95 protein-coding genes, 1 tRNA gene, 4 pseudogenes and 1 riboswitch (2 of these 101 cut by a window edge) are annotated in these 115343 nt (G+C 63.4%); of the genes and pseudogenes, 46 read left to right on the top strand and 54 right to left on the bottom strand.

Features of this window, described 5'->3' with window-relative positions:
• From NGJ21_RS18305 to hmpA, 9 genes are all read right to left on the bottom strand, one after another.
• On the bottom strand, positions 1-48 hold the beginning of the coding sequence (locus tag NGJ21_RS18305; protein WP_012316177.1) for a YkgJ family cysteine cluster protein. Its footprint begins 336 nt before the window's first position; 48 of the gene's 384 nt are visible here — the first part of the coding sequence; its start codon is at positions 46-48; the stop codon falls past the left edge of the window.
• Between the two features lie 153 nt (positions 49-201).
• Complete coding sequence (alaC, locus tag NGJ21_RS18300; RefSeq protein WP_046784500.1) at positions 202-1410, bottom strand: alanine transaminase; 1209 nt, start codon at positions 1408-1410, stop codon at positions 202-204.
• A 241-nt stretch (positions 1411-1651) separates the two neighbouring features.
• Complete coding sequence (gene cyoE, locus NGJ21_RS18295) at positions 1652-2539, bottom strand: heme o synthase (RefSeq protein ID WP_012316179.1); 888 nt, start codon at positions 2537-2539, stop codon at positions 1652-1654.
• Positions 2540-2550: 11 nt separating this feature from the next.
• Positions 2551-2883 carry a cytochrome o ubiquinol oxidase subunit IV gene (gene cyoD, locus NGJ21_RS18290; RefSeq protein ID WP_012316180.1) on the bottom strand — a complete coding sequence of 111 codons (333 nt, stop codon included), beginning with the start codon at positions 2881-2883 and terminating at the stop codon, positions 2551-2553.
• Positions 2883-3506, bottom strand: coding sequence for a cytochrome o ubiquinol oxidase subunit III (gene cyoC / locus NGJ21_RS18285; RefSeq protein WP_012316181.1), 624 nt, complete (start codon positions 3504-3506; stop codon positions 2883-2885). The genes cyoD and cyoC overlap by 1 nt, the downstream gene beginning before the upstream one ends.
• 3 nt (positions 3507-3509) lie before the next feature.
• The gene (gene cyoB, locus NGJ21_RS18280; protein WP_115273905.1) at positions 3510-5528 is read right to left on the bottom strand and encodes a cytochrome o ubiquinol oxidase subunit I; all 2019 of its coding nucleotides are present in this window, start codon (positions 5526-5528) and stop codon (positions 3510-3512) included.
• Between the two features lie 3 nt (positions 5529-5531).
• Positions 5532-6476 carry a ubiquinol oxidase subunit II gene (cyoA, locus tag NGJ21_RS18275; RefSeq protein WP_012316183.1) on the bottom strand — a complete coding sequence of 315 codons (945 nt, stop codon included), beginning with the start codon at positions 6474-6476 and terminating at the stop codon, positions 5532-5534.
• Positions 6477-7034: 558 nt separating this feature from the next.
• Positions 7035-7541: a disulfide bond formation protein B gene (locus NGJ21_RS18270; RefSeq protein ID WP_039601973.1), complete on the bottom strand. Its 507-nt coding sequence runs from the start codon at positions 7539-7541 to the stop codon at positions 7035-7037.
• A gap of 374 nt (positions 7542-7915) precedes the next feature.
• The gene (gene hmpA, locus NGJ21_RS18265; RefSeq protein WP_251962473.1) at positions 7916-9094 is read right to left on the bottom strand and encodes an NO-inducible flavohemoprotein; all 1179 of its coding nucleotides are present in this window, start codon (positions 9092-9094) and stop codon (positions 7916-7918) included.
• Positions 9095-9248: 154 nt separating this feature from the next.
• Between hmpA and norR the strand changes: the two genes are divergently transcribed.
• From norR to NGJ21_RS18225, 8 genes are all read left to right on the top strand, one after another.
• Positions 9249-10799, top strand: coding sequence for a nitric oxide reductase transcriptional regulator NorR (gene norR, locus NGJ21_RS18260; protein WP_012316186.1), 1551 nt, complete (start codon positions 9249-9251; stop codon positions 10797-10799).
• A 184-nt stretch (positions 10800-10983) separates the two neighbouring features.
• Positions 10984-22755 (top strand): BapA/Bap/LapF family large adhesin, encoded by an 11772-nt coding sequence (locus NGJ21_RS18255; protein WP_502943569.1) that lies wholly within the window; start codon positions 10984-10986, stop codon positions 22753-22755.
• A gap of 63 nt (positions 22756-22818) precedes the next feature.
• Complete coding sequence (locus tag NGJ21_RS18250; RefSeq protein ID WP_174141575.1) at positions 22819-24252, top strand: TolC family outer membrane protein; 1434 nt, start codon at positions 22819-22821, stop codon at positions 24250-24252.
• The gene (locus NGJ21_RS18245) at positions 24249-26417 is read left to right on the top strand and encodes a type I secretion system permease/ATPase (protein WP_115273900.1); all 2169 of its coding nucleotides are present in this window, start codon (positions 24249-24251) and stop codon (positions 26415-26417) included. Before NGJ21_RS18250 ends, NGJ21_RS18245 begins: the two co-directional genes overlap by 4 nt.
• Entirely contained in the window at positions 26414-27598 is a 1185-nt protein-coding gene (locus NGJ21_RS18240; protein WP_046784507.1) for an HlyD family type I secretion periplasmic adaptor subunit, read from the top strand. Before NGJ21_RS18245 ends, NGJ21_RS18240 begins: the two co-directional genes overlap by 4 nt.
• Positions 27599-27781: 183 nt before the next feature.
• Entirely contained in the window at positions 27782-28681 is a 900-nt protein-coding gene (locus tag NGJ21_RS18235) for a chemotaxis protein (RefSeq protein WP_046784508.1), read from the top strand.
• A 97-nt stretch (positions 28682-28778) separates the two neighbouring features.
• Positions 28779-29090, top strand: a complete 312-nt coding sequence (locus tag NGJ21_RS18230; protein ID WP_046784509.1) for a hypothetical protein — start codon at positions 28779-28781, stop codon at positions 29088-29090.
• Positions 29087-29821: a YkgJ family cysteine cluster protein gene (locus tag NGJ21_RS18225; protein ID WP_115273898.1), complete on the top strand. Its 735-nt coding sequence runs from the start codon at positions 29087-29089 to the stop codon at positions 29819-29821. The genes NGJ21_RS18230 and NGJ21_RS18225 overlap by 4 nt, the downstream gene beginning before the upstream one ends.
• Before the next feature lie 82 nt (positions 29822-29903).
• Here NGJ21_RS18225 and NGJ21_RS18220 read toward each other — a convergent pair whose 3' ends face one another.
• Positions 29904-30176, bottom strand: a complete 273-nt coding sequence (locus tag NGJ21_RS18220; RefSeq protein ID WP_237859876.1) for a hypothetical protein — start codon at positions 30174-30176, stop codon at positions 29904-29906.
• Between the two features lie 479 nt (positions 30177-30655).
• Here NGJ21_RS18220 and NGJ21_RS18215 point away from each other — a divergent pair, with 479 nt between their 5' ends.
• The 7 genes from NGJ21_RS18215 (at position 30656) to NGJ21_RS18185 (ending at position 40543) form a co-directional block, all read left to right on the top strand.
• Complete coding sequence (locus NGJ21_RS18215) at positions 30656-31819, top strand: efflux RND transporter periplasmic adaptor subunit (RefSeq protein WP_046784511.1); 1164 nt, start codon at positions 30656-30658, stop codon at positions 31817-31819.
• Positions 31816-34908, top strand: coding sequence for a multidrug efflux RND transporter permease subunit (locus NGJ21_RS18210; RefSeq protein ID WP_251962472.1), 3093 nt, complete (start codon positions 31816-31818; stop codon positions 34906-34908). Before NGJ21_RS18215 ends, NGJ21_RS18210 begins: the two co-directional genes overlap by 4 nt.
• 9 nt (positions 34909-34917) lie before the next feature.
• Positions 34918-35592, top strand: a complete 675-nt coding sequence (locus tag NGJ21_RS18205) for a heavy metal response regulator transcription factor (protein ID WP_012316198.1) — start codon at positions 34918-34920, stop codon at positions 35590-35592.
• On the top strand, positions 35567-36979 hold the full coding sequence (locus NGJ21_RS18200; RefSeq protein ID WP_251962471.1) for a heavy metal sensor histidine kinase: 1413 nt from the start codon (positions 35567-35569) through the stop codon (positions 36977-36979). The genes NGJ21_RS18205 and NGJ21_RS18200 overlap by 26 nt, the downstream gene beginning before the upstream one ends.
• A gap of 131 nt (positions 36980-37110) precedes the next feature.
• Positions 37111-37332 (top strand): hypothetical protein, encoded by a 222-nt coding sequence (locus NGJ21_RS18195; RefSeq protein ID WP_115273894.1) that lies wholly within the window; start codon positions 37111-37113, stop codon positions 37330-37332.
• A 204-nt stretch (positions 37333-37536) separates the two neighbouring features.
• Entirely contained in the window at positions 37537-38871 is a 1335-nt protein-coding gene (locus NGJ21_RS18190; RefSeq protein WP_115273893.1) for an OprD family porin, read from the top strand.
• A 175-nt stretch (positions 38872-39046) separates the two neighbouring features.
• On the top strand, positions 39047-40543 hold the full coding sequence (locus tag NGJ21_RS18185; RefSeq protein WP_115273892.1) for a GGDEF domain-containing protein: 1497 nt from the start codon (positions 39047-39049) through the stop codon (positions 40541-40543).
• Here the strand turns inward: NGJ21_RS18185 and NGJ21_RS18180 are convergent.
• Complete coding sequence (locus NGJ21_RS18180) at positions 40540-41016, bottom strand: ferritin-like domain-containing protein (RefSeq protein ID WP_046784517.1); 477 nt, start codon at positions 41014-41016, stop codon at positions 40540-40542. The two genes, NGJ21_RS18185 and NGJ21_RS18180, sit on opposite strands and share 4 nt — an antisense overlap.
• A 200-nt stretch (positions 41017-41216) precedes the next feature.
• Between NGJ21_RS18180 and NGJ21_RS18175 the strand changes: the two genes are divergently transcribed.
• Positions 41217-41438 (top strand): DUF3820 family protein, encoded by a 222-nt coding sequence (locus tag NGJ21_RS18175; protein ID WP_012316204.1) that lies wholly within the window; start codon positions 41217-41219, stop codon positions 41436-41438.
• 119 nt (positions 41439-41557) lie between these two features.
• On the opposite strand, the gene NGJ21_RS18170 is transcribed toward NGJ21_RS18175, so the two are convergent.
• The 3 genes from NGJ21_RS18170 to ptsP are packed head-to-tail and all read right to left on the bottom strand — an operon-like array spanning position 41558 to position 47094.
• On the bottom strand, positions 41558-43297 hold the full coding sequence (locus NGJ21_RS18170; protein ID WP_115273890.1) for a PTS fructose-like transporter subunit IIB: 1740 nt from the start codon (positions 43295-43297) through the stop codon (positions 41558-41560).
• Positions 43294-44241, bottom strand: coding sequence for a 1-phosphofructokinase (gene pfkB / locus NGJ21_RS18165; RefSeq protein ID WP_125923409.1), 948 nt, complete (start codon positions 44239-44241; stop codon positions 43294-43296). Before pfkB ends, NGJ21_RS18170 begins: the two co-directional genes overlap by 4 nt.
• A complete protein-coding gene (gene ptsP / locus NGJ21_RS18160) occupies positions 44242-47094 on the bottom strand; it encodes a phosphoenolpyruvate--protein phosphotransferase (protein WP_251962470.1) in 2853 nt (950 codons plus the stop codon). It abuts the gene before it with no gap.
• A gap of 296 nt (positions 47095-47390) precedes the next feature.
• On the opposite strand from ptsP, the gene cra reads away from it, so the two are divergent.
• Complete coding sequence (cra, locus tag NGJ21_RS18155; protein ID WP_012316208.1) at positions 47391-48386, top strand: catabolite repressor/activator; 996 nt, start codon at positions 47391-47393, stop codon at positions 48384-48386.
• 2 nt (positions 48387-48388) lie between these two features.
• Positions 48389-49165, top strand: a complete 777-nt coding sequence (locus NGJ21_RS18150) for a TatD family hydrolase (RefSeq protein ID WP_115273886.1) — start codon at positions 48389-48391, stop codon at positions 49163-49165.
• Between the two features lie 6 nt (positions 49166-49171).
• Here the strand turns inward: NGJ21_RS18150 and NGJ21_RS26140 are convergent.
• From NGJ21_RS26140 to NGJ21_RS18130, 5 genes and pseudogenes are all read right to left on the bottom strand, one after another.
• Positions 49172-49687: pseudogene (locus NGJ21_RS26140) on the bottom strand (methyl-accepting chemotaxis protein); the annotation flags it as partial.
• 342 nt (positions 49688-50029) lie between these two features.
• Positions 50030-50233, bottom strand: a pseudogene (locus NGJ21_RS26135) (HAMP domain-containing protein); the annotation flags it as partial.
• Positions 50234-51286: 1053 nt separating this feature from the next.
• Positions 51287-52117, bottom strand: coding sequence for a regulatory signaling modulator protein AmpE (gene ampE, locus NGJ21_RS18140; protein WP_046784523.1), 831 nt, complete (start codon positions 52115-52117; stop codon positions 51287-51289).
• Positions 52114-52686 carry a 1,6-anhydro-N-acetylmuramyl-L-alanine amidase AmpD gene (gene ampD / locus NGJ21_RS18135; protein WP_046784524.1) on the bottom strand — a complete coding sequence of 191 codons (573 nt, stop codon included), beginning with the start codon at positions 52684-52686 and terminating at the stop codon, positions 52114-52116. Before ampD ends, ampE begins: the two co-directional genes overlap by 4 nt.
• A gap of 85 nt (positions 52687-52771) precedes the next feature.
• Complete coding sequence (locus NGJ21_RS18130) at positions 52772-54937, bottom strand: DUF1631 domain-containing protein (RefSeq protein ID WP_251962468.1); 2166 nt, start codon at positions 54935-54937, stop codon at positions 52772-52774.
• A gap of 243 nt (positions 54938-55180) precedes the next feature.
• On the opposite strand from NGJ21_RS18130, the gene nadC reads away from it, so the two are divergent.
• On the top strand, positions 55181-56029 hold the full coding sequence (gene nadC / locus NGJ21_RS18125) for a carboxylating nicotinate-nucleotide diphosphorylase (RefSeq protein WP_046784526.1): 849 nt from the start codon (positions 55181-55183) through the stop codon (positions 56027-56029).
• 74 nt (positions 56030-56103) lie between these two features.
• Here nadC and trxB read toward each other — a convergent pair whose 3' ends face one another.
• Positions 56104-57066, bottom strand: coding sequence for a thioredoxin-disulfide reductase (gene trxB, locus NGJ21_RS18120; RefSeq protein WP_003247318.1), 963 nt, complete (start codon positions 57064-57066; stop codon positions 56104-56106).
• A 329-nt stretch (positions 57067-57395) separates the two neighbouring features.
• Here trxB and cysZ point away from each other — a divergent pair, with 329 nt between their 5' ends.
• A complete protein-coding gene (gene cysZ, locus NGJ21_RS18115) occupies positions 57396-58124 on the top strand; it encodes a sulfate transporter CysZ (protein ID WP_012316215.1) in 729 nt (242 codons plus the stop codon).
• 102 nt (positions 58125-58226) lie between these two features.
• On the opposite strand, the pseudogene NGJ21_RS26130 reads toward cysZ, so the two are convergent.
• Both NGJ21_RS26130 and NGJ21_RS26125 read right to left on the bottom strand, forming a co-directional pair.
• Positions 58227-58649: pseudogene (locus tag NGJ21_RS26130) on the bottom strand (methyl-accepting chemotaxis protein); the annotation flags it as partial.
• Between the two features lie 165 nt (positions 58650-58814).
• A pseudogene (locus NGJ21_RS26125) lies at positions 58815-59453 on the bottom strand (PAS domain-containing protein); the annotation flags it as partial.
• Positions 59454-59717: 264 nt separating this feature from the next.
• Here NGJ21_RS26125 and NGJ21_RS18105 point away from each other — a divergent pair.
• Positions 59718-60932, top strand: coding sequence for a glycosyltransferase family 4 protein (locus tag NGJ21_RS18105; protein WP_119687763.1), 1215 nt, complete (start codon positions 59718-59720; stop codon positions 60930-60932).
• Here the strand turns inward: NGJ21_RS18105 and NGJ21_RS18100 are convergent.
• From NGJ21_RS18100 to NGJ21_RS18090, 3 genes are all read right to left on the bottom strand, one after another.
• Positions 60901-62004: an NADH:flavin oxidoreductase gene (locus NGJ21_RS18100; RefSeq protein ID WP_119687764.1), complete on the bottom strand. Its 1104-nt coding sequence runs from the start codon at positions 62002-62004 to the stop codon at positions 60901-60903. The genes NGJ21_RS18105 and NGJ21_RS18100 overlap by 32 nt on opposite strands.
• Positions 62005-62128: 124 nt before the next feature.
• Complete coding sequence (locus tag NGJ21_RS18095) at positions 62129-62611, bottom strand: glutathione peroxidase (protein ID WP_046784531.1); 483 nt, start codon at positions 62609-62611, stop codon at positions 62129-62131.
• A 141-nt stretch (positions 62612-62752) separates the two neighbouring features.
• Positions 62753-63238: an FKBP-type peptidyl-prolyl cis-trans isomerase gene (locus tag NGJ21_RS18090; protein WP_012316220.1), complete on the bottom strand. Its 486-nt coding sequence runs from the start codon at positions 63236-63238 to the stop codon at positions 62753-62755.
• Between NGJ21_RS18090 and NGJ21_RS18085 the strand changes: the two genes are divergently transcribed.
• Together NGJ21_RS18085 and pta are read left to right on the top strand one after the other, a co-directional pair.
• The gene (locus NGJ21_RS18085) at positions 63237-63539 is read left to right on the top strand and encodes a DUF3565 domain-containing protein (RefSeq protein WP_080952066.1); all 303 of its coding nucleotides are present in this window, start codon (positions 63237-63239) and stop codon (positions 63537-63539) included. The genes NGJ21_RS18090 and NGJ21_RS18085 overlap by 2 nt on opposite strands.
• Before the next feature lie 31 nt (positions 63540-63570).
• Positions 63571-65658, top strand: a complete 2088-nt coding sequence (gene pta, locus NGJ21_RS18080; RefSeq protein WP_251962467.1) for a phosphate acetyltransferase — start codon at positions 63571-63573, stop codon at positions 65656-65658.
• Between the two features lie 121 nt (positions 65659-65779).
• On the opposite strand, the gene NGJ21_RS18075 is transcribed toward pta, so the two are convergent.
• The 10 genes from NGJ21_RS18075 to NGJ21_RS18030 form a co-directional block, all read right to left on the bottom strand.
• A complete protein-coding gene (locus tag NGJ21_RS18075; RefSeq protein ID WP_012316222.1) occupies positions 65780-66502 on the bottom strand; it encodes a YiaD family glycine zipper/OmpA-like lipoprotein in 723 nt (240 codons plus the stop codon).
• A 109-nt stretch (positions 66503-66611) separates the two neighbouring features.
• A complete protein-coding gene (locus NGJ21_RS18070) occupies positions 66612-67256 on the bottom strand; it encodes an MBL fold metallo-hydrolase (RefSeq protein WP_251962466.1) in 645 nt (214 codons plus the stop codon).
• 15 nt (positions 67257-67271) lie between these two features.
• Entirely contained in the window at positions 67272-67619 is a 348-nt protein-coding gene (locus NGJ21_RS18065) for a type II toxin-antitoxin system ChpB family toxin (RefSeq protein WP_204918874.1), read from the bottom strand.
• Complete coding sequence (locus NGJ21_RS18060; protein WP_012316225.1) at positions 67616-67894, bottom strand: AbrB/MazE/SpoVT family DNA-binding domain-containing protein; 279 nt, start codon at positions 67892-67894, stop codon at positions 67616-67618. The genes NGJ21_RS18065 and NGJ21_RS18060 overlap by 4 nt, the downstream gene beginning before the upstream one ends.
• A gap of 178 nt (positions 67895-68072) precedes the next feature.
• A complete protein-coding gene (locus NGJ21_RS18055; RefSeq protein ID WP_251962465.1) occupies positions 68073-68765 on the bottom strand; it encodes a sensor histidine kinase in 693 nt (230 codons plus the stop codon).
• Positions 68762-70369, bottom strand: a complete 1608-nt coding sequence (locus NGJ21_RS18050; RefSeq protein ID WP_046784536.1) for a tetratricopeptide repeat-containing response regulator — start codon at positions 70367-70369, stop codon at positions 68762-68764. Before NGJ21_RS18050 ends, NGJ21_RS18055 begins: the two co-directional genes overlap by 4 nt.
• A gap of 159 nt (positions 70370-70528) precedes the next feature.
• Positions 70529-73246: a winged helix-turn-helix domain-containing protein gene (locus tag NGJ21_RS18045; RefSeq protein ID WP_119687766.1), complete on the bottom strand. Its 2718-nt coding sequence runs from the start codon at positions 73244-73246 to the stop codon at positions 70529-70531.
• Between the two features lie 273 nt (positions 73247-73519).
• On the bottom strand, positions 73520-74884 hold the full coding sequence (locus tag NGJ21_RS18040) for a DUF1329 domain-containing protein (RefSeq protein ID WP_115273877.1): 1365 nt from the start codon (positions 74882-74884) through the stop codon (positions 73520-73522).
• 25 nt (positions 74885-74909) lie between these two features.
• Entirely contained in the window at positions 74910-76829 is a 1920-nt protein-coding gene (locus tag NGJ21_RS18035; RefSeq protein WP_115273876.1) for a DUF1302 domain-containing protein, read from the bottom strand.
• 331 nt (positions 76830-77160) lie between these two features.
• Entirely contained in the window at positions 77161-78843 is a 1683-nt protein-coding gene (locus NGJ21_RS18030; RefSeq protein WP_046784540.1) for a fatty acid--CoA ligase, read from the bottom strand.
• Between the two features lie 160 nt (positions 78844-79003).
• Between NGJ21_RS18030 and NGJ21_RS18025 the strand changes: the two genes are divergently transcribed.
• The 3 genes from NGJ21_RS18025 (at position 79004) to NGJ21_RS18015 (ending at position 81853) form a co-directional block, all read left to right on the top strand.
• Positions 79004-79969 (top strand): 2-hydroxyacid dehydrogenase, encoded by a 966-nt coding sequence (locus NGJ21_RS18025; RefSeq protein WP_046784541.1) that lies wholly within the window; start codon positions 79004-79006, stop codon positions 79967-79969.
• Between the two features lie 53 nt (positions 79970-80022).
• Positions 80023-81018: a methyltransferase gene (locus NGJ21_RS18020; protein ID WP_125923400.1), complete on the top strand. Its 996-nt coding sequence runs from the start codon at positions 80023-80025 to the stop codon at positions 81016-81018.
• Between the two features lie 42 nt (positions 81019-81060).
• A riboswitch (yybP-ykoY riboswitch) is annotated at positions 81061-81181 on the top strand.
• A gap of 90 nt (positions 81182-81271) precedes the next feature.
• Positions 81272-81853, top strand: a complete 582-nt coding sequence (locus tag NGJ21_RS18015; protein ID WP_174141606.1) for a TMEM165/GDT1 family protein — start codon at positions 81272-81274, stop codon at positions 81851-81853.
• Between the two features lie 65 nt (positions 81854-81918).
• Here NGJ21_RS18015 and NGJ21_RS18010 read toward each other — a convergent pair whose 3' ends face one another.
• The 4 genes from NGJ21_RS18010 to NGJ21_RS17995 all read right to left on the bottom strand — a co-directional run bounded on the left by NGJ21_RS18010 (position 81919) and on the right by NGJ21_RS17995 (position 83913).
• Complete coding sequence (locus NGJ21_RS18010; protein WP_012316235.1) at positions 81919-82734, bottom strand: M48 family metallopeptidase; 816 nt, start codon at positions 82732-82734, stop codon at positions 81919-81921.
• A 97-nt stretch (positions 82735-82831) separates the two neighbouring features.
• Positions 82832-83452 (bottom strand): SOS response-associated peptidase, encoded by a 621-nt coding sequence (locus NGJ21_RS18005; RefSeq protein WP_115273873.1) that lies wholly within the window; start codon positions 83450-83452, stop codon positions 82832-82834.
• Positions 83453-83467: 15 nt separating this feature from the next.
• Positions 83468-83728, bottom strand: coding sequence for a putative signal transducing protein (locus NGJ21_RS18000; protein ID WP_115273872.1), 261 nt, complete (start codon positions 83726-83728; stop codon positions 83468-83470).
• The gene (locus NGJ21_RS17995; RefSeq protein WP_012316238.1) at positions 83728-83913 is read right to left on the bottom strand and encodes a CPXCG motif-containing cysteine-rich protein; all 186 of its coding nucleotides are present in this window, start codon (positions 83911-83913) and stop codon (positions 83728-83730) included. The genes NGJ21_RS18000 and NGJ21_RS17995 overlap by 1 nt, the downstream gene beginning before the upstream one ends.
• Before the next feature lie 122 nt (positions 83914-84035).
• On the opposite strand from NGJ21_RS17995, the gene NGJ21_RS17990 reads away from it, so the two are divergent.
• Entirely contained in the window at positions 84036-85205 is a 1170-nt protein-coding gene (locus NGJ21_RS17990) for a 1-acyl-sn-glycerol-3-phosphate acyltransferase (RefSeq protein WP_251962464.1), read from the top strand.
• Between the two features lie 31 nt (positions 85206-85236).
• Here the strand turns inward: NGJ21_RS17990 and NGJ21_RS17985 are convergent, their stop codons facing one another.
• On the bottom strand, positions 85237-85497 hold the full coding sequence (locus NGJ21_RS17985) for a hypothetical protein (RefSeq protein WP_237859860.1): 261 nt from the start codon (positions 85495-85497) through the stop codon (positions 85237-85239).
• Positions 85498-85657: 160 nt separating this feature from the next.
• On the opposite strand from NGJ21_RS17985, the gene NGJ21_RS17980 reads away from it, so the two are divergent.
• Positions 85658-85864: a hypothetical protein gene (locus NGJ21_RS17980; protein ID WP_046784546.1), complete on the top strand. Its 207-nt coding sequence runs from the start codon at positions 85658-85660 to the stop codon at positions 85862-85864.
• 74 nt (positions 85865-85938) lie between these two features.
• On the opposite strand, the gene NGJ21_RS17975 is transcribed toward NGJ21_RS17980, so the two are convergent.
• The gene (locus NGJ21_RS17975; protein WP_039603065.1) at positions 85939-86523 is read right to left on the bottom strand and encodes a YajG family lipoprotein; all 585 of its coding nucleotides are present in this window, start codon (positions 86521-86523) and stop codon (positions 85939-85941) included.
• A gap of 204 nt (positions 86524-86727) precedes the next feature.
• Between NGJ21_RS17975 and NGJ21_RS17970 the strand changes: the two genes are divergently transcribed.
• Both NGJ21_RS17970 and mqo read left to right on the top strand, forming a co-directional pair.
• Positions 86728-86961, top strand: a complete 234-nt coding sequence (locus NGJ21_RS17970) for a hypothetical protein (protein WP_046784547.1) — start codon at positions 86728-86730, stop codon at positions 86959-86961.
• A gap of 604 nt (positions 86962-87565) precedes the next feature.
• Positions 87566-89071 (top strand): malate dehydrogenase (quinone), encoded by a 1506-nt coding sequence (gene mqo, locus NGJ21_RS17965; RefSeq protein WP_251962463.1) that lies wholly within the window; start codon positions 87566-87568, stop codon positions 89069-89071.
• A gap of 110 nt (positions 89072-89181) precedes the next feature.
• Here mqo and NGJ21_RS17960 read toward each other — a convergent pair whose 3' ends face one another.
• The 4 genes from NGJ21_RS17960 to NGJ21_RS17945 all read right to left on the bottom strand — a co-directional run bounded on the left by NGJ21_RS17960 (position 89182) and on the right by NGJ21_RS17945 (position 91098).
• Positions 89182-89472, bottom strand: coding sequence for a PA4642 family protein (locus tag NGJ21_RS17960; protein ID WP_046784549.1), 291 nt, complete (start codon positions 89470-89472; stop codon positions 89182-89184).
• A gap of 67 nt (positions 89473-89539) precedes the next feature.
• Entirely contained in the window at positions 89540-90010 is a 471-nt protein-coding gene (locus tag NGJ21_RS17955) for a hypothetical protein (RefSeq protein ID WP_046784550.1), read from the bottom strand.
• A 54-nt stretch (positions 90011-90064) separates the two neighbouring features.
• Positions 90065-90538: a WbuC family cupin fold metalloprotein gene (locus NGJ21_RS17950; RefSeq protein ID WP_115273870.1), complete on the bottom strand. Its 474-nt coding sequence runs from the start codon at positions 90536-90538 to the stop codon at positions 90065-90067.
• 2 nt (positions 90539-90540) lie between these two features.
• On the bottom strand, positions 90541-91098 hold the full coding sequence (locus NGJ21_RS17945; RefSeq protein WP_012316248.1) for a hypoxanthine-guanine phosphoribosyltransferase: 558 nt from the start codon (positions 91096-91098) through the stop codon (positions 90541-90543).
• Positions 91099-91258: 160 nt separating this feature from the next.
• Here NGJ21_RS17945 and upp point away from each other — a divergent pair, with 160 nt between their 5' ends.
• Positions 91259-91897, top strand: coding sequence for a uracil phosphoribosyltransferase (gene upp, locus NGJ21_RS17940; protein WP_011532223.1), 639 nt, complete (start codon positions 91259-91261; stop codon positions 91895-91897).
• Between the two features lie 2 nt (positions 91898-91899).
• Positions 91900-93165 carry a uracil-xanthine permease family protein gene (locus NGJ21_RS17935; RefSeq protein WP_115273869.1) on the top strand — a complete coding sequence of 422 codons (1266 nt, stop codon included), beginning with the start codon at positions 91900-91902 and terminating at the stop codon, positions 93163-93165.
• Positions 93166-93210: 45 nt separating this feature from the next.
• Here NGJ21_RS17935 and hemH read toward each other — a convergent pair whose 3' ends face one another.
• Positions 93211-94224: a ferrochelatase gene (hemH, locus tag NGJ21_RS17930; RefSeq protein WP_251962462.1), complete on the bottom strand. Its 1014-nt coding sequence runs from the start codon at positions 94222-94224 to the stop codon at positions 93211-93213.
• Between the two features lie 13 nt (positions 94225-94237).
• Positions 94238-95143 (bottom strand): TIGR01777 family oxidoreductase, encoded by a 906-nt coding sequence (locus NGJ21_RS17925; RefSeq protein WP_251962461.1) that lies wholly within the window; start codon positions 95141-95143, stop codon positions 94238-94240.
• A 186-nt stretch (positions 95144-95329) separates the two neighbouring features.
• Between NGJ21_RS17925 and NGJ21_RS17920 the strand changes: the two genes are divergently transcribed.
• From NGJ21_RS17920 to NGJ21_RS17900, 5 genes are all read left to right on the top strand, one after another.
• A complete protein-coding gene (locus NGJ21_RS17920) occupies positions 95330-96316 on the top strand; it encodes an NAD(P)/FAD-dependent oxidoreductase (RefSeq protein ID WP_115273868.1) in 987 nt (328 codons plus the stop codon).
• Between the two features lie 106 nt (positions 96317-96422).
• Complete coding sequence (locus NGJ21_RS17915; protein ID WP_115275490.1) at positions 96423-97391, top strand: YbgA family protein; 969 nt, start codon at positions 96423-96425, stop codon at positions 97389-97391.
• Positions 97381-98262 carry a MerR family transcriptional regulator gene (locus NGJ21_RS17910; protein WP_251962460.1) on the top strand — a complete coding sequence of 294 codons (882 nt, stop codon included), beginning with the start codon at positions 97381-97383 and terminating at the stop codon, positions 98260-98262. The genes NGJ21_RS17915 and NGJ21_RS17910 overlap by 11 nt, the downstream gene beginning before the upstream one ends.
• A gap of 6 nt (positions 98263-98268) precedes the next feature.
• The gene (gene phrB / locus NGJ21_RS17905; RefSeq protein WP_251962459.1) at positions 98269-99690 is read left to right on the top strand and encodes a deoxyribodipyrimidine photo-lyase; all 1422 of its coding nucleotides are present in this window, start codon (positions 98269-98271) and stop codon (positions 99688-99690) included.
• 17 nt (positions 99691-99707) lie between these two features.
• Positions 99708-100406, top strand: coding sequence for an SDR family oxidoreductase (locus NGJ21_RS17900; RefSeq protein ID WP_251962458.1), 699 nt, complete (start codon positions 99708-99710; stop codon positions 100404-100406).
• A gap of 60 nt (positions 100407-100466) precedes the next feature.
• Here the strand turns inward: NGJ21_RS17900 and NGJ21_RS17895 are convergent, their stop codons facing one another.
• The 6 genes from NGJ21_RS17895 to hemA form a co-directional block, all read right to left on the bottom strand.
• Entirely contained in the window at positions 100467-100985 is a 519-nt protein-coding gene (locus tag NGJ21_RS17895) for an acyloxyacyl hydrolase (protein ID WP_012316258.1), read from the bottom strand.
• Positions 100986-101090: 105 nt separating this feature from the next.
• Positions 101091-101888: a glutamate racemase gene (gene murI, locus NGJ21_RS17890; protein WP_174141589.1), complete on the bottom strand. Its 798-nt coding sequence runs from the start codon at positions 101886-101888 to the stop codon at positions 101091-101093.
• Positions 101881-102636 carry a molybdopterin-synthase adenylyltransferase MoeB gene (locus NGJ21_RS17885; protein WP_012316260.1) on the bottom strand — a complete coding sequence of 252 codons (756 nt, stop codon included), beginning with the start codon at positions 102634-102636 and terminating at the stop codon, positions 101881-101883. Before NGJ21_RS17885 ends, murI begins: the two co-directional genes overlap by 8 nt.
• A complete protein-coding gene (gene prmC / locus NGJ21_RS17880; RefSeq protein ID WP_174141590.1) occupies positions 102630-103460 on the bottom strand; it encodes a peptide chain release factor N(5)-glutamine methyltransferase in 831 nt (276 codons plus the stop codon). Before prmC ends, NGJ21_RS17885 begins: the two co-directional genes overlap by 7 nt.
• Entirely contained in the window at positions 103460-104542 is a 1083-nt protein-coding gene (prfA, locus tag NGJ21_RS17875) for a peptide chain release factor 1 (protein WP_115273862.1), read from the bottom strand. Before prfA ends, prmC begins: the two co-directional genes overlap by 1 nt.
• Positions 104539-105816, bottom strand: a complete 1278-nt coding sequence (gene hemA, locus NGJ21_RS17870) for a glutamyl-tRNA reductase (protein ID WP_012316263.1) — start codon at positions 105814-105816, stop codon at positions 104539-104541. The genes prfA and hemA overlap by 4 nt, the downstream gene beginning before the upstream one ends.
• A 188-nt stretch (positions 105817-106004) precedes the next feature.
• Here hemA and NGJ21_RS17865 point away from each other — a divergent pair, with 188 nt between their 5' ends.
• The 9 genes from NGJ21_RS17865 (at position 106005) to NGJ21_RS17825 (ending at position 114781) form a co-directional block, all read left to right on the top strand.
• Positions 106005-107717: a tetratricopeptide repeat protein gene (locus NGJ21_RS17865; RefSeq protein WP_115273861.1), complete on the top strand. Its 1713-nt coding sequence runs from the start codon at positions 106005-106007 to the stop codon at positions 107715-107717.
• 4 nt (positions 107718-107721) lie between these two features.
• Positions 107722-108339 carry a lipoprotein insertase outer membrane protein LolB gene (lolB, locus tag NGJ21_RS17860; protein WP_046784565.1) on the top strand — a complete coding sequence of 206 codons (618 nt, stop codon included), beginning with the start codon at positions 107722-107724 and terminating at the stop codon, positions 108337-108339.
• A 3-nt stretch (positions 108340-108342) separates the two neighbouring features.
• Positions 108343-109203, top strand: a complete 861-nt coding sequence (gene ispE / locus NGJ21_RS17855; RefSeq protein ID WP_119687774.1) for a 4-(cytidine 5'-diphospho)-2-C-methyl-D-erythritol kinase — start codon at positions 108343-108345, stop codon at positions 109201-109203.
• A gap of 19 nt (positions 109204-109222) precedes the next feature.
• Positions 109223-109297 (top strand) — tRNA-Gln (locus NGJ21_RS17850).
• 48 nt (positions 109298-109345) lie between these two features.
• Positions 109346-110287 (top strand): ribose-phosphate pyrophosphokinase, encoded by a 942-nt coding sequence (locus NGJ21_RS17845; RefSeq protein WP_003247410.1) that lies wholly within the window; start codon positions 109346-109348, stop codon positions 110285-110287.
• 118 nt (positions 110288-110405) lie between these two features.
• A complete protein-coding gene (locus NGJ21_RS17840) occupies positions 110406-111002 on the top strand; it encodes a 50S ribosomal protein L25/general stress protein Ctc (protein WP_012316267.1) in 597 nt (198 codons plus the stop codon).
• Between the two features lie 76 nt (positions 111003-111078).
• Positions 111079-111663, top strand: coding sequence for an aminoacyl-tRNA hydrolase (gene pth, locus NGJ21_RS17835; protein ID WP_008099045.1), 585 nt, complete (start codon positions 111079-111081; stop codon positions 111661-111663).
• A 22-nt stretch (positions 111664-111685) separates the two neighbouring features.
• Positions 111686-112786: a redox-regulated ATPase YchF gene (gene ychF / locus NGJ21_RS17830; RefSeq protein ID WP_046784567.1), complete on the top strand. Its 1101-nt coding sequence runs from the start codon at positions 111686-111688 to the stop codon at positions 112784-112786.
• Positions 112787-113059: 273 nt separating this feature from the next.
• Positions 113060-114781, top strand: coding sequence for a SulP family inorganic anion transporter (locus NGJ21_RS17825; RefSeq protein ID WP_119687775.1), 1722 nt, complete (start codon positions 113060-113062; stop codon positions 114779-114781).
• 4 nt (positions 114782-114785) lie between these two features.
• Here the strand turns inward: NGJ21_RS17825 and NGJ21_RS17820 are convergent, their stop codons facing one another.
• Positions 114786-115343, bottom strand: partial view of a DUF2955 domain-containing protein gene (locus NGJ21_RS17820; RefSeq protein WP_251962457.1) — the 3' portion only. Its footprint extends 453 nt past the window's final position; the window shows 558 of its 1011 coding nt (coding positions 454-1011); the start codon falls outside the window, past its right edge — the gene reads right to left on this strand; the stop codon is at positions 114786-114788.

Genomic DNA, 115343 nt, shown 5'->3' with positions numbered 1-115343 from the left:
GTACCCGCAGCAGGCGCCGCAGTCAAGGCAAGGGTTGTATTCGGACATGATGGCACGGAAGGGGAAGGTTATTGTTATCGGGGCTGGCCCGCGGCGCCATTTGTAATCGAAGCCAGGTCGGCTGAGAAGAGGGGCAACGAAAAATAGTTTGCCGTCGATCCGGCAAACATCAGGGGCCGCATGGCGGCCCCTGAAACTGCACTATTTGCGGCTCAGGCCATCAGCCCGGAACATCTGCCGGATGCCCCGTATCGCCTGGCGAATCCGGTCCTGGTTTTCGATCAGGGCGAAGCGCACGTGGTCATCACCGTAATCGCCAAAACCGATGCCCGGCGAGACACACACCTTGGCTTCAGCCAGCAGCTTCTTGGCAAATTCCAACGACCCCAGGTGGGCGTACTGCTCGGGTATCTTGGCCCAGACATACATCGACGCCTTGGGGTTCTCGACCATCCAGCCCAGCTCGTGCAGGCCTTTGACCAACAGGTTGCGGCGCTGGCGGTACTGCTCGGCGATGTCGCGCACACACTGCTGGTCACCTTCGAGCGCCGCGATCGCCGCGACCTGCAAGGGGGTGAAAGTGCCGTAGTCGTGGTAGCTCTTGATTCGCGCCAGGGCGCTGACCAGCTCAGGGTTGCCGACCATGAAACCGATCCGCCAGCCGGCCATGTTGTAGCTCTTGGACAGCGTGAAAAACTCCACGGCAATGTCCTTGGCACCCGGTACCTGCATGATCGACGGTGCCTTCCAGCCGTCGTAGACGATATCGGCGTAGGCCAGGTCGTGCACCACCAGCACGTCATACTGCTTGGCCAAGGCCACCACGCGCTCGAAGAAGTCCAGCTCCACGCATTGGGCAGTAGGGTTGGACGGGAAGCCGAGGATCATCATCTTCGGCTTGGGGATGGACTCGCGGATCGCGCGCTCGAGTTCATTGAAGAAGTCGACACCGGGCACCAGCGGCACCGAACGCACCTGGGCACCGGCGATCACTGCGCCGTAGATGTGGATCGGGTAGCTCGGGTTGGGCACCAGCACGGTGTCACCATGGTCGAGGGTACCGAGCATCAGGTGCGCCAGGCCCTCTTTGGAGCCGATGGTGACGATGGCTTCGCTTTCCGGGTCGATGTCGACCTCATAGCGCTCCTTGTACCAGTTGGAAATGGCACGGCGCAGCCGCGGGATGCCGCGAGAGGTTGAGTAGCCATGGGTGTCATCACGCTGGGCGACTTGCACCAGCTTCTCGACGATGTGCGGCGGGGTAGCACCATCGGGGTTGCCCATGCTCAGGTCGATGATGTCCTCGCCACGGCGGCGGGCAGCCATCTTGAGCTCGGCAGTGATGTTGAAGACGTAGGGGGGGAGACGATCGATGCGCGCAAAGCGGCGCGGCGAACCTTGGTCGGCCATGGTTTCCTCTGAGTACGTAAGCGCCCGGAACCGTCCGAGCGACGCTGGCCGATGTGGCGGCCTGGATCAGAAGATAATGCCGAAACAGTATGACTGTAAAGGACATAATCCTGTTTTGTTAGAACTTTTCAGATGTATTTTTTGAAAACCAGAGATTTATGTTTCCAAGCCGATGATAGGGCCAGAATCGAAAAAAAAACCCCGGCACATGGCCAGGGTTTTCGTGTAACAGGCGACTGTATCAGCGTGCGTAGGTCATCAGCACGTCCGCAGCGGTCTGGCTGTCAACACCCATCATCACGCTCAGGGCGGTAACGGTGAGGATGGAGAAGCCGAACACCTTGCGGGCCCACTTGCTGTCGTCCTCGGCCTTGTAACCACCCCAGGCCATGTACAGCCAGTACAGGCCCATGGCAGCTGCCACGGCCAGGTAGCCGAGGCCGGCGTAACCGCCGAGGGTGAGCATCAGGGTAGCGAGCACGAAGGCCAGCACGTACAGCACGATCTGCTTCTTGGCCGCAAGAATACCGCGTGCCACCGGCAGGACCGGAATGTTGGCAGCGCTGTAATCCTTGAAGCGGAAGATTGCGATCGCGAAGCTGTGCGGCATCTGCCACAGGCTGAACATCACCAGCAGGGTCACTGCCGCCAGGTCGAAGCTGTTGCTCACGGCGCAGTAGCCGATCACCGGAGGCATGGCACCGGACAGGCTGCCAACCAAGGTGCCGTGCACCGATTTGCGCTTCAGCCAGAGGCTGTAGAAACCGACGTAGACGATGAACCCGATCAGCGCACAGAACGCCGACAGCGGGTTGGCCTGGACATACAGCAGGCTGAAGCCCGCCACCCCGAGGAGGGTGGCGTAGACCAGCGCGAGGGTCAGCGACATGCCGCCCTGGACCATGACGCGGTTCTTGGTACGTTCCATCTTGATATCGATGTCGCGGTCGATGCAGTTGTTGAACACACAACCGGACGCAACCACCAGGGACGTACCTATAACCACCGCCAGGAACAGGGCGAAGTCTACATGGCCCTTCGAGGCAAGGAAGAAACCGCCTGCCACGGAAAGCACGTTACCGAAAATGATCCCCGGTTTGGTGATTTGGATAAAGTGCTTAACGGACATGCAGTCTTACCTCACTTGGCCATCATTTCGTAGTGGATGCTGAACATGATCCACAGCGACAGGCCGACCAGCAGTGCAATCACCATGGTGGTGAACAGGAACGTCGACACGTTGGAACGCTGCTCTTTCGAGCGGTCCATGTGCAGGAAGTACACGAGGTGCACTACCACCTGGATGACGGCCATGGCCACCACGATCAGGACGGTCAGGTTCTTCGGCAGGCTCGGGTACATCACCAGGCCGAACGGGATCGCGGTCAGGATGATCGACAGTACAAAGCCGATCATGTAGGACTTCACGCTGCCGTGGTTACCTTCGTGATGAGTGTCGTGTGCGTTAGCCATTACAGAACCCCCAGCAGGTAAACGACGGTGAATACGCAGATCCAGACCACGTCCAGGAAGTGCCAGAACAGGCTCAGGCAGCTCATGCGGGTCTTGGCGGTCGGCGTGATGCCGTGCTTGTTGATCTGGTACATCATGATTGCCATCCAGATCAGGCCGGCGGTCACGTGCAGGCCGTGGGTACCTACCAGGGCGAAGAAGCCCGACAGGAAGCCACTGCGCTGCGGGCCGTAGCCCTCAGCGATCAGGTGATGGAACTCGTAGATTTCCATCGCGATGAACGCAGCACCGAACAGGAAGGTCACTGCCAACCAGCCCAGCACGCCTGCTTTCTTGCCGTCGAACATCTTCAGCATGGCGAAGCCGAAGGTGATCGAGGACAGCAGCAGGAACAGCGTTTCTACAGCTACGAAATCGAGCTGGAAGATGTCATGACCCGACGGGCCGCCGGCAAAACTGCCGGACAGCACCGCGTAGGTGGCGAAGAGCGACGCAAACAGGATGCAGTCGGTCATCAGGTACAGCCAGAAACCGAGTACGGTCATCTGGCCCGAGTCGTGGTGGTGATCGTCGTGCCCATGGTCGTGACCATGAGCAGCGCCGTGGATTACTTGACTGGACATTGATTACACCCGCTCAAACGATTCGACACGTGCGCCGGCAGGCAGAGCACCTGCTTTGGCCAGCGCTTTCATGCGCTCGCCTTCGATGCGCGCCACTTCTTCGGCCGGAACCATGTAGCCCTGGTCGTCACGCGCAGCGTGGCGAACGAAGACAGCGATGGTCGCAACCAGGCTCGCGCCCACCAGCCACCAGATGTGCCAGATGAAGGCGAAGCCGAAGACGGTCAGGAACAGGCCCATGAACAAGCCGGTAGCAGTGTTGCTCGGCATGTGGATCGGCTCGTACTTGCCCGGTGCCTTGTAGGCAACACCGGCTTCTTTGGCTTCGTGCCAGCAGTCCAGGCCAACTTTCTCAGGCATGTGGGCGAAGTTGTAGAACGGAGGTGGCGACGAAGTCGACCATTCCAGGGTACGGCCGCCCCATGGGTCGCCGGTCACGTCCAGGTTCTGGTTGCGGTCGCGGACCGAAACGTAGATCTGGATCAGCTGGCAAGCGATACCGAACAGGATCAGCACGGCGCCGACGACGGCAACGTACAGGTAGGGTTCCCACAGCGGGTTGTCGGAGTGGTTCAGACGACGGGTCATGCCCATGAAGCCCAGGGCATACAGCGGCATGAACGCAACGTAGAAGCCCGAGATCCAGAACCAGAAGGCAGCTTTGCCCCACTTCTCGTTCAGGGTGAAGCCGAAGGCTTTCGGGAACCAGAAGGCGAAGCCGGCAATGTAGCCGAATACCGCACCACCGATGATCACGTTGTGGAAGTGAGCGATAACGAACAGGCTGTTGTGCAGCACGAAGTCAGCACCTGGAACAGCCAGCAGAACGCCGGTCATGCCACCAATGGAGAAGGTGATCATGAAGCCCAGGGTCCACATCATCGGTGCGGTGAAGCGCACACGGCCCTGGTACATGGTGAACAGCCAGTTGAACAGCTTCACACCCGTCGGAATGGAGATCAGCATCGTCGCCAGGCCGAAGAAGGTGTTGACGCTGGCGCCGGCACCCATGGTGAAGAAGTGGTGCAGCCATACGGCAAAGCCCAGGATGGCGATCGCGCCCGATGCGTAGATCATCGAGTGGTGGCCGAACAGACGCTTGCCGGAGAAGGTCGAAGTCACTTCCGAGAACACGCCGAAGGCCGGCAGGATCAGGATGTAAACCTCAGGGTGACCCCACGCCCAGAACAGGTTGACGTACATCATCGGGTTCCCACCAAGCTCGTTGGTGAAAATGTGGAAGTCCAGATAACGGTCAACAGTCAGCAGTGCGAGTGCAGCGGTCAGGATCGGGAAGGAAGCGACGATCAGCACGTTGGCCCAGGTGCAGGTCCAGGTGAAGATCGGCATGTCCATCAGTTTCATGCCTGGTGCGCGCATCTTCATCACGGTGACGAGGAAGTTCACACCGGTTAGCGTCGTACCCAATCCGGATAGCTGTAGCGCCCAGATGTAGTAGTCGACACCCACCCCAGGGCTGTACTGAATGCCCGCGAGCGGCGGATAGGCAACCCAGCCGGTCTTGGCGAATTCACCAACGCCCAGCGAGATGTTGACCAGCAGCACGCCTGCCAGCAGCAGGTAGAAGCTCAGGGAGTTCAGGAACGGGAAGGCAACGTCACGTGCACCGATCTGCAGAGGAACCGCAAGGTTCATCAGGCCGGTGAAGAACGGCATCGCCATGAAGATGATCATGATCACACCGTGAGCGGTGAAGATCTGGTCATAGTGTTCAGGCGGCAGGTAGCCTTCGGAGCCGCCGGTAGCAGCAGCCAGCTGGGTACGCATCATGATGGCGTCGGCAAAGCCGCGCAGCAGCATGACCATCGCGACGATGATGTACATCACCCCGATTTTCTTGTGGTCGACCGTGGTCAGCCACTCGGTCCACAAGTAGGTCCACTTGCGGAAATAGGTGATAAGGCCGACGACAGCGATACCGCCGAGCGCGATCATGGCAAGCGTCACCATGACTATCGGCTCGTGATAGGGTATCGCCTCCAGGCTTAATTTACCGAACATCTCTTACTCCTCTGCACCGGCAGCTGGTTGCGTACTCGATTCCACACCCGTGGTGGTGGCCAGATCTTTGCTGCCTGCTTCTTCGTGGACCGGCTTGCCGCGGTTCATGCCTTCGTACTTGTCGACGATGGTCTGGAACAGCTCCGCTGGCGCCTCGCTGTACAGCGCGACTGGGTTGTATTCGCTAGGTTTGGCCAGTGCTTCGTACTCGGCCTTGCCCAGTTTCAGAGGCGACTGCTTCACTTCGGCGACCCACTTGTCGAAGTCTTCCTGGGAAGTGGCAGTAGCCTTGAATTTCATGCCGGTGAAGCCAGCACCGCTGTAGTTGGCGCTGATACCGTCAAACACGCCGTTTTCGTTGGCGATCAGGTGCAACTTGGTGGTCATGCCGGCCATGGCGTAGATCTGGCCGCCCAGGCCCGGGATGAAGAACGAGTTCATCACGGCGTCGGAGGTGACGCGGAAGTTGACCGGGGTGTTAGCCGGGAAGTTGATCTTGTTGACCGTCGCGATGCCCTGCTCCGGGTAGATGAACAGCCACTTCCAGTCCAGTGCGACCACGTCGATCTGGATCGGCTTCACGTCCGAATCCAGCGGACGGTATGGGTCCAGCTTGTGGGTGGACTTGTAGGTGACATAACCCAGGGCAATGATGATCAGGATCGGGATGATCCACACCGCAGCCTCGATCTTGGTCGAGTGCGACCAGTCCGGGGTGTAGGTGGCAGCCTTGTTGGAAGCACGGTACTTCCAGGCGAAGGCCACGGTCATGATGATGACCGGGATCACCACCAGCAACATCAGGCCGGTAGCGATGAGGATGAGGTTCTTTTGCTCAATGCCGACCTGACCTTTCGGGTCGAGCAGGGTCCAGTTGCACCCGCTGAGTAAAAGCATGCCTAAAAAGGGCAATATGCCAAACAGTCTGGGGTAACGCTTTTTACTCATCTCACGACCTCTAGATCAGCTTGCTTCAATGCAATTTGTGTTTTGGTAGCCAACACTTCGTCCTGCCAAGTGAGGCATTTCGCGCCCGAATACGCTCCTGCCTGGGGTCCGACTGCAGGACCTTGGCTCAAGCGTGTTAGCGGTGCTTATGGTTTCGTAGGCAACAGGCCTGTACTTCAGACCAAGTCCATTTGGTGCGGGAAAACGCGGAGGGGTATCCGCCCGGTATCGCCGCTGGGCGAAACTTGACGAAGTCAGCAAAAGAAAGCGCTGGGGCTTCCTTCAATCCTGCGACTCGCAAGCAGTGCCGAACGGAAATTGGGGGCGATTGTAGTGAGGTCGCCAACCCTTGACTATGACTTATTGAGCAACAGTCTTTTACAGAATACGTAACAATACTGGTCAAAAATTCAACTTCGCGACAGTTTGTCGCACCCCGCTTGATAGGCCTCAAACCCGCATTGCGCAAGGCTTTGTGGTTGATCTGGATCAAGCGGTAGGCGACTTTTCCCTCTTCTCTGTGGGTGCAAAAGACCACAGCAAATTCGGGACTTATGTCTAAGGCTGGCGCCGATTGCGGTAGATGCCCAGCGGAACCAGGATGGCGGTCAGCACGAACGCCATCAGTGCCCATTGCGCCAGGGACAAACCGAGGATCGGCGGGTATGGCGTGCTGCAGAAACCGTCGACCTGGAATGCGAGCGGCCAGAGCTTGGCCAGCGGCAGGTCGTCGACGATCGGCTGCAGGGTATCGATACCGCAACTGACCATGGGGTTGGCGAGTATATACACATGGTTGCCGGCCGCAACGATTCCGCCAATTGCGCTCAGCACCACCAGCCCTTCGAACAACGTCAGGCTGCGCCGCCCGGGCATCGCGGCGGCGATGAAGGCAAACACGGCGATGAACAGCAGGGCATAACGTTGCAGGATGCACAGTGGGCAGGGGGCTTCGCCGAGCACCACCTGCATGTACAAAGCGCCACCGATCAGGGCGAGACAGATCACCCCCAGCAGCACCAGAAAGCGCCGTTCCCGATTCAGGCGCGATGTTTGTTCGTTCATTGCCGGTTCCTTCGATGGATAGGGGCAGCGTGGTCCACCTGCCTGGCGCAAGTCTACACGCAGGTCTGACCGTTAGCGTGTCGAGGAAGCGGCAAGACAGCACTGCGAGGGCTATCCGGAGTGGGCTTGAGACCGGCAGGCGTGACATCGGTTCAACGCCGGCCGGTAAAAAAGCGGCTGCCCGGGCGCCGCGCAGGGGCGAGCCCCTCGACACCCGGGAGTGAAGGATACAGTGATTAAAGGACGATTAACGATGAAAGATGGCTGGCGCGGTTCATCTTTCCTTTATATGCAAAGCAGCCCAGAAACCACAGGTACGCCAGCGTACCTGTGGGGGCCGGCTTGCCGGCGATGGGGTCCGAACAGTCAGCACATCACTCCAGAGCTGTCGCCGGCCCGAAGAACTCGTAGCGGCTCTGCTGCTGGGGCACACCCAGCTCTTTAAGGTAACGCTTGATCACCGCCATGAAGCTCTTGGGCCCGAGGAAGTACGCATCCACGTCACGCTCACCCGGCATCCATTCACCCAAAAGCTCCTGGCTCAACAGCCCCACCGCATTGGCGTCGTGCGAACCATCATCCTCGGCATAGCAATAAAAGCGCTTGAGCTGCGGGTGACGCTCGGCCAGCCCATCGACCCAGCCACGGAATGCATGCACCCCTGCATTGCGCGCACAGTGGATGAAATGCACCGGTCGCTTGGTTTCAAGGGCCGCCTCGAGCATGGCCAGGGTCGGTGTGATGCCGACACCACCGCTGATCAGCACCAGCGGCCTGTCACTGGCGGCAAGGGTGAAGTCACCAGACGGCGGGAACAGTTGCACGGTACTGCCGACCATCATTTCATGATGCAGGTAGTTGGACACCTTGCCGCCCGCCTCACGCTTGACGCTGATGCGGTATTGCTTGCCATCGCACAAGGCCGACAGCGAATAGTTGCGACGGTGCTCGGCGCCGTCGATGAACAGCTGCAAGCCGATGTACTGGCCCGGTTCAGCCTTGAGCACCGGTTTGCCGTCGACAGGAGCGAAGTAGAACGAAACGATCTCGCTGCTTTCCTGCTCGCGGCGTACCAGGCGGAATTCGCGGGTACCGCGCCAGCCACCGGCAGCCTCTTCCTTCTGTTTGTAGAGGCCTTCCTCGGCGCCAATGAGGATCTCGGCCAACTGCCCATAGGCCGCGCCCCAGGCAGCGATCACCTCTGCAGTGGCGATCTCCTTGCCGAGCACCTCCTCGATGGCACGCAGCAGGCAGCTGCCGACGATCGGATAATGCTCCGGCAGGATCTGCAAGGCGACATGCTTGTTGATGATCTGGCCGACCAGGCCGCCGAGCTGCTCCAGCTGGTCGATGTGCCGGGCGTACATCAGCACGCCGTTGGCCAGGGCGCGCGGCTGGTCGCCACTGGCCTGATGCGCCTGGTTGAACAGTGGGCGCACTTGCGGATACTCGCTGAGCATCAATTTGTAGAAGTGGGTGGTCAGCGCCTCTCCACCGGTTTCCAGCAGCGGGACAGTGGCTTTGATGATTGCACGTTGTTCGGCATTGAGCATTGCAACAACTCCTGAGCCAGAGGCTTCGAATGGTTGCATGTGCAGTATCAGTATTCGTGCCAAACTTAAATATCAATAAAATCAGTATGTTGGCTAAGTACATGTCAAAACGACCAGGCATGGCGTATAGTCATTTGGACCAATAGGAGTCCTTATGACTGCAAAGCCGCTGCTCACCGCCCTGCTCCCCTTGGTCAGCGACCTGTCCCGTGACCTGCCCGAAGAGGAACGCTACCGCCGTCTGCTACAAGCCATGCGCGGCTTGCTGCCCTGCGATGCCGCTGCACTGCTGCGGCTCGATGGCGAATGGCTGGTGCCACTGGCTGTCGACGGTTTGTCTGCCGATACCCTGGGCCGGCGCTTCAAAGTCAGCGAGCATCCGCGCTTCCAGGTTTTGCTCAGCCGCGCCGAGCCCACCCGCTTTCCCAGCGACTCCCAGTTGCCCGACCCCTATGACGGCCTGGTCAATGCCCACGACGTCGACCTTCACGTGCATGACTGCATGGGCTGCCCGCTGATGGTCGACGAGCGCCCATGGGGCCTGGTAACCCTCGATGCCCTCACCCCGGGCCAGTTCCAAAGCCTGGAGCTCGATGCCCTGCAGGCCTTCGCCAGCCTGGCAGCCGCCACGGTCACGGTGGCCGAACGCATCGAGCACCTGGCACTGCGCGCCGAGGATGAGCACCAGCGCGCCGAAATCTATCGCCAGGCCAGCGGCCAGGACAAAGAGCTGATTGGCCAAAGCCCGGCGCACAAGCGCCTGCTGGATGAAATACGCCTGGTTGGCGGTAGCGACCTGACCGTGCTGATCACCGGCGAAACCGGCGTGGGCAAGGAACTGGTGGCCCAGGCCCTGCACCAGGCCAGCCACCGCGCCAACAAGCCCCTGATCAGCCTCAACTGCGCCGCGCTGCCCGACACGCTGGTGGAAAGCGAACTGTTCGGCCATGTGCGCGGGGCCTTTACCGGCGCCCACGGTGAGCGTCGCGGCAAGTTCGAACTGGCCAACGGCGGCACGCTGTTTCTCGACGAAGTGGGCGAACTGCCGCTGGCGGTGCAAGCAAAGCTGCTGCGGGTATTGCAAAGCGGGCAACTGCAGCGCCTGGGCTCAGACCGCGAACACACGGTAGATGTGCGCCTGATCGCAGCAACCAACCGCGACCTTGCCGCCGAGGTGCGCAACGGCAACTACCGCGCCGACTTCTATCACCGCCTGAGCGTGTACCCGCTGCAGGTTCCGCCGCTACGCGAGCGTGGGCGCGATGTGCTGCTATTGGCGGGCTACTTCCTCGAACAGAATCGATCACGTCTGGGCCTGAACAGCCTGCGCCTGAGCAACGAAGCGCAATCGGCGCTTCTGGCTTACGACTGGCCCGGCAACGTGCGCGAACTGGAACACCTGATCGGTCGCTCAGCCCTCAAGGCGCTGGGCCAGCACCCGGACCGGCCACGCATCCTTACCCTGCAAGCCAGTGACCTGGACCTGCGTACCGTGGCGGGCGGGGTACAGGCACCCTCCCCTGCGCCCCTGCCGGCGCCGTCGCTGGCCGAAGGTGGCTTGCGCGAAGCTGTCGACGGCTACCAACGCCAGATCATCGATGCCTGCCTGCAGCGCCATCAGGACAACTGGGCCGCCGCCGCCCGCGAACTGGGCCTGGATCGCGCCAATTTAAACCGCTTGGCTCGGCGCCTGGGCCTGCGCTAGACGCGTTTCCTACCAAAGGATTAACCCAGAAAGCCTCTGGTTGCTTTCCGTTGGGCTGCTATATCTCCCTTACCACCGGTAACAGGGCCGTTATGCGACCGGGCTGCGTGCTACTGCACAAGCGGTTGCGCCAGCAGGATCGCCAACGGTGTCCCTGTGTGCCGCACACCAGCAGGGAGCATCCATGGACAACATCGTCGTCGCCGACAAGCAAACCACCGTCGCCACCCAGAATGCCTGGGGCAATATCACGCTCAACAGCCCAGGCGTGGTGCAAATGCCCGTTGCGCCTGACCAGGTGGCAACCGTGACCCGTCGGGGTCAGGACCTGATCGTCACACTCAAGTCAGGGGAAAAGGTTACCGTCGGCAACTTCTTTGCCGTGGACCAGGCGGGTGTCGGCAGTGACATGGTCTTCGTCGGCGAAGATGGCACCCTGTGGCACGCCAACTACGATGCCGAAGCCTTCAGCGGTTTCACCTTCGAGGAAGTCGCCTCGCTCGATGAACTGGTCGCAGGCATCGGCGGCGCTGGCAGCGAAACCCCGACCTGGGCGATTGCCGGGCTGAGCCTGCTGGGCGTTGGCGGCGCAGCCGCCGCCGCAGGCAGCGGTGGTGGAGGCGGTAGCAGCGGCGACGGCTCTGCGCCAGGCGACACCACGCCACCCGCCACGCCCATAGACCTGCTGGTTTCGCCCGATGGCCTGCGCCTGACTGGCCGCGGCGAGGTCGGTGCCACGGTGAATGTACGCGACGGCGCCGGCAACCTGATCGGCAGCGGCACTGTGGGCACCGACGGCACCTTCACCGTGACCTTGAACCCACCCCAGGTCAATGGCGAAAGCCTGGATGTCAGTTTGACCGATGCTGCTGGCAACGTCTCGCAGCCGGGCAACGTGGCCGCACCGGATGCAACCGCCCCCCTGGCCCCCAGCGACCTGGCCGTCAACGAGCAAGGAACCACACTAACCGGCCGCGCTGAACCCGGCTCCACCGTGCAAGTGCGTGCCGCCAACGGTACCGTGCTGGGTACCGCCGTGGCAGGTGCCGACGGCCTGTTCAGCATCACCCTGCAACCCCCGCAAACCGAGGGTCAGCCGCTGCAAGTCACAGCCAGTGACGCCGCTGGCAACACCTCACCCGCAACAGCCGTCAACGCACCCGATGACGGGGTCGGCAACCCGCCCGACACCACGCCGCCCGCACAACCGACCGACTTGGCCGTCAGCGCTGACGGCAGAGTAGTCAGCGGGCGTGCCGAACCAGGTAGTACTGTGCGCGTGCTCGCAGCGGACGGCACCACGGTACTGGGTAGCGTGGTCGTGGGCGCCAACGGTGCGTTCAGCATCACCCTCGACCCACCGCTGGTCGACGGCGAGCAGTTACAGGTAACGGCCACCGATGCCGCCGGCAACACCTCCACTGCCGGCACCGTCACCGCGCCGGACATCGATACGGGCGGTGGTGACACCACTGCGCCAGCGCCCGCCAGTGGCCTGATCATCAGCGCCGATGGCCGTACAGTCTCGGGGCGCGGTGAAGCAGGAGCAACGGTAACCGTATCGAACGACCAGGGCCAGGTCGTGGGGACCGGGACGGTGCAGCCTGATGGCACCTTTACCCTGCAACTGACCCCGCCCGTGACCGATGGCTCGTCGCTGCAAGTGACCTTGACCGATGCCGCTGGCAACGTATCAACGACAAGCCCGCTGACGGCACCGGACCTGGTAGCCCCCGGGCAACCGACCGGGCTGACGCTGAGCGATGGTCAAACGCTGACCGGCAATGCCGAACCCGGTGCACGGGTGCAAGTGCGCGACGCCTCCGGAGCCCTGATCGGCAGCGCTATCGTCGGGCCGGACGGCAGCTTCAGCCTCACCCTCGACCCTGCCCAGGCCGACGGTGAAGCCTTGGCCATCACAGTCACCGATGCCGCCGGCAACAGCTCCGCACCACTGGCTTATACCGCCCCGGACATTACTGCCCCGGGCCTCATCACCGGCGTGGTGGTGGGCGCCGGCAGCGTCGTGATATCGGGCCGCGGTGAAGCGGGTGCCACAGTGCAAGTGCTGGATGCCGACGGCAATGTGATCGGCAGTGGCACCGTGGCAGCCAATGGCACCTTCCTGGTCGAACTGGATGCTCCAGTGGCTGCGGGCGAAAGCATCGTGCTGGTACAAACCGATGCTGCCGGCAATCCGTCGCCTGAGCTCAGCATCATCGTGCCACAGACCCCCGTCCCGGAAGGCCCCGCCGGGGTGGTGGTAGCCCCCGATGGCTCGTCCGTCAGCGGCACCGCTCCGGCAGGCAGCCTGGTGGAGGTGCGCGACGCCCAAGGCAATGTGCTGGGCAGCGTGCAAGTGGGCAATGATGGCAACTTCACCGTCGGCCTCGACCCCGCTCAGGCCAATGGTGAGCTGCTCGATGTGGTGGCCCTGGACGCCGACGGCAACAGCTCACTGCCGACCCAGGTCGGTGCACCGGACATCACCCCGCCCAACCCGGCCAGTGACCTGCAACTGAGCGCCGATGGCGTCACCCTCACTGGCCGCGGTGAGCCTGGGGCCAACGTGCAAGTCCGCGATGCCCAGGGCACGCTGCTGGGCACTGCCGTGGTCGGCGCGAACGGCGTCTTCACCCTCACCCTCACACCGGCCCAGACCGACGGCCAGATGCTCGACGTGGTACTTCGTGACGCTGCGGGCAACACCTCGACCGCAACCCTGACCGCGCCCGACCTGGACGGCCCGCTGCAACCTTCCGGGCTGGCCATCGACAGCGCAGGCCTGCACCTCACCGGCCAGGGCCAGAGCGGCTCAATCGTCACGGTACGTGCGGCGGACGGTACCGTGCTGGGCACCGCGACAGTCGGCGCCGACGGGCGCTTCGATGTCACTCTCGACCCGCCACAGCGCAACGGCGAAAGCCTCACCGTGGAGGCCACCGACAATCTCGGCAACAGTGCCGGCCCGGTCGACTTCACCGCCCCCGACAGCACCCCACCGCAAGTTGTCGGCAACCCGAGCATCGACGACAGCGGCACCACCGTTACCGGCACTGGCGAACCGGGTGCCACGGTGATCGTGCGCAGCCCCGACGGCGCTGTGCTGGGCAGCGTCGAGGTGGCCGGCGACGGCACCTTCGAACTCACCCTGGCCCCTCCACAGACCAATGGCCAGGCCTTGACCGTTGAACAACGCGACCCGACCGGTAACGTGTCAGCAGCGGTCGACCTGCCTGCTCCGGACAACGAGGCGCCCGACACCCCCACCGGCCTGGCCCTTGCCGCCGATGGCACCGTGGTTACCGGTAGCGGCGAACCCGGCGCGCAAGTGCGCGTCACCGGCACTGGCGGCGCAGTATTGGGCACCGCCGTGGTGGAGGCCGACGGTAGCTTCCGGGTAACCATCGACCCACCTCAGCTCAACGGTCAGACGCTGTCCGTCAGCCAGGCGGACGCTGCGGGCAACACCTCCGCTGCCGACACCATAACCGCCAACGACCTCGAAGCACCGCAACCTGCACAAGGCCTGGGGCTGAGCGCAGACGGTAGTGCGCTGAGCGGGCAGGGTGAGCCAGGCGCCACCGTAGAAGTGCGCGATGCCGGCGGGCAACTGCTGGGCGATGCCCAAGTGCAGCCCGACGGCAGCTTCACCGTGACCCTCGCCCCACCCCAGACCAACGGCGAAGTACTGTCGGTGGTGCTTGTCGACGGCGAGGGCAATACATCGCCATCTGCCACCTTAACCGCTGACGATACAACCGGCCCCGCCGCCCCCACCGGTCTGCAAGTCAGTGCCGATGGCACAGCGCTGCAAGGCAACGGCGAGGTGGGCTCCACCGTTGAAGTGCGCAATGCCAACGGCGACCTGCTGGGCACGGTCGTGGTCCCGGTGGGTGGCAACTTCAGCGTGCCGCTGTCACCGGCCCAACTGGATGGCCAGAGCCTCGACGTCACCCTCACAGATGCCGCCGGCAACACCTCCACCGCAGCCCAGGCCACTGCGCCGGACCTTACACCCCCTGCACTGCCGACCGATGTCAGCGTCAGCCCGGATGGCACCACTGTGACCGGCAACGCCCCCGGGGCCAGCTCGGTCACGGTGACCGACCCCAATGGCACTGTCGTCACCGTTGCAGTGAACGGCGATGGCAGCTTCAGCGTGCCGCTGGATACCCCGCTCACCAATGGCGAGACCCTGACCGTGGTGGTCAGCGACGCAGCCGGCAACGACTCTGGCGCATCGAGCGTCACCGCGCCGGATACCACCCCGCCCGCTGCGGCGACCGACATCACGGTCAGCCCGGATGGCGGCTTTATCGGTGGTACGGCCGAACCCGGCACCACCATCATCGTTCGCGACGGCACCACTGACCTGGGCACCGCAACCGCCGGGCCGGACGGCACCTTCGTTGTCGAAGTCGACCCACCCCTGGTTTCCGGCGACACCGTGCAGGTAGTGGTCCGAGACGACGGTGGCAACGAGACCACGGTCGACGTGGCCGGGCCAGACGGCACCGAAGTCGCTACACCAACCGCCCTGACCATCAGTGCCGACGGCTTCCTCCTGACGGGAGAAGGCACCGTGGGCTCGCTTATCACCGTGACCTCCGGCGGCACCACACTGGGCACCGCGACGGTCGGCAGCGACGGCATCTTCCGAGTGTTCTTCAGCGACGCCCAGCTCAATGCCCAGACCCTGCAGGTCAGCGCACGCCTTACAGCCGGGGGTAAACCCTCGGTACCAGCCACCATCGTTGCAGAGGACAGCACCGCGCCGGATGCTCCCACCCAGCTTGCCCTCGACCGCAGTGGCAGCACCCTTATCGGCAAGGGCGAGGTGGGCGCGACCGTACGCGTGGTGGATGCCCAAGGTACCGAGCTGGGCACTGCCACCGTTGGCAGTAACGGGTTGTTCAGCGTCAGCCTGACCCCCCCGCAAGCCAATGGCCAGAACCTCACCGTTACCCAGAGCGACGCCGCGGGCAATACCTCGCTCGCCGCAACCTTGCAGGCGCCTGATCTGCAAGCGCCTGATGCTGCCACCGGCCTGAGCCTGAACAGCGCGGCAACCGTAGTCAGCGGCCAAGGTGAGGCGGGCGCGACGGTGACCGTACGCGATGCCAGTGGCGCGGTACTGGCCACAGGTACCGTCAACCAGAGCGGCCAGTTCCAGGTCACCCTGCCAAATGCACAGACCACCGGCAGCGCCTTGCAGGTCACCCTCAGCGATGCCGCTGGCAATGTGTCTGGCCCGGCGAGCCTGGCAACACCGGACCGCACGCCACCGGCTGCGGTCGACAACCCGGTGCTCAGTGCCGATGGCAAACAGCTGTCAGGCAGTGGCGAAGCCGGCGCCACCGTGCAGGTGCGCAACGCCGCCGGCACCGTGGTCGGCACCGCGACCGTGGGCGCCGATGGCCGGTTTACGGTCACCTTCGATACCCCACAGGCAACCGGCCAGGCCCTCGGTGTGAGCCAGGTGGATGCAGCGGGTAACACTTCCCCTGCTGTCACCCTCAGTACAGCCGACCTCACCCCACCAGCCCCACTGACCAATGTGGTGCTCAACAACAATGGCCTGACCCTCACCGGCCTGGGTGAAGCGGGTGCCAGCGTGACCGTGCGCGGCCCCGATGGCACCATCATTGGCACAGGCGTGGTGGCCGCCAACGGCAGCTTCACCCTCACCCTGACCAGTGCGCAACTTAACGCTCAGAACTTGAGCGTGACCCACACCGACGCGGGCAACAACACATCACTTCCTGTTGCAGTAACAGCGCCGGACTTCACCCCACCGGCGGCGCCGGCCGCCCTCGCCCTGGCCAGTACCGGCCTGCAGCTGAGCGGCAGCGCCGAAGCAGGCAGTACCGTGACCGTGCGTGATGCCGCAGGCAATATCCTGGGCACCGCCGTGGCCAGCAGCAATGGCACCTTCCAGGTCACCCTGAGCAGCGCCCAGACCAACGGCCAGACCTTGCAGGTTACCGCCACAGATGCGGCAGGCAACGTGTCGCCTGCGGCACCTTACACCGCTGCCGATACCACACCGCCCACCGCCGTCGCCAACCTGGCCGTCGCTGCCGACGGCGCCAGCCTTACAGGTACTGGCGAAGCCGGCGCCACGGTCACCGTGCGTGCGCCCGACGGCACCTCGCTGGGGACCGCCACGGTCGGCAGCGATGGCCGCTTCACCGTAGCGCTCAGCCCTGCGGCAACCGCCGGCGACAGCCTCAGCGTGACCCAGGCCGATGCCGCGCAGAATGCCTCGCCGGCACAGACCGTGACCGCGCCGGGCAACCTGGCACCGGACATTCCGGACAACCTGACGCTCTCAGCCGATGGCCTGGTGGTTACCGGCAATGCATCCCCTGGTAGCACCGTCAATGTGTATGGCCCTGACGGCGTGCTGTTGGGCACTGCGCCAGTGGGCAATGACGGCAGTTTCACGGTCAACCTCGACAGCGCCCAGGCCAACGGCGAAGTCTTGCAGGTCAATGCCGTGGGCACCGATGGCAGTGCTTCGCTGCCTGCGACCCTGCAGGCACCGGACACCACTGCCCCGCAACCGCTGACCAACCTGGTGCTGAGCAGCGACGGCCTGACGCTCACCGGCCGAGGTGAGCCGGGCGCCACAGTCACCGTGATCGGCGAAGGCGGTGTCGACCTGGGCACCGCCGTGGTCGATGCCAGTGGTAACTTCAGCATTGGCCTGAGCACCGCACAGATCAATGGCGAACAGCTCAGTGCACAGCAGACCGACGCAGCGGGCAACGAGTCCGACAGTGTCAGCCTGACTGCGCCCGACCGTGTGGCACCTGATGCTGCGGGCAACCTGGCATTTGCCGGCGGCGGCGGCTTGCTCAACGGTACTGGCGAGGCCGGCAGCACCGTCAAAGTGCTGGCTGCCGATGGCAGCACACTGGGCAGCGCTGTGGTCCGCGCCGACGGTACCTTCCAGGTCACCCTCAGCGCGCCGCAGGCCAACGGCCAGCAGGTGCAAGTGATACTGACCGATGCCGCCGGCAACCAGTCCGACCCCAGCGCCATCATTGCAGCCGATACCACTCCACCGGCCGCCCCCACTGAGCTTGCGATTTCCAGCGACGGGGTTACCCTGACCGGCCGCGGCGAGCCCGGCGCGCAGGTCAGCGTCAGCAACGCGCAGGGCGACGAAATCGGTACGGCAGTGGTCGATGCCAGCGGTAACTTCACCGTCACCCTCAACCCGGCGCTGGGCAACGCCGAACTGCTCAGCCTCAGCCAGGCCGACGCAGCCGGTAACGTGTCGGCAGTCGCCACGTTGCAAACGCCTGACTTCACGCCGCCGGCCATCCTCACCGAGGTTGACATCAATGCCGATGGCAGTGTGGTCACCGGCCTTGGCGAACCGGGCGCTACCGTCACGGTGACCAATGCCGCAGGCGTACTGCTCGGTACGGCCACTGTGCTCGCCGATGGCAGCTTCTCTGTGGAACTGGCGCCAGCCCAGATCAACCAGCAAGTGCTGTCGGTACAACAGGCCGACCCACCCGGCAACATCAGCGCGCCGGTCACGATCGATGCACCCGACCTCACGCCACCTGCACCGGCAACCGAACTGCGCCTCAATGCTGCCGGCGATCAGCTAAGCGGCGTCGGCGAAGCAGGCACCACGGTACGGGTGTACCTGGGCACCACTGAAATCGGAACCGCCACGGTGGATGCCGACGGTACCTTCGTGGTAGACCTCAGCTCGCCGCAGCTCAATGGCCAATCCCTTCAGGTAACCCTGACAGACGAGAGCGAAAACATATCGCCCATCAGCTCGGTCACCGCGGTCGATACCACGCCCCCAGCCACCGTTGTCGCGTCGCTCAACGACAGCGGCACCCAGCTGATCGGTAGCGGCGAAGCGGGGGCACGCATTACGGTGATGAACGACCGTGGCGACATGGTCGGCCAAGGCGTGATCGACCCTGACGGCACCTTCGTGCTTGACCTGACAACCCCACAGATCGACGGCCAGGTACTGACCGTCGTCGCTCAGGACGTCACCGGCAACCCCTCCGCGCCATTCGAAGTGACCGCACCGGACTTGGTGCCACCAGCGCAACCTGCCGACTTGGAGCTGGACCAGGCGGGCACGCTACTGATCGGTAGTGCCGAACCCGGCAGTACCATCACCGTGCGTGGCCCGGACAACATCATTGTCGGCACCGTCCAGGCCACCGTAGACGGCACCTTCAGCGTGACGTTGAGCCCGGCGCAGAACAACGGCCAATTGCTGACCGTGGTCGCCACCGATGAGGCGGGCAACGCCTCGCTGCCAGCCACCTACCAGGCTGCCGACACGTCACCACCTGCTCTGGTCACCAACCTGGCAATCAATACCGACTACGACGTGCTGACCGGGCGCGGTGAGCCTAACGCCACAGTGACTGTCAGCCTGGCAGGCAATGTGATTGGCACCGGCGTGGTCGATGCCAACGGTAACTTCTCCATCGAACTCGAACCCGCACCTGGCTCGGTCGCGACATTGGCTGTGACCCAAAGCGACGGTACCAATACCTCGGCAGTGCAGACCTACATCACCCCGCTTATCCCACCACCAGCGCCCCCCACCAATGTGGTGCTGAACGCCGATGGCCTGACCCTCACGGGTAACGCCACCAGCGGGGCGTCCATCCGTGTCTATGACAATGAGGGCAATTTGATCGGCACGGGTGCAGCGGACCTCAACGGCGACTTCAGTCTCCAGCTCGACAGCGCCCAGTTGAATGGGCAATCGCTCTCGGTCACTGCCGTGGCTCTGGTGGGCGGTGAATCGCAGCCGGTATTCGTGCAGGCAACCGACACCACGCCGCCGGCCAACCCGGTGGTCACTGCGCTGTCTGCCAATGGCCTGGTGCTTACCGGTACCGGTGAAGCCAATGCCACGGTCACCGTGCGTGATGCCAGTGGCAATGTGCTCGGCACCGGCGTGGTCAACGCTGGCGGCGTGTTCAGCATCAACCTGGCCAGCGCGCAGCTCAACGGCCAGGTACTCGGTGTGACGCAGGTCGACGTTGCACAGAATGCCTCGGGCAGCACCAGCTATACCGCGCCGGACACACAGGCGCCAGCTGCACCGACCAGCCTTGCCGTGACCGGCGCAGGCACCGTACTGACCGGCGTCGGCGAGCCCGGCGCGACAGTCACCGTCACCGGCCCGGGCGGTCCGTTGGGCAGCGCCGTGGTACAACCCGACGGTAGCTTCACCGTCACCCTCACCAGTACGCAGAACGACGGGCAGTTGCTTACCGTGCGTCAGTCCGATGCCGCCGGCAACCAGTCCGGCAGCGCCAGCATCACAGCACCGGACACCACGCCACCCGCCGCGCCAGTGGCCGCCATCAACGCCAACGGCACCACGGTAAGCGGCTCTGGCCAGATCGGCAGCACCGTCACCGTGCGCGACACTGCAGGCACGGTGCTGGGCACCGCCACAGTGGGCAGCAACGGCCTGTTCGTGGTCAGCCTGGCGGCGGCGCAAATCGACAACCAGGCCCTGACAGTCACCTTGACCGATGCCACCGGCAACACCTCGACCGGCACCGCACTGACCGCTCCAGACCTCACCCCGCCAGCGCTGGCCAGCAACCTGGTGATCAGCGCCGACGGCAGCACCCTGACCGGCAGCGGCGAGCCTGGCGCCACGGTCACGGTGCGCAGCTCCACCGGCACGGTCCTGCAAACCGGCACGGTGCAGCCCGACGGCACCTTCTCCGTAACCCTGACCCCTGCCCAGGACAACGGTCAGACACTGTCGGTATCGCTCACCGACCCACGCAACAACGTCTCCGGCAACGTCAACATCACTGCGCCGGACGTCGACGCCAACGCACCGGTGATCGCCAGCGACAACCTGGCCACCGCCACCGTCAACCTGGCACCGGTTGTCGCCACGCAGACCTACACCGACAGTTTCACCACACTGCTGGCGGGCTTCAGCAAGACCTACACCTGGACCGTCGACGCCGGCACCACGGCGGACCCGACCCTGACGCTGACCACCAGCAGTGCCCTGGCCCTGCTCGACAATGCCACCTTCACCCTGCAGGTGAAAGACGCGTCCGGGGCCTGGGTGACTTTGGCTACCGGTAACAGCCTGGGCCTGCTAGACCTGATTCTGCTTCCCCTGGGCCAGGGGGTGCAGGTCGACATCGGCGAACTGCAGGCCGGTGAATACCGCCTGACCGTAGGCAGCGGCGGCATCGGCCTGGTGACCAACGTCACCACCACGCTGGACATCGAAACCTCCAGCCTGACCGAGCTCACCGGCACCGGTACCCCCACTACCGGCAACGTCATCACCGACCCCGGTGTCGACGGCACCACCGATGCCCGTGGCCCGGACAGCAGCGCCGTGCTGCAGGTGCTCAAGAACGGCAGCTACGTCACCGCCGGCAGCGCCACCGAAGTGCAAGGCCTGTATGGCACCCTGGTGATCCGCGCCGATGGCAGCTACACCTACACGCCGAACGGCACCCCATCCAGCGTCGGCAAAGTAGACGTGTTCAGCTATCAACTGGTGCACGGCAACGGCCTGACCGATGTCGCCAACCTCTATGTGCGGATCGACAGCCCGCAAGCCACGGAGGTATGGAGCGACAGCAACCTCAGCGCGCCCGCCACGGTGGTCGATGCCGTCAACGACATCGACAGCACCAACATCAGCCTGGCAAACCGGGTGGACACCGGCAGCGCCACACTGGGGACGCTGTCCCTGCCGCTGATCGGCTCGCGGCAGGCGGTCTATGACACCAGCGTTGCCGCCGATACCACCGCCAACCTGCAAGTGGTGCTCAACTCCGCCAACCTGCTAGGCCTGCTCAACGGCACCACCATCGCCCTTTACAAACTCAACACGGCTACCGGCCAGTACGTGCTTGTGCAGTCTGTGCCCGGCAGTTCGCTGATCAGCCTGCTCGGCGGCGGCTCGGCCTACACCTTCCAGAACCAGGGCCCAGGTGCCTACGAGATCCGTGTCAGCGCAGGCGGCATCGGCCTGCTCAGTTCGATCACTACCAGCCTCAACACCACCACCACGTATACCAACGAGTTCGTGGTCAGCGGCTACACCCCAGTGACCGGCAACCTGTTGACCGACACCGCCGGCGGCGGTGCCGACAACCTCGGTTCGACGCTGACCGTGCTCAGCGTGCTGGTAGCGGCCAACACCTACGCCATCCCCGGTTACAACGGCGTCAGCGTGACCGGCACCTACGGCACGCTTCTGGTGAACGCTGACGGCAGCTACACCTATACCCTCAAGGAGGGCCTGACTTCGGCAGTTGTCGGCCAACAGGACACTTTCACCTACGAACTGACGCACCCCAACGGCACCACCGATACCGCAACGCTGACCATCAACCTGGACAACGCTGCCGGGCTCACCGCGACCACTTCGCTGCTGGCTGACAGTGGCGACGAGGGGGCGGCCCTCGCAAGTGTTGCCGCGGCTGCATCCACCGAGGTGATTGCCGGCACCGATGGCAATGACCAACTCGATGGCAGCCAGGGCGGGCAGATCAGCCTGCAAGGCGGCTCCGGCGACGACACCCTCGTGGTGGTGGATCAGGCCTTTGCCAGCGTCGAGGGCGGCAGTGGTACCGACACCCTGCTGTGGGGCGGCGGCGATGCCAGCATCGACTTGGGCTCCTTGGCCGGGCGTGTCCACGATATCGAAATCATCGACCTCAACGACACCAGCGGGGTGACCCTGACGCTGAACCTGGCGGATGTGGTGGCCGTCACCGAAAGCGGCAGCAGCACGCTGCTGATCAACGGCGACGACAAGGATTCGGTGCACATGACCGATAACTGGAACCTCACCGGCAGCCAGAGCGCCGACGGCATCGACTATAACCAATACACGGCCCAGGAGGACCCGAGCCACCACCTGTGGGTGCAAAACGGCATTCATGTCGTCTGAGGCCGCAGTAACCCGCCGGGCGCCATGCCCGGCGGCAAGGACGATCAGCAGTAAGGGAATCATGTGAAGCGAAGCAGTCCGCTGTCACCGCTGTTGCCGGGAGCCGTCGCGCTCCTGTTACTGATTTCAAACCCGGTTGCCCAGGCAGCCGATGACATAGACCCTTCGCTGCGCACCATCGGGCCGTCACTGCTACGCGATGCCCCCGATGCCATCCCTGCCCGCCCCCCGGCGGGCCAGGCCGCCAATAATGGCGACCGGCTCGGGCTGGCCGAGGCGGTGCTGGCCGCTGCGCAGTGGCACCCCAGCATCGCTGAAGCCGTCGGCAACCTGTACAAGCAAGGCGAAGGTATCAACGTGGCCCGCGCCGGTTACTACCCACAGGTTTCCGGCGGTATCCGCACCGGCTATGACAGCGGGTATGGCGGAGACCGCAGCAGCCAGGCGCTGAACCTGTCACTCAAGCAGATGCTCTACGATTTCGGCAAGGTCGACAGTGCTGTCGACGCGGCCCACGCTGCCGCCGCCCGCGCCCAGGCCAACATCCTGCTGGTGGTCGACGACCTGGCCCGCGATACCGCCTACGCCTGGATCGAAACCCGCCGTTACGAGCAGCTCATGGTGATTGCCCGCGAGCAGATCAAAGGCGTTGGCGATATTGCCGGCATGGCGCGCCAGCGCAGCGACATGGGCGCCAGCACGCGCTCCGACGTGGTCCAGGCCGAGTCCCGGGTGGAAGGCGCCCGTGCCACCCTCGAGGAATATCAGGCCCAGTACGAGCGGTGGCGCTCGACCCTCGCCGCCCTGCTCGGCCGCGTCGCACCGCCGGCCCTGGCCGAAGAAACGCCCCCCGAACTCAACCAGGCCTGCAAGCGCCCACCGCAAGCCGACGACCGCCTGCCTGCAGTGCTCATGGCCCTGGCCCTGCGCGCGCAATCCAAAGCCGAACTGGCACAGGCCAAGGCCGAGGCCTACCCGACACTGTCGCTGCAGCCGCAGGTCAACCACTACCTGGACAACGACTACGACCGCGACAACAACCGCCTCGACCGCACCCAGGCGGGCATTTACCTGAACCTGGAAGTGCCGATCTACCAAGGCGGCGCCATCAGCGCCCGCAGCCGCGCGGCCGGGCATGCCCTGACCGCCGCCGATTCCGCCGAAGACGCTGCACGCCTGCAGGCCCGCCGAGGGCTGGCCGAAGCCATGGCGCAAACCTCGGGGCTGGGCCGCCGGCTGAGTTCGCTCAAGGCCCGCCAGGCCAGCATCAAGGAAGCACGCATGCTCTACGGCCGGCAATACCTGGACCTGGGCACGCGCCCGCTGCTCGACCTGCTCAATGCCGAGCAGGAAATCTACCAGTCGCGCTTCGAACTTGCCGGTACCCGTTCCGACCTGCTGCGCCTGGATGTCGACTGCCTGTACAACACCGGCGCCCTGCGCATGGCCTTGGGCCTTGAAGGGCGCAACCTGCAAGGGGTGGAGATCGAGCCATGAACGATACCGTCAACCTGAGCCAAGCCACGCAGCAGCAAAACCCGGAGCAGGCTATCGTCCATCGCCCGGACCTTGGCCCGTGGCTTGAAGTCATGCTGCAGGTCGCCCACCACTACCGGCTGGATGTATCCCCCCAGCGCATTCGCCTGGCGGCCGTGGAAGATGCCCGGCCGCTGGATGAAATCCTGCGGCACATGGCGCGCCAGGCCGGCCTGTCGCTGCGCTTCGTGCGTTTCGATGCCAAAGCCCTGCGGCAATGGCGTACACCACTGGTGCTGGAGCTCGATGATGGCCAACTGGCTGTGGTCGAAGCCGTGACCGAGGACAACGAGCTGGCCGTGGTGTTCGCCGGCGACCAGAGCCTGACCTCGCGCCTGCCCCGCGAAGCGCTCGAAGGGCGCATCAACCGCGTGGCACTGATGCGCCCGGCACGGCCGTTGCGCGATGTGCGTACCGACGACTACACCGCCCCGTACGACCGCCACTGGTTCGCCCGCATCGTCCTGCGCGACCTGCGCCCGTATGGGCAGGTAATGGTCGCCTCGCTGGTGGCCAACGTGTTGGCCCTGGCTGGCGTGCTGTTCTCGATGCAGGTGTATGACCGGGTGATCCCCGCCGAATCGCTGCCCACGCTGTACGTGCTGTTCGGCGGTGTGGTGCTGGCGCTGGTGTTCGACTTCAGCATGCGCCTGCTGCGCCTTAAGGTTACCGACCTGCTCGGCAAGCGCGCCGACCTGCGCGTGTCGGACCTGGTCTACGGCCATGCCCTGCGCCTGCGCAACTCGGCACGGCCGAAGTCCACCGGCTCGTTCATTTCGCAGTTGCGCGAGCTGGAGTCGATCCGCGACCTGATCACCTCCAGCACCGCCACCGCGCTGGCCGACCTGCCGTTCTTCCTGTTGTTCCTGTTCGTGTTCTGGCTGATCGGCGGCGTGCTGGTGTTTATCCCGCTGGTGGCTCTGCTGGCCATGCTCCTGCCTGGCTTGCTGGCGCAGCGCCGGCTGGCACGCCTGGCCAATGCCTCGATGCGCGAGTCGTCACTGCGCAACGCCATGCTGGTGGAAAGCGTCCAGGGCCTGGACGAAATCAAGGCACTGCAGGCCGAAGCGCGCTTCGAGCGCCAGTGGAACCAGTACAACGCAGCCTGCGCACACACCAACCTGCGTCTACGCACCCTGACCAACGGCCTGGTGACCTGGACCCAGAACGTGCAAGGCGCGGTGTTTGCCGTGGTCATCGTCATAGGCGCGCCAATGGTGATTGCCGGCGACCTCACCACCGGTAGCCTGGTGGCCGCCTCGATGCTGTCCTCGCGGATGATGGCGCCGCTGGCGCAGCTCACCCATGTGCTGACCCGCTGGCAGCAAGCCAAGGTGGCACTACAGGGCCTGGACAAACTGATGCAGTCACCGGTCGACCACCCCGAAGGCGAAGCCCGTGTGCACCTGCCGGCCATCCGCGGCGAGTACCGGCTGCGTCAGGCCAACTTCCGCTACGACCCCGAGGCACCACCGGTGCTGAACATCGGCCAGCTGGACATCCGGCCGGGCGAGCGCATCGCCGTGCTGGGGCGCAACGGCGCCGGCAAGTCGACCCTGCTGCAGGCGCTGGGCGGTGCCATGGACCTGGTGCAAGGCGAGGTCACGCTCGACGGCATTGCCCTGGCCCACCTGGACCCGGCCGACCTGCGCCGTGACGTCGGCTTGCTGGCGCAGTATGCGCGGCTGTTCCACGGCACCCTGCGCGAAAACCTCACCCTCGGTGCCGGCCAGGCCAGTGACCAGGAACTGGTGGCCGCGCTGGCCGCCACGGGCGCACTGGACTTCGTGCGCCGGCTGCCCAAAGGCATGGACCACCTGATTCTGGAAGGTGGCCTGGGCCTGTCCGGCGGGCAACGCCAGGCACTGGTGCTGGCACGCCTGCTGGTGCGCCAGCCGCAGGTACTGCTGCTGGATGAACCTACCGCCTCGCTGGACGACACGACCGAGCGCAAGCTGCTCGATAACCTCGACCGTTTCTGCCAAGGCCGCACCCTGGTGATCGCCACTCACCGTTTGAGCGTACTGCAACGGGTCGAGCGGATCATCGTGCTCGATGGCGGGCGCATCGTCATCGACGACAGCCGTGACGCCGCCCTGGCCAAATTGCAAGGAGCGCAGGCATGAGCAACCATGAACTCCCCGCGTCCTACCTGGATGGCCAGGATGACCAGGCCGTGCTGCGCGCAGGCCGCGTCATCACCGTGTGCGCGCTGATGCTCGCCGCGTTCCTGGCCTGGGCCGCCTGGTTCGAGGTCACCGAAGTCTCCACCGGCACCGGCAAAGTGATCCCCAGCTCCCGCGAGCAAGTGATCCAGTCGTTCGAAGGCGGCATCGTCGCCGAGATGAACGTGGCCGAAGGTGACCTGGTCGAGCGCGGCCAGGTGCTGGCCCAGCTCGACCCGACCAAGACTGCCTCCAGCGTCGGTGAAAGCGAGGCCAAGTACCGTGCTGCCACGGCCAGCGTTGCGCGCTTGCGCGCCGAGGTCACCGGCAAGCCGCTGGCCTTCCCCGACAGCCTGCGCGATTCGCCGGACCTGATCGACGCCGAAACCGCGCTGTACCAGACCCGCCGCCGCGGCCTGGAACAGACCCTGGCGGGCATCGAGGACTCGCTGCGGCTGGTGCGCAGCGAACTGCAGATCACCGAAAACCTGGCCAAGATGGGCGCCTCCAGCCGGGTCGAGGTGATCCGCCTCAACCGCCAGCGCTCGGAGCTCGAGCTCAAGGCCAACGAAGCGCGCTCCGATTACCTGGTACGCGCCCGCGAAGAGCTGGCCAAGGCCAGCGCCGAAGCCGACAGCCTCTCGGAAGTGGTCCGCGGGCGCAGCGATTCGCTGTCACGCCTGACCTTACGCTCGCCGGTGCGCGGCATCGTCAAGGACATCGAGGTCAACACCCTGGGCGGGGTGGTACAGCCCGGTGGGCAGGTGATGAAGATCGTGCCGATGGATGAACGCTTGCTGATCGAGACGCGCATCGCCCCCCGGGACATCGCCTTCATCCACCCCGACCAGGCGGCCAAGGTGAAGATCAGTGCCTATGACTATTCGGTGTATGGCGGGCTGGAGGGCAAGGTGGTGGGCATCTCGCCGGATACCCTGCAGGATGAGGTAAAACCGGAAATCTATTACTACCGGGTGTTCATCCGTACCGAGCAGGACAGCCTGCAGAACAAAGCCGGCAAGCGCTTTGCGATCGTGCCGGGGATGATTGCCACGGTGGATATCCGCACGGGCGAAAAAACCATTCTCGATTACCTGATCAAGCCGCTTAACCGGGCCAAGGAGGCCTTGCGCGAGCGCTAAGGGCCGCTGCGCGGCCATCGCCGGCAAGCCGGCTCCCACAGAAACTGCACAAGCCGTTGGCGCACTGGTGACCCTGTAGGAGCCGGCTTGCCGGCGATAGGGCCAGCAAAGGCTGCCGTCAAGTTAAAGCCCAGCCCGAACAGGCCGATAACCGGTTATCCCCTGTCTTCCATGAAGGTCACCATGGCCACGCAAAATGCCCGCGCGGACGCGTTGTCCCTGCTGCTGTTCACCCTGCGCAGCGGCAAACTGATGGCAATCAACCTGCTCAAGGTCAGCGAGATCATCCCTTGCCCACCGCTGACCAGGTTGCCCGAATCGCACCCCCACGTGAAAGGCGTGGCGACCCTGCGCGGCAACCCGCTGTCGGTGATCGACCTGTCGCGGGCCATCGGTGAACGCCCGCTGGCCGACCCGGACGGTGGCTGCCTGATCGTCACCGAGATCAGCCGCTCGCGCCAGGGCCTGCATGTGCAGGCAGTGAGCCGCATCATCCACTGCCTGAGCACCGACATCAGGCCGCCACCCTATGGCTCGGGCACCCGCTCGTTCATCACCGGCGTGACCCGTGTCGACAATACCTTGGTGCAGGTGCTGGACATCGAAAAGGTGATCCATGCCATCGCCCCGCCGGAGCCGGAGCCCGCGCCGGGCAAGCTGAACGAAGAAGACGCCAGCCTGTTGGCCGCCGCCAACATCCTGGTGGTGGACGATAGCCAGGTGGCGCTGCAACAGTCGGTGCACACCCTGCGTAACCTGGGCATCGACTGCCACACCGCACGCAGCGCCAAGGATGCAATCAACGTGCTGCTGGAGCTGCAGGGCACCGCGCAGGAGATCAACATCATCGTGTCCGACATCGAGATGTCGGAGATGGACGGCTATGCCTTCACCCGCACCCTGCGCGAAACCCCGGACTTCCAGCACCTCTACGTGCTGCTGCACACCTCGCTGGACAGCGCGATGAGTGCCGAGAAGGCCAGGTTGGCGGGGGCCAATGCCATCCTGACCAAGTTCTCCTCACCGGAGCTGACCGATTGCCTGGTGGTGGCGGCGCGTACGGTAGTGTTTGCAGAGCGATGAAGGCCGTGCTGTCATATTCAGCGACAAACTCCCTGGCCTGTTGCCGGGGATGCCTCGGTCATACTTCGCCCCCCTCGAACGTTTCACGGTATTGCGTATGAAGTTTTTCAGCTCTCTTCTGATCGCCTGCGCCCTTTTCAGCGGTGTTGCCCAGGCCTCCAGCAGCCAGGCCTGGAACGAACAACGCCAGCAGATGCTCAAGGCCTGCCTGGCCGCCAGCCAGTTCAAGGACGCCCATGCCCGCGGCAAACCTGCGGAGTTCGATGACCAGGTCGGCTTCAGCGCCCTGGTCATCGAAGGGGTGTATCCACAAAAGCACATGCAGCAACGCACCGGCTCCGAGCTGTGCTTGTACGACCGCCAGCACCAGCGGGCCTTCGTCAGCGAATGGAACCCAGACGCCACGTGAACGACTCCCTGCGTTTTGCCTGTACCGGCTGCGGCAAGTGCTGCACCGGCCACCATGTGCCACTGACCCTGGCCGAGTCGCGCCAGTGGGCGGCATCCGGCGGCCAGGTGGTGGTGCTGATCGAAGCCTTTGTGGAGGATGGCCCGGGGATGCCGGCAGACCAGCGTGAGCATGTGCTGCGCCGCTCGCACCCGGTGCCTTGCGGTGACAGCGAGGTACGGGTTTCGGTGACCTTTGCCGCGTTCAACCCCGGGCGCTGCCGCAACCTGGACGAAAACGACCTGTGCACCATCTACGAGAGCCGGCCGCTGGTCTGCCGCATCTACCCGGTGGAAATCAACCCGCACATTCCACTGAGGCCAGAGAACAAGGACTGCCCGCCCGAGGCTTGGGAGCAAGGGCCTGAGCTGATTCATGGCTCGTTACCGGTGGACCCGGCGCTGCTGGCACTCGTGCAGGCGTCCCGGCAGGCAGATCGTGATGACATCGCGGCCAAGGTTGCTGTGTGTCAGGCCTTGGGCATGACCATCAGCGCGCTCAAGGGCAATGGCTTCACGGCCTACCTTCCAGACATGGGCGCCTTGGCGGCGGCGCTGGCGGATGTACCGGCACCGCACCATGCGCCGTGGGCGCTGCACGTGCAGGACACCACCCTGCTGGCCAGCCTGCAGGCGCAGGGCTTGCAGGCTGGCGACACGCCTTCGCAGTACTACGCCTTCATCGGTTTCTAGCAAAGCCAGCACCAAATCCCGGCGATCTCCCTGTGGGAGCCGGGCTTGCCGGCGATGGGCCGCAAAGCGGCCCCACAACCGCTCAAGCGCTGCGGTTCATGCCCATTTCCATGTCGTTGATCAGTGCTTTGGCCATGGCACTGAGAATGCGTGCCGCACTGCCTGCGATCATGTTGCCCTCCAGCGCGTAGCGATGGTCTTCGGCTTCGGTGTCGAGGTAGAGCTGGCTGGTTTTGCAGAGGCAGTCCATCAGCGCAGCAGCGTGAGACCTGGCGTCTTCGGGGGAGAGGTCGGCGATGATTGTGATGTAAGGGATCGGGAATGAGTCCGGTGGATCGGGAACGATTTTTTTCATGATGACTTTCCTGAAGATGCTATTGGAAAGCGACCACCTTGTTCTTCTCACGGATTGGGTGGCAGCCGTACGCGAGGTGAGAAGACCGCGTCCAGGAACCGCGGCCCGGACCGAAGCCCGCACACGCACGGCTGCCATGAAAAATGGCATCCTGGATACAGCTGCGGCTTCTCACGGCCGCTCGCCGTTGTGGCGAACCGTGAAGTTATCGCTGAAACAGTTCCCCGCCTATCAGACGCCATCCGACAGAGGGCGTAGGATAATTCGTCATGGCTTCGCTCTTGAAGCATCTGGTTTCAGATTCAGAATCTTCTTACGGATCAAGGGGAGCAGAGGTATGAATCGGTCAGGGTCGCGGTAGGGCTGCCAACTGCCCCCAACCTGTCAGCGCTGTCAGCCAGCTGTCACGCTGCCGACCCGGTCACAGCGCTATAAGCTTCAATAACCGCCCCCTCCTCTTGGCCAAGGTGCCCGCGCCGATGCGACGTCCTACCCGCCCTCTCCTGCTGGCCGCCACCGCCCTGCTCGCCCTTGCAGCACTGGGCATCTGGTATGGCCAGCGCCAGGAGGCGCCGGTTGCGCGCGCCCAAAGCGCCGTTCCGGTGCGCGTGGTCAGCGTTGCCCAGCAGGACGTGCCGCGCTACGCCAGCGCCATCGGCTCCGTGCTGTCGCTGCACAGCGTCGAAATAAAACCGCAGGTCGAAGGGGTGCTGACCCGGGTACTGGTCAAAGAGGGCCAGTGGGTCAAGCAAGGCGACCTGCTGGCCACCCTGGACGATCGCAGCATCCGCGCCAGCCTCGACCAGGCCCGCGCCCAGCTCGGCCAGAGCCAGGCTCAAATCCAGGTGGCCGGCGTCGACCTCAAGCGCTACCGCCTGCTCAGCAGCGATGACGGCGTGTCCAAGCAGACCCTCGACCAGCAACAGGCGCTGGTCAATCAGCTGCAAGCCACCGTAAAAGGCAACCAGGCCGCCATCGCCAATGCCGAAGTCCAGCTCTCCTACACGCAGATTCGCTCCCCCGTCACCGGGCGTGTCGGCATCCGCAACATCGACCCCGGCAACCTGGTGCGCGCCAGCGATACCCAGGGCCTGTTCAGCGTGACCCAGATCGACCCCATCGCGGTCGAGTTCTCCCTGCCGCAACAGATGCTGCCAACCCTGCAGGGCCTGCTGAAGGCGCCCACGCCCGCATTGGTGCAGGCCTACATGGACGCCGATGGCGAAAGCAACCTGCTGGGTGAAGGCCACCTGGCCCTGATCGACAACCAGATTTCGGCCAACACCGGCACGGTGCGGGTCAAGGCCGAGTTCGACAACAAGGACGGCCGGCTGTGGCCGGGGCAACTGGTGACCATCCGCTTGCGCACTGCCGTCCAGGAGAATGCCCTGGTGGTGCCGCCGCCAGTGGTGCAGCGCGGCGTCGACGGCCACTTCGTCTATCGCCTGGACGGTGACCAGGTCACCAGTGTGCCGGTCAAGGTGCTGTACCAGGACAGTGGGCTGAACATCATTGCCGGGGTCAAACCGGGCGAGCGTCTGGTGCTCGATGGCCAGTCGCGGCTCAAGCCCGGCTCGCGCGTGGAGGTCACCCCCAACGCACCGCCGCCGTCGGAAATGGCCGGCCGCCGGAGCCAGCCATGAATAGCCGCAACAGCGTGTCGGCCTGGTGCATCGACCACCCCATCGCCACGCTGCTGCTGGCTTTCGCGCTGGTGCTGTTGGGTGTCATCGCCTTTACCCGCTTGCCCGTGGCGCCCTTGCCGGAAGCCGACTTCCCGACCATCCAGGTCTCCGCGCAACTGCCTGGGGCCAGCCCGGAAACCATGGCCTCTTCGGTGGCCACGCCGCTGGAGGTGCAGTTCAGCGCCATCCCCGGCATGGCCCAGATGACCAGCAGCAGCGCACTGGGCTCGACCACCCTGATCCTGCAGTTCACCCTGGACAAGAACATCGACACCGCAGCCCAGGAGGTCCAGGCGGCCATCAACACGGCTACCTCACGCCTGCCCCAGGACCTGCCCAACCCGCCGACCTGGCGCAAGGTCAACCCGGCAGACAGCCCGGTACTGGTGCTCACCGTCAGCTCCGCACAGATGCCCGGCAACGACCTCAGCGACTATGCCGAAACCTTGCTGGCGCGCCAGTTGAGCCAGATCGAAGGGGTCGGCCTGATCAACATCACCGGCCAGTTGCGCCCGGCCATCCGTGTGCAGGCGCAGCCGGAAAAGCTCGCCGCCATGGGCCTTACGCTCGCCGACCTGCGCCAGGCCATCCAGCAGACCAGCCTGAACCTGGCAAAGGGCGCCCTGTATGGCGAGCACAGCGTGTCGACCATCGCCGCCAACGACCAACTGTTCCACCCCGAGGACTACGCCAGGCTGATTGTCTCTTACCGCGACGGCGCCCCCGTGCACCTGCAGGACGTGGCCAAGGTGATCAACGGCGCCGAGAATGCCTACGTCAAAGCCTGGTCCGGCAACCAGCCGGGCCTGAACCTTGTGGTGTTCCGCCAGCCTGGCGCCAACATCGTCGACACCGTGGACCGCGTGCTCGGTGCCCTGCCCAAGCTGCAGGAGATGCTGCCGGCCTCGGTCGAGGTGTCGGTGCTGCAGGACCGTACCCAGACCATCCGCGCGTCGCTGCATGAGGTGGAACTGACCCTGATCATCGCCGTGGCCCTGGTGATCGGGGTGATGGCGCTGTTCCTGCGCCAATGGTCGGCCACCCTGGTGGTGTCCAGTGTGCTGGGCGTATCGCTGATCGCCACCTGCGCGCTGATGTACGTGTTCGGTTTCAGCCTCAATAACCTGACCCTGGTGGCCATCGTCATTGCTGTCGGCTTTGTGGTGGACGACGCGATCGTGGTGGTGGAAAACATCCACCGCCATCTGGAAGCCGGCGAAGACAGCCGCACGGCGGCGCTCAAAGGGGCAGGCGAAATCGGCTTCACCGTGGTGTCGATCAGCTTCTCGCTGGTTGCCGCGTTCATTCCGCTGCTGTTCATGGGCGGCGTGGTGGGCCGGCTGTTCAAGGAGTTCGCCCTGACCGCGACAGCAACCATTCTGATTTCGGTGGTGGTGTCGCTGACCCTGGCGCCGACCCTGTGCGCGCTGTTCATGCGTCGCCCGCCCACGGAACATCACGGCGGCTTCGGGGACCGGCTGCTGAAGTGGTACGAAAAGGGCCTGGACCGGGCGCTGGCCCATCAGCGCCTGACCCTCGGCGTGTTCGGCCTGACCCTGGCCCTGGCGGTGGTCGGCTACGTGGCCATCCCCAAGGGTTTCTTCCCCCTGCAGGACACCGGTTTCATTCTCGGCACCACTGAAGCAGCAGCGGATGTGTCATACCCGTCGATGATCGACAAGCACCTGGCACTGGCGAAAATCATCGAAGCCGACCCCGCCGTGAGGGCCTTCTCCCATTCGGTAGGGGTTACCGGCAGCAACCAGACCATCGCCAACGGCCGTTTCTGGATCGCCCTCAAGCCCCGCGGCGAGCGCGATGTTTCAGCCAGCGAGCTGATCGACCGGCTGCGCCCGCAACTCGCGCAGGTGCCAGGCGTGGTGCTGTACATGCGGGCCGGCCAGGACATCAACCTCAGCTCCGGCCCGTCACGTACCCAGTACCAGTACGTGCTCAAAAGTAACGACGGCGTCGCCCTCAACCTGTGGACCCAACGCCTGACCGAGCGCCTGCGCGAAAACCCGGCGTTGCGCGACCTGTCCAACGACCTGCAACTGGGCGCCAGCGTTACCCGCATCGACATCGACCGCCAGGCTGCGGCCCGTTTCGGCCTGACCACCACCGACGTCGACCAGGCGCTGTACGATGCGTTCGGCCAGCGGCAGATCAGCGAATTCCAGACCGAGACCAACCAGTACAAGGTGATCCTGGAACTGGACGCGCAACAACGCGGCAAGGCCGAAAGCCTGAATTTCTTCTACCTGCGCTCGCCCCTGAGCAACGAAATGGTGCCGCTATCAGTCTTGGCGCATGTCGCCGCGCCCAGCACCGGGCCGCTGTCGATCAGCCATGATGGCCTGTTCCCGGCCGCCAACCTGTCGTTCAACCTGGCCCCCGGCGTGGCCTTGGGCGATGCGGTGGCGATCCTGGAACGCACCCAGCGCGAACTGGGCATGCCCGACTCGATCAGCGGCAACTTCCAGGGCGCGGCGCAGGCCTTCCAGAGTTCGCTGTCGAGCCAGCCGTGGCTGATCCTCGCCGCACTGGTGGCGGTGTACATCATCCTTGGGGTGCTCTACGAGAGCCTGGTGCACCCGCTGACCATCATCTCGACCCTGCCTTCGGCGGGCCTGGGCGCGTTGCTACTGCTGTGGGCCATGGGCAAGGACTTCAGCATCATGGGCCTGATCGGCGTGGTGCTGCTGATCGGCATCGTCAAGAAGAACGGCATCCTGCTCATCGATTTCGCCCTGGAAGCCCAGCGCCGCCATGGCCTGACGCCCGAGCAGGCGATTCACCAGGCCTGCCTGACGCGCTTTCGGCCGATCATCATGACCACCCTGGCCGCCCTGCTCGGCGCGGTGCCGCTGATGTTCGGCTTTGGCGCCGGTGCCGAGTTGCGCCAGCCGCTGGGTATCGCTGTGGTCGGCGGCCTGCTGGTCAGCCAGGCCCTGACGCTGTTCACCACCCCGGTCATATACTTGGCCCTGGAGCGCCTGTTCCATCGCCGCCAGGCCGCCAGTGCGGTCGTGCCGAGTACCCACTGAGACAAGACCATGCGTGTGCTGATCATCGAAGACGAAGAGAAAACCGCTGACTACCTGCATCGCGGCCTGAGCGAGCAAGGCTTTACTGTCGACCTGGCACGGGACGGCATCGACGGCCTGCACCTGGCGCTTGAAGGTGACTATGCGGTGATCGTGCTCGATGTGATGCTGCCGGGCCTGGATGGCTATGGCGTGCTGCGTGCCTTGCGTGCGCGCAAGCAGACGCCGGTGATCATGCTCACCGCCCGCGAGCGTGTCGAGGACCGCATCCACGGCCTGCGCGAAGGTGCCGACGATTACCTTGGCAAGCCGTTCTCCTTCCTTGAACTGGTCGCCCGCCTGCAGGCCCTGACCCGGCGCAGTGGCAGCCACGAGCCGCTGCAGGTGCAGGTCGGCGACCTGTGGATCGACCTGATGGCGCGCAAGGCCAGCCGCGGCGGCCAACGCCTGGACCTGACCGCCAAGGAGTTCTCGCTGCTCAGCGTGCTGGCCAGGCGCCAGGGCGAAATCCTCTCCAAGACCGCCATCGCCGAGCTGGTCTGGGACATCAACTTCGACAGCGATGCCAATGTCGTCGAAGTGGCCATCAAGCGCCTGCGCGCCAAGCTCGACGGGCCATTCGACAACAAGCTGCTGCATACCATCCGAGGCATGGGCTATGTCCTGGAAAACCGTGCCGGTTAACTCCATCGCACTGCGCCTGTCGGCGCTGTTCATCCTGGTGGCGATGGGCGTGTTCCTGTTGATCGGTTCGGCACTGTACCGCCAGGTCGACCACAGCCTGGACATGCTGCCGGCGGCCGAACTGGACGCCCGCTTCAGCGTGCTGGAATCCACCCTCAACCGCTTCGGCACACCGGAGCATTGGGCAAAGATCAGCAACAAGCTCAACCTGCTCACCGAGGAAGACAAACGCATCCGCTTCTGGGTGGTCGGCAGCGACCCGGCGTTCGAATATGGCCACCCCAGCGAAAGGGTACGCGCATTCGCCGAGGGCCCAGAAGGGATGCGCGACCTGCGCCTGCCTGACCGGCCCTACCCTTACAAGGTGCTGGTCAGCGAGTTGCCGGCCCTGGCCGCTCGCCCGCCACTGCGCTTTCTGATCGCCATCGATACCGAGACCTTCTGGCAGGCCCAGCACAGCCTGCTGGTGGCCATCGTCGGGCTGGCGGTGCTCGGAGTGCTGCTGGCCTCGGTGCTCGGCTACTGGGTGGCGCGCATTGGCCTGCGCCCGCTGCTGGCGCTGTCCAACGAGGCGCAGGCCTTGGCCCCCCCGCGCCTGGATGGCCGCCTGCAAACCGTCAACCTGGCCCCGGAACTGGCGCAATTCGCAGGCGCTTTCAACGCGGCGCTCGACCGGGTCAGCCAGGCCTATTCGCAGCTGGAAGCGTTCAACGCCGACGTTGCCCACGAACTGCGCTCGCCGCTGACCAACCTGATCGGCCAGACCCAGGTCGCCCTCACCCGAGGGCGCAGCGCCGAACACTACTTCGAGGTGCTGCAATCGAACCTGGAAGAACTTGAACGCCTGCGCAGCATCATCAACGACATGCTGTTCCTCGCCAGCGCCGACCAGGGCAGCAAGGCCACCGCCCTGACCCAGGTATCGCTGGCCGACGAAGTGGCCACCACCCTCGATTACCTCGACTACATCCTCGAAGACGCCCAGGTCAGCGTCACTGTCAGCGGCGATGCCCAGGCCCCCATCGAAAAAGCCCAGCTGCGCCGCGCGTTGATCAACCTGCTGAACAATGCCGTGCAGCACACCGCGCCGCACCAAGTGATCCGCGTGCATATCGATGCCGGGCCGGAGCAGGTCAGCATTGCCGTGAGCAACCCAGGGCCGGCTATCGACGATGATCACCTGCCTCTGCTGTTCGAGCGGTTCTACCGGGTGGATGCGGCGCGCAGCAACAGTGGCGGGGGCAATCACGGGTTGGGGTTGGCCATCGTCAAGGCGATTGCGCTGATGCATGGGGGCGAGGTTTTTGTGCGCAGCGAGGCGGGTGCCAACACCTTCGGCATTCGCCTGCCAAACGCTCAACTGCAGGGGTTTGCGGCGAAGATCTAGTGTTTTTCGCAGGGATAGTTACCTTTTGCGCAACAGTGCTTATCGCGCCCGGTGCTGTTTCCAAGGCAATGAAGAGACTAACTTTAGCCCTGTCTCCATTAGCACTTGCACCGCAAGAAGGTAGTTTCAACATGTCCAACAGTATGGGTATTGCCAGCGTTTTCGTTCTGTCTTCCCTGTTGTTGTCGCCCCTGGCCATGGCCGAAGAATCCCCGGCTTTCGTCGCCCGTAATGCAGAGCTTGCAGCTGTTCACCAGGAAGCCCGCGAGGCCGTAGCGCACAAGGCCGACGCAGGCAAAGATGCAGAACAGACAGCTTCCAAGGTTTCCCTCGACGCCAATGCCGAGAGCTGATCGCGCAACGATGCCGCTCCCGTTTCCCCCCGGCTACACCATGGGCACCGCCGGTGCCGATATGTTAGCCTTTTAAAGCCGCTGCCGATCAGCGGCTTTTTTTATGTGCTTTGACGATCAGCCCGGCCGTTATTTCTCTAACAAGAAAGTTGCACATTCAAAAATAAAAACTGCCCCACCGTCAGACCAAAGGAGCTAGTACCGGTGCCTTCCGCGTTTCGTGTTACCCCGCTGTTCATTGCATTGACCGCAACGATGCCTTTCGCCGCCCAGGCAGATGAAGACAAGGCTGATGGCTTCATCGAAGGCTCGTCCTTCAACCTGCATTTTCGTAACGCCTACTTCAACCGCGACAACCACAACAGCGGCGTGCGCGACACCCGCGAGTGGGGCCAAGGCGCAGTTGCCCGCTTCGAGTCGGGCTACACGCCAGGCGTAATCGGCTTTGGCCTCGATGCGCACGCCATGCTGGGCTTGAAGCTCGATGGCGGTGGCGGCCATGCCGGCACCAGCATCCTGCCCGAACACGTGAAGGACAACGGCGAACTGGGCGCAGCCCCGCACTCGTTCTCCACCGCAGGCGCGGCGGTCAAGCTCAAGGCCTTCGACACCGAACTCAAGGCCGGTGACCTGTTCCTTACCAACCCGGTAATCGCCGGCGGCGAAACCCGCATGCTGCCGCAGACCTTCCGTGGCGTCAGCCTGACCAACACCAGCATCGACGGCCTACTGCTCGAAGGTGGCCAGGTCAGCTTCACCAAGCCGTACAACCAGAGCGGCCACCGCCGTATCGACACCTACTACGGCTCGCTGGATGAGCACGACAAAAGCAAGCATCTGAACTGGGCTGGTGCGTCGTGGAGCGGCACCGAGAACATCACTGCCAACCTTTACGCCGCCGAGCTCAAGGACATCTGGAACCAGTACTACGCTGATTTCGACTACACCTACGTGGTCAACGACCTGGTCAGCCTCAACCCGGGCGTGCACTTCTATCACACCCAAGACACCGGCCAGGCGCTGCTGGGCAAGATCGACAACAACACCTACAGCGTGCACTTCACCGTCAACGCCGGCTACCACAGCGTTACCGCCGCCTACCAGCGGGTCAATGGCGACACGCCGTTCGACTACATCAACCTGGGCGACAGCGTGTACCTGGACAACTCGCGCATGTACTCGGACTTCAACGCACCCAACGAGCGTTCGTGGAAGCTGCAGTACGGCTATGACTTCGCCGGGCTCGGCATGCCAGGGCTGAGCACCACCGTGTCGTACTCGCGTGGCGAGGCGGACCTGACCAAGGCTGACCAGAACAACACCCACTACGACTACTACCGCGCCGATGGCAAGAACGCCCAGCACTGGGAACGTGACCTGGACGTGAAGTACGTGTTCCAGGAAGGCGACTTCAAGGACCTGTCGGTGCTGGTGCGCTATGCCGTACACCGCGGCAGCCAGGGGTATGCGTCGATCGACAACAACAGCGATAACGACGAATTGCGGGTGATCGTCGATTATCCGTTGAACGTGTTCTGACCTGGGACCGCAAGTCAGCCCCACACGGTGTGTGCAGACCGGTAGGCGCTGGCTTGCCAGCATTGGGCTGCACAGCAGCCCAATGCATGATTCCGTCGGACAAATCTTGTCCGACAATCATCACTTCCCTAGAATGTCGCCCGCCGCAACCGGCCCTGCCTCAGCAGTAGCGCGCATGCCCACTCGATTACCGCGTCTCGCACTCTACAGGTCGCACCCCGAGCTGATCCTCAATCTGGGCAGTTGCATCGCCGTGCTCGCTATCGTGGGCATCGTCAGTTATCTGTTGGGGCGCGAGCGCGAGAGTGTCGAGCAATCGGCCATCCGCTCCTCCAGCAATATCGTCCAGCTGATCGAAAGCGACATCCTGCGCAACGTCGAACTTTACGACCAGTCCCTGCGCGGGCTGATCTGGGCCGTGCAGCATCCCGAACTGCTGCAGGTCGCCCCCAACCTGCGCCAGCAGATCCTTTTCAACCAGACGTTCGCGGCCCCTGTGCGCGGCGATATTCTCTGGCTCGATGCCAATGGCGACGTCGTGGGCGACTCCACCAGCGTCACCCCGCGCCAGGCCAATTTCGCCGACACCTTCGACTTCCGGGCCCATCGCCGCGACCCTGGCCTGGGCTTGTTGATCAGCCCGCCGTTCAAGGCACGGCTCGGCGACCTCGACTGGTGCATCAGTTTCAGCCGGCGCATCTCCGCAGCCGATGGCAGCTTTGCCGGGGTAGCCGCCGGAGCCCTGCGCCTCTCCTATTTCAGTGAACTGTTCCAGCGCCTTGATATCGGCCATGAAAGCAGCATCAACCTGCTCAACGTCGACGGCCAGTTGCTCGCCCGCCAGCCGCGCCGCGATCAGGACCCGTTGGTCGGCACCAGCTTCGCCGACCGCCCCAACTTCAAACGCATCCTGGGCGAGCGCAGCGGCAGCTTTACAGCCCGCTCCAGCATCTATGGCACCCAGCGCATGTACACCTTCGCCCGGGTCGCCGACCTGCCGTTGATCATACTGGTGGTGCATTCTGCCGATGAGGTGTTCCAGTCATGGCGCCGCACGGCGTTGGTGGTCAGTATTGCCACAGGCGTGCTGTGCATCGGCATTCTCTGGCTCACCCTGTTGCTGGGCCGCGAATTGCGCCGCAGGCATGAGGCGGAACAGGGTCTGGCCAGACTGGCAGCCACGGATAGCCTGACGGGCCTGGCCAACCGTCGCCGGCTGGATCAGGTGTTACGCCAGGAGTGGGCGCGCGCCCAGCGCAACCGTAAGCCGTTGGCCGTGCTGATGGTGGATGTGGATCACTTCAAGGCATTCAACCAACGCCATGGTCACGCAGGAGGCGATCACGCCTTACGTGAAGTGGCCAAGACGATCGAACAGTGCATACGACGCCCGGCAGACCTGGCGGCGCGGTATGGGGGGGAGGAGTTTCAGGTGGTTTTGCCGGAAACCGAACTGGCCGGTGCCCGTTTGCTGGCAGAGAGGATCCGGTCGCATGTCGAGGCGTTGGCACCTTTTGCCGATGATGTACACGCGGTGACGGTGAGCATCGGCATCAGCGTACACACCCCCGGCACCCAACAAGACCTCGCGACCATGCTGGGTGCCGCGGATGAGGCGCTCTACCGGGCCAAGGCCAAAGGCCGAAACCGGGTAGAGGGCCCTGCGGATTAGGAGCGGGCGCGTGCGGCGTTGCGCAGTGCCTTCACTTGGTCGTGGTTACGCTGTACGCCCTGCAGTTGCTTTTCCACGAGCATATAGCTCGAATCACTGACGGAGCGGCCCAGCTTGACCAGCTTCTCACGCGCTTCCTTGTAGGCTTTGAGGGCGTGGTCTTCACCGCGCTCTACTTCGTTGAGCACGGCCTCCTCATCCTTACCGGTAACCATCGACTTGAGGTTTACCCAGCCGCGGTGCAGGTCGCCGCTGACGCTGGTGGAGGTTTCCGGGTCGCCACCCAGGCGACGCACTTCACTCTGCAGTTCGCCTGCTGCATTGGCGCATTCGCCAGCGCGCTGGACGAAGAACGCTTTGAGCTCCGGGTTTTTCACATCATCGGCCGACTCCTTGAACCCTTTCTCGCCGTCCTTGCTGTACTCGATCAGGTTGTTGAGCACGTCGATTACGTCTTTGTTGAGGTCGCTCATGGCTGAAACTCCTTGGCAGGTAATAGTCATGTAAACAGGAGCAGCCTTCGTGCCAAGCTTTCCATTGAATAAAATTACTTTAAAAGCAATAGGTTAAAAAAATACCGCCTCGCTGGAAAACGGCGTTATGCATGATTGCCGCTTGGGCGCTCGTGCAGATTGCAGTATGGTCGGCGCACTTCCACTGCCAGGCACTGCCGATGAAACCGGAAACCCTTGAACTGCTGGTAATCCGCACCATGCCCTTCGGCAAATACCAAGGCCGGATCATTGCCGACCTGCCGGGTGACTACCTGGCATGGTTCGCGCGCAAGGGGTTTCCGGCGGGTGAGCTGGGTGGGTTGCTGGCGTTGATGCACGAGGTCGATCACAACGGCCTGGGGGATCTGCTGGTGCCGTTGCGGCAAAAGCATCGGCGCTGAGCCTGTTGCGGACTATCGCCGGCAAGCCGGCTTCCCCAGGTACACCCACGGCCTTGAGAGCCGTGGGGCACCTGGGGAAGCCTACTTGCCCGCGATGAGGCCAGCGATGATCGAACGCCCTAGCCCTTGGCCGGCGCCACGACCATTTCCACCCGCTCGCTCTTCTTGATCAGCGCATACACCACCGCCGTCAGCAGGCTACCCGCGACAATGGCCAGCAGGTACAGCAGCGCATGGTTGATCGCATTGGGAATCAGCAGCACGAACAGCCCGCCATGGGGCGCCATCAGCTTGCAACCGAAATACATCGACAGCGCGCCGGTCAATGCGCCGCCGGCGATACTTGCCGGGATGACCCGCAGCGGGTCTTTGGCGGCGAACGGGATGGCGCCTTCGGAAATGAAGCACAAACCCAGCACCAGAGCGGCCTTGCCGGCCTCGCGCTCGCTCTGGGCGAACTTGCGCCGGGCCAGGAACGTGGCGATACCGAGGCCGATCGGCGGCACCATGCCGGCCGCCATGGTCGCCGCCATCGGCGCGTAGCTCGAGGACGCCAGCAGCCCTACCGAAAAGGCATAGGCCGCCTTGTTGATCGGCCCGCCCAGGTCGATGCACATCATGCCGCCGAGCAGCAGCCCGAGGAGGATGGCGTTGGTGGTGCCCATGCTGTCGAGAAACTGGGTCAGGCCCTCGAGCATGGCGGCCACCGGTTGGCCGACCACGTAGATCATCACCAGGCCTGTGAACAGGCTCGCCAGCAGCGGAATGATCAGGATCGGTTTGAGCGCATCGAGGCTGCTCGGCAGGCGTGCCCAACGCGCAATGGCTTTGGCGCTGTAACCGGCGAGGAAGCCGGCGACGATACCGCCGATGAAACCGGCCCCCAGGGTGCTGGCCAGCAGGCCGCCGATCATGCCGGGCGCCAGGCCCGGGCGGTCGGCAATGGACCAGGCGATATACCCCGCCAGCAACGGCACCATCAGCTTGAATGCGGCCTCGCCGCCGATCTGCATCAATGCAGCCGGCAGCGTGCCCGGTTCCTTGTAGGCTTCGATGCCGAAAACGAACGACAGGGCGATCAGCAAGCCGCCTGCCACCACCATCGGCAGCATGAAAGAAACACCGGTCAGCAAGTGTTTATAAACACCGGTTTTCTCGGCCTTGCCGGCACTTGAAGCGGCTGCAGCGTCACCTGCGCTTTCCACCTTGGCCTCGGCCAGGGCCTTGTCCAGCGTGGCGCGGGCTTGCTTGAGGGCGATGCCGGTACCGCAACGGTAGATCCGTTTGCCGGCAAAACGGGCCGTGGGCACTTCGATATCGGCGGCCAGCAGCACCACGTCGGCTTCGGCGATGGCCTGGGCCGACAGCGGGTTGCGAGCGCCGACCGAGCCTTGGGTTTCTACCGTCAGTTGATAGCCAAGCTGTTGCGCGGCCTGCTGCAACGCTTCGGCTGCCATGAACGTGTGCGCCACGCCAGTCGGGCAGGCGGTTACCGCGACGAGCTTGGCCGCAGCAGTGGCCAGGGGCTGTTCGGCTTGATGAGTATCGGCCTGTACCTGGGCATTTGCGGCCGCCTCGTCGAGGAAACCTTCACGGTCGGCCAGCGCTTGCGCCGGTGTGCTCTGGAACAAACGCTTGCCCGCGAAGCGGGCCAGGTCAACCGGCCCAGTGCTGACAACCAGCACCCAGTCGGCATCAGCGATCTGCGCGGCGCTCAGCTGGCGGTCGGGATGCTCGGCATCCTGCACTTCCACGCAGGTTTTCCAGCCGCGGCGCTGGGCGGCAGCGGCCAGCAGGCGCGCGCTCAGCACGCTGGACACCTGGCCGTTGGGGCAGGCGGTGACAATGGCAATGTTCATCGGCGAGCCTCTTGTTGTTCTGTCAGTTGCACGGCGGCCTCCAGGCGCGCCAGTTGCTCGCGGTCACGGATACCGAAACCGACCTGGGTCACGGCCTGGGCGGCGATGGCCGTGGCGCGGCGCAGGGTCTGCGCAGGCGCTTCAGCCAGCAGCAGGCCGTGCACCATGCCCGCCACCAGCGAGTCGCCCGCGCCCACCGTGCTGGCAACCTGCACCTGCGGCGGCTGGGCGTGCAGCGCGTGGCCAGCTGTAAACCAGCTGACGCCCTGCTCCCCCGCCGACACCACCACGTGCTCGATACCCGTGGCCAGCAGTCGCTGGGCGGCAGCCTGCTGTTCGGCGGCGCTGTGCACGTCAAGGCCAAGCACTTCGCCCAGCTCTTCGGTGTTCGGCTTGACCAGCCAGGGGGCGCTCTGCAGGCCTGCGCGCAGGGCAGCACCGCTGCTGTCCAGGGCAACCTTCAGGCCTTGGCCCTTGAGCTGTTCGAGCAACCGGGCGAACCAGTCAGGGCTGATACCGCGTGGCAGGCTCCCAGCCACCACCACGGCGTCATGCCCGGGGGCGACCTGTTCAAGCAGGCGCATCAGGGCCTCACATGCGGCCTCATCGACCTGGGGGCCTTGGCCATTGATGTCGGTCACCCGGCCATCAGCCTCGACCAGTTTGAGGTTGCTGCGCGTCTCACCCGGTACACGCACGAAGCAATCGGCAAAGCCGCGCCATTCGATCAACGCCTCGAACGGTTGCAGGTTGCCCTGGCCAAGGAAACCACCGACGGTCACGCTGTGCCCCAGGTCGGCCAGTACCTGGGCCACGTTCAGCCCTTTGCCGGCGGCATGGCTGTGCTGGTCCTGGGCACGGTTGACGTGCCCGGGGCGCAGGGCATCGAGGCTGACGGTGATGTCCAGCGCCGGGTTCAGGGTCAGGGTAAGGATCTTGGCCATTCAGTAACGCTCCACCAGCGCGCGAACCGCTGCGGCGCTGTCTTGTTGCAGGGCCTCGCGCGCCAGGGCGCGGGCCGTCTGATGATCGGCCTGGCGAACCAGGGCCTTGACTTCGGCAACGCTGCGGGCGGCCACGCTCAGTTCGTCCACGTCCAGGCCCAGCAGCACCGCCACCGCCTGCGGGTCGGCGGCCAGTTCACCGCACACCCCTACCCACTTGCCCTCGGCATGGGCAGCGCGCACGGTCATGTCGATCAGGCTCAGCACGGCCGGGTGCAGGCCGTCGGCCTGGGCCGAAAGGCTGGGGTGGCCACGGTCGATGGCCAAGGTGTACTGGGTCAGGTCGTTGGTGCCGATACTGAAAAAGTCCACTTCGCGGGCCAATTGTGGCGCCAGCAAAGCGGCGGACGGCACTTCGACCATGATGCCCAGTTGCAGGTCGGCTACCGGAATTTCCTCGCGCAGGCGCTCGACCATCGCCCTCGCCTCCCGCCACTCATGCACCTGGCCGACCATCGGGAACATGATGCGCAACGGGCGCTGATCCGCGGCGCGCAGCAGGGCCCGGAGCTGGTCTTCCATGATCTGCGGGCGCTGCAAGGTCAGGCGCACGCCCCGCACACCGAGGAAGGGGTTTTCCTCGGCAGCGATCGGCCAGTAGGGCAACGGTTTGTCACCGCCCACATCGAGGGTGCGCACTACCAGTGGCCGCCCGCCCAGCCCATCGAGCACACGGCGGTATTCGGCTTCCTGGGTGGCGACATCCGGCACCTGCGAGTGGGCCATGAAGATCAGCTCGGTGCGCAGCAGGCCGATACCTTCGGCGCCCTGCTCCACCACCTTGTCGATGCCGCCGCTCTGGCCGATGTTGGCGAATACTTCGACGGCATGGCCATCGCGGGTTACCGCTGGCTCATGACGGTTGGCCCAGGCTGCTTGCAGGCGCTGCTCGCGCAGGTCACGCTCGGCCAGCGCACGTTGCAACTCATCGGCTGGCGGGGCGACGCTGACTACGCCGCGCTGGCCATCGAGCAACAGCGGCGTACCTGGTTCAAGCAGCAGAATCGCCGCCCCCGCGCCGACCACCGCCGGGATGCCCAAGGCCCGCGCAACGATCGCGCTGTGAGCGGTTGCGCCGCCATGGGCGGTGACGATACCGGCAACCCGCGCCGGGTCCAGGCGGGCCACATCAGAAGGGCCGACTTCGCCCATCACCAGCACGTAAGGTTGCTCAGGCTCGGCCTGCGTCTGCACACCGCACAACTGCGCCAGCACCCGGCGGCCGATATCGCGCAGGTCGGCAGCACGCTCGGCGAGCAGCGCATCATGCAGCGCCTCTTGTTGGCGGGCCGCCGCTTCGATCACGGCCATCCACGCGGCGGCGGCGCTTTCACCCTGGGCCAGACGCAGTTCGACATCGTCGGCCAGTGCAGGGTCGGCGAGCATTTCCTGATGGGTGACGAAGATCTCGCCGACGGCCTTGTCGCTGCGCTGCACCAAGGCCTGCAGCTCGGCGTTCACCGCCTCCATTGCCCGGCGCAGCTTGACCCGCTCCTGCGCTGGCGATTCGCCACGCAGCGGATAATCGATGTCACGCTCGACGCAGACATGGGCGGGCCCACTGGCAATGCCGGGGGCTGCAGCCACGGCCTGTATACGGCTACCGGCAGCCGGCGCCTGCAAGACCTCGACGGGCGCTGGGTTCACCGCAGCCGCAGTTTTCGGCAATGGCTCAACGTCCTCACCCAAGCCCTGCTCGATTGCCGCCAGCAGTACCGGCAAGGCATCACCGGCAATGGACGGCTCGGCCAGCAGCTCCAGTTCCTGACCACGGCGTGCGCCAAGGCTGAGCAGCTTGCTCAGGCTCTTGACCGAAACCGCAGGTTGCGCGCTGTCCAGCACACGCAGGCGGATTTCGCCCTCAAAACCCTTGGCCAACTGCGCCAGGATTTTTGCCGGGCGGGCGTGCAGGCCATGTGGGTTGGCCAGCACGAAACGAGCGCTGGGCCAGTCGGGAGCGGTCTCACCACCCAGCACCTCAAGTACCGCGCGGCTGCTGGTGGCCTGGTAAAGCGTTTGCCCGCGCCCCTCGATCAGTACCTCGCACAGGCGCTCGAGCAGCGCCTGGTGGGCAGCGCCGAGGCTGGCCAGGCAAAACAGGCCATTGAGTGGCTGGTCGCGGTAGCGCAGCGGCTGCTGCGGGGTGACGAAGGCCAAGCCTGGCTGACGTACCTGCCGCTCGCTGTGCAGCCACCAGAGCCCCTCGCCCAGGGGCAAGGGCTCGGCCTGCTGCAGCACCGCGGCAAAACCATTGTCGACACACCCGGCACGCTGCAACAGGCGGGCACCGCGCCAGGCCAACTCGTCGAAGTCTTCGGCGGGCAGGTTCAAGCTGACCAGTTGCGCATCCAGCGCCAGCGCCTGGGGTGCGCCCTGCAGCAGCTTGAGCAGCGCTTCGGCGGAACTGGCACGGCGCAGGGCTTCGGCCAGGTCGGTCTCGCCCAGGGCACGGGTCAGCAACTGCAGCAAACGCAAGTGCTCGTCGGAGCGTGCGGCAATGCCGATGGCCAGGTAGACGATCTGGCCGTCCCCCCAGTCCACGCCTTCAGGAAACTGCAGCAAACGCACGCCAGTGGCATACACCAGGTCGCGGGTCTGCGGCGTGCCGTGGGGGATGGCGATGCCTTGGCCGAGGAATGTAGAACCTTGCGCTTCGCGCGCCTGCAGGCCCTGCAGGTACCCTTCGGCGACCAGGCCGTCAGCGACCAGTCGATCCGCCAGCAGGCGCAGAGCCTGGCCTTTGTCGACGGCCGTCTGGCCCATGGCTATCTGCTCTTTGGCGAGCTCGAGCATGACCTTCTCCTTTTGCAGCCCCTGCGCGCACTTTTGCACCGGGTACTGAGGTATTGTTGTGAAATTCACGTATTCAGCCAGTCAACGGCCTTGCACGAGCGGCAGGGAAGGCAGAAAAATTAGTAGCTGAAACGTTTAATCTGACCAAGCGGCCACGTTACTCGATAATCTTCCGGGGAAAAAGCCCAATCCTGTCGGACAATTGCGACAATGGTCGTCTGCGCGTGGTGGCCGGCCCGGGTCAAACTGCCCGGTCTGGTTGTACAGCCCGCCCCGGTAATAACAAGGAAAATTCGGTGAAACTCAGCGATATCGCCCGTCTGGCTGGTGTGTCCGTGACCACTGCCAGCTACGTCATCAATGGCAAGGCCGAACAGCAGCGCATCAGCAACAGCACCGTCGAGCGGGTGCGTGCGGTGGTCGAGGCCCACGGCTTCACGCCCAACCCCCAGGCTGCGGGCCTGCGCAGCCGGCATACCCGCACCTTGGGCTTCATTCTGCCGGACCTGGAAAACCCCAGCTACGCGCGCATTGCCAAGCAGCTGGAGCAAGGCGCCCGCGCCCGTGGCTATCAACTGCTGATCGCCAGCAGCGATGACAGACCCGACAGTGAGCGCCAACTGCAGCAGCTGTTCCGGGCCCGGCGTTGCGATGCCCTGTTCGTCGCCAGTTGCCTGCCCCCCGAAGATGACAGCTACCGCGAACTGCAGGACAAGGGCCTGCCGGTTATCGCCATCGACCGGCGCCTGAACCCGGCACACTTTTGTTCGGTCATCAGCGATGATCGCGATGCCAGCCGCCAGTTGGCCGATAGCCTGCTGGCCACGGCACCGCGCAGCATCGCACTGATCGGTGCGCGCCCGGAGCTGTCGGTCAGCCAGGCCCGCGCAGGCGGCTTCGACGAAGCCATGCAGGGTTTTGCCGGGGACGTGCGCCGTTATCAAGGCGAGGCATTCAGCCGCGAATGCGGCCAGCGCTTGATGCAGCAGTTGATCGACGAGCTGGGCGGCCTGCCGGATGCCTTGGTCACGACGTCCTACGTGCTGCTGCAAGGCGTGTTCGACACCCTGCAGGCGCGCCCGGCCGATTCGCGCCTGCTGCACCTGGGCACCTTCGGTGACAACCAGTTGCTCGATTTTCTGCCGCTGCCGGTCAACGCAATGGCCCAGCAACATGGCCTGATCGCCGCCACCGCCCTGGAACTTGCCTTGGCGGCCATCGAGGACAAACGCTACGAACCCGGCGTGCATGCCATCGGTCGAACCTTCAAGCAACGTATTACTGTGGCCTGAACATGCGCCTGATCGACACTCACACCCACCTGGACTTCCCCGACTTCGATGCCGACCGCACGCGCCTGCTGGCTGACGCGGCAGGGCGTGGGGTGGAGCGCATGGTAGTGCTGGGGGTTTATCAGGCCAATTTCCAGCGGGTGTGGGAGCTGGCCTGCAGCGATGAGCGCGTGCGCGCAGCGCTTGGGCTGCATCCGATCTACCTGGAGCAGCACCGCCCCGAGCACCTGGTGCAGTTGCGCCAATGGCTTGAACGCCTGCAGGGCGATCCGCGGCTGTGCGCCGTGGGCGAGTTTGGCCTGGACTACTACGTCGAAACCCTGGACAAGGCGCGCCAGCAAGCGCTGTTCGAAGCACAACTGCAGATGGCCTGTGACTTCGAACTGCCCGCCCTGCTCCACGTGCGCCGCAGCCATGCCCAGGTGATTGCCACACTCAAGCGCTACAAGCCGGCGCGGGCCGGGATCATCCACGCGTTCGCGGGCAGTTATGAAGAGGCGCGCGAGTACATCAAGCTCGGTTTCCGGCTCGGGCTGGGTGGTGCCGGGACCTGGCCGCAGGCAGTGCGCTTGCGCAAGACCCTGCCGCGCCTGCCGCTGGAAAGCATCGTGCTGGAAACCGACGCCCCGGACATGGCCCCGGCGATGTTTGCCGGTGAGCGAAACAGCCCGGAGCATCTACCGGAGATTGCCGGGGCATTGGCTGAGGTGATGGGCATTGATGTGCACGTGTTGGCCGAGGCCAGCAGCAAGAATGCCTGTGAGCTGTTTGGCTGGTAGTACTGGCTAAACCCTGAACGCCCCGATCAACCGTTTCAACTCTACCACCTGCTCCGACAATGCCCGGCTGGCATCCTCGGCCTGGCAAGCCCCCACCGAGGTGTCCTGTGCCGCCTGGTTGATCGCCACGATGTTCTGGTCGATGTCATGGGCCACCGCCGTCTGCTGCTCTACCGCCGCCGCTATCTGCTGGTTCTGCTCGACAATGCCGCCAACCGCGCCAAGGATGTTGCCCAGCGCCTCCTGCACCTGGCGTGCCTCCTCGACCGTGCCCGCCGCCATCTGATGGCTATTGCCCATGACGCGAACCGCTGCCCCGACACCGTCCTGCAAACGCTGGATCATCTGCGCTATCTGCGCGGTGGAATCCTGGGTGCGCTTGGCCAAGGTACGCACTTCATCAGCGACCACGGCAAACCCCCGGCCTTGCTCACCGGCCCGAGCTGCCTCGATTGCAGCGTTGAGTGCCAGCAGGTTGGTCTGCTCGGCGATACTGCGGATCACCTCCAGGACCTGGCTGATCGCCTGGCTGTCGTCCGCCAGCTGATTGATCGCCAGCACCGTCTGGTCGATTTCGGCCGCCAGCCGGCCAATGCTGCCCTGCTGCTCTTGCACCAACGTGCGCCCATTGGCACTTTCGTGGTTGACCTGCTGCGCACCATCGGCGGCCAATGCAGCGCTGCGCGCCACTTCCTGCGCAGTGGCGCTCATCTGGTTCATCGCCGTGGCGACCTGCTCGATCTGTTCACGCTGGCCGCTGACTGACTGGCTGCTGCGTGCCGATACCGCCAGTACCTGCCCGGCCTGCGCTTCGACCGCCACAACGGTGTGGCCGACCTGCTCGATCAGGCAACGGATACGGCGCACGGTTTCGCTGAAACCCTGGGCCAGTTCGCCCAGTTCGTCGCGGCTGTTGGCCTTGAAACTGACCGTCATGTCACCGGCCGCCACCTTGTCCATCGCGCCGCCCAGCTTGCGCAGGGTCGTGCGGATCGATACATAGAAGCCCCCGTAGAGGTAAAGGATCAGCGCGAAAACGCCCGCCAGTACGGCCCCCAAGGCGACCATGCGCAGGCGCTGCTGGCCAAGACGCTCCTGCAACTGCAGGTGCAGATGCCCAAGGACTTGTTCGTTCAGTTGGTAGGTGTGAGCCATCAGCTCACTCACCTGTCGATAGAAGGCGGGCCAGGGCGCATCAAGGGTTTCAGCGACCACCACACGCTCCTCGAACAACGCGGCGGCTTGCTTGACGGAAAGCTTGCTGGCCTGTGCCGCGGCGATCATGTCGGCAGGGACGCCGGGGTCACTGGCCAGGGCTTCATCCACCCGCATGCCATAGTCCGCCGCCAAACGCTCCAGGCGTTGCAGCAGGTCTTCGAAGCGGACGCTGCCGGATGAGTCGATGAACCCTCGGCCAAGCGCGATGGCGCCCATCGTCCTGCCCTCGCCCAAGGCCAGGGTCACCTGGGCGGTGGCAGTGCCGAGCAGTTCGCTCAACTGGCGCACCGAAACCTGGCTGTCCTGGCTCAGGCCGGACTGGCTGGCCACCAGTTTGCTCAGCACCTGTGCTTGAGCCAGCAGCTTGTCGAACAGGGCGACCTTGGCCTGCAAGGACGTTTCGGCCTGGGCGCTGGCAAAAGCGCCAGCCAGCTCGTCCAGCTTGGCCTGGGGAACCGACTCATGGCCCTGCAGGGCCTGCACCTGTGCCTGGACCTTGTCCTGCAACGCAGCGATGCGTGACTCCAGGTCGCCGGCCTGGCCCGACTGCCCGAGCACGGCATTGATCTGCATGAGGTTGCCGAGGGCTTCCAGGTCGGTGCGCAATGCCAAGCTGCCGCTAAGCGGGGTAATACCCTGCAATTGGGCACGGGTTGCCTGAAACTGCTGATAGGCGTCGCGCACCAGGTAGCTGCTGGTGGCGAGCATGGGCAGGAAGAACAGGGCGCTGATGAGGCTGAACTTCTGGCCGAAGCTCAGCCGGTTCATCAGTGCGATTGCCGGGTAGAGCAGACGCTTCACGGGGCACCTCCTTGGATTCTTGTTGTTCTGCGAGGGGTAGCACTAGGCCACCTGTATAGCGCAGATCGAACCGGAGGTTTGTAACTTAAGGTTAACCGGCGCTCAGACCAGCACCGTCCACAGCGCAAAGCCCGCATACCACAGCACCGCACAGCGCAACAGCAGCTCCCACAGGCTATCGAGCCGAGCCAGACCGCGCTGGCTGTCCTCTTGTTCGGGAATGTCATCGGCAACCCGACCGACCCTGGCCACCAGGTGCCCGGCGCTGATGTGCCAGTTGAGCAGTTCGTGCAGCATCACGCGGGTCACTGCGACGAAATTGCCGACGAGGGCGAAACTCAGGGCCAACACACGTACCGCAAGCCAGTCCATGATGTGCCGCAGCTGCTCGGCCCGGGCCTTGAGCGCAGGCTGGCAACTGTTATCGCCTGTCAGCGCCAGCAGGCGATAGGCCAGCGCCGCCCCGGGGCCGAGCACGAAGTACCAGAAGATCACGGCGAAGAAACTCTGATAGGCCTGCCACAACAAGTAGCCTTGCACGCGCACCAGCAAAGCCTGGGGTTCATCAGCCACCAGGCCCAGGTCGCGCTCGGCCACATGCAGCGCGGCCTGGTCGTCGCCGCGCCGCCAGGCATCGCGAAACGGCCCAAGGGCGGCCTTGGCATCGCCGCGGCCGAGGCTGTAGATCAGCACCAGCAGGTGCACCGGCAGGGCCAGCAAACCATAGGCCACCGGGTCGAGCACGTGCAGCAGCAACACCAGCACCGCCACGGGTGCAAGCACCAGGATGGCCAGGCTCCACCAGGGGTGCACCTTCCCGCTGCGCTCCAGGCGCACCAGCTCGCCCAGGAAGAAGCCATCGCGCTGTACCTGATGGCGCAGGGCGGAGAACTTCTCGACCCACAACGCCAGTATCAACACCAGAAAACTCATGCCTTGTCCTCGTTGTGCTGCACGGCTGCGCGGTAACGCTGCCAGTCGAATGCCGGGCCAGGGTCGGTCTTGCGCTGCGGGGCAATATCGCTATGGCCCTGGATCCGGCCCAGGTCGATAACCGGCCAGGCCGCCTGAATCTGCCGGGTGAGTTGCTCCAGCACACGGTACTGGGCATCGCTGTACGGCAGGTCGTCGGTACCTTCCAGCTCGATACCGATGGAAAAGTCGTTACAGCCTTCTCGCCCGTCAAAACATGACACGCCGGCATGCCAGGCACGGTCCAGCAACGACACGAACTGGGTCACCGCACCGTCGCGCTCCACGAACAGGTGCGCCGATACGGTCAGGTGGCTGATGCTGGCAAAGTAGGGATGTTCGCTGGGGTCCAGGCGGTTCTGGAAGAACTGTTGGACTTTGCCGCTGCCGAAGCAGGCCGGCGGCAGGCTGATGTTGTGGATCACCAGCAGGGAAATCGATTCGCCCTCGGGTCGCGCGTTGAAGTTCGGCGAAGGGCAGTGGGTGATTCCGTTTCCGTGGAACCAGCCGGTGGCACGGTCCAATTGCATGGGGCAGTTCCTGAAGAACGCTGGGTACAGAGGCGCAGTATGCCCTGCCAGTATCGCGCTTTGCATGTGAATCTGCAGTAGCAGGTCAATGAACCTGCTGCTGGCGCAAGCTTTCCAGCACGGTCTCCAGCGCCCGCTCGAACAGCAGGCCATCGTCCAGCAGCCGCACCTCACCAAGGCGCAGTGCTTGGGCGAGGCCCAGCATGTTCCACTCGCGGACCTTCATCCCGGTGCGGTTGGCGAATACCAGGCGGTCACTGCTGTCGATACGCGCCACCAGTTTGCAGCGCAACGGCTCGTCATCGTCGAGCACTTCTATCCAGGCGCCGATGCGCAGGCGCTGTACCGCACGCAGTTGTGCGGCTTGCTCGTCGTGCGGGTGCAGCGGCGCACAAGCGGGCTCTTCGGCCATGGCCAGCACGATGTCCTCCGCCACCAGCACTTCGGCCAGAGCCTGATCGCCTGGGGTAGGCGGTAGCTCGACCCCTGCGCAGGCACGCAGGTGCAGTTGCTCGAGTTGCTGGAAAAAGTCGCGGGTCGCCTGCGAGTCCAGCGCCACGCCGGCCAAACCCTCACGCAATGCCTTGAGCAGGCCGGGCACTTGCTGCAGCAGGGCCTGCGGATCACGCCGGGGAATGATGCTGGCAAGCAATGTGTCCATGGTCGCTAGGGCGTTGATCCACGCCGCGGAGCCCTCACCCTGTTTGAGCCATGCCAGCAGCAGCACCTGGCTCCAGGCTTGCACCAGCATCTGCACGACCGCTTGAGGCAGCACCCGGCCGCGCAAGCGCTGGTTGAGTACCTGTTGCACCTGCTGGCGAGCCTGCACGGCGCGCGCACGCCCTTCTTCGGCATCGCGGGTGCGTTGCTCGAGCAGTTCGTTGCGCCGCCGTTCATCCTGGCTGAAGGCCATGAAGTCCTCCAGCAGTTCGGCGAACAGGGCCGAGTCCTCGGTGAAGTCATTGAGCAGACGCTGGACGATGCGCCCTACACGCAGGTGCAGGCTGTCACGCAGGCCTTCGCTACCGGTTTCCCAGCCGATCGAGGCTGCAGCGATCTCATTGAGCAAGCGCCGAGCAGGGTGGCTGGCGCGGCTGAACAGCCCTTTGTCGAGCAATGCCACCTTGAGCAACGGGATGTGCAGGCGGGCAATCAGCGCCCGCAGGCTGTGCGGCAGGTTGTCATCGGCCTGGACGTAGTCGAACAGCAGGCCGACCAGGTTGATCATGTCTATGTCGGCCGTGGCAATACGCCGGCGGGTGCCACTGCGCACGCTGACCCGCAACAGCAACTGTTCGAGCTGCTGGCCGAGGTCGAAATCGTCTTCGTCGAAGGTAGCCGGCACATAGTGCTGCAAATGCGTGAGCAGGCGCAGCAGGTCGGCGGTGCTTATCGGCTGGGCTGTGGCAATGGATTGCAAGCGTGGCGCGATCCTGCCGCGGGCCGGTGCCAGCAGCCCTTGCACCGAGGTGAAGAAAGCCTGGCCGGCACTGTCCGCGCCGATGGCCTCGTCAGGCCCCAGGCTGGCCGGCATCCGCCGCGAGCTCAGGCGACAGTCCTCGGCACGCCGGCGCGGCGCAGGCGGTAGCTCTGCCAGCACGCCGGCAGCGGCCAGCAACTGGTTGGCTTCGCCATAGAGCACGTCGGTATCACGCAGCACGTAACGTTCGAACAACTTCAGCAGGACCAGTTTGACCCGCAGGCCAACACCCAGGTTACGCCCGGCATCAAGGAAGTAGCCACACAATGCGCCAGGCGCCAGGGGGCTTTTTTGCAGGTCCAGCGTACATTCGAGCAGGGCCTGCAAACGCAGGGTCAACTGCTCCAGGGCAATTGCGTCGCGCGACAGCACGCGCGCAACCATACCCTCGACGGTCGCTGCCCGCTCCTGTTGCGCCTTGTTTTTCGGGTGATCGGTAATGGCCACGAAGCCCAGTGGCTCGGCCTGGCCTATGCGGGCGAACCTCTCGTAGAACCTGTCGAGAAAGCCGCGCTCGATGCTCTTGCGCTTGAGGCGCAAGTCGCGCATGGCCTCGAAATACAGGTTCTGATCGAAACGGTCAGCAGCCTTCTCGGCCATTTCAAAGAGGGTATCGTCAGCGTTGTCGAACAAGGCCTGCAAGCCCTGGCGCAATTGCAGGGCCGCCTTGTCGCGCACCTGCAGCAACAGCATCGGCAGGCAAGGCAAGGGCGTGCGCGCACCTCGATCGATGGCGGCCGCCAGGGGCACCACCTTGCCTTCTTTATGCATCCCGAACTCCTTGCTGGGCGACGTGTTCGATAAAAGTGAAAAATCGTCAAAGCTATGACGCCAAATACTGGGCGCCATTATCGGTAAAAATGCCGATACCTGCCAGCACCTCTTCACTCGCCGGTAAATGACTGTATTTTTTGCCAAATGCTCACTCGGCCTGACCAAAGGTCAGGTGCAAGGCGGCTGTAAACAGCGGCCCCCTGCCCTATAATCGCCGGCAACTTGCTTGTGGAGCCGACCATGCCGAACCTACGCCTTGCCGACCTGACCGCCGAGATCGAAGCCAACGTGCGCCGCGCCCTGCTGGAGGACATCGGCAGCGGCGACATCACCGCGCAGCTGATTCCGGCCGAGCGCCTGGCCAAGGCCACCATCATCACCCGCGAAGATTGCGTGATTGCAGGCACCGCCTGGGTCGATGCCGTGTTCCGTCAACTCGACCCGCGTGTGGCGGTGCACTGGCAGGTGGCCGATGGTGACCGGGCCACGGCCAACCAGGTGCTGTTCCACCTCGAAGGCCCGGCACGTTCACTGCTCAGCGGCGAGCGCAGTGCGCTTAACTTCCTGCAGATGTTGTCGGGCGTGGCCACACGTGCCCGTGCGCTCGCCGACCTGGTCGAAGGTACCCGGGTGCAACTGCTCGATACCCGCAAGACACTGCCCGGCCTGCGCCTGGCACAAAAATATGCAGTGACCTGCGGCGGCTGCCACAACCATCGCATCGGCCTGTTCGATGCCTTCCTGATCAAGGAAAACCATATTGCCGCCAGCGGCGGTGTGCCCGAAGCAGTAGCGGCAGCCCACCGCATTGCTCCGGGCAAGCCGGTGGAAATCGAGGTGGAAAGCCTGGATGAACTGCGCCAGGCGTTGAGCGCCGGTGCCGACATCATCATGCTCGACGAGCTGAGCCTGGACGAAATGGGCGAAGCGGTACGCATTACCGCTGGCAAAGCCAAGCTGGAGGCCAGTGGCGGGGTGACCGAAAGCACCCTGCGGGTGATAGCCGAGACTGGGGTGGACTACATCTCCATTGGTGCGATGACCAAGGATGTGAAGGCCGTCGACCTGTCGATGCGCCTGAGCCTCTGAAGCGGGCGAAACCTGCACAAAACCCAAGACACAAAAAAACCGGCCAGATGGCCGGTTTTTTTGTGCGCTGCGGATCAGAACGAGGCGTTGGCCAGGCCGTCCAGGTAGCGCTCGACGTCCAGCGCCGCCATGCAGCCGGCACCGGCAGAGGTGATCGCCTGGCGGTAAACGTGGTCAGCCACGTCGCCTGCGGCAAACACGCCTTCGACATTGGTGGCGGTAGCGTTGCCTTCACGGCCGCCGTTGACCACCAGGTAGCCGTCCTTCAGGGTGAGCTGGCCTTCGAACAGCGAGGTGTTCGGCGTGTGGCCGATGGCGATGAACACGCCGTCGACCTTGATTTCGTCGCTGCTGCCATCGTTGTTCTTCAGGCGCGCACCGGTCACACCCATGTTGTCACCCAGCACTTCGTCCAGGGTAGCGTTGAGCTTGAGCTCGATCTTGCCTTCGGCGACACGGGCGTTGAGCTTGTCGACCAGGATCTTTTCGGCGCGGAACGTTTCGCGGCGGTGCACCAGGGTTACCTTGCTGGCGATATTGGCCAGGTACAGCGCCTCTTCAACGGCAGTGTTGCCGCCGCCGACCACAGCCACCGGCTTGTTGCGGTAGAAGAAGCCGTCGCAGGTAGCGCAGGCCGACACACCCTTGCCCATGAAGGTTTCTTCCGAGGGCAGGCCCAGGTATCGCGCGCTGGCACCGGTGGCGATGATCAGTGCATCGCAAGTGTACTTGCCGCTGTCACCCTGCAGGGTGAAGGGCTTGTTGGCCAGGTCGACGGCGTTGATGTGGTCGAAGACGATCTCGGTCTCGAAACGCTCGGCGTGTTCCTGCATGCGCTGCATCAGCGCCGGGCCGGTCAGGCCATGGGGGTCGCCAGGCCAGTTGTCGACTTCGGTGGTGGTGGTCAGTTGACCGCCGGCCTGCATGCCGGTGATCAGCAGCGGCTTGAGGTTGGCGCGGGCGGCGTACACCGCGGCACTGTAACCGGCAGGGCCGGAACCGAGGATGATGACGCGCGAATGACGTACTTCAGACATGTCGAACTCCTGTCGAGCGGGCCTCAGGGGCCGGCATCGGTATACCGGCTGCGCCAGCTGAAATTAAAAAGGACCCACGCAGCACTTGGGGAAGGCTACAACGCGCAGGTCCGAAACCTGAAAGTTGAGCGCACTGTAGCGAGGTGGCAGAGATTAAGGAAATATCCTTCGACAATCCACCTCATAGGCATCCTCTATACGTCAATTTCTCCTATGGAAAAGGCCGTGGTGCTTTTGTTACAGGCAGTTTCCCATCCTCTGCCCGCCTTTCGTCGGCGCGGCAAAGCCGGTAAGGTCAGCGCGTTTTCCCTTCTCTGCGGAGCGTCTCGATGCAAGCCCCTGTCCTCTCTGGCCCCCAGTACCTGCGCGAAGGCCTGAAACTGGTGCTCAGCCCCAATCTGCGGTTGTTCGTACTGCTGCCGTTGGCGATCAACCTGCTGCTGTTCGGCGGCATGATCTACTTCGCCGGTCACCAGTTCGGCCTTTGGCTCGATGCCCTGATGCCAACCCTGCCGGACTGGCTGAGCTTCCTCAGCTACATCCTCTGGCCGCTGTTCGTCGCCTTGCTGGTATTGATGGTGTTTTTCACCTTCACCCTGGTGGCCAACATCATCGCCGCGCCTTTCAATGGTTTTCTGGCCGAAAAAGTCGAGGTGGTGGTACGTGGCGAGGACAACTTCCCGGCGTTCAGCTGGGGCGAGCTGGTGGCGATGGTGCCACGCACCTTCGGCCGCGAAATGCGCAAGCTCGGCTACTTTCTGCCACGGGCCATCGCGCTGTTCATCCTCTCGTTCATCCCGGTGGTGAACGTGATCGCAGCGCCGCTATGGCTGATCTTCGGTGTGTGGATGATGGCCATCCAGTACATCGACTACCCGGCGGACAACAACAAGATGAGCTGGCAGGACATGCTCGCCTGGCTGCGCCAGAAGCGCTGGCAAAGCCTGGGCTTTGGCGGCATCACCTACCTGGCGCTGATGGTGCCGGTGGTGAACGTGCTGATGATGCCGGCTGCGGTGGCAGGGGCCACGCTGTTCTGGGTACGCGAGCGCAACTGATCCCCGGCCCGCATGCGCGGCCCGCCGTAGGCGCGGCCTTGTGTCGCGAAAGGGCCGCAACGCGGCCCCAGCAACATGTGCATCACCGCCGAATCCAGGGCCTTACTGCCCCAACCGGCTGGAAAACTGCCCGACCGCATCCACAACTTTTTTCGCCCCTTCCTGAATCTCGACGATCACCCCACCGGTATCCGCCGCCAGCGCCAGCCCCTGTTCGGCCTGGCGCTTGCTGGTATCAATGATGTCCACCGCCGCCTGGGCCAGCTGCTCGTTCTGCTGCACCACCTTGGCGATCTCTTCGGTGGCGGTACTGGTACGTGAAGCCAGCTGGCGCACTTCGTCGGCCACCACGGCAAAGCCGCGCCCCTGCTCGCCCGCCCGGGCGGCCTCGATGGCCGCGTTGAGCGCCAGCAGGTTGGTCTGGCCGGCAATGTCGCTGATGGTCTTGATGATCGCGCCGATCACCTTGGACTGTTTGTCCAGCGCCTGGATGCCTTCTGCGGCTTCCTGCATCGACCCTTCCAGCCCACGCATCACCTCGACGGTCTGGGTCACCACATCGGTAGCCTTGTGCGCACTGCTGTCGGTTTCCAGCGAGGTGTTGTAGGCGATGTCGGCTGCCTGCGCCACGGCCTGCTCCTGATTGACCTGGTCGGTGATCACGGTGGCGAACTTCACCACCTTGTACAGCACATCATGGGCATCGATGATCGGGTTGTAGGAAGCCTCCAGCCACACCGTACGCCCATGGGCGTCGATCCGTTTGAACCGATCGGCCACGTATTCACCGCGGCGCAGCTTGTCCCAGAACGCCTGATAGCCCGCCGAATTGGCTTCTTCCGGCTCGCAGAACATACGGTGGTGTTTGCCGCGAATCTGCTCCAGGCTGTAGCCCACCGTTTGCAGAAAGCGGTCATTGGCAGTCAGCACCTGACCGTCGAGGTTGAATTCGATCACCGCGGTGGAGCGCATCAGTGCCTTGATCAGGCTTTCATGTTCGCGCGAGGTCTCGATGGTGCGGGTCAGGTCGCTGCAGTGCATGGAAAAATGCCTGATGCGCCCGTCACTGCCCTTGACCGGCTGCAGGATCGAGCGCAACCAGGCTTCTTCGCCGTTGCCACGCAGCAACCGGAAAGCACCGTTGAGGTGTTCGCCGCGGCTGATAGCGCTTTTCATGCGTTGGTAGAAATCGAGCTTCTTCACATGTTCCGGCACGATGTCTTCAATATTGCGCCCGATCAACTGCTCGCTGCGGTAAAGCATCTCTTTCTCGAAATTGCCGTTGATCAGTTCGATACGCCCCTGGGGGTCGAGCTGAAGCACCAGCATTTCGCTGTCCAGGCTGTTCTTGATCTGCTCGATGGAATGAAGCTCCTCTCGCAGTTGCTGGATTTCTTTTTTGAGCTTGCTGTTGAACATCACCGCTCCCGGAGCGAGTCACCTGATCGAATGCATCTTCATCGGCTGCCTGGCAGGGCTCTTGAGTGCTGCACGAGGAAATATTCATCCCGCTGGAGCTGCCGGCAATCAGGCGTCATCGGCACGTCACAAGGCTGTCACATAAGCGCAACGCAGCAAGCGGAAACTTTTTTCATGAACACACCTGCCCTACGCATTACCCTCGTCAGTGAAACCTTCCCACCCGAAATCAACGGCGTGGCAAATACGCTCGGCCGACTTGGCGATGGCTTGCGGCAGCGTGGCCACCAGGTGGAGATCGTGCGGCCACGCCAGGCCGGTGAATTGCCCGCAGGCGACGATCAGGACCTTTTGCTGTGCCGCGGCTGGGGCCTGCCGGGCTACCCGGGGCTGCAATGGGGCGAAGTGTCGATGCACAAGCTGTTGAGGCGCTGGCGCCGGCAGCGCCCGGATGTGCTGTACATTGCCACGGAAGGCCCGCTGGGGCTCAGTGCGTTACGGGCGGCCCGGCGCCTGGGCATCGCCGTGGTCAGTGGTTTCCATACCAATTTCCCGCAGTATTGCGGCCGGTATGGCCTTGGCCTGCTGGCGCGGTTGCTCACCCATTACCTGCGTTGGTTCCATCGACGCACGGCCACCACCTTGGTGCCCAGCGCCAGCCAGAAGCTGGAACTGGAGCGGCGTGGCTTCGAACGCCTTACGTTGATGGCCCGTGGTGTCGATGCCTGCCTGTTCAACCCGGCCAGGCGCAGCCAGGCGTTGCGTGACGCCTGGGGGTTGGGCCCTGAAGACATCGCCGTACTGCACGTCGGGCGCCTGGCGGCGGAAAAGAATCTGGGGCTGCTACGGCCATGCCTGGACGCCCTGAAGAAGACTTATCCACACACGCGGCTGCGCTTGGTCGTGGTTGGCGACGGCCCGCAGCGTGCTGCTCTCGAACAGCAGCTGCCCGATGCGGTGTTCTGTGGCGCCCAGCGGGGTGAAGCACTGGCCGAACACTATGCCAGCGGCGACCTGTTCCTGTTCCCCAGCCTGACCGAAACCTTTGGCAATGTAGTGCTCGAAGCCATGGCCTCGGGGCTGGCGGTAGTTGCCTATGATGAGGCCGCTGCCGCCCAGCATATCCGCCACGGGCACAGCGGAGCCCTGGCCATGCCCGGTGATCAGGTGGCGTTCATCGATGCGGCCTGCTGGCTGCTCGAAGAAAGCGAAACCCTGCGCCGGGTTCGCCTCAATGCCCGCCAGCATGCCAGCCGCCAAGGCTGGCCGGCGATCGTCGAGCAATTCGAGACGCATCTGTACAGCGCGTGCCTGGCAGCGCCTGCGGGTACCGAGCCTGCAGGCACCGCTCTGGCGGTCAAGCCAGGGTCGACAGCGCCTCGCGGCTGAACGGCAGCACCTGCGCTTCGCGGCCTTCGCGAACCTTCTGCGCCCATTCGGCATCCACCAGCAGTGCCCGGCCTACGGCCACCAGGTCAAATTCCTCATCACCCAGGCGACGCAGCAAGCCTTCGAGGCTGGCGGGCTTGGCCACCTTGTCGGTATCGACCATGAACTGCAGGAACTCGCCATCGAGCCCGACGCTGCCCACGGTAATGGTCGGTTTGCCTGTCAGCTTGCGTGTCCACCCGGCGAGGTTCAGCTCGGAACCTTCGAACTCCGGCTCCCAGAACCGTCGCGTCGAGCAGTGAAAGATATCCACACCCGCATCGGACAGGGGCTTGAGGAAAGCGGCCAGCGCCTCAGGTGTTTCAACCAGGCGAGCGTTGTAATCCTGCTGCTTCCATTGCGAAAAGCGCAAGATGATCGGGAAGTCAGGGCCCACAGCTGCCCGCACGGCCTGGATCAGCTCGATGGCAAAGCGCGAGCGGCCCGCCAGGTCGCCGCCGTACTCATCTTCGCGACGGTTGCTGGCGGCCCAGAAGAACTGGTCGATCAGATAGCCGTGGGCGCCATGGATCTCCACGCCGTCCATGCCAATGGCCTGGGCATCGCGTGCTGCAGCGGCGAACGCGGCGATCACCTCACGGATATCGCCCTGTGTCATGCCGTGCACCAGCACCTGCCCATCCTTGACCTTTTCGCTTGGCCCATAGCCCGGCACTCCGGCGTCCGGTTCGGTACCCAGGCGGCGTACCGCGCCCACATGCCACAACTGCGGGACGATACGCCCACCTTCGGCATGGACAGCATCGACTACGCGCTTCCAACCGGCCAAGGCGTCTTCCCCATGAAAACGCGGGACATTGGCATAGCCGTTGGCGGCCTTGTGTTCAACCGTTGTGCCTTCGGTGATGATCAGGCCCACACCTGCGGCGGCGCGGCGGCGGTAGTACTCGACCATGCCATCATGGGGTGCGCCACCGGGGCAGAAGGTACGGGTCATCGGCGCCATGACGACGCGGGTCGGCAACTCGAGCGCGCCGAGGGTGAAAGGCTTGAAAAGAGGGTTGGTGGGCATTGGGCGCTTCCGTCTGGATGAGGAAATACGCCTGAGGTTAGGGCCAGTGGAAGGCGTGGCCCAGCATTATTGATCGGGGTGATTCTGCGGTATCGCTGGGGGCGCGAAGCGGCCCCAGGGATAGTCAGCCCAACGCTTTCTCGATGGCTTGCACCACGGTTGGATCATCCGGCGCTGTACGCGGCGCGAAGCGCGCCAGCACCCGCCCGTCCTTGCCCACCAGAAACTTCTCGAAGTTCCAGCTGATATCGCCGGGAAACTCGGCGCCCTCACCCGCCAGCAGGCGGTACAGCGAATGGCGCTGCGGCCCGTTGACCTCAAGCTTTGCCCCCAGCGGGAAGCTCACGCCATAGTTTAGGCTGCAGAACTCCTGGATTTCCTTCTCGCTGCCGGGCTCCTGGCCCGCGAACTGGTTGCAAGGCAGGCCAAGCACGTTGAAGCCTTTACCCTTGAACTGCTGTTGCAGCTTTTCCAGCGAAGCGTATTGCGGCGTCAGGCCACACTTGGAGGCGACATTGACCACCAGCACTACCTGGCCCTTGAATGGTGCCAAGGGCAGGTCCTGGCCGTTCAGCGCCTTCAACGTCAGGTCGTGAAATGCACTCATGTTGAATCCCCTCTCAGGTTCCCGGTTGCCGCTGGGGCGAACAGCGCCCACTAAAAAGGCGCTCATCCAAGCCGTGCACCTCCCGGGAGGTTTGTCGGCTTGTCCGAGCGCCTGGCGACTTTCTGAGCTTAGCGCAGAAAATCAGTGGTGATGGCCACCTTCGCCGTGGACGTGACGGTGAGCGATTTCTTCTTCGCTGGCATCACGCACGTTGACGACCTTGACCTGGAAGGTCAGACGCTGGCCGGCCAGCGGGTGGTTGCCGTCGACAGTCACGTCGTCGCCGTCCAGATCGCGGATGGTGACGATCTGCATCTGGCCGTCCGGTGCCGAAGCGTGGAACTGCATGCCCACTTCCAGCTCGTCGACACCCTCGAACATGCTGCGGTTCAGGGTGCTGACCAGTTCGGCCAGGTACTCGCCGTAGGCCTCTTCAGGCTCGATGCTGACGTTCAGTTCGTCGCCAGCCTGTTTGCCTTCCAGGGCTTTTTCCAGGCCCGGGATGATGTTGGCGTGACCGTGCAGGTAGACCAGCGGCGCGCCACCGGCGGAGCTGTCGATGGTCTCCCCGGCGTCGTTGGTCAGGGTATAGTCGATGGAGACTGCCTTGTTGGCGGCGATCAGCATGGGGCAAGACCTTTTGCAAAAGAATGTAGAGCGCACAAGTGTAACCAACGCATCGCCCGATTGCGAACGCAGCGCGGCTGCGGGAAGACCCATCAGTCGGATCATGGGCTTTCACCAGGACACCGAAGGCCACTGGGTGGTCGACCTGTCCTGCGGCCACACCCAGCACCTGCGCCACCAGCCACCGTGGCAGGCGCGCCCGTGGGTGCTCGACCCCCGCCAGCGTGCGCTGCGAATTGGCCAGGCTTTCGCCTGTGGCTGGTGTGCACAAGCGGCCGATAGCGATACCCTTGGCCGTTGATTCCTTGCAACGCTTATTCCGAGAAGCACGCATGCAAACATTTTTCATTGCGCCGACCGACTTTGGTGTCGGCCTGACTTCCATCAGCCTCGGCCTGGTGCGTACTTTGGAACGCGCCGGGCTCAAGGTCGGCTTTTTCAAGCCGATCGCCCAGCCCCACCCCGGGGATACCGGCCCGGAACGCTCCAGCGAACTGGTCGCACGCACCCACGGTATCAAACCGCCAATGCCGCTGAGCCTTGCCCAGGTCGAGCGCATGCTCGGCGATGGCCAGCTGGACGAACTGCTCGAAGAAATCATCCGCCTTTACCAGCAGGCTTGCGTGGGCAATGACGTGGTGGTGGTCGAAGGCATGGTGCCGACCCGCCACGCCAGCTACGCAGCGCGGGTCAACCTGCACCTGGCCAAAAGCCTGGATGCCGAAGTGATCCTGGTGTCGGCACCGGAAAACGAAGTGCTCAGCGAACTGTCCGGGCGGGTCGAGCTGCAGGCTCAACTGTTCGGCGGCCCGCGCGACCCGAAAGTGCTCGGGGTGATCCTCAACAAGGTTCGCACCGACGAAAGCATGGCCAAGTTCGCCGCGCGCCTGCGCGAGCACTCGCCGCTGCTGCGCGGCAACGACTTCAAGCTGCTCGGCTGCATCCCCTACCAACCCGAACTCAACGCCCCACGCACCCGCGATGTGGCTGACCTGCTTGGCGCCCAGGTGATCAACGCCGGTGACTACGAGCAACGGCGCATGAACAAGATCATCATCTGTGCGCGCACCGTGGCCAACACCGTGCCGCTGCTCACCCCAGGCACCCTGGTGGTGACCCCGGGCGACCGCGACGACATCATCCTTGCTGTGAGCCTGGCCGCGATCAACGGCGTGCCGCTGGCCGGCCTGTTACTGACCAGCGACAGCAAGCCCGATGCACGCATCCTCGGTTTGTGCCGCGGCGCCCTGCAGGCGGGCCTGCCGATCCTCTCGGTCAGCACCGGTTCGTACGACACGGCCAACCAGCTCAACTCACTCAACCGCGAGATCCCGGTGGACGACCGTGAGCGCGCCGAATTCATCACCGATTTTGTCGCCAGCCACCTCGACGCTGCATGGCTGCACCAGCGCTGCGGTACGCCGCGTGAGTTGCGCCTGTCGCCTGCGGTGTTCCGCTACCAGCTGATACAGCGGGCGCAGCAGGCCAACAAACGCATTGTCCTGCCCGAAGGCGCCGAGCCGTTGCTGGTGCAGGCGGCTGCGATCTGCCAGGCGCGCGGCATCGCACGGTGCGTGCTGCTGGCCAAGCCCGAGGAAGTCGAAGCGGTGGCCCGTGCGCAGGGGATCACCCTGCCGGCGGACCTGGAAATCCTTGACCCTGAGCTGATTCGCGGGCGCTATGTCGAGCCGATGGTCGACCTGCGCAAAAGCAAGAACCTCAATGCGCCGATGGCTGAGCAACAGCTGGAAGACCCGGTGGTGATCGGCACCATGATGCTTGCGCTGGACGAGGTCGACGGCCTGGTCTCCGGCCTGGTGCACTCCACCGCCAACACCATCCGCCCTGCCCTGCAGTTGATCAAGACTGCGCCAGGCGCCAGCCTGGTATCTTCGGTCTTTTTCATGCTGTTCCCCGAGCAGGTGCTGGTGTATGGCGACTGCGTGATGAACCCGCACCCCAGCGCCAGCGAGCTGGCTGAAATCGCGCGGCAGAGCGCCGAATCGGCGCAAGCCTTCGGCATCGCGCCACGGGTGGCGATGATCAGCTATTCAAGTGACTCGGCGAGCGACGAAGAAGTCGAGAAAGTGCGCGAAGCAACGCGCCTGGCGCAGGAAGCCGAGCGGGGCCTTGTGATTGACGGCCCGCTGCAGTACGACGCTGCCGCCAACCCGGCAATCGCCCGCCAGTTGGCGCCCAACAGCCAAGTGGCCGGGCGCGCCACGGTGTTCGTGTTCCCTGACCTGAACACCGGCAACACCACCCACAAGGCGGTGCAGCGCAGTACCGATGGGGTCAGCCTGGGGCCGATGCTGCAAGGGCTGCGCAAACCGGTGAACGACTTGCCGCGCGGCGCCCAGGTGGACGATATCGTGCACACGATCGCGCTTACAGCCATACAGGCCAGCGTGGTGCGTTGAAACCTGGGGCTGCTGTGCAGCCCAATCGCCGGCAAGCCGGCTCCCACCGGGATGTGTGGCGCTTGCGATCCCGGTGGGAGCCGGCTTGCCGGCGATTGGGCCGCACAGCGGCCCTCATGGTTTACGGATACTGCTGCACCTGACCCTGCTGATCATACTGCTGGCCGGGAATAGGCTTGAGGTTGACCTCGACGCGACGGTTCTGCGCCCGGCCATTGGCATCGGCGTTGCTGGCAATCGGCTGGTCCGGCCCCATACCGCGCACCGACACGCGCGAGGCGTCCACGCCTTGCGAGGTCAGGTAGGCGCTCACTGCCTGGGCACGGCGCTGCGACAGGTCCATGTTGTGCTGGCGGCTGCCGGTGCTGTCGGTGAAGCCCACCACTTCGATGGTGTTCTGGTTGAACTGTTTGAACGAGGTCGCCAGGTTGTTCAGCGGCGAGTAGAAGCTCGGGGCGATGTTCGCCGAATCGGTGGCGAACGTGATGTTGCCCGGCATGATCAGCTTGATCTGGTCACCCTGGCGCTGTACTTCGACACCGGTGTTGGCCATCTGGGCACGCAGTTCGGCTTCCTGTTTGTCGGCGTAGTAACCGTAACCGGCAGCGGCAGCACCTACCGCAGCGGCGCCAATCAGCGCGCCCTTGCCACGGTTGTCGTGGTCGATGGCGGCACCGGCGATGGCGCCGGCCAGCGCACCCAGGCCGCCGTACTTGGCGGTCTTGCTCATCCCGGTCGACCCACCCTGCGCCTGACCTTGGCTGTCGTAGGGGTTCTGGCCGGCACAGCCGGTCATCAGGGCTGCAGCGGTTGCGACGATAATCAGGCGACGCATGGTGAACATGGACAAGCTCCTACAAGAATTCGTGTGTGCGGCAAATCATGAATGCATTTATGCCAGCCTTGGATCGCGCTTGGGCGAAAAAATTCCATGACAGGCTGTTTATGCCGGCTCAGGCCCGCACGAAGGGGTTCTCGCGCATTTCGTCACCCAGTCGGGTATCAGGGCCGTGGCCGGTGACCACGATTGCATCCTCATCCAGACGATACAGCCGCTCCTTGATCGAGCGAACGATAGCCCGCTGATCGCCGCCCCACAAATCGGTGCGGCCAATGCCGCGTCGGAACAGGGTGTCACCGGCAACCAACAGCTTGGCGTCAGCGAACCAGAAGCTCATCGAACCCGGCGTATGCCCAGGCGTGTGCAACGCCACGCCACAGCCGCAGGCCAGCGCTTCATCGTCACCCAGCCAGCGGTCTGGTGGGGGCACCGGGGTATAAGGGACGCCGAACATCTGGCACTGCATCTCCAGGTTGTCCCACAGCACCTGGTCGTCCTTGTGCAGGTGCAAGGTCGCACCAGTGAGCTCCTTGAGCTTGCCCGAGGCGAGGAAATGATCGAAGTGCGCATGGGTGTGGATGATGCTCACCAAGGTCAGGCCGTGGGCCTGCAGGCGGGCGAGGATCTTGTCCGGGTCACCACCCGGGTCGACGACGATGGCCTTTTTGGTAAGCGGGTCGCCGATCAGGGTGCAGTTGCACTGCAAAGGCCCGACGGGGAAGGTTTCGCGGATGAGAGCTAGCGACGCTTTTTCCATGAATGACCACAGCAATCAATTGAATAAAGTCTGAACACGAGCCAGCGCATCGAGGATCACGACCTCGGGAACCGACTCGACCCGTTTGGCGCCTCTGGCTTCAAGGTCGACCGTGCGAATCTGGTTGCAGAGCACTACGCCTTGGGTCTGGGTGCCCGCACCACTGAGAGTGACCGCAAAACCCGCATGCCTGGCGAAATCCCCACCTTGGGATATGGGAACGATCACGGCCAGCCCGCAAGCATTGAATGCTGCTGGCGTGACTACCAGGGCTGGGCGCCCGGCCCCTTGCTGCTCGCGACCGGCAGTAGGGTCGAGATTGACCCGAACAATATCGCCTCGGCCGAATTTAGCCCGCTTCACACTTCACGCCCCACTGGACGCATGGCGTTCCAGTCAGCCATGTCCTCGGGCTCCGGCGCATTCAGGTCACATTGTGCCATCAGCTCTTCAAGTGTGTATCTGGGATTGGCCCTGACAGGTTTGAGGACCATGGTCTCGCCTTGCGTGTCCAGGCTCAGTGTGGAGCCGACGCCAAGATGCATCTGTTTGAGCACTGTTGCCGGCAAACGAATCGCCGCACTGTTGCCCCACTGCTGAATCTTTATCTGCATGAGTATCTCCCAAGGTAGATACATAGTAGAAACCCTCCAAGTGAATGCAAGTGAAATGTAGAAACTTCGTATCTACATTGTCACTTGTCAGGCCCCGATAAAAGCCCGCATTCCACGAGTAGGATATGCCTCACAATGCCTTGGGAATCGACTCACAACCGGCCCTGGCGGCACTACGGGCCATGCGACCCGCCACCAGGCCTTACGGCAAATACAACCTGAACAATCCCCCGCCAAGCGCCCCGCCATTGGCGATCTCGATTCGCCCGCGCACGCCATCGCGCTCATGCAGCGCAGCGATGCGTGCCGCGAAATAAAGGCCAAGCCCGGTGCTGCCGCTCTGCGCATCGATGCCCTGTACATAATCCTGCTGCCGCTCCAGCATGCGCGCCGGGTAGCCTGGGCCGTCATCGTTGACGCTGATCACCAAGTGCTCGTTCTCTTCGGCGATGCTGATCAACAACGCATGCCCGGCATAGCGGGTGGCGTTGGTGATCACATTGGCGATCACCGAAGCGACCAGTTCCCGATCGAAGAAACCCAGCGGATTTTCGCTGTCGATGCGCCAGGTGGCGAGGATATCGTTGTGCTCAAGCACTTGCTGATGAGCCGCCAGTTGCGCTTCGATGAAGTCGTCCAGCTCGTGATAGTCCGGGCACACCGGCAACTGGTTGACGCCCAGTTTGTACAGGCCCAGCATTTGCACCAGCATGCCATTGAGGTGGCGGAATTCGTGCTCGATCACGCCCAGCTCGGTGCCCCCGCGCAACTCCTCGGGCAGGCGCGCCAGCCACTGGTCGTGGGACTGGATCAGCGCTGACAACGAGTTTTTCAGGTCGTGCACGGTGGAGGCGATCACCGTGGAAAAATCCAGCCCCTGGTTGTCCTGGCTCATGCGCCGAACACCTTGATGTGCAGTTTGCGGTAGCGGTCATACCGGCTGTCGCTGGCAGGAATACCCGCGACGCTGGTCAGGCAGTTGCGACACTCCTGCAGGATTGCCGGCGGCGTGGCTTCGCCACCGATGCGCAACAGCGCCTGGGCAGTGTTGAGGGCAATGCTGATGTTCTTCGGTTGCAGTGACAGGGCCTTGCGGAACATCTGCAAGGCTTCATTGAGCTGCCCGGCCTGATAGCTGCGCACACCCTGGCGGTTGAGGTCGACAGCTTCGGTGACGGCGCCGAGCACCGTGGGGTCATCCGTCAGCTTGGCGACACTCTGCATGACCTTGGGGTCATCGCCGTAGGTTTCCACACAGCCTTTGAGGATGGTGCCGCCGGCACCTTCCTGGCCCAGCGCCTGCAGCTGTTTGGCCACGGTCAGGGCGGCTTCGACCGAGAAGAACTGATCCATCTTGTCCAGCCGCTGCAGGGCCTGCTCGGTAAGCTTGGCTGCAGTCTCTGCATCACCGGCCTGCTGCAGGCTGGCAGCTTTCATCAAGCGCGCACGCACTTGCAGGCCCTGATCCTCGACATTGTCCTTGGCCACCTCGCTGAGCACGGTATTGATCTCGACCCGGGTACGTGCATCCAGGCCGAAGCCGGCGTTCTTGTTCATCAATGCCTCGACCAGCCCAAGGTTGCTCTCCGCATCCTTGTAGCGCGAGCTCTGGCCCTGGTTCACCGCATGGCGAAACGCCTTCGAGGCGCTTTCGAAGTCTTCGTTGTCCAGCGCCAGTTTGCCCAGCGCGGCCTGGCGCCTCACCGCCAGGGGTGAAAGGCGCACGGCTTCTTCAAGCATGTTTTGCGCGCGCTTGGTCTCACCCTGGGCCACCAGCACGTCGGCCATGCCGTCGTACAGGCTCGGCATGATTGGAAACGCCTTGAGCGCCTGCTCATAAACGCCCTGGGCCTGCGCGTGCTGACCCCGTTTGTGCATCAGGCTGCCCAGCGCCGCATACACCCACGGCTGCGGGCGGCTGGCGAGAATGCCTTTGAGGAACTTTTCCAGCTCATCGAAGCGGTTCAGGTCTCGCAGGGCATCGGCCCGATAACGCAGGCACAGGGGCGCGAAACGCGGGTCCTTCTTGCACAGCTCGGCGCACGCAGCCAGCACTTCGGCCGGGCGGCCACGGTCCAGGGCCTGCAGGATCGGCTTGAGCAAGGTCTTGCGCTGCGTCAGCTTGTCGAGGCGCTGGGCCAGGCCCACCCGGTTGAACGGTTTGGTCAGGTAGGCATCGGGCTCGTGCTCCAGGGCGCTGAGCACGATGGCCTGGCTGCTCTCGGCGGTCACCATGATGAACACGCACTCATGGCTGATCAGCTTGTCGAGGATCATGTCCTCCAGCACTTGCTGGCCGTTCTTCTTGCCATCCCCAAGGTGGAAATCCTGAAGAATGTAGTCATAGCGCTTTTGCCCGCACATGCGCAGGGCCTGCTCACCGCTGTCGGCAGTGTCGACGTCACGCACGCCCAGCTCGCGCAGCATGGAGCGCGTCGACGTGCGAAAGTCGGTGAAGTCATCGACGATCAGAAAGCTCTTTTGCCCGTACTGCAGCATCAACACGACCTGTATTGGATGATGGGAGGATGGCGTGCGGCGATGCATACCGCCGAAACGTGTATCGGCAGCCAGGCGTAAAAGATGAGGGCAGGCAATGCTGCAGCGAGAGGCTGGCCTGGGCCGTTGTTTATCCGGCCAGGCCGCCAACGGCCGGCATCAGGCCAGCAGGCCCAACGACTTGGCCCGTGCCACCGCCTGGGTACGCCGCTCCACCCCGAGCTTGCTGTTGATATGGCTGGCGTGGGTCTTGACGGTGTGCAGCGAGATGAACAGGCGCTCGCTGATCTGCTGGTTCGAGCAGCCTTGGGCGATCAATTCCAGCACTGCCAGCTCACGACCACTGAGCGCCTCGCACGTGCCGCTGCTCGGCGCGGCCTGCTCGGGCAGACGAGCCAGCAGCTCGACCTGGACCTTGCAGGCAGGACGTGCGAGCAACTGCTCGCGAAGCCACAGCGGGTGCAGCTCGATCAACCGCTGAAACGGCTGCATCACCCCGCCCTGGGCCGCTGCCAGAGCCATGGGCAAGCGCTCGGCAGCCTGCGCCTCGCCACCGTGCTCCAAGGACAAGGTGATCCACTGGCACAGCGCGCTCAAGGTCAGCATCATGCCACCGCCGGCCTGCCCGCGCTCGACCAGGCCGCGCAAGCGCGCAGCGGCATCCTCACTGCGGCCCTGGATGCGTTCGAGCAAGGCCTGCTGCAACTCGATGTGCAGCGCTAACAACGGGTGGAACTCCGGCGCCGCCGCAGGCTGCTCGCCACCGTAGGTCTGGCCCAGGCGCAGCAACCAGGACTCGGCCAGGTCGGTACGCCCCTGCGCCAGCCACAATTCGCACTTCACCAGCGTGATCATGGCCAGGTAGAAGATCGGCGGCACGTCCCAGATATGCATCAGCCTCTCGGCTTCGGCCAGCTCGGCGAAGGCGTCGGCGTAGCGCCCTTCACGCCCGTCGAGGGTAGCGATCACACAGTGGCCTATCAGCACGCTGATATCGCGACAGGCGCGCGCCTCGCCCAGCCCCGCACGCAAGCGCGCACGCCCTTGCGCAGGTTGCAGGCGCGTCACCAGCAGGTAGCCCTCGTACAAGGTCAGCCGCGCGCGCACGGCATACAGCCGCTGGGCCGAAAGGCCCTGGAGGCGTTGCAGCCCCTGGCGCACCTCGTCCAGCGCGCGCAGCGCCTCGCCCCTGGCATGCAGCACCCGGGCACGGTCGTAGTGCGCCAAGGCTTCGAACAAGGGGTTGCCAACCCGCTGGGCCAACTCCAGCGCCTCGCGGTTCCAACCACGCGCCCGCCAGAAGTCGCCATCGGCAATGGCCAGGTTGGACAGCGTCGACAGGCACACCAGACGCTGCCCATAACGTTTGCACGGCAGGCTTTGCAGCGCCTCACCACAATAGGCCAGGGTGCGTTCGCGATCACCGCGGCCACGCGCAATTACCCCGCTCAAGGCCAGCCACTGGGCCAGCATGGACCTTTGCGCGGTGGCTGAAGGAGCTGGCAAAAAGCGGCTGAGGTAGCTTGCCAGCTCTTCGGCTGCGTCCAATTGGCAGGCCAGGCCCAGCGCCCAGCTGTACAGCACGATCAGCCGGGGCGTACTGATCAGCAGGCTGTCGGGCAAGTCCATCTTCCAGCGCAGCAGCATGCCGACGTTCTGCTCGGCCAGCAGTTGCTCCTCCGACAGGCTCTGCACCAGGTCGGCGGCAACGTCCAGATGGCCAGCCCGCAGGGCTTGCTCCACCGCTTCGTCAAGCAGCCCCTGAGCCTGGAACCAACGGCAGGCACGCAGGTGCAGGCGCGCCTGCGGTTCATTGGACTGGCGGCTGCGCAACAGGTCGGAGAACAGGTGATGGTAGCGATACCAGTGCCCATGCTCGTCCAGCGGCACCAGAAACACCTGGTGCGCCTGCAGGTAACGAAGGATGGCCGCGCTGTCGTCGCGCTGACGCAGGGCATCGCACAACGCCGCGCAGAAGCGCTCCTGGCACGCAGTGTCGAACAGAAACGCCTGCACGTCCTCAGGCAGGATTTCGATGACTTCTTCCAGCAGGTAATCGCGGATCAACCCTTCCCCGCCATGCAGGGCCTGGGGCAGCGCATGCTCGTCGCCGGACTCGCTCGCCGCCAGTTGCCAGAACCGCAACCCGGCAACCCAGCCGTCGCTGCGCTGGATCAGGTTGTCCAAGGCCTGGCCGCGCAGGCCTGTAGGCTGGCGACCAATAACGGCCAGGGCCTCGTCGGGCGTCAGGCGCAGCTCCTGCTCGTTGATCTCGACCAGTTGCCGTGAGAGCCGCAGCCGCGCCAGGTGCCAGTCTGGCCGCTGGCGGCTGGTGACCAGCAACACCAAGCCGCCCGGCAAGTGGTTGAGAAAAAACTGCAGGCAGCGATCGAGCACCGGCCCCTGGGCCAGGTGATAGTCGTCCAGTACCAGCAGCAAGGGTGTATCGGCTTGCAGGTACAACGCCAACTCGTCGAGCAGGCCGTCGATCCATTCCTCGAACGCGAAGGGTTGGTGGCGCTGGCGCATTTTCAACAGGCCCATGGCTTGGCCGCCCAACGCCGGGCAGTACTGCTGCAGCCCCTCAAGCAAGCGTTCGAGAAAACGGCCCGGGTCAGCATCGCGCTGGCTGAGCCCAAGCCAGAGGCTGCGCCAATGGTCGGGCAGCGCCTCGCAGAATTCGATGGCAAGGGAGCTCTTGCCGAAGCCTGCCGGGGCATTGACCAGCAACAAACGGCCGCTGAGGCCGGCCTGCAAACGCTGGCACAGGCGCGCACGCGGCACGTGGCCGTGCGGCAGCGGCGGCCGGAAGAAGCGCCCGTCCAGCAGGCCCACGGCCTGGCTGGCGACTCCATGCGTACGGGACAAATCAGTCATGGCCGGCTCGTTCTGGTTGGAAGACTACGGCGATACGGATTGTTCCGAGACTAGCGGGTAACGCGGCGCATTTGAAGATGATGGGCGCAAATGGCCTGTAAAAGACTACGACAAAAAACGACAAGCCTGATGGACAGAGGGCTGGCGCGGGGTTTGGCGAGGTATTCACCCGTTTTATGACTGCGCCGGCCAGTACAACAAGGGGCTGGAACAGAAACGCCCCGGCAAGCCGGGGCGTTCTGGGAGTATCACAAGGTGTGCAGCACTAGCGGTTCAACGAATACCCGACTGGCGCAGCGCAGCTGGCTGGAAGTCTGCCTTGCTGGCACTGAAGCCGAAGTCGTAGGCGCGCTTCTCTTCGTTCTTCATGCCCAAGGCCAGATAACGGCCCGATTGCAGGTCGTAGATGGCCTCCAGGGTGTACCACGGTACCTGAACATTGTAGTAGTCCTGGGCATGCGCCTCGGAAACCCGCCATAGCTGGCCGCGGCCGTCATACTGGTCGATCACCGCTGCCTGCCAGGTGTCCTCGTCGATATAGAAGTCGCGCTTGGCATAGATGTGGCGCTGCCCCGGCTTGAGCGTTGCAACCACATGCCAGACCCGGCGCAGCTCATAGCGGGTCAGGTCCTGATTGATGTGACCGGCCTTGAGGATGTCGGCGTACTTGAGCTTCGGATCGTCGAGTTTGTAAGCGTTGGAGGCGATGTACATCTCCTTCTTGCCTTCAAGCTTCCAGTCGTAGCGGTCTGGCGCACCGTTGTACATGTCCAGGTTGTCCGAAGTACGCAGGCCATCCGCTGCGGTACCCGGCCCGTCATACGACACCTGCGGCGCCTGGCGCACGCGACGCTGGCCGGCGTTGTAGATCCACGCCTTGCGCGGTTCTTTCACCTGGTCGAGGGTTTCATGCACCAGCAGCACGGTACCGGCCAGACGCGCTGGCGCGGTCACTTCCTGTTTGAAGTAGAAGAGGACGTTGCCCGGGTTGTTCGGATCGAAGTCCTTCATCTTGTCGCGGAAGACGAACTGATCGGCGAAGTACACCAGGCTGTAGGAGCCGTTCTGCTGCGGCGTGGCCTGGGTTACCAAACGGCTGACGCTGCCACCACGGTAGCGGGTGATGTGGTTCCAGATAACCTCAATGCCACTCTTGGGGATGGGAAATGGCACTGCGGTCTGGAAGTTGTTCAGCCCGTTGCCGCCTTCGACCAGCGTGGTCGCGGTGGCATTCTTCTTGATTGCGGCGAACACCTCGTCAGGCACCGTGGAGCCACGATGGGTCTTGTACACCGGTATCTTGAAGGTTTCTGGGTAGCGTTTGAACATCGCCACCTGGCCTGGCGACAGCTTGTCCTTGTACTGGTCAACGTTCTGCGCGGTGATGGTGAACAGCGGCTTGTCGCTGCCATACGGGTCGGAAAGGAAGCCCTTGGCATCGACGCTGCCTGCGGTCTTTGACAACGGTTGCCACGGGCCGATGGAACCGTCGGCGTTACCGGCCTTTTCCGCGCCCATCGGGGTCAGGGTGCTGCCCAGCTTTGCCGCTTCATCGGCGGAAACCGCAGCCATGACGCCGGTTGCCAGCAGGGACAGGCCCAGTACACCGGCTTGCAGCAGACTTCTGGTCTTGTTCATGTCGTGTCGTCCTGGATCTGTGTGCTTAGAAGTTCACGCCGAAGCTGAGGGCGAGGAAGTCGCGATCATCCACGGTGCTGTACTTGCCGTCGAAGAAGTTGGTGTACGAAAGGCTCGCGGTGTAGGTCTGCTGGTATTCGGCGTCCAGCCCAAGGCTGACTGCCTTGCGGCCTTCCTCGAAGTTGCCGCCAGGGCCCGGCGAGTAACCATCGACGTCATGCGACCAGGCTACGCTGGGGCGCAGGTTCACACCGGCAATGACGTTGTTGTAGTCCCAGATAGCGCGAACGCGATAGCCCCAGGAATCAGACGTTGTATAGCCATCGTTCTCGCAGTAGCGCGATACGTTGTTGGCATCGGCGGTGCCCAGGGTACTGCTGTTGAGCGCCTCGCACTGGCCATTGGGCAGAGGCCCCGGGCCGAACACCGGGTCACGCCCGTAACGCATCTTGGATGTGCTTTCCAGGCCGCCGACGTGGGTCCAGCCGATTTCGCCGACCATGGTCAGCCGCTCTGCCCCCATCACCTGATCGAAGAAGTGGGTGAAGGTTGTCTGCAGCTGGGTGATTTCCTTGCGACGATAACCAGGCTGGTCGGCACCCGGTGTTCCCTGCAACACAGAGACATCCGGATTGAGCGGCGTCAGGCCCGAATAGAGGATATCGGTGGTATTCAACTGCACCGGAGCGTTCGGCCGGTAGCTGATCTCGCCACTCCAGGCGGTACCGGTAGGCAGTGTGGTCGAGAAGCTCAGACCATACAAACGGATGTCTTCCGGATACTCCACGTAGTAGCTGGAGTTGCCTGCGACCTGCAACGGCATAAGGCTTGGCAACAGGCTCGCCAGCGCAGCAGACGGCACACCCGCACTGACCAGCGCGCCCGCCAGGCCGCTTGTGCTGTAGTACTGGGCATCGGCACCGCGACCGCTGAAGATTGGCGCACGGCTGTGGTAGTTCATGAAGTAGCCACCGAATTCGGTATTGAGCGGCTCGTACATGTAGCGCAGGGCAACGCCGAACTGACCACTGTCCCGAGCATCGCGGTCCGCGCCACGACGGACGATCACGCCCTCATCGGGGGAGCCGTAACTCACGCCGCGTGCGGCCAGAGTGGCCGCGACTGGCGCAGCCAGCGGCCCAAGCCGGCTGGCCAAGGTGTTCTGCGTGGCCAGCACGGCCAGGTTGTTGTCGCAGCCGTCGGCGATCACGTCGGGCTGGGAGAAGAATGTGCCGCAGTTGTCGACAACGGTCTGGTCCCACTCGATCTGGTAGAAAGCTTCGGTCGACAGGTTGTCGGTGAGGCTTTGCGAGACGTAGAACATGTTGACGGGGATCAGGCCTTCCTTGATTTCAGCCCCTGGCCGGCGGAACGCAGAAACGTCGATCGGGTTGACTGCGTTGATGCCGCCGCCAATGAAGGTACTCTCCCCCCAGCTCACTACCTGCTTGCCCAGACGCACCGAGCCGGGTTGATCACCGATGGCGTAGTTGTGGTAGACGAACGCGTCGAGCAGTTCGGCGCCAGACGATTTGGCGCCCTCCTTGCGGTTCGAATCGCTGATGTCCTTGAACTCGCGGTTCTCGTCCTTGAGTTCGAAGTCGTACCAGTACTTGCCCCGCACGAAGATGCCGGTGTCGCCATACTTCAGTTCAAGGTCGTGGATACCTTTGAAGATCTTCGAGAAGGTTTCGCCTTTCTTGAAGTTGAGGTGACCATCGTCCGAGGTTTGCGAAAGACCCTTGCCGCCGTTGTTGGCGCCGATCAGGTTGCTGTTGGGGTTGGCGGTCGACCAGCTGGCCCCGACGGAGAGCGACGAGTCGAACTGGCCTTCGATTTCCCCGATGTTGAAACTGACCGCGAAAGCAGGGCTTGCGAGCGTGGAAGCAAGGCTGACGGCCAAAGGTAGCTTGGCCCGACGCCAGAACGGGTTTGCAGATGTCATCGACGCTACTCCATGTACTTTTTTGTTATGGCAGTGAGTCCTTTCAAGAACGGCCCGTGCGACCGGTATGCAGGCTTGCGCCCGTGGCGACACGTGTTGCGCGTGTCGCCCTCCCCCATTCCTGAAAATCCCCTGGCCCCGACTATAGCCAGCAGACCAAGGTGCTTGATCCCTCTAAAGTGTGATTTGCACACCGTTGGCCAATTCGCCCTGGCGTGTTCCCAGGTTACGCACCGGCAGTGCCCAAGCATGGCCGATTTTTACCGATTGGCAAGGTGACGGCCGCTCTGGCCTGCGGGTCGTGCCCCGGGGTACACGACCCGCAACGCGGTTACAGCGTGGAAAGGAAGGCGCTGTTACTCGCCTGCCACTGGACGATGTCCTGGCGGATGCGCTTCTTGTCGAGCTTCCCGACACTGGTCTTGGGAATTTCTGTAACAACGGCGATCTGGCAGGGAATCGCCCACTTGTTGATGTGCCCTTGCTCTACAAATGGCTTGAGGTGTTCCTTCAACGCCTTGGCATCGACAGCCTGGCCGTCATGCACCACCAGCAGGGCGAACGGGCGCTCCCCCCACTGCGGGTCGGCGACCCCAACCACTGCAACCTCGCGCACTCCAGGATGCCGGCTGATCAGGTCCTCGAGGTCCAGGGAGGAGATCCATTCACCCCCAGTCTTGATCACGTCCTTGATGCGGTCGCGAATGTCTATGTAACCCATGCCGTCGAGTGTGGCGACGTCACCGGTGTGCAGCCAGCCACCCTGCCACAGCTCCTCGCTTTTCTCCGGCTCCTTGAAATAGCCCATGGTCAACCAAGGCGCACGCAGCACCAGCTCACCTTGAGTCTCGCCATCTGCCGGGAGGAAATTGCCATCGCCATCGACGATCGCAGCTTCCACCAGCGGTACCGGAACACCGGCCTTGATGCGGTAGGTCACGCGTTCGTCTTCGCTGCCGGCCTGCAGCTCATCGTTCAGGTGGGCGGCAGAAATCAGCGGGCACGTTTCGGACATGCCATAGGCTGCAGTCAGCTGAATGCCCCGGGCCAGCGCCGCTTGATATAGCGAGCGGTTGAGCGCACTGCCACCGATGATGATCTTCCAGCCGCCGAAGTCCTGGCCCTGGGAGCTCGGACAATTGAGCAGCATCTGCAGGATGGTGGGTACACAGTGCGAGAAGGTGACCTTCTCGTCCCGCCAGAGCTTGATCAGCATGTCGGGCTCGTAGCGGCCCGGGTACACCTGTTTCAGACCGAGCATGGTCGCCGCGTACGGGATGCCCCAGGCATGCACGTGAAACATGGGCGTGATGGGCATGTACACATCATTGCTGCCAAGCAGGCGGACGCTGTCGATACTGCCGGTCACCGAGGCCTCGGCCAAGGTGTGCAGCACCAACTGGCGGTGGGTGAAGTAGACGCCCTTGGGGTTACCTGTGGTGCCGGTGGTGTAGAACGTGGTGGCGACCGAGTTCTCGTCGAAATCCGGGAAGTCGTAATGCGGGCTGGCCGCCGCCAGCAATTGCTCGTACTCGCCCACCAGGTTCGGCAGTTCGGCGGTCTTGTCCGGGCCATCGGTCAACAGCAGGGTCTTGTCGACCGTGGTCAACTGCCCGGCAATGGCCTGGTAAAGGCCGACAAAATCGCTGTTGACCAGCACGAAGCGGTCCTCGGCATGGTTCATGGTGTAGAGGATCTGCTCAGGCGACAGACGCACGTTGATGGTGTGCACCACCGCGCCGATCATCGGGATGGCGAACATGCATTCCAGATAACGGTGGCTGTCCCAATCCATCACCGCCACGGTGTCACCGGCCTTGACCCCGGCTTCGGTCAGCACGTTGGCCAGGCGGGCGATACGCTCGTTGAGCTGTGGATAGGTCAGCCGCAACTGGTCGCGGTAGACGATCTCGCGGGTCTTCTCATAGCGGCTGCCGGACATCAGCAGGCGTTTGATCAGCAGAGGAAAGCTGTAGGCGCCCTCGGCGGGCTTGATGATGCGGGTCTGCAGCATGGTTATCCCTTCTTGAAAAGCGAGCCGGACAAGTCTGTGTCTACTGTAGTTCGCCAATGTGACGGTCAAATCAGTCGAAGGAATGATTTGGCTGCGCGAGGTATGAGTGGCATTGTTCGGTCGATGGATCAACCCTTGCCCTGCCACTGGAGCCGTACCTATGCCCAGCCCGCGTCGCGCTGTGTTTCTCGATCATGAATCCCTGGACCTTGGTGACCTCGACCTCTCACCTTTGCAGAGCCAGTTCGACGCGTTCGAACTGTACGACGCCACCCGCCCGGATCAGGTAGCCGAGCGCCTGCAGGGCGCCGTTGCGGTGATCAGCAACAAGGTCATGCTCGACGCCAACGCCCTGTCTGCCAACCCACAGCTCAAGCTGATCCTGGTCGCTGCCACCGGCACCAACAACGTCGACCTGGCTGCCGCCCGCGCCCAGGGCATCACCGTCTGCAATTGCCAAGGCTACGGCACGCCCTCGGTGGCACAGCACACCCTGGCCCTGCTGCTGGCGCTGGCCACGCGCTTGTGCGACTACAACCAGGCGGTGGCCGATGGCCAATGGGCCAAGGCCAGCCAGTTCTGCCTGCTGGACTTCCCGATCGTGGAACTGGAAGGCAAAACCCTAGGCCTGCTCGGCCATGGCGAACTCGGTGGCGCCGTCGCGCGGCTTGCTGAAGCCTTTGGCATGCGCGTGCTGAGCGGGCAGATCCCCGGGCGCCCGGCGCGCAACGATCGCCTGCCGCTGGACGAACTGCTGCCGCAGGTCGATGCCCTGACGTTGCACTGCCCCCTCAACGAACACACACGGCACATGATCGGCGCACGTGAGCTGGCATTGCTCAAGCCCGGCGCGCTGGTGGTCAATACCGCACGTGGCGGCCTGATAGACGAGCAGGCCCTGGCCGACACCCTTCGTCGCGGCCATCTGGGCGGCGCCGCCACCGACGTGCTGAGCGTCGAGCCGCCGGTCAACGGCAACCCGCTGCTGGCCGGCGACATCCCGCGCCTACTGATCACGCCGCACAGCGCCTGGGGCGCGGTGGAATCGCGCCAGCGCATCGTCGGCCAGCTCAGCGAGAACGCCCAGGCATTCTTTGCCGGCCAGCCACGCCGCGTGGTCAGCTGAGCGCAAGGGCAGGCTCTGCTACACTGCGCCACTTTTTTCAGGAGGCGTCGTCCATGGACCCGCGCAGTGAAGTTTTGCTCCGCCAGGCGGACCTGTTCCAGGGTCCACTGCTGATTGCCGGCGCCCCCGCCGATGACCTGCTCGGCCAGTTGCCAAAGGCCAATGCCTGGACCTGGCACGCGGGTGATCAGGCCATGCTCGACGCCCGCTTTGCCGGGCGTAGCCATTACGGCGTCGACGTGCCGCCGGTCGCCTTCGAGGCGGCCGTACTGTTCCTGCCCAAGTCGCGCGAACTGGCGGCCTACCTGCTAAACGCACTGGCGTCACGCCTGGACGGCGGCGAACTCTACCTGGTGGGCGAAAAGCGCGGCGGCATCGAAGGCGCGGCCAAGCATTTGCAGGCCCTGGGCAAGCCACGCAAGCTCGACAGTGCCCGGCATTGCCAGCTGTGGCAGGTCACCGTGGACAACGCGCCCGAAGCCAAGCCACTGGAAAGCCTGGCCGAACGCTTCGCGCTTGAACTGGAAGACGGCCCGCTGCAGGTGGTCAGCCTGCCTGGCGTGTTCAGCCACGGCCGCCTGGACCGCGGCACAGCGTTGCTGCTCAAGCACCTGGATAACCTGCCAGTGGGCCATGTACTGGACTTTGGCTGCGGTGCCGGTGTACTCGGCGCCACAGTCAAACGCCGTTACCCACAGAGCCGGGTCACGATGCTGGACGTAGACGCCTTCGCCGTGGCGGCCAGCCGCCTGACGCTGGCGGCCAATCAGCTGGAAGGTGAAGTTATCAGTGGCGACGGTATCGATGCTGCACCCGGCGACTTGAGCCTGATCCTGAGTAACCCGCCGTTCCATACCGGTGTGCACACCAACTACCAGGCATCGGAAAACCTGCTGAAAAAATCAGGCCAACATCTGCGAAAAGGCGGCGAAATGCGCTTGGTCGCCAACAGTTTCCTGCGTTACCAGCCTCTGATCGAAGGCGCGCTGGGCAACTGTCGGACCTGTGCCGAGGCAGACGGTTTTCGCATCTATCAAGCAACACGCTGATAAAAACAGGGCTTGCCCAAAGCGTTTCGGCTAGGCAGAATCCGCACCGTCCTAGGGGAGTAGTCTCCCGCAAGCACCCTGCTTGCCCGGCACGCGTCAACACACTTGGCCCACAGGCCATGGCGCGTGCGACCCACGATCTGCGCAGACAGGTCCAGGGTTTGACAAGACCTATGACACGCACACCTTACCCGGGGCGGGGAGGCTGTACGTGTCATAGCCGTGTCGACCCGCCCCCACAGGAACCCTGATGCTGGAATCGCTCCTCGTACCTACCGCGATCGTCGCGCTTGCCGAAATCGGCGACAAGACGCAATTGCTCGCGCTCATTCTGGCTGCTCGCTTCCGCAAGCCCTGGCCGATCATCGCCGGCATCATCGCCGCCACCCTGGCCAACCATGCCGCCGCAGGTGCCGTGGGCGCCTGGGTCAGCGGGTTCTTCAGCGAGTCGACGCTGCACTGGATTCTCGCCGCGAGCTTTACCGCCACGGCCCTGTGGACCCTGGTGCCGGACAAGATGGATGATGATGAAAACCCTGCGCGTCGCTTCGGCCCGTTCCTGACCACGCTGATCGCGTTCTTCCTGGCCGAGATCGGTGACAAGACCCAAGTGGCCACGGTGATGCTGGCAGCCCAGTACCCGCACCTGATCATGGTCATCATCGGTACCACGCTGGGCATGCTGATTGCGAACGTGCCAGTAGTCCTGGCGGGCAATTTCGCCGCAGAAAAGCTGCCGCTGACGCTGATTCGCCGCCTGGCCGCGACGGCCTTCATCGTACTGGCGATCGTCGCCGTCTACTCGGCAATGAAAACCAGTGGGTGGGTGGGGTAAAGCTGCAAGCTGCAAGAAAGAGCAGATGTACGCGTACTGCTCTTGCTTGTAGCTTGTAGCTGCTCTTACTTCTTGGCGGCCTGATACAGCGGCATGACCTTGGGAATTGCCGCCTGCAACGAGGCGATCCGGCTGTCCGAGGCCGGGTGAGTGCTCATGAACTCAGGTGGCGCACCCTCGGACGCCTTGCTCATCTTGTTCCACAAGGTGATCGCGGCATTCGGGTCGTAGCCGGCACGCGCCGACAGTTCCAGGCCGATCAGGTCGGCTTCGTTCTCGTTGGCGCGGCTGTTGGGCAAGGTCATGGCGTAGTTCACCACCTGGTCTGCCAGCGCAATGCTGTTCTGGCCAAGGCCAAACAGCGCACCTGCGCCCTGGCGGGCCATTTCCACACCGTAAGCCTTGGACATCGCTTCGCGACTGTGTTCACGCAGCGCGTGGGCGATCTCATGCCCCACCACTGCCGCAATCTCGGCATCGGTAAGCTTGAGCTGGTCGATCAGGCCGGTGTAGACGATGATCTTGCCGCCAGGGCCGCAGTTGGCGTTGAGCTCATCGCTCTTGATCACATTGACCTCCCACTGCCACTGGGCGGCATCCGGGCGGAATTTCGGCGCCTGGGCGATCAGCCGGTCGGCAATCACCTGCACGCGCCTGGCATCGGCGCTGGACTTGTCCAGCACGCCCTTGTTCGACGCCTCGCCAAGGGTCTGCTGGTACGACTGGGCGTACATCTGGTTGACCTCATCGGTCGAGAGCATGCTGAACATGTACTGCTTGCGCTCGACGCCGACAGCACCGCCGCTGGTGGTATTGACCGCCTGGCAGCCAGCCAGCAGGATGCCAGCGCTCAAGAGGCTGACGACAAAAGACTTACGCATGAAAACACTCCCTTTTTACATGCGGGATATCCTAGGCCGAGTCGCCCATGGGCTACCAGAGCCGCAGGGAAGATTTTCTTCGCCAGTACCGGCCTCATCAGGCCGGCGTCAGGCACTCGGGCGCATCCAGCTTCGGGTCATTGACGAAATTCGCCAGCGCCCGCTCACGTAGCGTGGCCGGTGGGCTGGCGAGCAGCTCATGCAGACGCGGCAGCGGTGTGTCAGGGGCCAGCCATGCGGCCTGCCCCGCCTCATCGAGAATCAACGGCCGGCGTTGGTTCATCGCCGCCTGGGTCACCACCGCACAGCTCAGCCACACCTGGTCCTGGACCGGGTAGGCTTCCCATATGGCCGCGAAATACAACGACGAACCCTCCCCCGGCGTCAACCAGTACGGCCGTTTGCGCACCGTGCCACGCCATTCGTAAAAACCGTTGGCTGGCATCAGGCAGCGCCGCAGACGTAACGCTTCGCGGAACATCGGTTGCTCGGCCAGGGTTTCGGCCCGGGCATGCGCGGGGGTGCGTGAGAGGTCAGTGAGCCAGGCCGGGGTCAGGCCCCAGCGCGCCTTGGCCAACTGCATCTGGCCGTCGACCTGGCGCTGGATCAGCACCGAAGCGCCGGGCGAGATATTCCATTGCGCCGGCTGACCGGCAGGAAAGCCTGGCAGGCTTGCCAGCACCTGGGGCCAGCGAAACAGGGCATAGCGTCCACACATGGGCGATTTCAGAACCTAGCAGATCAAGGTACCGGGATAGCTCTCCGGTTCGTCGCCGACAAGCGGCTGGGCGCCATTGTACGCATCGATCAGCTGCCGTGCGTAACCTGCCTGCTCATCGGCCACGGCGAGCCCGAGCAAGCCTTGCATCGGCAACTCGCCAACACCGCCCATCAGGTCACGGCCGATCAGGTGCACCTCGATACCCTCGCTGGCCAGCATGCCAGCGAGCATTTCTGCCTCCAGCAAGGTTTCCGGTTCGTAGATCCGCCGCATCAGGCATCGTCCTCGCGTCTGACTTCGAGCATCCATTCGTCGCCGTGCACCTGCAGGATGAACACCACCGGCTGACAACATACCTGGCAGTCTTCGGTATACATCTGGTCGCCACCAGAGATGTCCACGGTGGTTTCCACGCGCTCGCCGCAATAAGGGCAATCGTAGAAGTCGGTTTCCAGCATCGCGGCCTCCGCAGTGACTTATGCGTATAATTGCCGGTCTGTTTACAGGGCCTGCGTGTGTCCGAGCCGTTTTTCGGGCCCCACCCCTACTTTATTACCCTAGCCGTTTCCAACAAGAGAGCATGATGGGCGAATTCGATGCCATCCGACCGTACGACGATGCTGAGGTCCCTGCCGTGCTGGCACGCCTGCTCAGCGACCCGGCATTCCTCGATATCCTCACCCACTTCCGCTTCCCGCGCGCAGCCGGGGCACTCGGCTGGTTGCTCAAGCCGCTGATCGCCCGCCGCCTGCGCAAGGAGTTCGCCGGGGTTACCTGCGTGTCCACATTGCAGGACAAGGTCGAATACTACGTCGACCACACCATCGAGCGCGCTACCGACGGGGTCACGTACACAGGCGTCGAGCAACTCAAATCCGGTACCGCCTATCTGTTCCTGGCCAACCACCGTGACATCGTCATGGACCCGGCCTTCGTCAACTACGCGGTGTACCACGCTGGCCTGCCGACGCCACGCATCGCCATTGGCGACAACCTGCTGCAAAAGCCGTTCGTCAGCGACATGATGCGCCTGAACAAGAGCTTCATCGTCCACCGCTCGCTCACTGGCCGGCGCGAAAAGCTCGCGGCTTACCAGCTGCTTTCGGCCTACATCAACCATTCGATCCGCAACGACGGCGCCTCGATCTGGATAGCCCAGGCCGAAGGCCGTGCCAAGGATGGTGATGACCGCACCGACTCGGCCATCCTCAAGATGTTCCACATGAGCCGCAAGGACGAGCCTTTCGGTGCGGTGATCCAGGGCCTTAACCTCACTCCGGTGTCGATCAGCTACGAGTACGACCCCTGCGACCAGGCCAAGGCACGCGAACTGTATATCCGTGCGACTACCGGCACCTATCAGAAGGCGCCAGGTGAAGACGACAACAGCATCGCCAAAGGCATCACCGGCTACAAGGGCCGGGTACACATCAACTTCGCCCCGCCGGTAACCGCGTTCTACGAGGACACCAAGCAGCTGGCGCAGGAGATCGACCGGCAGATTCTGGGTGGCTACCGACTGTTCCCGGTGCACTACCTGGCCTACGCAATGTGGGCCGAAAAGGATGAGGCACTACAGGTGCCGAGCGCCGAGAAGCTGTTCCCGGCCGAGGAGCTGGCAAAAGCCAAGGAAGAATGGCAACGCCGCCTGGACGCCTGCCCGCAGGAGCAGCGGCCATACCTGGTGTTGCAATACGCCACGCCGGTGCGCAACCAGTATCAGGTCAGGCAACAGGCGCCGGTTGCCTGACCACAGGGGCCGCTTGGCGGCCCCGCATGGTTCAGATCCAGGTACTGAACCAGGACAGCAGCAAGGCCATCGCCAGGCAGGAAAAGCCCAGAATGTAGTAATAGCGCGGCACCCGCTGGTCGAATGCATCCACCAGCCCGTCATCCACTGCCACGCTCTCGCGGGTGATAGCCTGGCGACGCCGTGCACTGTGCAGCAGCAACCCGCCCGGGCAGGTCATCAACAGTGCCAGCAGATTGATCAGCTTGGTCGGATGGGCGGCCAGAACCCCCCAGAGCACTTGCAAGGACATCACGCAACCTCGGTCAGAACGCCAGCGAAGGCCGGCATTCTACCGAAGGCCGGCCCCGACGCCTGAACTTGGCGACAAAGTGTCACTAAATTTCATCTGTCACACGCTCGTCATCAAGGCAGGCCACCCTGTCGGCCTTTTCCCGAACAGGAGCGAGTACATGCTGCACGCCGAAAACCAGGACCGCCTCTATCTCATTGCCCAGAGCGATGAACAGCAGGCGTTGATCGATGGTTTTGCCATCAATGTCCAGGACCGCCAGTGGCTGGTGTATTGCGCCCTGGGCGGGCATGCGCATGAGCATTTGCCAGAGGTGGACCTGCTGACGGGCGTGAGCGTGCTGGATTTTCATATCCAAGCGGCCTGAGGCCTTCGAAAAACCAAAAAAAACCCGCTGCCTGGCACGCAGGCAGCGGGTTTGATCTCGGTACAGCGAAAAGCTTATTCGCCCAGCACCTGGCCGATGGTCGGGTCTTTGAACAGGCGGGTCAACGCATCGCTCAACACATCCCCCACCAGCTTGGTGTTGGTTTCCTGGTTGGGCGCCATGCCGAAGCGCTGGTCCAACGAGGCGCCGTAACGGCCGCTGTAACGGCGGTTGGCGTTCGACACATCAGCACGGAAGGTGGCGCCGATGGTGGCCTCGGTCACGTACAGGTTTTCCTTGGGCGACTGGTACTTCAATTCGGCCAGGGTCACGGTCAGTTGCGGCGCGTTGGAGGCGTTGGCCGAAGGGGTGAAGCCCAACAGGCGTACGGCCGCCTCGGCCTGAGCCTGCAGCTTGGGCACGATGTCATTGCCATTGACGCTGATGGTGCTGGTCTCGGGGTACATGCCACCACGAGTGCCCAGGGACTGCGAAGCCCGGCCGTCCACCACCTTGACCACCACCGGCTGGCCGTGGCCGACCGGGGCGAGCTGGGCGTTGAGCTTGGGTTGCGGGCTGAGTTGTTGCGGGCTGTGGGCACAACCGACCAGGCTCAGGCTGGCCACGGCAAGCAAACCGAACAACAGACGTTGCAACATGCGTGTTTCTCCAGAAAAAGCGGCAAAGGCCCACAGTATACCTAGCGGCACGCTACAAGCGGCAAGCTACAAGTAAAAGCAGACCGCACGGGGCGCAGGCGTCTTCTTGAGGCTTGCCGGTTGAAGCCAGGCCCTTCTGTCACACGCGGTTCATGGTCCTGCTGTTATCTTCGCTGCAAGCCCTAACACACAGGACTCGACACCATGGCCTCGCTCTGGACCCTGCTCTTCCAACGCCCGCGCCACAATACCTATGCACGCCTCGATGGCGACGGCAACTGCCTGGGATTCAAGCAATGCAGCCAGCCACCAGGCAGCAACGGCTGGGTGCAGGTCAAAGAAATCCAGCTTGCCTGGCTGGGCCGCCCGCTGCCCGCCAACGCCCGGGTTTGCGCCCATGCAAGCGGCCATTGGCAGCGGCGCACCCTGCCCGCCTGACAAACGCTGCAATAAAAAGCACGAATAACGACCTTTCTGCCCGCGACATCGTTATAATCTCCCCCCGATTATAAGGACGTCTCCTGATCGGGCCCCGCATTTGCCGTTTGACCCCGGCACCTTCACCGCTTCGCCCACAGAGAGCCTTCCACTCAGGTCTTGCATCGGCTGTCGTGCCTGCTTTTCCGGGCCTTCGCACTGCATGAACCTGCGGGTTGCCATCGCGCAGTCCCCTTTTGAGGTTCACGTCTCCAAAAGAGCGTGAAAAAAACGGTTTTCACAACTTCACGAGAGTGTGGCGAGCAAATGAACAGTCTGGCATGTGCAATAGCGACAGATGTGTCCCGAACAGCCCTGAACAGGCGGCTGATACGCTCATTTCACATGGGTGTCTGAAACCGCTCCATAACGCACGCACGACACCTTGACCATAAGTCGAATTGCCGCACCTGTGGCAAACGGCGTTCAATAGACGAACCCGAAGACTGATTTGGCGGTGTCCGCGGAAGTTGCAAGAACTGCGAAGAGTCGGACATGGCGATCCTGGCACACCTGGGGTCCTATGCTGTCAATTAGGTAGCTGTAGATTGTGGAGACGCGTTAAATGGCGCAGAACGAATCGGTTGATGTAGTACTGGTAGGCGCGGGCATCATGAGTGCCACCCTGGCCGTACTGCTCAAGGAGCTCGACCCGACCCTGAAGCTTGAGGTCGTCGAGGCGATGGACTCCGGGGCCGCGGAAAGCTCCAACCCCTGGAACAACGCAGGCACCGGCCATGCCGGCCTGTGCGAGCTGAACTACACGCCCCAGGCCGCCGATGGCAGCATCGACATCAAGAAGGCCGTGCACATCAATGCCCAGTTCGAGGTCTCGCGCCAGTTCTGGGCTTACCTGAGCAAAAAAGGCAATTTCGGCCCGGCCCGTGCCTTCATCAACCCTGTCCCGCACCTGAGCTACGTCGAAGGTGACAAGGGTGTTTCCTTCCTCAAGAAGCGTTTCGAGCTGCTCAAGCAGCACCATGGCTTCGCCGAGATGGAATACACCGAAGACAAGGCGGTGATGAATGAATGGATGCCGCTGATGATGCCCGGCCGCCCGGCCGACCAGCACATCGCCGCCACCCGCGTGACCAAAGGTACCGACGTCAACTTCGGCGCACTGACCAACAAGCTGCTCAAGCTGCTGGGCGACTCGCAGAATGCGCAGGTCAAGTACAGCAAGAAGGTCGTCGGCCTGCGCCGTAACGGCGCTGGCTGGACCGTCAGCATCAAGGACGTCAACAGCGGCGGCAGCCGTGAAGTGGACGCCCGCTTCGTGTTCCTCGGCGCCGGCGGCGCGGCACTGCCGCTGCTGCAACTGTCCGGCATCCCGGAGAGCAAAGGCTTCGGCGGCTTCCCGGTTAGCGGCCAGTGGCTGCGTTGCGACAACCCGGAAATCGTCAAGCAGCACCAGGCCAAGGTCTACAGCCAGGCCGCCGTTGGCGCGCCGCCGATGTCGGTGCCGCACCTGGACACCCGCGTGGTGGACGGCAAGACATCGCTGCTGTTCGGCCCGTACGCAGGCTTTACCACCAAGTTCCTCAAGCACGGCTCGCTGATGGACCTGCCACTGTCGGTGCGCATGGGCAACATCGGCCCGATGCTGGCCGTGGCCCGCGACAACATGGACCTGACCAAGTACCTGGTCAGCGAAGTGATGCAGTCGATGGAACAGCGCCTCGAATCGCTGCGCCGCTTCTATCCGCAGGCCAAGGCTGAAGACTGGCGCCTGGAAGTGGCTGGCCAGCGCGTGCAGATCATCAAGAAGGACCCGAAAAAAGGCGGCATCCTGCAGTTCGGTACTGAGTTGGTGTCGGCACAGGACGGCAGTATCGCGGCACTGCTCGGCGCATCCCCTGGTGCTTCGGTGACCGTGTCGATCATGCTTGAACTGATCGAGCGCTGCTTCCCCGAGCAGGCCAAGGGCGCCTGGGCTGCCAAGCTCAAGGAAATCTTCCCGGCTCGCGAGAAGACCCTGGCCACCGATGCAGCCCTGTACCACAAGATCAGTGCCGACAACGATGAGGCGCTGGACCTGGTAGAGAACAGCCCGGCCAAGCACTACGCCTAACGCCCCTCGGGGTAATGCCAGTCAGGTAGGCGATCCAGGGCCGCTTTGCGGCCCTGATAACGCTAACTGACTGGCAATGCCCCTAGCGCGTTTTTTCTGGCGGGGATCTATCAGGCCCGGGCTTTATCGATGATCTCGATGTATTCAGCCGCATTGCGCTGGTCGGCGATCACTTCGACGAAGGTCTTGCCCTGTTCGTCTTTGCCGTCCAGGTCCAGCCCGGCTTCGACGAAGAACCCTACGAAGCGCTCGAAATCGTCGACACGCAGGCCGCGGTAAGCCTTGATCAGCTTGTGCTGAGAAGGCGAAGTCACACCATCTGCAGGCTCAAACTGGAGAAACGACTTGATGTAGTCGTCGCTGATTTCGTCACCAATCACCTGCTTCTTGTCTTTGCGCATTGCCGGCTCCAACTGGACCATCACGAATTTCGAAGGCCGGCAGTTTACCCCCCACACGCGGCACGCCTCAACGCGTACGTACGGTACCTGTGTGCAAGTCGGCCCAGACATGGCCGTTGGAGTAGGTCAGAAACTGCACATACAGCGTCTCGTTGCGCAGCAGGTCCATGATCACGCGGTAGTCGCTGACCGGGTAGTTCAGGCTCAACGTGCGGGTCTTGTCGTCATACACAGGCTTTTTCAGGCTCTTGCCCGCCTCGCCATCGAAGGTGAGCAACACCTGGCTGATCGTCGCACCTTTACTCAACGGCTTGCCTTTGAGGCGCATCTGCAAGGAGGCGGTGATCGGAATTGGCTGTTGATCAGATGGGCGCTGCGCCCCAACCACTACCGAGTAGTCGGTTACCTGCAACAGTTGCTGGCCTGTCGGCGCTTCCTGGCGCAGGGCCTGGTCATCGGGCGGGAGAAACTGGCTGTGCAGCGGTGCGGCGGCAAGAGGCAGGCTGACTGCCAGCAACAGGGGAACGATCGCTCGCATGTAAGGCTCCTTGGCATGAAGGAGCACTCTAGCATGCTGCACAACGGTGGGCTGTCAATCGAACTGCGCGAGCATCCAGGCATGATACCGGGCAACACCCTCTTCGCCTTCACGCGGCGCCCAAGGGGCATGCTCGCCGTCGGCCAACTGCCGGTAAGGGCCGGCCTTGCATTCGAACAGAATGCTGTCTGCCTCGAGCACCACCAGGGAATGGAAGAGGCCCGGGCGCAGGTCCACGCCAAGGCACTCGCCACCGGCTTCAAGGACGCGCTTGTCGATCACTGTGCCCTGCTCATCGAACATAAGCAGCCCCAAGCGGCCTTTGAGCGCCAACAAAGTCTCGGCCTTGTCCTCGCTCAGGTGCCGGTGAGGCGCAATATAGGTGGACGGCTGCAAGCCCACTGCCAAGCGGTGACAGGGGTCTTGCATCTCATGGAAATTGTGATGGTAGCGACCACGCGGTGCGTCGGCGGCTTTCTGCGCCAGCCCGGCAAACAACGCTTGGTCGATGAAAGCAGGCTGGCTCATGATCAAAGTCCCTTGACGGCGAAGATGCCGTTCGCGTTACGCCAGTAACCCTTATAGTCCATGCCGTAACCAAAGATATAGCGATCGATGCAAGGCAGGCCGACGTAGCTGGCCTTGAGGTCCGGGCTGGCCTTGCGGTCATGGTCTTTGTCGATCAGCACCGCAGTGTGCACCGAACGGGCGCCGGCATGTTTGCAGAACTCGATGATGGCGCTGAGGGTGTGACCCTCGTCGAGGATATCGTCGACGATCAGCACGTCACGGTCGATGAACGACACTTCAGGCTTGGCCTTCCAGAACAGTTCACCGCCACTGGTCTGGTTGCGGTAGCGCGTGGCATGCAGGTACGAGGCCTCCAGCGGGAACTGCAGGTGGGTCAGCAGCTTGCCAGCGAAGATCAGGCCGCCGTTCATCACACAGAACACCACCGGGTTCTTGTCGTGCAGGTCCTTGCAGATCTGCTCGCCAACCTTGGCAATGGCCGCTTCGACTTCGGCTTCGTTGTAAAGGCAGTCTGCCTCGCGCATGACTTGACGGATGTGCTCGAGATCAGCGGACATTGCGCTCTCCAGGGGGGATTTTGGAAAAGCGGGCAAAGGTACGCATCCGCTCGTCACAGATCAAGCATTTATGGACTAACGTGCAAAAGGACTGCACGACAGCAAAGGCTGAATAGATTAATCTAGCGCGGTTTTTTTGCCCGCCTTTCGGAGCCCCCCTATGCCCACTCGTGAGATCCGCCACCCGCTGATCCGCCACAAGCTCGGCCTGATGCGCCGTGCCGACATCAGCACCAAGAACTTTCGCGAACTCGCCCAGGAAGTCGGCGCGCTACTGACCTACGAAGCCACCCAGGACCTGCCACTGGAAACCTACGAGATCGATGGCTGGTGTGGCAAGGTGCAAGTTGAAAAAATCGCTGGCAAGAAGATCACCGTGGTACCGATCCTGCGCGCCGGCATCGGCATGCTTGACGGCGTGCTCAGCCTGATCCCGGGCGCGAAGGTCAGTGCCGTGGGTGTCGCACGCAACGAGGAGACCCTCGAAGCACACACCTACCTGGAAAAGCTCGCCCCGGACATCAACCAGCGCCTGGCGCTGATCATCGACCCGATGCTTGCCACCGGCGGCTCGATGGTCGCCACCATCGACCTGCTGAAGAAGGCAGGCTGCAAGGAAATCCGCGCCATGGTGCTGGTTGCAGCGCCTGAAGGCATCGAAGTGGTGGAGAAAGCCCACCCGGACGTCCAGATCTACACCGCCTCGATCGACCAGCGCCTCAACGAACACGGCTATATCGTTCCGGGCCTGGGCGACGCCGGTGACAAGATCTTCGGCACCAAGCAGAAGGACGCCTGACCATGCAGGACGGCTTCAACGACCCGCTATGGCGCCAGGTCGTTTCGGGCGCGCAGATGCTCTTCGTGGCATTTGGCGCGCTGGTGCTGATGCCGCTGATCACCGGCCTGGACCCTAACGTCGCGCTGTTCACCGCGGGTATCGGCACCCTGCTGTTCCAGCTGGTCACCGGCCGTCAGGTCCCGGTATTCCTGGCCTCGAGCTTTGCCTTCATTACTCCGATCATCCTCGCCAAAGGCCAGTTCGGCCTGGCCGAGACCATGGGCGGCGTGATGGCCGCAGGCTTCGTGTACACCTTCATGGGCCTGATGGTGAAGATCAAAGGCACCGGCTTCATCGACCGCATGCTGCCACCCGTGGTGATCGGCCCGGTGATCATCTCCATCGGCCTGGCCATGGCACCGATCGCGGCCAACATGGCCATGGGCAAGGGCGGTGACGGCGCGGTACTGATGCCGTACAAGACCGCCATGCTGATTTCCATGCCGGCGTTGCTCACCACCCTGATCGTCGCGGTATTTGGCAAAGGCATCTTCCGCCTGGTGCCGATCATTTCCGGGGTGCTGGTAGGGTTTGCCCTGGCGTTCGCCTTTGGCGTGGTCGATACCGCCAAGATTGCCGCCGCGCCTTGGCTTGAGATCCCTAATTTCACCGCACCAGCGTTCAACTGGCAGGCCATCCTGTTCATCGTACCGGTCGCCCTGGCCCCGGCGATCGAACATATCGGCGGGGTGATCGCAGTCGGCAGCGTGACCGGTCGCGACTACCTAAAGAAGCCTGGCCTGCACCGCACCCTGCTGGGTGATGGCCTGGCCACCACGGCAGCCGGCCTGTTCGGCGGCCCGCCCAATACCACGTATGCCGAAGTGACCGGCGCCGTGATGCTGACCAAGAACTACAACCCGAAGATCATGACCTGGGCGGCGGTCTTTGCCATCACCCTGGCCTTCATCGGCAAGTTCGGTGCGTTGTTGCAGAGCATCCCGGTGCCGGTGATGGGCGGCATCCTCTGCCTGTTGTTCGGTTCGATCGCGGCGGTGGGCATGAACACCATGATCCGCCACAAGATCGACCTGGGCGAAGCTCGCAACCTGGTGATCGTGTCGGTGACCCTGGTGTTCGGTATCGGCGGCGTGCTGATCGGCAGCGGCGACGGCCCTGATGATTGGGGCCTGAAGGGCATCGCCCTGTGCGCTATCGTGGCCATTGCCCTGAACCTGATCCTGCCGGGCAACGATGGCTGGAAAAAAGAGAAGCTGGACCTGTAGGAGCGGCCTTGCGTCGCGAAAGGGCCGCACAGCGGCCCCTTCAATTCAAGCCTTTTCACACATCCGCGCCAGCACCCTCACCCACTCCGGGTGATCATTCAGGCACGGCACCAGCACCAACTCTTCGCCCCCTGCCTCGATGAACTGCTCCTTGCCGCGATCGCCAATTTCCTCCAGCGTCTCGATGCAATCGGCCACGAATGCCGGGCACATCACCAGCAGCTTCTTCGCCCCGGCCTTGGCTAGTTCATCCAGACGCGTCTCGGTATAGGGTTCGATCCACTTGTCTCGGCCTAACCGCGACTGGAACGAGACAGACCACTTGCCCTCCGGGATGCCCATCCTGGTGGCGAACGCCTTGGCCGACGCCAGGCACTGCCCCCGGTAGCACACCGCCCGCACTTCGGCACTGGCGTCCTTGCAGCAGTCCGCTGCCCGCAAATCATGCTTGCTACCAGGCATGAGCTTCTTCAGGTGCCGCTCCGGCAAGCCATGGAAGCTCAACAACAGGTGGTCGTAGTCCTGCTCAAGATAGGGCCGTGCACTGGCCACCAGGGCATCGATGTATTCAGGGTGGTCGTAGAACGGTTGCAGCACACGCAACTGCAACGGCAAGGCGCGTTCGGCGACAGTCTGGTTGGCCAGTGCCACTACCGTAGTCACCGTGCTGTCAGCGAATTGTGGATAAAGCGGCGCCAGTGTCACCTTGCGCACACCTTGAGCGGCGAGGCGCTCAAGCACCTGCGCCAGTGCAGGCTCGCCATAGCGCATGGCGATTTCCACCGGACCATGGGGCCAGTGCTCGACCATCGCGGCCTGCAGGCGACGCGTCAACACCACCAAGGGTGAGCCTTCGTCCCACCAGATCGAAGCATAGGCATGGGCAGACTGCTCTGGGCGCTTGATCAGGATCAGCGACACCAGCAAGCGCCGCACCGGCCATGGCAGGTCGACCACGTAAGGGTCCATCAGGAACTGGTTGAGGTAGCGGCGTACATCGGCTACCGAGGTGGAAGCCGGAGAACCCAGGTTGACCAGCAACAGAGCGTGATCGGTCATGCAGCGTCCTATGTCAGAGGCGCCTGGACAGGTTGTCCAGGGCCGATTGCAGATCGTTGTAACGGAACGTGAAGCCCGCGGCCAGCAAACGCACAGGGCGTGCCCGCTGGCCACCAAGCAACAACGTCGACAGCTCTCCGAGGCCCGCCTTCAGCAGCAGGCCAGGCACCGGCAGCAGCGCCGGCCGGTGCAGCGCCCGGCCCAGGCGCCGGGCGAATTCGCGGTTACGCACAGGCTCTGGCGCGCAGGCATTATAAGGACCGCTGGCGTCCTTGTGCCGCAAGAGAAAATCTATCAGGGCGACCTGGTCGTCTATATGCACCCAAGGCATCCATTGCCGCCCATTGCCCAGCGGGCCGCCCAGCCCCAGCTTGAACGGCAGGCGCAGGCGCGACAGGAAACCGCCATCGCTGGCCAGCACCAACCCCGTGCGCACCAACACTACGCGCAGCCCAAGGGCCTGCGCACGTTGCGCGGTTTCCTCCCAGGCAATGCACAGTTGGCTGGCGAAATCCTCGCGCACCGGCGGCGATACCTCGGTCAATTCACGCTCACCGCCATCGCCATACCAGCCCACTGCAGAACCCGAAATCAGCACTTCGGGACGTTGCTCACGGGTACCGAGCCAGCCCAGCAATTGCTCGGTAAGGCTGATACGGCTGGCCCAAAGCACATTGCGCCGGGCGGCGGTCCAGGGCCGGTCGGCAATCGGCGCGCCAGCCAGGTTGATCACGGCGTCCACCTGCTCGTCAGCGGCCAGTTCCTCCAGCTGGGCAATCCCGCGCACCCCGCTGCCACAGAGGCGCGCAACCTGATCAGGGCGCCGGCTCCACACGGTCAGGCGATGACCCTGGGCGAGCCAGAACGGGCAAAGATGCTGGCCGATCAAGCCAGTGCCGCCTGTCAGCAATATATGCATGGCTGTGTCCTCACAGAGTGCGGCGATGGTCTATTTTTACAACAAGGCACTTTTTTAACCCAACGCTCTCAGATAAACATAGGCCAACCTGCCCTATGAAGCGGAATAACCTTATACAAATTTTAAGTATTGTACAGGTTTGCCTGACAGCGTAGTCTGCTTACAGCACGGTTCGAAGAGGCCATCATGACAGTACCTATTGCCATCATCGGTGCCGGTATCGCCGGCCTTTCCGCTGCCCAGGCCCTGCAAAAGGCCGGGCAGTCCGTTCACCTGTTCGACAAAGGCCACGGCAGTGGCGGGCGCATGGCCAGCAAACGCAGCGAGGCCGGTGCGCTCGATCTTGGTGCCCAATACTTCACTGCGCGCGACCGTCGCTTCGTCGAGCAGGTGCAGCAATGGGTAGCCGCCGGCTGGGCCGAACAATGGAAGCCGCAGCTGTACAACTACCGTGACGGCGAACTGACGCCCTCGCCCGACGAGCAGACGCGCTGGGTCGGCGTGCCGCGCATGAGCGCGATCACCCGCGGCATGCTCAAGGACGTCACGGTGAACTTCGGCTGCCGCATTGCCGAAGTGTTTCGCGGCAAGCAGTACTGGCACCTTCAGGATACCGAAGGCTGCAGCCATGGCCCATTCAGCCGCGTTGTGATCGCCGTCCCCGCGCCCCAGGCCACGCCGCTACTGGCGGCCACCCCAAAACTTGCCGCCGTGGCAGCGGGCGTGGTGATGGAGCCTACATGGGCCGTTGCCCTGGCCTTTCAGACACCGCTGGACACACCGATGCAGGGCTGCTTCGTGCAGGACAACCCGCTCGACTGGCTGGCACGCAACCGCAGCAAGCCAGGCCGCGATGAGCAGCTCGATACCTGGGTGCTGCATGCCACTTCCACGTGGAGCAAGCAGCATATCGACCTGGCCAAGGAAGAAGTGATCGAGCAACTGTGGGGAGAGTTCGCCGAATTGGTCGGCTGCGTGGTGCCTGCAGCGTCCTTCTCCGTGGCACATCGCTGGTTGTATGCACGGCCGGCCGGCAGTCACGAATGGGGCGCGCTGGCCGATGCCGACCAAGGGCTCTATGCCTGTGGCGACTGGTGCCTGTCGGGCCGCGTGGAAGGCGCCTGGCTCAGCGGTCAGGAGGCGGCACGACGCCTGCTGGAGCATCTCGACTAAACAAAACTGCAAAACTATACAAAAATACTAGTTTGCATAAGTTTGTGGCTGTGCTGGAATAACCTTGTACACGCGCGAATCAATGTACAAGTTTTCGGAGACAGCCATGCACGATCCATCCGCCCACAGTAAGCCCCGCATTGCCATCAGCTCATGCCTGACAGGCCACAGTGTGCGCTACAACGGCGGGCACAAGTCGTCCGATCTGTGCCGCACCCAGCTGGAAGAACACTTCGACTGGCTACCGGTCTGCCCCGAAGTCGCCATCGGCCTTGGGGTGCCCCGCGACCCGATCCGGCTGGTCGGTGACCCCGAACACCCGGCCGTCGTCGGGACACGCAACCCTGGCATGGACGTCACCGGCCCGCTCGCCAGTTACGGCGAACAGATGGCCGCCGAGCTTGACGATATCTGTGGCTACATTTTCATGCAGAAGTCGCCGTCCTGCGGGCTGGAGCGGGTCAAGGTCTACCAGGATAACGGTCACCCGGCAGTACAGGGCGGCAGAGGTGCCTACGCAGCGGCTTTCTGTGCCCGTCGCCCGGACCTGCCGGTCGAGGAAGAGGGGCGCCTGCACGACCCGGTATTGCGCGAGAACTTCATCAGCCGCGTCTACGCCTACGCGGACTGGCAGCGCCTGCTGGCCGAGGGTTTGAGCCGTGGCGCACTGGTGCGCTTCCATTCACGCTACAAGTACCTGCTCATGGCCAACAACCCGCAGGCTTACCGACAGCTTGGGCGCCTGCTTGGCAGCATGAGCCGGGACGATGACCCTCAGGTCATCGGGCCCCGCTATTTCAGCCAGTTGATGCAAGCGCTGCGTCGCTGCGCCAGCCGCGGCACCCATGGCAACGTACTGCAGCACCTCAGTGGCTATTTCAAAGACGCACTGACGCAGCAGGACAAGGCCGAGCTGCAACACATCATCGACCAGTACCAGCAAGGGGTCGTACCGCTGGTGGTTCCGCTGACCTTGCTCAAACACCATTTGCGCAAGCACCCTGACCCCTACCTGCAGCAACAGACCTACTTACAGCCGCACCCCGACAGCCTGGGGCTACGCAATGCAGTCTGAAGCGCCCATGCCCATCGGTGAACTGGCACGCCGCACCGGTGTGAATCCGGTGACCCTGCGCGCCTGGGAGCGGCGCTACGGGCTGCTGAAGCCGCAACGTACCGCCAAGGGCCACCGCTTGTATGGCCGCGACCAGGTCGAACGCGTCGAAGCGATCCTGGCCTGGCTGGAACGGGGCGCATCGGTCGGCCAGGTGCGCGAGCTGCTCGACAAGCCACCCGGCGTCGCTCCCCAAGGCGACTGGCAAACCCGCCAGCAACAGTTGATAGAGGCCATCGCCAACCTGTCCCAGCGCAGCCTCGACCAGCAACTCAATCAAGCCATGGCGCTGTATCCGGCCATCACCCTGTGCGAGAAATTGCTGCTGCCATTGCTCGATAGCCTGGGGCAACGTTGGTGCAATTACTTCAATGCCAGGCTCGAACAGGTGTTCTTCCACACTTGGCTGCGCAGCAAGCTGGGCGCACGGGTCTATCACGACAATCAATCACTGCACGGCCCGGCCGTGTTGCTGGCCGAAGACAGTGATCACGCCTTCGACCCCAGCCTTTGGCTGTATGCCTGGCTGCTGAGCAGCAGCGGCATCCCTGTCGAAGTGCTTGAAAACCCCGTGAGCGGAGTGGAGTTGCAACGTGCCGTCACCGCCCTGCAACCTCGCGCCCTGCTGCTGCACCTGGGCCCGCGCATCGATGGCCGGGCCCTGCTGCGTACCCTGCAGGGGATAGCAGGCACCAAGCTGCTGGGCGGCGCCACGATTTCCCTCCACCAAGCTCAACTGCACGCCTTCGGTGTGCCCGAGCTTTTCCTGTTCGATACCCCGCAGGCGGCATTGCGCACGCTGCAAGGCAATGACCGCCCGCCTGTAGAGTAGATGCCCATGCAACTGATCTGGCTGCGCAGCGACCTGCGCGTCAACGACAACACCGCCCTGAGCGCCGCCTGTGAACGCGGCCCTACCGTGGCCTTGTGGCTTGCCAGCCCAGGCCAGTGGCAGGCGCATGACGACGCTGCCTGCAAGGTCGACTTCTGGCTGCGTAACCTGCGCGACCTGCGCCAGTCACTGGAGGGCCTCAATATTCCGTTGCTGGTCCGCAGGATCGACACCTGGGAGCAGGCGGCCCAAACGCTGCTCGATGTGTGCCGCCAGCACAACATCGAAGCGGTGCACTGGAACGATGAGTACGGCATCAACGAAAACAGCCGCGACCAGGCGACCCGCGCGTTACTGGAAGCCTCCGGCGTTCAGGCTCACAGCTACCTCGATCAGCTGTTGTTCCGCCCCGGCACCGTGCTGACCCGCAGTGGTGATTACTTCCAGGTCTTCAGTCAGTTCAAGAAAGTCTGCCTGGAGCACCTGCACCGAAGCCTGCCGTCACAAGCACCTCGGGTAAAGCGCCAGGCCCCCGTGGGTATCGCCAGCGACCCCATTCCCCAGCACATCGATGGCTTCGACAAACCATCGCGCACCCTGAGCGAATACTGGCCTGCGGGCGAGGACGAGGCGCAAGCTCGACTGGCACGCTTCGTGGACGAAACCATCGAGGACTACCATCACCTGCGCGACCTGCCGGCAAAACCTGGCACCAGCCAACTGTCGGCCTACCTGGCGGCCGGAGTGGTCTCGCCCCGCCAGTGCCTGCACGCCGCACTGGCGAGCAACCGCGGCGAGTTCGACAGCGGTAGTACCGGCACCCAGACCTGGATCAACGAATTGCTCTGGCGCGAGTTCTACAAGCATATCCTGACCGGTTATCCACAGGTGTCACGCCACCGAGCATTCCGCACACACACCGAATCGCTGCCTTGGCGCGACGCCCCTGCCGACCTTGAGGCCTGGGAACAGGGACGCACCGGGTTCCCGATCATTGACGCGGCCATGCGCCAGTTGCTGCACACCGGATGGATGCACAATCGCCTGCGCATGATCGTCGCCATGTTCCTCAGCAAGAACCTGCTGATCGACTGGCGCCTGGGCGAACGGCACTTCATGCGCCACCTGATCGACGGTGATCTGGCCGCTAACAATGGCGGCTGGCAGTGGAGCGCCTCCACAGGCACAGACGCGGTGCCCTACTTCCGTATTTTCAACCCTGTTTCGCAGTCGCAACGCTTCGACCCACAGGGGCACTTCATTCGCCACTGGGTACCCGAGTTGCGCGGGCTGGATGAAAAAAGTATCCATCTGCCTACGCAAAAAAAGGATCTTTTCGCCGAAAATTCGTACCATCGTCCTATAGTTGACCTCAGTAGTAGCCGCCAGCGTGCACTGGAGGCCTTCAAGGGGTTATCGCGCAGGTAGGGTGAGGGGTCCGCGTATTGAATCATCCGCGAATTTTCTGGGTTACGGGAGCAGGTAGTGGTCTGGGTTTGGCCTTGGTGGAGCAATTGCTCGGGCTAGGGCACCGGGTAGCGACAAGCGGGAAGGATTGCCAGGCGCTCGATACCTTGGCAGCGCACCACGGTAGCCGCCTGTTGCGCCTGCCATGGCAGTTGCATGACGAAGACCAGGCGGCCAGCGCCTGCCTTGAGCTTTGTCATGCCTGGGGCGCGCTGGACAGCCTGATCATCAATGCAGGGGCCACCGATTATCTGCCGAATGCGGTATCGGCCACAGACGTGTTCGAGACGATCGTAAGCAGTAACCAGCTGGCGGCCGAACACTGCCTGGGCCAGGCTGTACCGTTGCTGTTGAAAGGCGAAAAGCCGCAGGTAATGGCAATCTTCAACCGTTATTCGGCCTTGCAGTTGTATGCGCCCACGCGCGTCACAGCAGGCTGGAACAACACACCGCAGTGGTTTCGCGAGGCGCGTCAGTCGCTGAAAAATCAGGGCATTGACCTGACGGTGGTGGCGCCACATTCGTTGAAGACACCGGTCACCTCAGCTACGGCCTTTCCTGAAGACTGGACGCCGCAGAGCGCCGCGCAGGAGCTGCTGCAACGCTTGCCACTGCGCGAGCCGGAGCTTGTGCTGGAGGTCACGAACCTGAGTAGCTTGTGGCCATTGTCACGCTAAGTGATGAGGAGGCATTGCCACCCGCTTCGCGGCCCCGCGAAGTGGGTGGCAATGGCAAACTCAGAGTGCCATGCGGTAATGCAGGCTGTAGCTCTCGACCCCATCGTTGGGCTGCTTGATGCCGGCGTTGGAATAGTGGATTGCCCGCACGCCAATCTCATGGCCACCTGCAAAGCGCAGCCCGAAACCGATTCGGTCTTCGAACTGGAACGACGAACCCAATTCGTTGCTTTCAAGCTCAGTGCTGGCAAATGCAGCCACGCCGATGCCCGCCTCGATGTAGGGCTTCACTGACTCACCAGCGAACTCATAGACGAATACCGGTGCGAAAGACAGGCTGTGGTTGCTCGCCGTCTCGTCGCCGTCCCAATAGGTGTAAGCCCCATCCCAATAACCGGTCAGCCGACCGACGCTCGTCTGCCACCAGCTGGCATCCCAGTTGGACTGAAGGCCCAGGCGGTAAACCTGGGTGGAGTCACCCGTCTGCCCTACCGATAACGAAACATCGGCAGCTTGCACTACCGCGATCTGTCCCAAAGTGACGGCGGCAGCCGCCGCCAAGCCAAGCAGTTTCCTCATGAGAAACATCCTTCTTTCCAATGCTGTTGTAAGTGTTCGCCTCATGGCAGGCAAAAAATAGAAATCAGGAGTGGGACGATAGTTCAGCTGTTTTTCACGTTTTTTTTACAACTGAAAACTTTGCACACTGCCCGACTTGTTCCACAGCACAGGGAGGATGTTTTCCAAAGATCGCGGATCGGCACTGGTCCAGAATGCAGCTTCGCGTGCCGGCCCCTCGGCCAGTAGTTCGCGCGCGGCCAGTAACCGTTGCAGTTGGCGCGCCACCGCCGCACCGGTATCGATGATAGCGACGTCGGCGGGCACCATCCCGGCCAGCAACGGGCGCAGGAACGGGTAATGGGTACACCCGAGAATCAGCGTATCGCAACCTGCCGCAAGCAAGGGCTGCAAGTAACCAAGCAACAGCTGGCGCAATTGCAGGCTGCCAAGGTCACCCGTCTCGATCAGCTCGACCAGCCCAGGGCAAGGCTGGGTGACCACGCGCACATCGTTGGCGAAGCGGTCGAGCAAGGCGGCGAACTTGGCGCTCTGCAAGGTGCCGGTAGTGGCCAGCACACCGACCACGCCGGAACGGGTGGCAGCAGCGGCAGGCTTCACCGCCGGCTCCATCCCTACCAGCGGCCAGTCGGGATACAGCTCACGCAGGTCGGCAACCGCTGCCACGGTAGCGGTGTTACAGGCCAGCACCATCGCCTTGGCGCCCTGCGCCTGGAAGAACTCGGCAATGCGCCGGCAGCGCTGGCGGATGTAGTCGGGGGTTTTCTCGCCATACGGCACATGCCCGCAATCGGCCACATAGAGCAGCGACTCGCTGGGCAGCAAGCGCTGGATCTCGGCCAGGACCGACAAACCGCCGACCCCGGAGTCCATCACGCCGACCGGTGCCGAGGGCTCAGCCATCGCGTTTGCCACATACCGCACAAGCCGGGTCACGCTTGACCCGCAGTTCACGCAGGCGCGTGCCCAGTGCGTCGATCAGCAGCAAGCGGCCCACCAGCGGCTCGCCAAAACAAGCCAGCAGTTTCATGGCTTCCAGCGCCTGCAGGCTGCCGACCAACCCAACCAGCGGGCCAATCACTCCGGCTTCGCTGCAGGTCAGCTCGTCTTCGCTGCCATGGCCATACAGGCAATGGTAGCAAGGGCTGTAATCGCGCCGAGGGTCGAACACCGACAGCTGCCCTTCGAGGCGGATGGCTGCACCACTGACCAGCGGCTTGCCGTGGGCGAAGCAAGCTGCGTTGACCGCCTCCCGGGTACCAAAGTTGTCGGAACAGTCCAGCACCAGGTCGACGGCCGCCACTGCAGCGGCCAGGGAGTCTTCATCCAGCGCCTGACGATGGGCGACCAAGGTAATTTCAGGATTGATGGCCTCAAGCCGTTGCAGCGCCGAGTCCACCTTGCTCATGCCAACGCTGCCACTGTCATGGATGACCTGGCGCTGCAGGTTGGTCAGGTCGACGGTATCGAAATCAGCCAGGTGCAGCTCACCTACACCCGCTGCTGCCAGGTAAAGCGCCACCGGTGAGCCCAGACCACCCAGCCCGATGATCAGCGCCTTGCTCTGCTTGAGGCGCAACTGGCCTTCGATGTCCACCTGTGCCAACAAAATCTGCCGGCTGTAACGCAACAATTCCTGATCGGTCAGCATGGCAAGCGCCCCAGGGAAATACGTTCATGACCGCCCAGGTCCTTGCGGCTGGCCACCTCGATGAAGCCTTGCCCGGTCAGCAGCGCGCGCACGGCAGGTGCCTGGTCGTAGCCGTGTTCGAGCAGCAGCCAGCCACCGGGCAGCAGATGCGCCGGCGCCTGGCCAACGATCAGCCGCAGGTCGTCCAGGCCATCGGCCCCGGCCACCAGTGCACTGCTGGGTTCGAAGCGCACATCACCGGCAGCCAGGTGCGGGTCTTCGGCAGCGATGTACGGCGGGTTGCTGAGGATCAGGTCGAAACGTTCAGCGTCCAAGGCACTGAACCAGTGGCTGGTGAGCACCTTGACGTTGCCCAGGCCCAAGCGCTGACGATTACGCTCAGCGAGCGCTACCGCTTCCTCGACCCGGTCCAGCGCCGTGACCTGCCAGGCCGGGCATTCGCTGGCCAAGGCCAGCGCTATCGCGCCGGTTCCGGTGCCCAGGTCGAGCACCTTGGCGGGCGTTGCAGGCTGCAACTCAAGCGCCGTCTCGACCAGAAGCTCGGTATCAGGGCGTGGGATCAACGTGTGGGGTGCCACTTCCAGGTCGAGTTTCCAGAAGCCCTGTTGGCCCAGAATGTAGGCAACCGGCTCACCGCCGCGGCGCCGATGCAGGTAGCCCGCGTAGGTCTGCGCATCCTCGCTGCTGACGATGCGTTCAGGCCATGTGTGCAGGTAGCTGCGCGACTTGCCGATGGCTGCCGCCAGCAGCAGTTCGGCGTCCAGGCGTGCGGTGGGCGAATCCGGCAGTTGCGCGTTGCGCAGCAGGCTGGCAATGATGGTCATCAGTCCCCCAATGCCGCCAGCTGATCAGCCTGGTATTCGGCCAGCAACGGTTCGATCACCGCGTCAACGCCCCCGGCAAGGATATCGTCGAGGGAATACAGGGTCAGGTTGATACGGTGATCGGTCACCCGCCCCTGTGGATAATTGTAGGTACGGATGCGCTCTGAGCGGTCGCCCGAACCTACCAGCAGTTTACGCTCGCTGGCGATGGCATTCTGCGCGGCGCTGGTCTGCATGTCATTGAGCTTGGCCGACAGCCAGGACATGGCTCGGGCCCGGTTCTTGTGCTGCGAACGCTCCTCCTGGCACTCCACCACGATGCCGGTAGGCAAGTGCGTGATGCGGATGGCCGAGTCGGTCTTGTTGACGTGCTGGCCGCCGGCGCCGGATGCTCGGTAGGTGTCCACGCGCAAATCAGCCGGGTTGATCTCGATTGCCACCTGTTCATCCGGCTCGGGCAGTACCGCGACGGTGCACGCCGAGGTGTGGATACGGCCCTGCGATTCGGTTTCAGGCACCCGCTGCACGCGGTGCGCGCCAGACTCGAACTTGAGCTTGCCGTAAACGCTGTCGCCTTCGACGCGGGCGATGATCTCTTTATAGCCGCCGTGCTCGCCCTCGTTCTCGGAAAGAATCTCGAGGCGCCAGCCACGCCGTTCGGCATAGCGCGAATACATGCGGAACAGATCGCCCGAGAAGATGGCCGCCTCGTCGCCACCGGTGCCGGCGCGAATTTCGAGGAACACGTTGCGCCCGTCATTGGGGTCTTTGGGCAACAGCATGCGTTGCAGCTGCGACTCCAGCACCACCAGCTGCTCCTTGGCTTCGCGCACTTCCTCCACGGCCATTTCGCGCATATCGGGGTCGGCGTCCTTGAGCAGCGCCTGGGCGCCTTCGAGGTCGTCCTGCACCTTGCGCCACTCTTTATAGGCGCCGATCACCGGCTCCACTTCAGCGTATTCGCGAGAATAGGCGCGAAAGCGCGCCTGGTCGGAAATGACTTCGGCATCACCGAGCAAGGCGGTGAGTTCCTCGAAGCGGTCCTGGAGCGTGTCCAGTTTGTTCAGCAGCGACGCTTTCATTGCAAGGATTTGTCCGTCGAGCCCTCGTTGAGGGCAAAGAGTTCCTGGGCCATGGCCAGCGCATCGAGGCGGCCCTCGGCCGAGAGCTTTTTCAGCTGCACGCTGGGCGCATGCAGGAGTTTGTTGGTCAGCCCCCGGGCCAGTTGCGCCAGTACGTCCTCGGGGTTGCCACCGTTGGCCAGCAGACGCTGGGCCTTTTGCAGTTCTTCGTCGCGCAGGCGCTCGCTTTGCTGGCGATAGGCGCGCAACACGTCGACCGCGGCCAGTTCGCGCAGGCGCACCATGAAGTCTTCGGCGCCCACCGAGACCAGCTCTTCGGCCGCCTGGGCTGCGCCCTGGCGGCTCTTGAGGTTTTCCGCGACCACTTCGTGCAGGTCATCGACGGTATACAAGTACACGTCGTCGAGCTCCCCTACCTCCGGCTCGATGTCGCGCGGCACGGCGATGTCGACCATGAAGATCGGCTTGTGCCGGCGCTGCTTCAGCGCGCTTTCCACCGCGCCCTTGCCCAGGATGGGCAACTGGCTGGCGGTGGAGCTGATGACGATGTCGCTGTGCGCCAGCTCTTGTGGGATATCGGCCAGCAGCACGGCGTGAGCACCGAACTGCTCGGCCAGCAGGCTGGCCCGCTCCAGTGTACGGTTGGCCACGACGATACGGCGCACGCCCTGCTCATGCAGGTGGCGGGCAACCAGAGTGATGGTTTCACCGGCGCCGATCAGCAGCGCCTGGCTGCGGCCCAGGTCGCTGAAGATCTGCCGCGCCAGGCTTACCGCAGCAAACGCCACCGACACCGGGTTCTCGCCGATCGCGGTGTCGGTACGCACCTGCTTGGCGGCGCTGAAGGTGGCCTGGAACAGGCGCCCAAGCAGCGGGCCGACGGTGCCAGCCTCGCGCGCCACGGCATAGGCCGACTTCATCTGGCCGAGGATCTGCGGTTCGCCAAGCACCAGTGAGTCGAGGCCCGAGGCCACGCGCATCATGTGCCTGACGGCATCATGCTCTTCATGGATATAGGCGCTGGCCCGCAGTTCATCCAGGCTCAGGCGGTGATAATCGGCCAGCCACTGCAGGACCGCCTCGGCGGACAGCTGATCCTGCTCTATATAGAGCTCGCTGCGGTTGCAGGTAGACAGGATCGCCGCTTCACGGCTGGCGGTCAGTCGGCAGAGCTGCTGCAGGGCGTCGACCAGCTGCTCTGGGGTAAACGCCACGCGCTCGCGTACGTCTACCGAGGCAGTCTTATGGTTGATACCAAGTGCAAGAAAGGCCATGCAAGGTCGCTGGTTGTGACGAGAAGCCGATAATTGTCCTCTTTCGCAGGTTTTAGAACAACCACCGTTCGCTATTGTCCCTATATACCAAGAGCATCACTGTAAACCGCGACCTTCGCGTGTGGGTTTGCCCCCGCGCTTGTGTCATCATGCTCCGACCGCCGGTAAGTCCTTCTAAGCCTCTTTATATGAACAGACCCTACGCACTGCTGCTTGCCTTCGCCCTGCTCCAGGGCTGCCAGAGCCTGGCCCCGCAAAAGGCCGAGCCTCCCGTTGCCGAAGCCGGCAAGGCCGAGCCCGTGGTGTATGGGTCGTTCAAGCAGGACACGCTCTACAGCCTGCTGGTGGCCGAGCTGGCCGGCCAGCGCAACCGGTTTGATATCGCCCTGGCCAACTACACCGACCAGGCCGAGAAAACCCAGGACCCGGGCGTGTCCGAGCGTGCCTACCGCATCGCCGAGTACCTCGGCGCCGACGAGCCGGCCCTGGATAGCGCTTTGATCTGGGCCCGCAACGACCCGCAGAACCTCGACGCCCAGCGCGCCGCGGCCATCCAGCTGGCCCGCGCAGGCCGCTATGACGACTCCATGACCTATATGGAGAAGGTGCTGCAGGGCCAGGGCGACACGCACTTCGACTTCCTCGCCCTGTCGGCCGCAGAGACCGACCAGAGCACCCGCGACGGTCTGATGCAGAGTTTCGACCGCCTGCTGGTCAAGTACCCCGACAACAGCCAGCTGGTGTTCGGCAAGGCCCTGCTGCTGAACCAGGACGGCAAGGCCGAAGAAGCCCTCGAACTGCTTGAATCACACCCGGCACAAAATGGCGAGATAGCCCCGACCCTGCTTCGTGCCCGCCTGCTCCAGGCCCTGGACCGCGGCCCGGAAGCCCTGCCGCTGCTGCGCGGGGCGATCCGAGACAACCCGGACGACAAGCGCCTGCGCCTGACCTATGCGCGCACCCTGGTCGAACAGGACCGCATTGCCGACGCCAAGGCCGAGTTCATCAGCCTGGTCCAGCAATACCCCGACGACGACGAGCTACGTTACTCGCTGGCGCTGGTATGCCTGGAGAACAAGGACTGGGACGAAGCCGAGAGCTACCTGCGTGAGCTGATCGAGCGCGACAGCAACGTCGACGCCGCCCACCTGAACCTGGGCCGCATCGCCGAAGAACGCCACGACCCGGCCGGCGCCCTGCGCGAATACGCACTGGTCGGCCCGGGCCCCGACTACCTGCCTGCACAATTGCGTCAGTCCGACATCCTCATCGCCAATGGTCGCGGCACCGAAGCGTCACGCCAGCTCGCCGAGGCGCGCGAGGCGCAGCCGGAGCTCGCCATCCAGCTTTACCTGATCGAGTCGGAAAGCTACAGCAACAACAACAAGGACGCCCAGGCCAACCAGGTGCTGCAGCAGGCCATTCAGCGCTACCCGGACGACCTCAACCTGCTTTACACCCGCGCCATGCTGGCCGAAAAGCGTGACGACCTGCCGCAGATGGAAAAAGACCTGCGCGCCATCATCGCCCGCGAACCGGAAAACGCCATGGCGCTGAACGCCCTGGGCTATACCTTGGCTGACCGCACGACCCGTTACGCTGAAGCCAAGGCCCTGATCGAAAAGGCCTATCAGCTGACCCCGGACGACCCGGCAATCCTCGACAGCATGGGCTGGGTCGCCTATCGCCTGGGCAACCTCGAAGAGGCCGAGCGTTACCTGCGCCAGGCCCTGGAGCGCTTCCCCGACCATGAAGTGGCTGCTCACCTGGGCGAGGTTCTGTGGGCCAACGGCAAGCGCCGTGAAGCTCGCCAGGTCTGGGCCAAGGCCTTCGAGGCCCAGCCCGACAGCCCTATCCTGCGCAAGACCGTCTTGCGCCTGACCGGATCCGAGACCCTTTAACGCCATGTTTTTGCGCCATTGCATCACCTTTACCCTGATCGCCCTGCTGGCCGGCTGTGCCGGCTTCGGTAGCCGGGAGGCCCTGCAGGGCCACGGCGACCCACAGCAGTGGCGCGCCCATAAAGAGCAACTGAGTAGCCTTGACGGCTGGCAGATCAACGGCAAGGTCGGCATCCGCGCCCCGCGCGACTCCGGCAGTGGCACGCTGTTCTGGTTGCAGCGCCAGGACTATTACGACATCCGCCTGGCCGGCCCGCTGGGCCGAGGCGCAGCACGCCTGACCGGCCGCCCCGGCGGCGTGGTACTGGAAGTGGCCAATCAGGGCCGCTACGAAGCCGCCAGCCCCGAAGCGTTGCTGGAAGAACAGCTGGGCTGGCAATTGCCGGTGTCGCACCTGGTCTGGTGGGTGCGTGGCCTGCCCGCCCCCGACAGCAAGAGCAAGCTGACCCTCGATGGCGACAGCCGCTTGGCCAGCCTGGACCAGGACGGCTGGCAGGTGCAGTACCTGAGCTACACCGAACAGAACGGTTACTGGCTGCCCGAGCGCCTGAAGCTGCACGGCAAGGACCTCGACGTGACCCTGGTGGTCAAGGACTGGCAGCCACGCCAGCTGGGGCGCTGACCGATGCACAGGCTCACCCTGCCCGCCCCGGCCAAGCTCAACCTGTGGCTGCACATCATCGGCCGCCGCCCGGACGGTTACCACGAACTGGAAACCGTCTTCCAGTTCCTCGATCACGGCGACGAGCTGACTTTCGCCCTGCGTGAAGACGGCGCGATCCGCCTGCACACCGAGATCGAAGCGGTGCCCCACGACAGCAACCTGATCGTGCGCGCCGCGCGCAAGCTGCAGGAACAGTCCGGCACCGGCCTTGGCGCCGATATATGGCTGACCAAGGTGCTGCCCATGGGCGGCGGCATCGGTGGCGGAAGCTCGGATGCAGCGACCACACTGCTGGCGCTGGCGCACTTGTGGCAACTGGATTGGGACGAGGATCGCCTGGCTGCCCTGGGCCTGACACTGGGTGCCGACGTGCCGGTGTTCGTGCGTGGCCATGCAGCATTCGCCCAAGGAGTGGGTGAGCAACTGACGCCGGTCGACCCGGCCGAACCCTGGTACGTCGTGCTGGTGCCGCAAGTGTCTGTCAGCACAGTAGAAATTTTTTCACATCCACAGTTGACACGTGATTCCCTCCCCCTTAAGATGCGCCCCGTTCCCGAGGGAAACAGTCGAAATGACTGCCAACCGGTGGTAGAGCAGAGTTACCCGGAAGTTCGCAACGCGTTGAATTCACTGGGTAAATTCACTGAAGCTCGATTAACCGGCACTGGAAGTTGTGTGTTTGGGGCCTTCCCAAGCAAAGCCGAAGCTGATAAAGTTCTGGCCCTTCTTTCAGCGACCCAAACAGGGTTTGTGGCGAAAGGAAGCAATGTTTCGATGTTGCATCGCAAGCTGCAAAGTCTGGTCAAGAAGTCGAGTGCCTAGCGCTCGCAGCAACAGATACAGGGGCGTCGCCAAGCGGTAAGGCAGCAGGTTTTGATCCTGCCATGCGTTGGTTCGAATCCAGCCGCCCCTGCCATTTTCCTTATACTCATCCAGGTATACCCTCAGCCTCCAGGTACTGCGCGTGTCCAAGATGATGGTCTTTACGGGGAACGCTAACCCCGATCTGGCTCGGCGTGTCGTACGTCAGCTGCATATCCCTCTCGGTGACGTCTCTGTCGGTAAATTCTCCGACGGTGAGATCAGCACTGAGATCAATGAAAATGTCCGCGGTAAAGACGTCTTCATTATTCAGCCGACCTGTGCCCCGACCAACGATAACCTGATGGAACTGGTAGTGATGGCCGACGCCTTCCGCCGCTCCTCAGCATCCCGAATCACCGCCGTGATTCCTTACTTCGGATACGCCCGCCAGGACCGCCGTCCGCGTTCGGCACGTGTAGCCATCAGCGCCAAAGTCGTCGCTGACATGCTCACTGTCGTGGGTATCGACCGTGTTCTCACCGTCGACCTGCACGCTGACCAGATCCAGGGTTTCTTCGATATCCCGGTCGACAACATCTACGGTTCGCCCGTACTGGTCGACGATATCGAAGACCAGCGTTTCGAGAACCTGATGATCGTCTCCCCGGACATCGGTGGTGTCGTGCGCGCACGTGCCGTCGCCAAGTCCCTGGGTGTCGACCTGGGTATCATCGACAAACGCCGTGAAAAGGCCAACCACTCCGAAGTGATGCACATCATCGGCGACGTCGAAGGGCGCACTTGCATCCTGGTAGACGACATGGTCGATACCGCCGGCACCCTGTGCCATGCGGCCAAGGCACTGAAAGAACACGGCGCGGCCAAGGTTTATGCCTACTGCACGCACCCTGTCCTCTCGGGCCGTGCGATCGAGAACATCGAGAAGTCGGTACTGGACGAGCTGGTGGTGACCAACACCGTTCCGCTGTCCGCCGCTGCTCAAGCCTGTGACCGTATCCGTCAGCTGGATATCGCACCGGTAGTCGCTGAAGCGGTGCGCCGCATCAGCAATGAAGAATCGATCAGTGCGATGTTCCGCTAAGCGGAATACGTGTTGATATGAAGCGCCCCGCCCCAGCATGTGTTGGGGCGGGGCTTTTTTGCCATCCCCGTTGGCGCTGGTCGCAAACGCCCTCGGGGGGCTATTTTGGAGAAACAAAATGACTGATTTCACTCTGAACGCCCAAGTGCGTAGTGACCTGGGGAAAGGTGCGAGCCGCCGCCTGCGTCACTCGCTGAACATCCCGGCCGTTGTATACGGTGGCGATAAAGAAGCTCAATCCCTGACCATCGTGGCCAAGGAAATCGCCAAACTGTTCGAAAACGAAGCTGCCTTCAGCCACGTTATCGAGCTGAACGTCGACGGCGCCAAGCAGAACGTCGTAGTCAAGGCCATGCAGCGCCACCCGGCCAAAGGCTTCATCATGCACGCCGACTTCGTTCGCGTCGTTGCTGGCCAGAAGCTGACCGCTGTTGTTCCAGTGCACTTCATCAACGAAGAAGCCCCGGTCAAGAAAGGCGGCGAGATCTCGCACGTTGAATCGCAGATCGAAGTTTCCTGCGAAGCCAAAGACCTGCCTGAGTTCATCGAAGTCGACCTGGGCAACGCTGAAATCGGCACCATCATCCACCTGTCGGACCTGAAAGCTCCGAAAGGCGTAGAGTTCGTCGCTCTGGCCCACGGTGATGACAAAGCTGTTGCCAACGTTCACGCGCCACGCGTTGCTCCAGAAGCTGAAGAAGGCGCCGCTGAGTAATCCACTCGCGCGCCGGTGTTGATCGGGTTACAGTGCCGCGCACCGTAACCCACCAACTCCAAGGAAGAGCCCCTACGTGACCGCCATCCAGTTGATCGTCGGCCTGGGTAACCCCGGCCCCGAATACGAACAGACCCGGCATAACGCAGGGGCTCTTTTCGTTGAACGCATTGCCAGCGCCCAGCGCGTCTCCTTGACCGCTGACCGCAAGTATTTCGGCCTGACGGCTAAATTCAGCCATCAGGGCAACGACGTTCGTCTGCTCATCCCCACCACCTACATGAACCGTAGCGGCCAGTCCGTGGCGGCTTTGGCCAATTTCTTCCGCATCAAGCCGGAAGCGATCCTGGTGGCGCATGACGAACTCGACCTGCCTCCAGGCGTCGCCAAGCTCAAGCGCGGCGGTGGCCATGGTGGGCACAACGGCCTGCGCGATATCATCGCGCAGCTCGGCAACCAGAACGACTTCCACCGCCTGCGGCTTGGCATCGGCCACCCGGGTGACGCCAAACTGGTCTCCAACTTCGTCCTGGGCCGCGCGCCGCGCGCCGAGCAGGAGAAGCTCGACGCCAGCATCGATTTTGCCCTCGGCGTGCTGCCGGACGTGCTTGCCGGCGATTTCGCCAAGGCAATGCGCGAGCTGCACAGCCAGAAGGCCTGATTTCCTAGAGAGGGGAATACCCATGGGTTTCAATTGCGGCATCGTCGGCCTGCCCAACGTCGGCAAGTCCACCCTGTTCAACGCCCTGACCAAGTCTGGCATCGCGGCGGAGAACTTCCCTTTCTGCACCATCGAGCCGAACAGCGGCATCGTGCCGATGCCCGACGCGCGCCTGGCTGCGCTGGCGGAAATCGTCAAGCCTAATCGCATCCTGCCGACCACCATGGAGTTCGTCGACATCGCCGGCCTGGTGGCCGGTGCCTCCAAAGGTGAAGGCCTGGGCAACAAGTTCCTCGCCAACATCCGCGAGACCGACGCCATCGCCCACGTGGTGCGCTGCTTCGAAGACGAAAACGTGATCCACGTTTCCAACAGCGTCGACCCCAAGCGCGACATCGAGATCATCGACCTGGAGCTGATCTTCGCTGACCTGGACAGCTGCGAGAAGCAACTGCAGAAGGTCACCCGCAACGCCAAGGGCGGCGACAAGGAAGCCCTGGCGCAAAAGGCAATCCTGGAAAAGCTGATCCCGCACTTCACCGAAGGCAAGCCGGCACGCAGCCTGATGAAGAACATGGCCGACGACGAGAAAGCCGTCATCCGTGGCTTCCACCTGCTGACCAGCAAGCCGGTGATGTACATCGCCAACGTGGCTGAAGACGGCTTCGACAACAACCCGCACCTGGACGTGGTCAAGGCCATCGCCGAAGAAGAAGGCGCTGTCGTGGTGCCGGTGTGCAACAAGATCGAAGCCGAGATCGCCGAACTGGACGACGGTGAAGAGAAGGACATGTTCCTCGAGGCCCTGGGCCTGGAAGAGCCTGGCCTGAATCGCGTGATCCGCGCCGGTTACGAGCTGCTCAACCTGCAGACCTACTTCACTGCCGGCGTGCAGGAAGTGCGTGCCTGGACCGTCCGCATCGGCGCCACCGCGCCTCAGGCAGCGGGTGTGATCCACACCGACTTCGAAAAAGGCTTCATCCGCGCTGAAGTGGTGGCCTATGACGACTTCATCCAGTTCAAGGGTGAAGGCGGTGCCAAGGAAGCCGGTAAGTGGCGCCTGGAAGGCAAGGACTACATTGTCAAAGACGGCGATGTCATGCACTTCCGCTTCAACGTCTGAGTTGTAAGCACGGGCTTGATACAGGCCGAGTAAAAAACCCTTGAAGCCTCGCGGCTCAAGGGTTTTTTTTGGTGTTCACAGGGCTTTGCTGATACGCCTGGGCGAGTGTCTGGATTGCTGAGGCCTGCGCAGGACAATTCCCAAGCTATCTTGAATTGAAGCATTCGGTTTCAAGTTGGTAATTGGCTTACATCTGGGGGCTGCGCAGTGGCGCCCATTCGGGCCAGCCCACTAAAAGCACTTTCATGCGACCTCCGCCCAGGAGCCACCACCATGCATGAAACACCGCCCCGCCCCGGCTTCGACTGGCAACGCTGGCTCCCCGGGCTGGCCACGCTGATGCACTACCAGCTCGCCTGGCTGCCCAAGGACATCGCTGCCGGGCTGGTGCTCACCACCATGCTGGTGCCCGTGGGCATCGCCTATGCCGAAGCCTCCGGTGTACCCGGCATCTACGGTTTGTATGCGACCATCATTCCATTGCTGGCCTACGCCTTGTTCGGCCCCAGCCGAATCCTGGTGCTCGGCCCGGACTCGGCGCTGGCCGCGCCGATCCTCGCCGTGGTGGTGCAGTACGCCGCCAGCGACCCACAGCGAGCCATTGCCGTCGCCAGCCTGATGGCCCTGGTGGCCGGCGCCTTCTGCGTGATCGCCGGCCTGCTGCGCCTGGGCTTCATCACCGAGTTGTTGTCCAAGCCTATCCGCTATGGCTACATGAACGGCATCGCGCTCACCGTGCTGATCAGCCAGTTGCCCAAGCTGTTCGGCCTATCGATCGACAGCCAGGGGCCCCTGCGCGACCTGTGGTACTTGGCGAAGACCTTGATCGCCGGCCAGGGGCACTGGCCCAGCTTTGCAGTCGGCGGCGCCAGCCTGGCGTTGATCCTGCTGCTCAAGCCCTACAAGCGCCTACCGGGCATCCTCATCGCCGTGGTGCTCGCCACCCTGGCGGTAAGCCTGTTAGACCTCGACCAGATGGGTGTGAAAGTACTCGGTGAACTACCCCAGGGCTTGCCCAGCTTCGTCTTTCCCTGGGTGACCGACATCGACCTGGTCGAGGTACTGCTGGGCGGTATCGCCGTGGCGCTGGTGTCGTTCGCCGATACCAGCGTGCTGTCACGCACCTACGCGGCGCGCCTGAAAACACCGGTCAACCCGAACCAGGAAATGTTCGGCCTGGGCGTGGCCAACCTGGCCTCCGGGCTGTTCCAGGGCATCCCGATCAGCAGCAGCTCATCGCGTACTCCGGTGGCTGAGGCGGCCGGCTCAAAGACCCAGCTTACCGGCATCATCGGTGCGGTGGCTGTGACAATCCTGTTGTTGGTCGCGCCCAACCTCCTGCAACACCTGCCCAACAGCGCACTGGCCGCAGTGGTGATCGCGGCGGCACTGGGGCTGTTCGAGTTTGCCGACCTCAAGCGCATCTTTCGCATGCAGCAATGGGAGTTCTGGCTGTCGTTCACCTGCTTCGTGGGGGTTGCGGTGTTCGGCGCCATCCCCGGCATCTGCATTGCCGTGGCGATTTCGGTGATCGAGTTCCTGTGGGATGGCTGGCGACCGCATCATGCGGTGCTCGGGCGGGTGGACGGCACCCGCGGCTACCATGACGTGCAGCGTTATCCACAGGCTCGCAGGGTACCGGGGCTGGTACTGCTGCGCTGGGATGCGCCGCTGTTCTTCGCCAATGCCGAGCAGTTTCAGGCCACGGTGCTGGCGGCGGTGGATGAGTCGCCTACCCCCGTGCAGCGGTTGGTGATCGCAGCGGAACCGGTGACCAGCATCGATATCACTTCGGCGGACATGCTGGCCGAACTCGACCGGGCGCTGGAGGCCCGGGGAGTCGAGTTGCAGTTCGCCGAGATGAAGGACCCGGTGAAAGACAAGATGAAACGGTTCGAATTGTTCCAGCACATGGGAGAAACGGCGTTTCACCCCACTGTCGGTGCTGCGGTGGATGCTTATCTGCAGGACACCGGGGTGGACTGGAAGCCATGAGCCGCTAAACGGCGCTGAGCCGACGCCGGTCGAGCCATATCAGCAGGGCACTGGCATACAGCGACACGGCCAGAAACAACGCCATGCGCACCGCAAACGCCCGGTAGACGTCCTGGCCGGCTGCACTGTCCTGCACTGACTGCCCCAGCAGGATAAGCAGCGTGGTCAGGCAACTCACCCAGTACGCCGGGCTGTGCCGCGTGCTTACCACGCGGTAGAGCCTGCGCCCCTGCCACAGCGTGAACAGCAGCACCCACAGGAAAAACATCCACACGTGCACGAACACGCTCAATGCCGCCCACATGAGCATCGCCAACACCCCCGCCAGCACCGTCGAGCCTATCAGCTCACGGCTGGCATGCCGGGCCCGGGTCTCGCCAGCCTGCTGCCCAAGGCTCACCGCCTTCATGATGAGCGGCATGAACGCGTCGGGCGCGATCAGCGCCAGCAGGAACGCCGGCATGACGATCAGCGTGGCACGCAAGGCTATCCAGCCGACATCGGCGCGATCGGGCAATGGCGGCGCAGGTTGCGCAGGCGCATCCGCAGGTTCTGGAACCAG

The organism is Pseudomonas sp. Marseille-Q5299 (assembly GCF_943737035.1).
Lineage (GTDB): Bacteria > Pseudomonadota > Gammaproteobacteria > Pseudomonadales > Pseudomonadaceae > Aquipseudomonas > Aquipseudomonas putida_E.
The sequence above is the reverse complement of the archived record's forward strand: the minus strand, read 5'-3'. Positions and strand labels throughout refer to the sequence as shown.

What these genes read in the sequence shown, in the direction of transcription:
- alaC (WP_046784500.1), bottom strand. Translation starts at nt 1,410, where the DNA reads ATGGCCGACCAAGGTTCGCCGCGCCGCTTTGCGCGCATCGATCGTCTC.
- cyoE (WP_012316179.1), bottom strand. Translation starts at nt 2,539, where the DNA reads ATGTCCGTTAAGCACTTTATCCAAATCACCAAACCGGGGATCATTTTC.
- cyoD (WP_012316180.1), bottom strand. Translation starts at nt 2,883, where the DNA reads ATGGCTAACGCACACGACACTCATCACGAAGGTAACCACGGCAGCGTG.
- cyoC (WP_012316181.1), bottom strand. Translation starts at nt 3,506, where the DNA reads ATGTCCAGTCAAGTAATCCACGGCGCTGCTCATGGTCACGACCATGGG.
- cyoB (WP_115273905.1), bottom strand. Translation starts at nt 5,528, where the DNA reads ATGTTCGGTAAATTAAGCCTGGAGGCGATACCCTATCACGAGCCGATA.
- cyoA (WP_012316183.1), bottom strand. Translation starts at nt 6,476, where the DNA reads ATGAGTAAAAAGCGTTACCCCAGACTGTTTGGCATATTGCCCTTTTTA.
- NGJ21_RS18270 (WP_039601973.1), bottom strand. Translation starts at nt 7,541, where the DNA reads ATGAACGAACAAACATCGCGCCTGAATCGGGAACGGCGCTTTCTGGTG.
- hmpA (WP_251962473.1), bottom strand. Translation starts at nt 9,094, where the DNA reads ATGCTCAATGCCGAACAACGTGCAATCATCAAAGCCACTGTCCCGCTG.
- norR (WP_012316186.1), top strand. Translation starts at nt 9,249, where the DNA reads ATGACTGCAAAGCCGCTGCTCACCGCCCTGCTCCCCTTGGTCAGCGAC.
- NGJ21_RS18255 (WP_502943569.1), top strand. Translation starts at nt 10,984, where the DNA reads ATGGACAACATCGTCGTCGCCGACAAGCAAACCACCGTCGCCACCCAG.
- NGJ21_RS18245 (WP_115273900.1), top strand. Translation starts at nt 24,249, where the DNA reads ATGAACGATACCGTCAACCTGAGCCAAGCCACGCAGCAGCAAAACCCG.
- NGJ21_RS18240 (WP_046784507.1), top strand. Translation starts at nt 26,414, where the DNA reads ATGAGCAACCATGAACTCCCCGCGTCCTACCTGGATGGCCAGGATGAC.
- NGJ21_RS18235 (WP_046784508.1), top strand. Translation starts at nt 27,782, where the DNA reads ATGGCCACGCAAAATGCCCGCGCGGACGCGTTGTCCCTGCTGCTGTTC.
- NGJ21_RS18230 (WP_046784509.1), top strand. Translation starts at nt 28,779, where the DNA reads ATGAAGTTTTTCAGCTCTCTTCTGATCGCCTGCGCCCTTTTCAGCGGT.
- NGJ21_RS18220 (WP_237859876.1), bottom strand. Translation starts at nt 30,176, where the DNA reads ATGAAAAAAATCGTTCCCGATCCACCGGACTCATTCCCGATCCCTTAC.
- NGJ21_RS18215 (WP_046784511.1), top strand. Translation starts at nt 30,656, where the DNA reads ATGCGACGTCCTACCCGCCCTCTCCTGCTGGCCGCCACCGCCCTGCTC.
- NGJ21_RS18210 (WP_251962472.1), top strand. Translation starts at nt 31,816, where the DNA reads ATGAATAGCCGCAACAGCGTGTCGGCCTGGTGCATCGACCACCCCATC.
- NGJ21_RS18205 (WP_012316198.1), top strand. Translation starts at nt 34,918, where the DNA reads ATGCGTGTGCTGATCATCGAAGACGAAGAGAAAACCGCTGACTACCTG.
- NGJ21_RS18200 (WP_251962471.1), top strand. Translation starts at nt 35,567, where the DNA reads ATGTCCTGGAAAACCGTGCCGGTTAACTCCATCGCACTGCGCCTGTCG.
- NGJ21_RS18195 (WP_115273894.1), top strand. Translation starts at nt 37,111, where the DNA reads ATGTCCAACAGTATGGGTATTGCCAGCGTTTTCGTTCTGTCTTCCCTG.
- NGJ21_RS18185 (WP_115273892.1), top strand. Translation starts at nt 39,047, where the DNA reads ATGCCCACTCGATTACCGCGTCTCGCACTCTACAGGTCGCACCCCGAG.
- NGJ21_RS18180 (WP_046784517.1), bottom strand. Translation starts at nt 41,016, where the DNA reads ATGAGCGACCTCAACAAAGACGTAATCGACGTGCTCAACAACCTGATC.
- NGJ21_RS18175 (WP_012316204.1), top strand. Translation starts at nt 41,217, where the DNA reads ATGAAACCGGAAACCCTTGAACTGCTGGTAATCCGCACCATGCCCTTC.
- NGJ21_RS18170 (WP_115273890.1), bottom strand. Translation starts at nt 43,297, where the DNA reads ATGAACATTGCCATTGTCACCGCCTGCCCCAACGGCCAGGTGTCCAGC.
- pfkB (WP_125923409.1), bottom strand. Translation starts at nt 44,241, where the DNA reads ATGGCCAAGATCCTTACCCTGACCCTGAACCCGGCGCTGGACATCACC.
- ptsP (WP_251962470.1), bottom strand. Translation starts at nt 47,094, where the DNA reads ATGCTCGAGCTCGCCAAAGAGCAGATAGCCATGGGCCAGACGGCCGTC.
- NGJ21_RS18150 (WP_115273886.1), top strand. Translation starts at nt 48,389, where the DNA reads ATGCGCCTGATCGACACTCACACCCACCTGGACTTCCCCGACTTCGAT.
- ampE (WP_046784523.1), bottom strand. Translation starts at nt 52,117, where the DNA reads ATGAGTTTTCTGGTGTTGATACTGGCGTTGTGGGTCGAGAAGTTCTCC.
- ampD (WP_046784524.1), bottom strand. Translation starts at nt 52,686, where the DNA reads ATGCAATTGGACCGTGCCACCGGCTGGTTCCACGGAAACGGAATCACC.
- NGJ21_RS18130 (WP_251962468.1), bottom strand. Translation starts at nt 54,937, where the DNA reads ATGCATAAAGAAGGCAAGGTGGTGCCCCTGGCGGCCGCCATCGATCGA.
- nadC (WP_046784526.1), top strand. Translation starts at nt 55,181, where the DNA reads ATGCCGAACCTACGCCTTGCCGACCTGACCGCCGAGATCGAAGCCAAC.
- trxB (WP_003247318.1), bottom strand. Translation starts at nt 57,066, where the DNA reads ATGTCTGAAGTACGTCATTCGCGCGTCATCATCCTCGGTTCCGGCCCT.
- cysZ (WP_012316215.1), top strand. Translation starts at nt 57,396, where the DNA reads ATGCAAGCCCCTGTCCTCTCTGGCCCCCAGTACCTGCGCGAAGGCCTG.
- NGJ21_RS18105 (WP_119687763.1), top strand. Translation starts at nt 59,718, where the DNA reads ATGAACACACCTGCCCTACGCATTACCCTCGTCAGTGAAACCTTCCCA.
- NGJ21_RS18100 (WP_119687764.1), bottom strand. Translation starts at nt 62,004, where the DNA reads ATGCCCACCAACCCTCTTTTCAAGCCTTTCACCCTCGGCGCGCTCGAG.
- NGJ21_RS18095 (WP_046784531.1), bottom strand. Translation starts at nt 62,611, where the DNA reads ATGAGTGCATTTCACGACCTGACGTTGAAGGCGCTGAACGGCCAGGAC.
- NGJ21_RS18085 (WP_080952066.1), top strand. Translation starts at nt 63,237, where the DNA reads ATGGGGCAAGACCTTTTGCAAAAGAATGTAGAGCGCACAAGTGTAACC.
- NGJ21_RS18090 (WP_012316220.1), bottom strand. Translation starts at nt 63,238, where the DNA reads ATGCTGATCGCCGCCAACAAGGCAGTCTCCATCGACTATACCCTGACC.
- pta (WP_251962467.1), top strand. Translation starts at nt 63,571, where the DNA reads ATGCAAACATTTTTCATTGCGCCGACCGACTTTGGTGTCGGCCTGACT.
- NGJ21_RS18075 (WP_012316222.1), bottom strand. Translation starts at nt 66,502, where the DNA reads ATGTTCACCATGCGTCGCCTGATTATCGTCGCAACCGCTGCAGCCCTG.
- NGJ21_RS18070 (WP_251962466.1), bottom strand. Translation starts at nt 67,256, where the DNA reads ATGGAAAAAGCGTCGCTAGCTCTCATCCGCGAAACCTTCCCCGTCGGG.
- NGJ21_RS18060 (WP_012316225.1), bottom strand. Translation starts at nt 67,894, where the DNA reads ATGTATCTACCTTGGGAGATACTCATGCAGATAAAGATTCAGCAGTGG.
- NGJ21_RS18055 (WP_251962465.1), bottom strand. Translation starts at nt 68,765, where the DNA reads ATGAGCCAGGACAACCAGGGGCTGGATTTTTCCACGGTGATCGCCTCC.
- NGJ21_RS18050 (WP_046784536.1), bottom strand. Translation starts at nt 70,369, where the DNA reads ATGCTGCAGTACGGGCAAAAGAGCTTTCTGATCGTCGATGACTTCACC.
- NGJ21_RS18045 (WP_119687766.1), bottom strand. Translation starts at nt 73,246, where the DNA reads ATGACTGATTTGTCCCGTACGCATGGAGTCGCCAGCCAGGCCGTGGGC.
- NGJ21_RS18040 (WP_115273877.1), bottom strand. Translation starts at nt 74,884, where the DNA reads ATGAACAAGACCAGAAGTCTGCTGCAAGCCGGTGTACTGGGCCTGTCC.
- NGJ21_RS18035 (WP_115273876.1), bottom strand. Translation starts at nt 76,829, where the DNA reads ATGACATCTGCAAACCCGTTCTGGCGTCGGGCCAAGCTACCTTTGGCC.
- NGJ21_RS18030 (WP_046784540.1), bottom strand. Translation starts at nt 78,843, where the DNA reads ATGCTGCAGACCCGCATCATCAAGCCCGCCGAGGGCGCCTACAGCTTT.
- NGJ21_RS18025 (WP_046784541.1), top strand. Translation starts at nt 79,004, where the DNA reads ATGCCCAGCCCGCGTCGCGCTGTGTTTCTCGATCATGAATCCCTGGAC.
- NGJ21_RS18020 (WP_125923400.1), top strand. Translation starts at nt 80,023, where the DNA reads ATGGACCCGCGCAGTGAAGTTTTGCTCCGCCAGGCGGACCTGTTCCAG.
- NGJ21_RS18010 (WP_012316235.1), bottom strand. Translation starts at nt 82,734, where the DNA reads ATGCGTAAGTCTTTTGTCGTCAGCCTCTTGAGCGCTGGCATCCTGCTG.
- NGJ21_RS18005 (WP_115273873.1), bottom strand. Translation starts at nt 83,452, where the DNA reads ATGTGTGGACGCTATGCCCTGTTTCGCTGGCCCCAGGTGCTGGCAAGC.
- NGJ21_RS18000 (WP_115273872.1), bottom strand. Translation starts at nt 83,728, where the DNA reads ATGCGGCGGATCTACGAACCGGAAACCTTGCTGGAGGCAGAAATGCTC.
- NGJ21_RS17995 (WP_012316238.1), bottom strand. Translation starts at nt 83,913, where the DNA reads ATGCTGGAAACCGACTTCTACGATTGCCCTTATTGCGGCGAGCGCGTG.
- NGJ21_RS17990 (WP_251962464.1), top strand. Translation starts at nt 84,036, where the DNA reads ATGATGGGCGAATTCGATGCCATCCGACCGTACGACGATGCTGAGGTC.
- NGJ21_RS17985 (WP_237859860.1), bottom strand. Translation starts at nt 85,497, where the DNA reads ATGTCCTTGCAAGTGCTCTGGGGGGTTCTGGCCGCCCATCCGACCAAG.
- NGJ21_RS17980 (WP_046784546.1), top strand. Translation starts at nt 85,658, where the DNA reads ATGCTGCACGCCGAAAACCAGGACCGCCTCTATCTCATTGCCCAGAGC.
- NGJ21_RS17975 (WP_039603065.1), bottom strand. Translation starts at nt 86,523, where the DNA reads ATGTTGCAACGTCTGTTGTTCGGTTTGCTTGCCGTGGCCAGCCTGAGC.
- NGJ21_RS17970 (WP_046784547.1), top strand. Translation starts at nt 86,728, where the DNA reads ATGGCCTCGCTCTGGACCCTGCTCTTCCAACGCCCGCGCCACAATACC.
- mqo (WP_251962463.1), top strand. Translation starts at nt 87,566, where the DNA reads ATGGCGCAGAACGAATCGGTTGATGTAGTACTGGTAGGCGCGGGCATC.
- NGJ21_RS17960 (WP_046784549.1), bottom strand. Translation starts at nt 89,472, where the DNA reads ATGCGCAAAGACAAGAAGCAGGTGATTGGTGACGAAATCAGCGACGAC.
- NGJ21_RS17955 (WP_046784550.1), bottom strand. Translation starts at nt 90,010, where the DNA reads ATGCGAGCGATCGTTCCCCTGTTGCTGGCAGTCAGCCTGCCTCTTGCC.
- NGJ21_RS17950 (WP_115273870.1), bottom strand. Translation starts at nt 90,538, where the DNA reads ATGAGCCAGCCTGCTTTCATCGACCAAGCGTTGTTTGCCGGGCTGGCG.
- NGJ21_RS17945 (WP_012316248.1), bottom strand. Translation starts at nt 91,098, where the DNA reads ATGTCCGCTGATCTCGAGCACATCCGTCAAGTCATGCGCGAGGCAGAC.
- upp (WP_011532223.1), top strand. Translation starts at nt 91,259, where the DNA reads ATGCCCACTCGTGAGATCCGCCACCCGCTGATCCGCCACAAGCTCGGC.
- NGJ21_RS17935 (WP_115273869.1), top strand. Translation starts at nt 91,900, where the DNA reads ATGCAGGACGGCTTCAACGACCCGCTATGGCGCCAGGTCGTTTCGGGC.
- hemH (WP_251962462.1), bottom strand. Translation starts at nt 94,224, where the DNA reads ATGACCGATCACGCTCTGTTGCTGGTCAACCTGGGTTCTCCGGCTTCC.
- NGJ21_RS17925 (WP_251962461.1), bottom strand. Translation starts at nt 95,143, where the DNA reads ATGCATATATTGCTGACAGGCGGCACTGGCTTGATCGGCCAGCATCTT.
- NGJ21_RS17920 (WP_115273868.1), top strand. Translation starts at nt 95,330, where the DNA reads ATGACAGTACCTATTGCCATCATCGGTGCCGGTATCGCCGGCCTTTCC.
- NGJ21_RS17915 (WP_115275490.1), top strand. Translation starts at nt 96,423, where the DNA reads ATGCACGATCCATCCGCCCACAGTAAGCCCCGCATTGCCATCAGCTCA.
- NGJ21_RS17910 (WP_251962460.1), top strand. Translation starts at nt 97,381, where the DNA reads ATGCAGTCTGAAGCGCCCATGCCCATCGGTGAACTGGCACGCCGCACC.
- phrB (WP_251962459.1), top strand. Translation starts at nt 98,269, where the DNA reads ATGCAACTGATCTGGCTGCGCAGCGACCTGCGCGTCAACGACAACACC.
- NGJ21_RS17895 (WP_012316258.1), bottom strand. Translation starts at nt 100,985, where the DNA reads ATGAGGAAACTGCTTGGCTTGGCGGCGGCTGCCGCCGTCACTTTGGGA.
- murI (WP_174141589.1), bottom strand. Translation starts at nt 101,888, where the DNA reads ATGGCTGAGCCCTCGGCACCGGTCGGCGTGATGGACTCCGGGGTCGGC.
- NGJ21_RS17885 (WP_012316260.1), bottom strand. Translation starts at nt 102,636, where the DNA reads ATGCTGACCGATCAGGAATTGTTGCGTTACAGCCGGCAGATTTTGTTG.
- prmC (WP_174141590.1), bottom strand. Translation starts at nt 103,460, where the DNA reads ATGACCATCATTGCCAGCCTGCTGCGCAACGCGCAACTGCCGGATTCG.
- prfA (WP_115273862.1), bottom strand. Translation starts at nt 104,542, where the DNA reads ATGAAAGCGTCGCTGCTGAACAAACTGGACACGCTCCAGGACCGCTTC.
- hemA (WP_012316263.1), bottom strand. Translation starts at nt 105,816, where the DNA reads ATGGCCTTTCTTGCACTTGGTATCAACCATAAGACTGCCTCGGTAGAC.
- NGJ21_RS17865 (WP_115273861.1), top strand. Translation starts at nt 106,005, where the DNA reads ATGAACAGACCCTACGCACTGCTGCTTGCCTTCGCCCTGCTCCAGGGC.
- lolB (WP_046784565.1), top strand. Translation starts at nt 107,722, where the DNA reads ATGTTTTTGCGCCATTGCATCACCTTTACCCTGATCGCCCTGCTGGCC.
- ispE (WP_119687774.1), top strand. Translation starts at nt 108,343, where the DNA reads ATGCACAGGCTCACCCTGCCCGCCCCGGCCAAGCTCAACCTGTGGCTG.
- NGJ21_RS17840 (WP_012316267.1), top strand. Translation starts at nt 110,406, where the DNA reads ATGACTGATTTCACTCTGAACGCCCAAGTGCGTAGTGACCTGGGGAAA.
- ychF (WP_046784567.1), top strand. Translation starts at nt 111,686, where the DNA reads ATGGGTTTCAATTGCGGCATCGTCGGCCTGCCCAACGTCGGCAAGTCC.
- NGJ21_RS17825 (WP_119687775.1), top strand. Translation starts at nt 113,060, where the DNA reads ATGCATGAAACACCGCCCCGCCCCGGCTTCGACTGGCAACGCTGGCTC.